Here is an 88643-nt window from a genome sequence, read left to right as displayed (position 1 = left end):
GCATACCGAACACGACGACGGCAGATCACTAGGTGGGCAGGCACCAGCTCGGACCGGTCTGGGGATAGGCATCCAGCGCCCTCGCCAAGTCAGGCTCTGCAACTGGCGCCTGCTCACAACATGCGATTAGCCGCCAACTAGCGGCGCGGTCCTGTTCTAGGAAGTCCCGAGCTGGGGTTTCGCCTCTCAGCCGTGCGTGTTCTCGGAGGTCATGGCCGTCTCCACTTCCGAGAGCACGATCTTCTCGGAAGTCCCGTGACCTGCGCAGATCAGCTCACCTTGGGGCTGGGGACACATTCGGGAGGAGGACGCCATCACCGACCGCTGCGGGCTCGGCCGGAGGTAGTCGTGAAGCACCACCACAGGTCGGCCGGTGATCAGTCAGCTGGAGGTACGTCATGAAGGTCGGCTACAAGACGGCCGGAGGCGCGTTATGAAGCCCCATCCATTACGCGGCCGGGCGCTCTTCCTGCTCTGGCTGGCGAGTTTCTGCACCGAGGCCACACGGTGGGCCCTGCTCATCGCCCTCCCCCTGTACGCGTTGTCGATCACCGGGTCGGCGCTCGTCACCTCCACGGTCGCCATGGTCGGGCTGCTGCCGAGTCTGCTGCTCACCCCGCTGGCCGGCATCCTGGCCGACCGCTGGAACCGCTCCCGCTTCATGGCGAGCCTGACGATCGCCCGAGCGCTCCTGCTCCTCCCCCTGCTGCTCGTCCACAACGGTGACCGCCTCTGGATCGTCTATGTCGTCGTGGCCGCCGAAGCGGGGCTCACCGCGATGTTCGAGTCGGTGAAGAACGCCATGGTGCCGTCCGTGGTCGACGAGGATCAGCTCGTCACCGCGAACGCGGCCATCAGCCTCAACAGCAACCTGGGCCGCCTGGTCGGCAGCCCGGTCGGCGGGGTCGTCCTGGCCTGGGCGGGGCTGCCGGGGGTGGTCGTCGCGTCGGTCGCGCCGCTGGTCGTGACCGTGCTGTTGGTGCTCGCGCTGCCGGGCGCGAAGATCCGGACGGTCCGGGCGGAGGATCCGGTGGTGTTCTGGCAAGGTGCGTCGGCGGGGTTGCGGCTGATCCGGCGCAGCCCGGTGTTGCGGGCCGTCGCGGTGGTGCTGGGATTGCTGGCGCTCGCGCAAGGGCTGTTCGTGATCCTGTTCCTGCTGTTCGTCACCGGGCCGCTCGGCGCGGGTGAGTCGGAGGCGGGGCTGCTGCGCGGGGTGCAGGCGGTGGGCGGGCTGCTCGGTGGTGCGCTGACCGGATATCTGGCCCGAAAACTCGACGTGCGCCGTCTGACGGCCTTCAGCCTGCTCGCGTTCGGGCTGGTCAGCCTGGCCATCTGGAACTCCCCGGCGCTGACGACCGCGATCTGGTTCTACGCGGGGCTGTTCACGCTGAGCGGGGCGCCCTCGGTCTGGGTGATGGCCGGGTGGTTGTCGGTGGCGCAGCAGGCGACCCCGGATGAGTTGCGCGGGCGAGTGATGAGCGCGATGTTCGCGCTGTCGGACGGGTTGCAGGCGCTCGGGCTGATGCTGGCGGGTGTGCTGGCGGGGCTGCTGCCGATGCCGGTGCTGCTCAACGGGCAGGCGGTGGTGTTCTTCCTGGCGGCGTTGCTGTTCTGGCGGATGCTGGCGGTGCCGGAGCCCCGGTTGGCACGCTCGTCGGATACAAGCCGGTGAAGCAGTCCAGGTCAGCGACTTTTACTCGGAGGCGGTTGGTGCTGGGTCGTTTCAACTTCCCCGTACGCGTGAGAGGGAAGTACTTTCGTTCTTCCCTGCACACCCTGCACACGTGTCCTCAGCCGGGGGCGGGCCCGTGGAAGCTGGGGATTGCGTGAATTTGGGATCGGTATTTGACGTGATCGGCGCCCCCGTCGCCCGCCTGCGCGGCGGTTTACCTCGGAGGGCGGAAGGTCAGAACATCACGGCGCGCCGGGCGATCACGAGCCACACCGCGATCGGCGGGCCGAGCACCGCAATCACCACGTACAGGTTGAAGCGTTCCTCATTGTCATCGGAGATGGACTTCTCGCGAGACCACGTGTATGCCGTGAACCCGGTTGACGCGCTGCTGATCAGGAGCGCCACCACCGCGAACCACAGGCTGACAGACAGCTGCATGCGTCCCATGGGTGTCGTGTAGTCCTTGGCCAGGTCGTCGTACCCGAAAATCCAGCCGAGGGCGGAGAGGATCATCAGGCCCCCGACCCACGGCGCGATGTAGGGCAGGACAGGGATGATGTCGCGCGCGTAGTTCGCAACCGGGGTGTCGGGCGGCGAGGAGGGGCGCGCTTCCTCTGCCTGCGGATCCCCGACCTGCGGATCGGGGATCGGATGGGACTCTGGGGCGCGGTGCTGATGGGGCGCTGCGGGCGGCGGTTCGGCGGGGGCGTCGTGGGGCGGCTGTGCAGGGCCGGGGGAAGGCGCCGGCTCGACGATCGTGGCGCGCGAAGGCGACGGGGGAGGCGAGTTCTCGGCCGGGCCCGTCCGTTGGGGCGTCGCCTGGTTGCGTGAATGACGTAGCTGCAGCCAGGCGAGGTAGACCTGTGCAACACCGATTGCGATCGTGACAACCAAACTGATCATGGCTAAGTCCACCGCGCCAGCGTGCCGCCGATCTCGGGGCATCGCAAGCGGGACGGTTTGACGTGGAACGAGCGGCGGCCATGCCGCTGCCCAACTCTGCCCTGCGCCACCTCTTCGTCCCGCTGGGGATGCGGACAGGCCCGCCCCGCCGTACTCGTCCGTACGGGCCAGGTCCAGGCCATGCCAGGTGCGCGCGTAGTTGGGGTTCCGGACTGGTGGGCTCGCCGAAAATCCAACGGATATACCCCTGACCTGTTCGGATGTGAGGGCGTCGTATGGCTGGTGTGCCGGTTGGTGGGTGCGGCGGGCTGGGCTGAAGATGCCGCTGACCTCGCCGGAGTGCTCCACGTCGACGCTGGCGAAGCGATATCCGTTGGATTTTCCGCTGTTGCTACCGGGCCCCCTGGCAGCATGCCGGGCGCGTTGACCCGCTCCTGCTGAACCTCCAAGACGCCGGTGAAAAGGTCGCTTGGGTCGGCTGCGGCGAGCCGGCCCGTACTCGCCGGGGATGAGCGGCTTGGGGCTTCATGTCGAGCCGGTAGGCCACGTTCTCGGCCCGCGGCCCGCGGGACAGGGAAGCGGTCAGGCGCACGGCGTCGGCGATCGGGTCCGTCTCGAGCAGGGTGTTCTCGGTCGTGAGGTGCTGGGCTTGGCAGGTCGCGAGCGCGGTCATTCGGTTGGCCGCAGAATGCTCGCGCCGGGCGGTGTAGCGACTGATGACCGGTGCTTGGTCCGGGAGGTCCGGCCGCTCAGCTCGCCGGGTAGCCGTCCTCCAGGTAGGCCACCGTGCCGTCGGCCAAGGCTCGCAGGGCGGCGGCGACCTGCCGGCCCAGCGGCGCCGGCACCCACCGCGCCACCTGGTCCGGGTCGACGAACTCCCAGTCGGCCAACTCGTCGGCCGGTAGCCGGATCGCGGAGATCTGCGCGGGGTCGAGCACGCCGCCGTCGTACAGGAGGATCAGCCCGTCCGGCCAGCCGGGCCGGGCCGGGATCCAGTCGACCGTCAGCACGCGGCCCACCGGCCGATCCAGGCCGAGTTCCTCGGCCACCTCCCGCCGGCACGCGGCCAGGGGAGACTCACCGGCGTCGACGGCCCCGCCGGGCACCTCCCACTGCGGTTTGTAGACCGGATCGACCAGCAACACCGCCCCCGCCGCATCGCGGATCAACGCACCCGCGGCCATCCACTTTCGCGCCAGCGACGCCGCGTACGGATCCAGCGGCACCGCGGTCGGCTCCTGCATCGTCACAGATGTGACCGTAGCCCGCCGCCCCGCCCGTGGCCAGGATCAGGAGGGACGCGGGGGCCGAGCCCGTCTGGACCGTCGCACCCCGGATGAGGCGACGGTCTCGCCCCAGTCGTAGGTGGTCATATAGGGGTGGCACACGAGCGTGGACATGGGGCCGATGCCCCGGAGCAGACCGCTCCTCGACGATGCTCACATGAGCGTGACCGTCTTCGGCCTGTCGCCTGCGGAGCTCTCGGCCTTGGTGGCCGCCGTCGTGCTGGTGTCGGCCCGCTGGCTGCCGCCCGGCGCTGGCTGGTGCGGCGGTCCTCGCGGTGTCCACGGTCGCGCTAGTCATGGTCGGGATCGGCTGGCAGCTCATCCTCGCAGGCGGGGCCATCGCGCTGGCGTTCGCCGTCTCCCCGCTGCTGAGATGGCGTGGCGGGCGCGGCGGTGGCAGGCCATGCCGGGATCGGCAGCTTACCTGACCCTGATCCTCGAGGGCGCGGCTGCGGCGTGGGCGCTGCCCATGCCGGTGTTCCCGGAACCGCCGGGCTCCTTGGGGCGGCGAACGTCACCGGTTGGTAGCGCTATTGGTTGTTCGGTTGTTCCCCAAGGCTGGTCTACGCCGAATCCAACATCTGGCACGCCCTGGACCAGCCCGCCTTCCGACATCAACCTGTCTGATCACGCTCTGCTACTGAAATGTAACGGCACCCTTCATTGCTGGGCGCGGGCGAGCCATTGCTGCTTCTGCAAGTCCCGGCACAGACCGGTAAGGAGATCGGCGGTCACCGGGTCGAGGGTGGGGTCGCCCAGCCGCGACGCCGCGGCTGCGGCGACGCGTCCCAGGCCGGCGTCCATGGCGGTGAGTGCCTCGCCGGTGGTGAGCACGCCGCAGGGCAGAGACTGCAGGGTGTTGCGTTCGCTCAACGTCTTGCTGCTGGCGTCCGGCCAGCCGCCCAGGGTGGCCATGCGTTCGGCCAGTGTGTCGGTGTGGGCCCGCAGGGTGTCCGCAAGCCCGTCGAGCCACTGGTGTACGGGCAGGAACGTCGCGCCGCGGACGTTCCAGTGTGCCTGCTTGGCCTGAGAGGTCAGCTCGGCGACGTCGATGAGCACCTCCTGCATCGCGACGATCGCCAGGTTGTCGAACTGAGTGGTGGTCATGCGTTTGCGTCCTTGCCTTACGGCATGACGCCGACCGGCTGGAATCCGGCGCGGGAGCCGTTGACGTCGGCCAGGCGACCCTCGCTCTTGTCCGCGCTCTCATCGCCTCCGTCATCACCGCCGACCGCACCCGCCGCGCAATCGCCGACGAGACGCTTCTGGTGCGGGTCCTGGCCTACATCCGGGCTCACCTGGCCGACCCGGACCTCACCCCGGCCCGGATCGCCGCCGTCCACAACATCTCCCTGCGTTCCCTCTACCGGTTATGCGAGGAGGGTGGCCTCAGCCTCGAACAGTGGATCATCCGCCGCCGCCTTGACGGCGCCCGCCGCGACCTGACCGCCCCCGAACACGCCCACCGCACCATCGACGCCATCGCCCGCGCCTGGGGATTCACCAGCCCAGCCCACTTCACCCGCAGATTCCGCCACGCCTACGGAACTGCCCCGCGCGCCTGGCGCGCTACTGCGGCGCCGACCACCGGAGACTGACATGCTCCTGCTCGACACCGACGACCTCCCCCTCGGCGACCGGGTCGACGCCTTCTACGCTGTGGCGACCGCCGAGGCCGGCACCTGCGGCATCGAGCACGAGCTCGACGCGGGCCACGGGTTCCGCAAGCGCATCGCCGCCTGGCGCTTCGGCCCGGTCACGCTGTTCCGCAACCAGGGGTCGGGCATGCGGTACTGGCAGACTCCCATCTGCGCCAGGACTCCTGGAACACCGTCTCGGTCCTCACTCAGCCCCACGGGCGGGGCGGCTTCGGCTGGAACGGCCAGCAGCGCAACCTCACCGCTCGCGATCTCGCCATCGCCAGCAAATCCACCGGCCCCTGGGAATGCCGCTGGTCCGGCACCGGCCAGAGCCTGGGCCTCATGCTGGACGCCGACCTGCTCGGCCTGCCCGACCACCTGATCCGCACCGCGATCGCCCGCACCCCCACAGCGACATCACCCCCCTCCTGCTCTCGCACCTGCACAGCCTCAACGCCGATGCCGACCGCCTGGCCGCCGAACCCGGTGCCGCCGCCCTCGGCGACACCGTCCTCGCCCTCCTGCGTGCCCTCATCGCCTCTACCACTGCCGACTCCGCTCGGCACGATGTCGCAGAACAGACCCTCTTCACCCGGATCCTGGCCTACATCCGGGCTCACCTGGCCGACCCCTACCTGACCCCCACGCAGATCGCCGCCACCCACAACCTCACCCTCCCCGCCTTCCGCCGGCTCTGCGACGACAACCACATCGACCTCGAGCAGTGGATCGCCCACCTCCGTCTCGACGGCGCCCGCCGCGACCTGACCGCGCCCGAACACGCCCACCGCACCATCGACGCCATCGCCCGCGCCTGGGGATTCACCAGCCCAGCCCACTTCACCCGCAGATTCCGCCACGCCTACGGAACCACTCCTCGCGCATTCCGCCGCTCCTGTGATCACGACCAGAGCTCTATCTCAAGAACTGGCCGAGCACCACCGACATGAAGCCGTCGGGACCATCCCCGCAGGCGCGGGGCCGACGCCACACCCCGGAAAGTCGCAGCCTGGTCAATCGGACCATCCCCGCAGGCGCCTGCGGGGATGGTCCCTGGGAGGTGGTCCCGATGACCCACCACGTGGAGTGCGTGGCCCTGCTGGTCAGCGAGACCATCTAGGCCCTGACCCGGGAAAACGCGCAAAGAACCCACGCGTGGCCGGCCCGGCGATGAGCGTGTGACCTACGTGGCGGAGTGATCAAGCTCGGTCAAGCCGAAGCCGAGCTGGCTGTACAGCTCCAGCTGATCGTAGTATTCCCGTTGCGCAACGATCATGCCGTTTTCGACATGGTACGCACATGAAGTGCGGATGGTGATGCGACGTCCGGTTCCTTCCACCTCACGCCCGTCAGGCAGAAGAAAAGGCCCCGTGTGGGTGCCGATGACCGTCCATTCCGTGACCACGGGATCGCCGCAGGCGACTTCGAGCCACGCCGTCTTGTGAAAGTCCGGGAAGCCCTTGAAGAACTGCTCGTAGAACCAGGCGATCTGCTCATGCCCTTCTGCCACGCCCATCGGCGTGACGAGAACAGCGTCCGGTCTGTAGTACTGGAGCACTTGGTGCAGATCGTGAGCGTTGATCGCTTCGGACAACCGGTTTTTGAGCTCCCAGGGTTCAGGCATGGAAGTGGTCCTTCGCTGATGCGGAACGAGGCATCGGGCTCGCCAAGGGCTCCGAGGTCATCGGGATGACAGATGTGGCGGCGCTGAGGCGGCATCAAGTCGGGGCCGGCAGCCTCGGCGGCGTTCCTTCAAGGCTATCCAGCATGGGGTCAGTCACTGATCCGGATGGCGTTGTATATACGTCACAAAAAGTGTCGCGGTTTCCCGACCGGCCCATAGAGCTGCCAGCAAGGCAAAGGGTGCGATCCCCCTCTGATCACCATCCTCGCCGTCGCCGGGATCATCTGCGTTTTCACCCCCGACGCTCCCGCCCCGCGGCCGCCGGCTCGGCGGCCACGCCCTCCTCGGGGGTGCCGGCCGGGGGAGAGGTCCGGATCCCGTACTCGGAGGAGACGTTGCGGTGAAAGTGGTTCCATCGCATGGTGTCGGTCCGGGTCCACCAGAACGAGGTGAGCGCGACCGGTGAGCTCCCGGTTGCGGCTGCCGGCGGCACCCACTTCGAGTACCAGGACGCGTCCCCCGCCATCCTCGCGAAGGTCGAGCGCATCACCGCCCTGGCCGAGCGGCACGGTATCGGCGTCAAGGCCGCCGCCCTGCAGTTCAGCCTCGCTCACCCGGCCGTCGTGGCCGTCATCCCCGGCTCCTCACATCCAGAGCGCATCGCCGAAGACCTCGCCGCGCTGGACGAGCACGTCCCCGCCGCGTTCTGGACCGCCCTGCGCGAGGAAAAACTGATCGCCCCCGACGCTCCCGTGCCCACCGGCTGATCGAGGAGATCATCATGGCCACCGCCACCGCGACGATCGACCTGCCCGCCTCGCCCGACCAGGTCTGGCGGCTCATCGGCGGCTTCGGCTCGCTGCCCGACTGGCTGCCGTTCATCCCTGCCGGCGATCTGGACGAAGGCGGCCGCGTCCGGCATCTCACCACAGCGGACGGTAAGACGATCGTCGAACGCCTGGAGCATTTCGACGACCAGGCCCGCAGCTACACCTACACCATCGTCCAGGCGCCCTTCCCGGTCGGCGACTACCACTCCATCATCGCGGTGCGCGAAGGCGCCGATGCCGGCCACGCGCGGGTGGAATGGTCGGGCACCTTCACCCCGAAGGGCGTCACCGACGAAGAGGCCGTCGAACTGTTTTGTGGCATCTACACCGGCGGCCTCGCCGCGCTCGAACAGACCCTCGGCACCTGAACGCTGCTCACGCAGGCTCCAAGCCGGGTACGGCGCCGCGAACCGTGGAGGTTCGCGGAGGTTCCTGGCCTGTGGGGTCGTGCGGCGCGGCCGGGGCCGGAACGGCTGGGAGACGACGCCGGGCTCTGCGCCGCGACGGCTCCGTGGCCGTTCACAGCATGGTCGCGGCGCGCCCGGCGAGGATGTCCCCGCGGGCGAGCTGCACCTCGCGGGCCTTGCGGGCCGCGTACCACAGCAGCGGCCGCACCGTCGCGTGCACCCTCAGCACGTCCTCGACCTCGGTCCCCTCGCCGTCCGCGGTCAGCCTGTACCGGAAGCCGAGCCGCACCCCGCCGGGGCTGTCCACCTCGCCCTCGACCGCCTCGCCGGTGGCGCGTAACGTCACCTCGATCAGGTTGTCGTATTTCACGAAGCCGAAGAAGTGGAACCGCTCCACCGACACGAACCGGGACTCGCCGGACGCCTGGCGCACGTCGCGCACCGCCACCACGAGCGGTGACAGGCCGACATGGCTTGAGGGCTCACTGAGGTGCGCGAGCACCGCGGACGGCGGGGCAGGGACATGGAAGACGTTGCGGAGCGTGGTCTGCGGCATGGTTCACCTCATGGTCGTCGAAGGATGCGACCGGTACGTCGACATCGCGCGGTCATGATCACCGGGAAGGTCGTACCCACCGGGACATCGGCCCGTACGAGTACGCCGGTCCGGCGCTGGAAGGGGTGACGACGACTGATCGCGTTCCCCGGCCGTACCGGGCCTCGGTGGCGATGTCAGAGGCCCGGCACGCTACCGGCCTGATGTCCCTCTGACCCGATGGGCGCGGTCGATCTACCGGTGGCCGCCCTTGTGGAACCGGCCACGCACCGCTGCCGCCGCCGCGCCGCCAAGACATTCGCTCGTCCGCTTGCAGGCGTTCATCATGATCCTTTTCTGGGTGGTCGGCGCCCGGCCGGTGGCCAGGTCGTGCGGGAAGCCTCCGGTCGTGGCCGGCGGGCGCGCTGCCGGCTGCGACGGATCCTACGCGGGGCCTGGTCGGATCGCCCGGCCGCCGCCGAACGCCTTCACCCGGCAGTCGTCCTGGATCTTCTCGATGTCGACGTCAGGTCCGGGGACGCTCTCGTACCGCCAGCTGATCGTGTTCGGGTCCGAGCCGGTGGGCGGGACGAGGTGAACGTCGAACCCGTGATCCCGCAGGCATCCGGCCTCGATCCGGACGCTCTCGGCGTAGTGCGGGTTCTGTTTGGGGTCGAGTTCCGGCGGCAGCAGCGGCCGCAGGCTCTCGCACGCCCGCCGCGCGGCCTTCTCTGCCTTCTCGGGCCAGATGCCCTTGCTCGGCATGCCGTGCTCTTTCAGGCAGGTGGCGTAGGCCAGGCGATATTTCCGGACCTCGGCGGCGGTGCTGTCCAGGCGCAGCTGGGATCGGGCCGGGGGCTTCGCCGCGGTCGGCGCCTCACTCGGCGCGCTGCTGGGGGCGGGGGCCGCGGAGGCCGCGGCGATGCCGCCGGTGGCGGCCGACGCGGCACCGCAGGCGGCGAGCAGGCCGCAGGCCAGGGCCGCGACGGCGAGCTTCACGGGGGTCGGAGCCGGGGCGGCGATGAGGCGATCGGTGGAATGTCTCATGCCGGAGAAGAATGGCCGGGCGATGTCAGGAAGTTGTCAGGAACCCTTAGCGATCACGTGAGGCGTTTTCCGGCCGGGTGCGGTCCGGCACGAGGCGGTCCCCTCCGGGCTTACCATCGCCGGTTATGGGGTCATATGTCCTGGTCGCCGAGGATGACGTGAAGCAGGCGGAGCTGATCCGGCGCTACCTGGAGCGGGAGGGCCACCGCGTCGTCGTCGTGCACGACGGGCGTGCGGCCCTGGACGCCGTACGCCGACAGGAGCCCGACCTTCTCGTGCTCGACGTGATGATGCCCAAGGTCGACGGGCTGGACGTGTGCCGCATCCTGCGCGCGGAGTCGGACGTCCTGATCCTGATGCTGACCGCGCGCTCCACCGAGGATGACCTGCTGCTCGGCCTCGACCTCGGCGCCGACGACTACATGACCAAGCCCTACAGCCCGCGCGAGCTGATGGCGCGCGCCCGCACGCTGCTCAGGCGCGTCCGCAAGGTCCCCGCCGGGCCGGGCCCGACTCGCGCGCCGGTGTTGCGGGCCGGAGCGCTGGTCGTGGATCCGGACCGGCACGAGGTCAGCGTGGACGACATGCGCATCGAGTGCACCCCCGGCGAGTTCGAGGTGCTGGAGCTGCTGGCCACACAACCCGGGCGGGTGTTCACCCGAGAGCAGATCCTCAGCCACCTCCACGGGTTCGATCGCTACATCACCTCCAGAAGTGTGGACGTGCATGTGATGAACCTGCGCAGGAAGATCGAGCCGGAGCCGCGCAGACCGGTACGGCTGGTCACGGTCTACGGGGTGGGCTACAAGCTGGTCGACGGCGCCACGGGGACCACGGAGATCACGGAGATCACGGAGGCCACTGAGGCCGCGAAGGGCTCCGACGATGCGATCTGACGTGCCGCTGCGCCGCAGCCTGCTGCTCCGGCTGCTCGCGGTGTCCGTGCTGGTCTCCGTCTGCTCCATCGCGGCGACCGCCTGGCTGACCGCGCGGAGCACCACCGTGGCGATCGAGCGGGAGCAGGGCCGGGCGCTCGCCGACGACGCCCGTACCTACGACACCCTGCTCGGTTACGCGGCCACCCACCCCGGCTGGGACGGCGCGGAGCAGATCGTGCGCCGCCTGGCGAGCGAGACCGGCCGCCGGATCACGCTCACCGACCAGCAGCGCACGCCGCTCCTCGGCTCCGATGCCGGGCCGCCCACGCTGCCCGCCAAGCCGGCCGCGGTCATCGACCCCCTGGCCGTCGACACCGTCTTGGCGGCCGGGGCGGGCCCCGGCGACCACATCGACTCCCGCGCCGTCGGACCCTACCGGCTGCCCCGCCACGAGCGTGCCGAACTGCGCTCCGCCGCCCAGCGGCGCGTGGCCTGCCTGCGCGACGGTTTCGGCGCCGCCGTGACGATCACCGACGGTCCCAGCGGACGTCCCGTGCTCGACACCACCGACGCGCAGCCGTACGCCAGGACCAGGTGCGCCAGCCCCGTCCTGGAACGGCCGACGGCCACCGAGCGCAAGGCCCTCGCGGCGCTCGGCAAGCTCGTCAGCACCTGCCTGGCCCGGCGGGGCGAGCCTGCGGTGCAGCTCAATCCGGACTTCACCTGGACGCGGATGCCCGCGCCCGCCTCGCCGGGAACCCGTCCGGCGACGGGCAGGGCCGCAGCCGTCGTCCCCGACTGCCTCTCCAGCGGCCGTCGCGAGCAGCTCGCGCCGTACGTCGCGCCGCCCGCACTGCTGTTCATCAGCAGCCGCGACAGCGGCGCGTCGACCATCTTCGACCTGTCGCCGGCCAACCAGGCCCGCATCGCGGGCGTGGCGGCGCTGGTCCTGCTGATCACCGTGACCGCCACCGTCATCGCGGGCAGCCGCCTGAGCAGGCCGCTGCGGGAGCTGACCGACGCCGTGCGCCTCATGGAGGAGGGGAAGGCCGCGCGGGTCACGGTGACGGGACGGGACGAGATCTGCCGGCTCGCCGCGGCCTTCAACGCCATGTCGGAGCGGCGAGAACGGCTGGAGGAGCTGCGCAGGGCGATGGTCAGCGACATCGCCCACGAGCTGCGGACCCCGCTGAGCAACATCCGAGGCTGGCTGGAGGCGACCGAGGACGGAGTCGTCGCCCTGGACCGGGAGCTGGCGTCATCCCTGCTGGAAGAGGCCCTGCTCCTCCAGCACATCATCGATGACCTGCAGGACCTTGCGGTGGCCGACGCGGGCGAGCTGAGACTGCGCCGGGAGCCGGTCAACGTGGCCGACCTGCTCGCCCAGGTCGCCACCGCGCACCGGGGAGGCGCGGAGGCCGCCGGCGTCACGCTCACCACGCGGGCCGACGGCGAATCGCGACTGCTCGCCGACCCCGTACGGCTACGCCAGGCGGTGGGCAACCTGGTGTCCAACGCGGTACGGCACACCCCGCCGGGCGGCGCCGTCACCCTGCTCGCCCGCCATGAGGGCGACGGCGTGATGATCGACGTCGCCGACACCGGCACCGGGATCACCGCCGAGGACCTGCCCCTGATCTTCGAGAGGTTCTGGCGGGTGGAGAAGTCACGCAACCGGCGGACCGGAGGCGGCGGGCTCGGCCTGCCCATCGCCCGCAAGCTCGCCGAGGCCCACGGGGGCACGTTGCAGGCGACCAGCGTCCTCGGCCGAGGTTCGACCTTCACGCTCTGGCTGCCCGCCGCGCGCTGAACCGGTCGCCCAGCGGGCCGCGGTGGTCACCAGGCCGATCGCCGGGGCGCCCGATGTCCCAGGCGCGGAGCGCCTGCCCGGCAGGGGCGCTTTTTCGGGGTGAGCGGCGGAGCGCATCGGCTCGTCCACCGGCCACCGCATCATCGCCATCAGCCGCGGCGAACCCGGGATCGGCCAATCCACGCCGTGCCCCGGACCACCACCCGCCACGCCGGCTTGCCGGCATTGCCGGGGCAGCGCACCTGACATGACTGAAAACCTCTGAATGCCGGTGAGGCGAGTATGAACTCACCTTACTTAAATCACATGATCGACTACTTGGGGTCACACTCTGATAATGCGGGCAGCTCCCGGATTGAGGCCCGCGAAAGCACTCGCGAGAAGACGCACCATAGAGCCGCAATATGGAGAACCGGTAGCTCCTCGCCTTCGGCGATCCATGCTCACCTTGAGGTGCTCTCCCCATCCGACGGATTCGTGAGGAGACTCCCACAGTGAAAATCCGCAGACTCCACACCGCGGTCGTACTCGCGGCGGCGGTGGGCATCGGCGCCCTGGCCGCCGCCGCGCCCGCTTCCGCCGCCGCTCAAACCAGCGCGTCCGAGCCCTGGATAGTCGTTTACGGCCCCTACCCCACCTTGGAGGAGTGCGTGGCGGAGCGGGAAATCGTCCTCCTGTACGGTGACCCGACCGGCCCCTGCTCGGGTTCCCCCTCATTCGGCTACCGCTTCAGGGTGTACATCACCTGAGAGACCCCGACGGGCGTGGGAGCGGCGTGGAATCCCGTCGGTACGGCCGTACGTCGAAGGCCCCGCCGTTCCAGCATGCCGGGCGGAAACTCGAAGAAGCCCCGCCACCCGAACTTCCCTTCTAGTGGTCGTCGCAACACCCCTGGCCAGGGGATGCGATGGACTTCGAGAGCAGGCCCTCAAGGACTTTCACCAGGCGATGGCGAACTTCTTCGGTAAAACCCACCGGCGGCCCACCTGGCGTAGCCGGGGACGCGGCGAGGGTTTCCGGATCGTCGCGGTCACATCCGGTGATGTGCGCCGGGTGTCGCGCAACGTCGGCGAGGTGAAGATTCCGAAGGTGGGGTGGGTGCGGTTTCGCTGGTCACGCCCCGTCGCGCAGGCGAAGTCCTACCGGGTCACCCGGGATGCGGCCGGTCGCCGGCATGTCGCGTTCGCCGTGATCCCCGAACCGATTTCCGTAACGGGTGCGGGTGGGGTCGTCGGGGTGGACCGGGGCGTGACGGTCAGCGCGGCACTGTCCACGGGTGAGCTGCTGAGCGTGCCCGCCCTGCGCGACACCGAGAAGGAACGGCTGCTGAGGCTGCAGCGTAAACTCGCCAGAGCTAAGCGCGGATCGAAGCAGCGCGCGAAGGTGAAGCTCGCCGTCGCTCGTCTGAAGGCTCGTGAGGCCGATCGGCGCAAGGACTGGGTGGAGAAGACCTCGACCGATCTGGCGCGCCGTTTCGAGGTGATCGCGGTCGAGGATCTGAAGGTTTCGGCGATGACCCGCTCTGCTCGCGGCACGCTCGAGGCGCCGGGTCGTAACGTTCGGCAGAAGGCGGGCCTGAACCGGGGCATCCTCGCCGCCGGCTGGGGGCGGCTCGTGACCCGGCTGGAGCACAAGGCTCCGGGCCGGGTTCGGAAGATCGATCCGCGTTTCACGTCGCAGACCTGCAACGCCTGTGGGCACCGTGCCGGGGAGAGTCGCGAGAGCCAAGCGCTTTTCTTGTGCGTGGCCTGCGGGCATCGGGTCAACGCCGACGTGAACGCGGCGCGGAATTTTCGAGATACCGCCGCGGGGCACGCGGTGGCTGCGCGGGGAGGCTTGCCGTTGGGCGGGCCGGTGAACCGCGAACCTCAACGCGACCTCCTCCTGATGGGCTAGGTGCCGTTGGAATCCCCCGCCCTCAGGCGAGGGAGGATGTCAAGGAGTAGGCCGGTACGACTCTGATCGTCACCGCCGCCGCGGACGCGGCCGGTGCGGGCGAGACCACGGCCAGGGCCGCCGCCGAAGCGGCCACCATCGCGACGCGTACCGCCTTGATGTGCGCCCTCATCTTCTTTGATTCCTTTCCGCGTGCGAAATACGTCCACAAGGACGGCGCAGCCGCCACCGGGCATGGCGGGGGCGGCACCGGCTCGACCCGGGCAACACCGAATCCTTCACCATCACCCTGCGCCGCGCCCTGTCCTTCGTCTTTCCCATCGCGCCGGCCGAAGGCCCGCGGGAGCGATGACCGGCCCCCCGGTCCTCCGAAGGGCTGGGCAGACGCCACGCCTCGCCCCGGGCGGGCGATCAGGCCCCCGTCGAGGTGATTTACGGCGGGCCGCCGCGACACGCCCGACCAGCGCCCGGACGGGGCCCGGACCGGGGTCCGGGCGGTCGCGTGCGCCCGGCGACAGCGGTCCTACCGGCACTCCGGCGCGCTCGCGTCATGGACCAGCAGGGCGATCTGGACCCGGTTGTTGAGATCCAGCCGGGTCAGGATCCGTGACACGTGCGTCTTCACCGTCGGCAGCGCCAGATGCAGTTCCCGCGCGATCTCCGCGTTGGAGCGGCCACGCCCGACCGCCAGGGCCACCTCCCGCTCCCGCTCGGCCAGCAGCGCCAGCCGGGCCCGGGCGGCGGCGGCCCGCTCGTCCTGTCCGGAGCCGTCCGCCACCTGCTCGATGAGCCGGCGGGTGACGGCGGGGGAGAGCACCGGATCTCCGGCGGCCACCGTCCGGACGGCCGTGACGATGTCCTGCGGCGGGGTGTCCTTGAGGAGGAACCCGGCCGCGCCGGCGCGCAGCGCCCGCAGCACGTGCGCGTCGGTGTGGAAGGTGGTCAGGACCAGCACCTCCGGGGCGCCCGGCCGGGCCCGGAGACTCTCGGTGGCGGCCAGCCCGTCGACGCCCGGCATCCGGATGTCCATCAGCACCAGGTCGGGTCCGTACGCGGCGACCAGGGCGGGCACCTCCGCCCCGTCGGCGGCCTCCGCGACGATCTCGATGTCCGGGGCGCCGCCCAGCATCAGGCGCAGCCCGGCCCGCACGATCGCGTCGTCGTCGACCAGCAGGACGCGGATCACCTCATCTCCCTTCCTCACCTCCGGCTCGCGGTGGACGCGATGTCCGTCGCGGGCCAGGGTAGCCAGGCGTGGACCCGGAAACCGCCGCCGGCGGGGCCGGCCGTCAGCTCGCCGCCCGCCAGCCGGGCCCGTTCGGCCAGCCCGATCAGCCCCTGCCCGCCGCCCGCGCCCGCTCTCGCGTTCTCGCCCTCGACTCCGCCCTCGCCGGGGACCGGATCCGGTCCGGGCGGTGGCGCGTTACGGACCTCCACCGCCAGTTTGCCCGCCGGACTCCCGGTCACCTCCACCGCGACCGCCGCGCCGGGCGCGTGCTTACGCGCGTTGGTCAGCGCCTCCTGCACGATCCGGTACGCCGTACGCCCCACCACGGGCGGCGGCATCGGCCCGTCCGGCGGCCCGGTCAGCTCGATCCTGCCGCCCGTCGCCCGCGCCTCCGCCACCAGCCGGGCCAGGTCCGACAGTTCCGGCTGTGGCCGCTCGTCCTCCTCCGGCTCGGCCCGCAGCACCCCGATGACCTCGCGCAGGTCGCGCAGGGCCAGGTGGGCGCTCTCCCGGATCACCCCGGCGGCCCGCGCGATCTCCTCCCGGGACGCGCCCGGGTTGAACTCCAGCGCCCCCGCGTGCACGCTCAGCAGCGACAGCCGATGACCGAGTACGTCGTGCATCTCGCGGGCGATCTCCTCCCGCGTCTCCCGCCGGGCCCATTCGGCCCGCAACCCCGCGTCCGCCTCGGCCAGTTCGGCACGCTCCCGGAGCGAGGCGATCAGCTGCTGCCGGGACCGCCGGAACAGCCCCCACCCGATGGCCCCGGCGATCAGCGCGAAGTACGCCAGCGCCGAGCTCGCGCGGTCCTCGGGCAGCTCCGCCACCCGCCACAGGAAGGCGGGCAGCGGCGCGAAGGCCAGCGCCGCCACCCACGCCGTGGCCCGCCACGGCCGGGTGGCGGCCACCGTGAACACCGCGACCATCGCCGGGCCGGTCAGATAGTGCGCCTTGGTGCCCGCCAGCAGCAGCGCCACCGCCAGCGCCACCGGCCAGCGTCGCCGCAGCAGCACCGCCGCGCACCCCAGCCCGCCGACCACCTGGTCGACGTTCCGCCACACGGGATCGAGGTTCTCGGGAACCGGTATGGACTGCGAACTGACGGCGGCGAAGCAGGCGGCGAAGAGGAACAGTGCCAGATCGGCGACCCAGTCGCGGCGGGTGCGGTGGATGCGGCCCATACTCCGGAAATCTACGTGGCCCCCGCCCGCGACCGGGCCTCCACGCCGCGGCCGGATACTTAAGTACGACCCTCGGCCCGGCGACGGCCAACCTTGGTCACCACCTGGCCGTCTTGAGCCCGATCCCATGCCCGGCGTCACACGCCTACCGTCGGGCCATGACCTCCACCACCCCGAAATCCCCCCTGACGGCCCTGTCCGGCCTTCTGTGCTTCGTTCTCGTCGTCGGCGGCGCGAGCGGTCTCCTGCACGAGTGGTTCGGCTGGATCCACTTCATGGGCTTCGTCCGCTTGCTCGCCCCCGACGGCTACGAGACCTACAGCTACGTCATCATGATCGTTCTCGGCCTCGTGGTGGGCGCGGCCGGGGACGCGGTCGCCCGGAGAGGCCGCAGGTGAACCGCCGGGCCCGTGACGAGCCGCTAGTGCGTCGGCCGCGAGCGGGGGCCGCGGTCGCCGGGTGGGGAGGCGGGCCCGTCGTCGCGGCGGTTGGCGTACACGCTCGTGATCGTGATGGTGACCAGGACCGCGACGATGACCCCCAGCGAGATCGGAGTGGAGATCTCCGGAACCCACCCCCAGATGCCGTGCGCCCAGTGCAGGACGAGCTTGATCCCGATGAAGGCCAGGATGACGCCGAGTCCGTGGTTCAGGTGCCGCAGCTTCGTCAGGACGTCCAGGAGCACGAAGTAGAGCGCCCGCAGGCCCAGCAGGGCGAAGGCGTTGGTGGCGAAGACGAGGAAGGGGTCCTCGGTCACGCCGTACACCGCGGGCACGGAGTCGACGGCGAAGACGATGTCGGTGGCGAAGACGGCCACGATGGCCAGCGCCAGCGGGGTCAGGGCGCGGCGGCCGTTCTCGCGAACGACCAGGTGGGAGCCGCGGTAGCCGTCGGTGACCGGCACGAGGCGCCGCAGCAGCCGGATCGTGCGCATGGAGGAGACGTCGACCTTCTGCTCCTTCCCGCTCAGCGCGTCCTTGAGGATCTTCCCGGCGGTGACGATCAATATCGCGCCGAACAGCAGGAACGCCCAGGTGCCGCTCTGCAGCACGGCCGCCCCCAGCGCGATGAAGATCGCGCGCAGCACCAGCGCCCCGATGATGCCGTACAGCAGGACTCGCTGAGCCAGCACGGCCGGAACCGCGAAGGCGGACAGCAGCAGCATGAACACGAACAGGTTGTCCACCGACAGCGACTTCTCCACCACGTAGCCGGTGAAGAACTCCATCGCCACACCGGACCCGAAGGCCCCCCAGACGTAGACGGTGAAGAGCAGAGGCAGCGCCAGGTAGAAGACCGACCAGCCCACCGCCTCACGCATCCGCACCTCGTGCGGGCGCCGGGTCAGCACGAAGTCCGCGGCCAGCAGTGCGATCAGAGCGGCCACGGTGATCGTCCACAGTTTCGGCGAACCGATCGTTTCGAGATCGGCCAGCGACAGGACTGTCTCGGTGGACATGAAACCTCCTCGAACGCGCTCGGCTGTTCGAGGTCTCCTTCACCTGCGCCTGCGGGCGACCGTCCGGGGACGTTGGAAACGTCCGGCCTGACCGGATCGGCTCTTGGGAAGTACTCCCCTCGTCGTCCCAGGTTAGGTCGCGCCCTGGGCGGCGCCCCACCCCGGGTGGCGTTTGACGAGGGCCTGAGCTGCGCGGATAGTGGAATCAACGCGGAGGGGAGTACCCGCCGTCCGACACCCCGATCGTCATCACGGTCCCCGAGCACAGGGAGGCCCGGCGGGGTGGCCCTCGTGTGAACGGGGGTGTGGGAAGACCTTCGTCCTCGTGGTCACACGGCCACAGCGAGGTCGGGGGAGGACTCGATGTCGACCACTGCGCTTCTCGAAATACTGCTGGGCATCCTGTTGACGATCTCCGCGATCGCCACCGCCGCCGTCCTGTGGCCGGGCAGGCCCCGGCCCCGGCCGCCCTCCCCCCTCGAACCGCCCCCTCCGTGCCGTCCTCCGGTGACCGGTACGAGACGCCGGGGCGTGACGGGCCGAGGGCACCACCACCGGGACGGGGCGCACTCGCACCGCCCGGGTGATCACGGTGGTGGAAACCACCGGTCCCGCGGCCACCGCCGGAGGGCGTGAGACGTACGGGTTCCGGCGGGGAACGCGGCTTCCCGCTTCAACGAGGGCGGAGCCGGTGGACCTCCGGGAGATCGACATCCGGAGATCGCGGCGGTGGCCTGGTCACCGGCTCACGCTCGCACCCGGCGGGCCTTCGTCCCGGCGGTTCGAGCGGCGGGCCGGGCGGGACCTTCGCCGTGCCTGCTCGGCCGCTCCCTTCCTCGCGCGCGGGACGCGTACGATCATGCCCGCGCCGATGCCCGCGATCGTGCCCGCCAGTACCCCGGTGAGCACGCCCGAGCCCATCCCCACGAGCACACCGACGGCCACCCCCGTGCCCCACCGCGCGATCACGCCCGCGACCAGGCACACGGGCAGGTGCGCGGCCAGGTGCGCGGCCAGGCGTGCGGGCAGGTGCGCGGACACGCGTGTGGGCGCGCCCACGACTACGCCTCGTCCGCCGGGCCGAGGCGCTCCTCCAGCCGTTCGAGCCTGAGCAGGACGGGGCGCAGCTCCTCGCGTACGGCCGCCGACAGGGCGCTCGCCGCGGCGGCGGGCAGGGCCGGGGGAGGGGCGGCGGCCTGGGTCTGCGCGCGCAGGTGGACGTATCCGGCGAGTGCCGCCGAGACCGCGTGGCGGGTCAGCCGGTGCTCGGCGCCCAGCTCCCGCAGGATGCGCCCGGCCGCCCCGTCCGGCTCGGCGACCAGCCCGAGAAGCAGGTGCTCGCAGCCGACGTAGTTGTGGCCGAGCGAGGTGGCCTCGGTGACGGTCATCTCCAGGGCGGCCGCCGCGGGCGCCCCGAAGGTGAGCTCCGCCTCGGTGGCACCGGCCGCGGCCGGGGTGTCGAGGCTCAGCCGGTCCAGGCGGCGCCGCACCTCCTCGGGGTCGATCTCCAGGGCGCCGAGAACCTGGATCGCCAGGTTGCCTCCCTCGGCGAGCATGCCGCCCAGCAGGTGCTCGGTGCCGACCTCGGCCGCGCCCAGGGCCCTGGCCTGCTCCACGGACAGCTTCACCACCTCCCGGGCCCGCGGGGTGAACTGGGTGAGGCGCGCCGTCAGGTCGTCGAGGTCGGGGGCGCCGAGCGCCGTCTCGCGGATGGCGGTCACCCGTCGCACGGCCTGCTCCAGAGCCCGCTGGCACACGGCGGAGACCGGCACGCCCGCCTTCTTCACCGCCTCGGCCAGCTCGTCGGGCAGGTAAACGTTGATCTTCGGCATCGCATCTCCCCTATGGGGTTACAGAAGGGTTATAACCCATTCATAACCCCAAAGGGGGCGCTTGTCCAGCGCCGGTCCGATTCCTGCTCTGACGCGCCATGCCGATCCGGTGCCTGTGCCGACGCGTCGCGCCGGTCCGACGCCTCTTCCAACGCGTCTTCTAACGCGTCTTCTAACGCGTCGCGCCGGTGAGGAAGCGGGTGATGCCGGGGGAGAGGGGCGCGCCCCTGGTGGAGAGCCACGCCAGATGGTTGCGGCTGGTGAAGGCGGCGAGCCTGCGAGCCTCCAGCCGCGTGAGATCGCCGGACCCGGCCAGCACGGGCGTCAGGGCGATCCGGTTCCAGGCGGCGCTCTCGCCCAGGGAACGGGCTATCTGCGGGTGCGCGGCGCGGACGGCCGAGGCGATCGGGCGCAGGCGGTTTCCGGCGCCCGAGGCGGCGTCGACGGGCGCCAGGAGGTTGACGGCGGCGATCTCGGCGCCCGCCGACCGGGTGGCCCGGAGCATCTCCTGGTCGCCGGGGGACAGGCCGGCCCCGGTGACCGGGAGGGTGAAGCTCACCGTCAGGGAACGGCCCTCGCGGGCGGCCTCGCGCTGCAGGGCCGCGATCGCCCTGGCCCGCCGCAGCACGGTGGCGCCGCCCGCCGGGTCGCGGACCTCGAAGTCGATGTACGTGGCGTCGAAGGCGCCGATCGCCCTGCGGTAGGCGGCGATGAGCCTGGCCGGATCGGAGCAGGCCGCGGCGAGCTCGCGCCCCCCGGGGCCGCCGAAGGCGAGGCCCGCGTTCCCGCCCGCGGCGCGCAGGGGGGCGAGCCGGTTGGCGACCGGGTTGCCGCCCTGCTCCTGGAGCCCGCCCCACCTGGGGACGCAGTCCTTCCGCCCGGCGGTGAGGTGGCCCAGCGTGAACCAGCGCACGTGGCTCCTCCTGGCCTCCCTGAACAGGTTGAAGCGCGGCTCGCGGACCGCGTCCACGAACGTCACGAAGCCCGACGGGCGGGCGACGGCCGGTGCGGGCGACGGCCCCGCCGCGGGCCCCGAGGACGGACCTGAGGCCGGCTCCGAGGGGGCCGCCCCCGGTCCGGCCTGCCCGCCGGCGGCCCACTCGCCCTGCGCCCTGGAGGGCAGCAGCCAGATCGCGATCCCGGTGCCCGTGGCGAGCACGATCGAGGCGAGGACCACGAGGGGCCGGGGCGGGGTGCCGGGCTCGCGGACCCGGCGGGTGTCGGGACGGCCGGTCGTCACAGGCATGTGATCCCCTCCTCGACGTCCAAGGGGTGATCGCTATGAGTGGTCGATCCGCTACCCGCTGCGTCAGAGGCCAGAACGTTAGCAAGCGTTCCCGCCACGGCGCGGGCTTTCTGCGGATGCCGTCCGGAGTGCCCGGATAATGGTTCTCATGAAGTTGAGGATCTTCACTGAACCGCAGCAGGGCGCCACATACGACGAGTTGCTGGCGGTCGCGCTGGCCGCGGAGCGGCTGGGGTTCGACGCCTTCTTCCGTTCCGACCACTACATGCGGCTCGGTCCCGGGGACCCCGGCCCCGGCTCCACCGACGCCTGGACGACCCTGGCGGGTCTGGCCAGGGACACCACCACGATCCGTCTCGGCACCCTGGTCACGCCGGTCACCTTCCGGCTGCCTGGCCCGCTGGCGATCAGCGTGGCCCAGGTCGACCAGATGAGCGGGGGGCGGGTCGAGCTGGGCCTGGGCACCGGCTGGTACGACCCCGAGCACGTCGCGTACGGCATCCCGTTCCCGCCGGTCGGCGAGCGGTTCGGCCGGTTCGAGGAGCAGCTGGAGATACTGGTCGGGCTCTGGACCACACCCGCGGGCGAGACGTTCTCCTTCGAGGGCGCCCACTACAGGCTGGCCGACTCGCCCGCGCTGCCCAAGCCCGCGCAGAGCCCGAAACCGCCGATCATCATCGGCGGCGTCGGCGCCACGCGCACCCCGCGCCTGGTCGCCCGGTTCGCCGACGAGTACAACGTGCCGTTCCGCACGCTGGAGGAGACCTCGGCGGCCTACGACCGGGTCAGGAAGGCGTGCGAGGCGGAGGGCAGGGAGCCGGTGGTGTTCTCCGCCGCGCAGACCCTCTGCGTCGGTTCCGACGACGCGGAGATCGCGCGGCGGGCCGAGGCGACCGGGCAGGATCTCGCGGCGCTGCGGGCGACGGGCCTGGCGGGTACCCCGGCCGAGGTGGCCGAGAAGATCGGCCGGTTCGCCGAGCTGGGTGCCGAGCGGATCTACCTGCAGGTGCTGGACCTGGACGACCTCGACCACCTGGAGCTCGTCGCGGACGAGATCCTCTCCCACGTGTAGGCCGCGGGCCTTCGCGTCACCCGCTCACGGGCAGGCCGCTGCCTGTGATCTTTGGGTAAAGACAGGTGAACGAGGAAGGCATTTTCCCGATTGTGACGATGGCCCCTTCCGTGTAGGTCCCTAGGCTTGGAGCGCGGACCACTGGAGGGGAACATCGTGAGATTCGATCGTGATGCCCTGAGGGAAGTCACCTCCATGAGCGACGAGCTGGGGGTGCTGTCGTTCTACGTGAACGTGGACCCGCGGGAGGACACGGACGCCCGGCCCGCCTGGCGGATCCGGCTCGGCAACGAGCTGGCCGACCTGCGAGACCGGGTCGCGGCCGACCCGGACCGGACGCGGCGGACGGCGGTCCTGAAGCGGCTGGGGGAGCTGGACGGCGATCTCCAGCTGCTGCTCGGCCCGTCCGGGACCGGGGTGGGGCGGGTGATGTTCACCCCGGTCGGCGGTGACGAGGTGCGGACCTTCTCCTTCCAGCTTCCGGTCGTCGACCAGGTCGTGCTGGAGCCGACGGCCTACGTGCGCCCGCTGGTCAACGCAGTCGAGACGGCGTTGCCCGCCGGGCTCGTGGTCGTCTCCAGGGACGGGCTGCGCGTCATCGACTACCGCTACGGCCACGCCGAGGAGGTCGACAGGGCGCGCTTCGACGTGGAGTCCGGGTGGCGGGAGATGCGCGGCGCCGCGCCCTCGGAGCTCTCCCAGCAGGGCCCGTCGCAGCGGGACAAGTTCGAACGCAGGGTCGAGGACAACGTCGCCAGGCTCGTACGCGGGGCGGCGTCGCGCGTCACCGGGCAGGCCGCGACCCGCGACTGGACCGTGGTCGTGCTGATCGGCGACGTCCAGCTGATCAAGATCCTGGACGGAGAGCTGACCGGCGACGTCATCCAGGTCGACGCGGTGGTGGACTCGCTGTCCGCGGTGAAGGTCGCCGAGTACGTGGAGCCGCAACTGCGGGACGCCCGGACACGCTTCGGCACCGGCCTGGTGACCCGGGCCAGGGACGCCGCGCTGTCCGGCGGGCGCGGCGCGCTCGGCCTGCGTGACACGGTCAAGGCGCTGAACGAGAGCCGGGTGGCGCGGCTGCTGCTGGACGAGGGGCGCGAGTGGAGCGGTAAACGCGCCGCGGAGGGGCTGCTCTATCCGCCCGACGAGACCCCGCAGGACGGACTGACACTCGTCGAGGAGCCCAGGATGGGGGAGTGCATGATCGAGCGCGCCCTGGACATCGACGCCGAGGTGACCGTTCTGGACGGGAGGGCCTCGGAGGCCCTGGCCGACGTCGACGGGATCGGGGCGATTCTGCGCTGGTGAGAAGGCGCATTGGGACATGTCATCCGATCGACGCCCGTGCCGGGTGAATCGGGAACCGTGGGCCGATGGCCGCGTCGTGTGGGTCCGGGCCGTTAACCGATAGCCGTTCCGGCGGGGGTGCGGCACACTGAACCGGGTGTTGCTGACGATCTCCACCACCGTAAGGCCCGCCACGGACCTCGGGTTCCTGCTGCACAAGCATCCCGACCGGGTCCAGGAGTTCGGGCAGTCGTACGGTGTGGCACGCGTCCTCTACCCCGAGGCGGGCGAGGAGCGCTGCACGGCCGCGCTGATGCTCGACGTCGACCCGATCCGCCTGGTGCGCTCGCGCGACCGGTCCACGCCCGACTACACGCTGGGCCAGTACGTCAACGACCGGCCCTACGCCGCGTCGTCGCTGCTGGCCGTGGCGCTGGCCGACGTGTTCCGCACGGCGCGCACCGGGCGCTGTGACAGCCGTCCCGAGCTGGCCGCGGGGCCGATCCCGCTGGAGATCACCCTGCCCGTGCTGCCGTGCAAGGGGGGGCCCGAGCTCGCGCACCGGCTGTTCGAACCGCTGGGCTGGCGGGTCGAGGCGACCGCCCTGCCGCTGGACGAGGAGTTCCCCGAGTGGGGCGACTCCCGCTACGTGCGGCTGGTGCTGCGCGGGGAGGTCCGCCTGGCCGACGCGCTCAACCAGCTCTACGTGCTGCTTCCGGTGCTCGACGACGCCAAGCACTACTGGGTGGCCCCCGACGAGGTGGACAAGCTGATCAGGGCGGGCGAGTCGTGGCTGGCCGCCCACCCCGACCGGGGGCTGATCACCCGCCGCTACCTCGGCCGTCGCTGGGCCCTCACCCGTACCGCCTTCGCCCGCCTCGCCGAGATCGGCGACGACGTGGAGGAGGACCTCGAACCCCCCGTCGAGGAGGACCCCGCGGCCGACCTCACCGTGGAGGGCTCCACCGAGGAGGGTCCCACGACGGAGGGCTCCGCCGAGGGAGACCCCGCCACCGGCGGGACCGGAGCCCCGGGTGAGGTCCTCCCCGCCAGTGAGGCCCCTCCCGAGGGGGAGGCGCGGGCCGGTGCGGCCAGGCGGCCGTTGAACACCCTGCGCCTGGAGGCCGTGCTCGCCACGCTGGAGGGGCTGGGGGCGAGCACCGTCATCGACCTCGGGTGCGGTTCCGGCCGCCTGGTCGGGGCGCTGCTCGAACGGCCCCGCTTCGCCAGGGTGGCCGGGGTGGACGTGTCCGCCCAGGCACTGGCGCTCGCGGCCAGGCGCCTGAAACTCGACCGGATGCCCGAGCGGAGGCGGGAGCGGCTGGAGCTGTTCCAGGGCGCGCTGACCTACACCGACGCCCGGTTCGCCGGGTATGACGCCGCGGTGCTGATGGAGGTCGTCGAGCACGTCGACCCGCCGCGCCTGGACGCGCTGGAGCGGGTGGTCTTCGGAGCGGCCCGGCCGGGGCACGTGATCGTCACGACCCCCAATGCCGAGCACAACGTCCGCTACGAGTTCCTGAGCGGCATGCGCCACCCCGACCATCGCTTCGAGTGGACCCGCGCCGAGTTTCGCGCGTGGGCGGCGAAGGTGTGCGGCGAGTACGGCTACCGCGTCGAGTTCCTGCCGGTAGGCGACGACGACCCCGAGGTGGGCCCGCCGACCCAGATGGCCCTGTTCGGCCTCGCGGGCGCCTCAGGCGCTCCCCGGAGTACGGGAGGTTCCGCGGGTGCGGGTGCGGGTGCGGAAGAGCCTGTGAGCGCGGGAGGGTCCGTGAGCTCGGAAGGACAGACGGGCGCGGAAGGGTCCGTGAGCTCGGGAGGGTCCGTGGGCTCGGGAGGCGCGGGACGTTTCCCGAGCGCGGAGGGGACGGCGAGTTCGGGAGACGCGGGAGGTGGAGATGACTGAGATCGCCGTACCGGAGATGTCGCTGGTCGTGCTCGTCGGGGTGTCCGGCAGCGGCAAGTCGACCTTCGCCGCCAGGCACTTCGCGCCGACCCAGGTGATCTCCTCCGACTTCTGCCGGGGCCTGGTCGCCGACGACGAGAACGACCAGGCCGCCACTCCCGACGCCTTCGACGTGCTCCACTACATCGTCGGCACCCGTTTGCGGCGCGGGCTGCTGACGGTCGTGGACGCCACGAACGTCCAGTGGGAGGCGCGCAAGAAGCTGGTCGAGCTCGCGAAGTCGCACAACGTGCTGGTCGACGCGATCGTCCTGGACGTGCCGGAGGAGCTGGCGGTCGCGCGTAACGAGTCCAGGCCCGACCGGGACTTCGGAGCGCGCGTGGTCATCAGGCAGCGCAAGGAACTGCGCCGTTCCATGAGCAAGATCTCCCGCGACGGCTTCCGCCGGGTCCACGTGCTGCGCGGGGCCGAGGAGATCGAGGCCGCCACGGTCGTCACCGAGAAGGCGTGGACCGACAGGCGCGAGCTGACCGGCCCGTTCGACATCGTCGGCGACGTGCACGGCTGCCGCGCCGAGCTGGAGGCGCTGCTGCGCGACCTCGGCTGGGAGCTCGATCCCGGCGGCGCGGGGGCGGTCCACCCCGAGGGCAGGACGGCGGTGTTCGTCGGAGACCTGGTGGACCGGGGGCCCGACTCGCCGGGCGTGCTCCGGCTGGTCATGGGCATGGTCGCGGCCGGGACCGCGCTGTGCGTGTCGGGCAACCACGAGCAGAAGCTGGCCCGCGCCCTCAACGGCCGCAAGGTCAGGGTGGCCCACGGCCTCCAGGAGTCGCTGGACCAGCTGGCCGCCGAGCCGGAGGAGTTCAGGCGCGAGGCGCTGGCCTTCATGGACGGGCTGATCAGCCACTACCAGCTCGACGAGGGCAAACTCGTCGTCGCCCACGCCGGGCTCAAGGAGGCCTACCACGGCCGCGCCTCCGGCAGGGTCCGCTCCTTCGCGCTGTACGGCGACACCACCGGCGAGACCGACGAGTACGGCCTGCCGGTGCGCTACCCCTGGGCGCGCGAGTACCGGGGCCGGGCCATGGTCGTCTACGGCCACACCCCGGTCCCCGAGACCGAGTGGATCAACAACACGATCTGCCTGGACACCGGGGTGGTCTTCGGCGGGCGGCTGACCGCGCTGCGCTACCCGGAGCGGGAGATCGTCTCGGTGCCCGCCGAGCGCGTCTGGTACGAGTCGGTCAGGCCGCTGACCGCCCCCGGCCACCGCGACCCCGGCCTGCTCTCGGTCGAGGACGTGCGGGGCACCCGGCACATCGAGGTGCGCCACGGCGGCGGACGCATCAAGATCCGCGAGGAGAACTCGGCCGCCGCTCTGGAGATCATGAGCCGGTTCGCGGTCGACCCGCGCTGGCTGGTCTACCTCCCGCCGACGATGGCGCCTCCGGAGACCTCCCGCCTCGACGGCTACCTGGAGCACCCGGCCGAGGCGTTCGCCGAGTTCGCGGCGGCAGGGGTGACCCGGGTGGTGTGCGAGGAGAAGCACATGGGCTCGCGGGCGGTGGCCGTGCTGGCCGCCGACCCGGGGGTGGCGGCGGCGCGGTTCGGGATCACCGACGGCAGCGCCGGGGCCGTCTACACCCGTACCGGAAGGCCGTTCTTCGCCGACACCACCGCGCTGGTCGACAGGCTCAGGCGGGTGTGCGCGCCGCTGATGGAGGAGCTGGGGTCGGGCTGGATCGCCCTCGACTGCGAGCTGCTGCCCTGGTCGGCCAAGGCCGAGGGGCTGATCCGCGGCCAGTACGCGTCGGTGGGCGCCGCGGCCCGCACGGTGCTGCCGGAGGCGATCACCGTGTTGGAAGCGGCGGCCGGGCGCGGTTTGGATGTGGGCGGTCTGTTGGACCGCACCCGACGCCGCTCCAGCAACGCTGCCCGCTTTAGGCAGGCATATGCGCGTTACTGCTGGCCTGTCTCCGGGCTGGACGGCCTTCGCCTGGCACCGTTCCAGATTCTCGCCTGCGAGGGCCGGGCGACCGCGATCCAGGAACCGCACTCCTGGCACCTGGACATGCTGTCCCGGCTCGACGACCCGCTGATCGCGCCCACCCGGCACGTGTTCGCGGATCCGGCCTCGCCGGAGTCGACGGAGGCGGCCACGGCCTGGTGGTCGGCGCTGACCGGCGAGGGGGGCGAGGGCATGGTCGTCAAGCCGCTGGAGCCGCTCGACGGGCGAAGCCGGGTGCAGCCCGGGGTCAAGGTGCGCGGGCGGGAGTATCTGCGGATCATCTACGGGCCCGACTACACCGAGAGCCTGGACGTCCTGCGCCGCCGGTTCCTGGGCCGCAAGCGCTCCCTGGCCCTGCGCGAGCACGCGCTGGGCCTCGAGGCGCTCTCCCGGCTGGCCGAGGGGGAGCCGCTGTGGAGGGTGCACGAGGCGGTCTTCGCCGTCCTGGCGCTGGAGTCCGAACCGGTCGACCCCCGCCTGTAGTCCTCCGGGGAGGGCCACGTGCCGGCCGTCCCCGCCGGCACATGGCCCTCCCCGGGATTCGGGGGCCATGTCTCAACCCCCCTTCTGGGGGAAGGAATCCTCATGGCCAGCACTGCCCCCTCGGGGACCTCCAGTGAGAACATCGGGCACGTCGTCTTCATCACCGCCGCGGCGGCGATCGGCGGATTCCTCTTCGGGTACGACAGCGCCGTCATCAACGGCGCCGTCACCGGGATCGAGAAGAACTTCGACGTCGGCCCGGTCCAGACCGGCTTCGTGGTGGCGATCGCGCTGCTGGGTTCGGCGCTGGGCGCCTGGATCGCCGGGGGGCTGGCCGATCGCTGGGGGCGCACCAGGACGATGCAGGTGGCCGCGATCCTGTTCGCGGTCAGCTCCATCGGCCAGGCCCTGCCCTTCGCGCTCTGGGACCTGGCCTTCTGGCGGGTGCTCGCCGGCGTGGGCATCGGCATGGCCTCGGTGATCGGCCCCGCCTACATCGCGGAGGTCGCGCCGCCCGCCTATCGGGGACGTCTGGGCTCCTTCCAGCAGCTCGCGATCGTGCTGGGCATCGCGGTCTCCCAGCTGGCCAACTACGCGATCGCGGAGCGGGCCGGGGGCGACGTCAACAACGAGCTGCTCGGGCTCCAGGCCTGGCAGTGGATGCTCGGCGCCTGCCTGATCCCCGCCCTGCTCTATCTGGTCTTCGCGACGGTCATCCCCGAGTCGCCGCGCTTCCTCATCGCGGTCGGGAGGTCGGAGGCGGCACGCAAGGTGCTGTCGGAGGTCGAGGGCGAGGGAACCGACCTGGACGCCCGGGTGGCGGAGATCGAGACCTCGCTGCGCAGCGAACACCGGCCCCGCCTGCGCGACCTGCGCGGCGGCCGGCTCGGGCTGCTGCCGATCGTCTGGATCGGCATCCTGCTCTCCGTCTTCCAGCAGTTCGTCGGCATCAACGTCATCTTCTACTACTCGGCGTCGCTGTGGCAGTCGGTCGGCATCAACCAGTCGGACTCGCTGCTCATCAGCTTCTCCACCTCGATCATCAACATCGTCGGCACGTTCATCGCCATCGCGCTGGTCGACAGGATCGGCCGCAGGCCGCTGCTGCTGATCGGCTCCGCGGGCATGACGGTCGCGCTCGCCGTGGCCGCGTGGGCGTTCAGCGCGGGTGTCCCGAGCGGCGACGCGGTCAAGCTGCCCGAGGCCCAGGGCACGGTCGCCCTGATCGCCGCGCACGTCTTCGTGCTGTTCTTCGCGCTGTCGTGGGGTGTGATCGTCTGGGTGCTGCTGGGCGAGATGTTCCCCAACCGGATCAGGGCCGCCGCGCTCTCGGTGGCCGCCGCCGCCCAGTGGGTGGCCAACTGGCTGATCACCGTCTCGTTCCCGTCGCTGAGCGAGTGGAACCTGGCCGGGGCCTACGTGGGGTACGCCGCCTTCGCCGCGCTCTCCTTCGTCTTCGTGATGTTCAAGGTACGGGAGACCAAGGGGCGAAAGCTTGAGGAGATGGGTTAGGTTCGCCTCGTGCCGTCCCGGAAACAGCAGAACACCCCGCCCGCGAGGCGCGTGACCTCCGGAGGGCGGGGTGCGGCGCGGCCGGGCCGTGCCGAGCTCGAGGCGGCCGCCGAGAGGACGATCGAGGACATACTCGGGCCCTCGCTGGACGTGCTGTTCTGCGGGATCAACCCCGGCCTGTACTCCGCGGCCACCGGCCACCACTTCGCCCGCCCCGGCAACCGCTTCTGGCCCGCGCTGCATCGCTCGGGCTTCACCCCCCGGCTGCTGTCACCCGCCGAGCAGGACCTGCTCCCCTCGTACGGGCTGGGTATCACCAACGTGGTGCCGAGGGCCTCCGCGCAGGCGGCGGAACTGTCCGCCGAGGAGTTCCGCGCGGGTGGGGAGCGGCTGGAGCGGCTGGTCGCCCAGGTCCGGCCGAAGGTGCTGGCGGTGGCGGGGGTGACCGCCTACCGGCAGGCGTTCGGCGTGCCCAAGGCCGTGATCGGGCCGCAGGAGTCCCGGATCGGCGGCGCGGCGGTGTGGGTACTGCCCAACCCGAGCGGCCTGAACGCGCACTGGACGCTGGACGGGATCGCGGAGGAGATGCGGCGGCTGCGGGAGTCTCTCGCCTGACCGGCCGGAGCCGGGCCCGTACCGGCCGGGACCAGAGCCGTACCGGCCGGGGCCGTACCGGCCTGGCCCGTACCGGTCCCGGCGAGGGCGCCCCGCGGGGAGCGGCGACGGGCGAGCGCGCCGCGAGCCGCTCGCCCGCCCACGCCGGCCGGAGGCGGGCCGGATACGGATCAGAACCCGGCCGGGGGGCCCACCCGGCGGGAACGCGTCCTGGAGCGCCCCCGCCCGCGGCCGAGCATGCCCAGCACGGCCATCACCAGCCAGGCCAGGAAGACGAACTTGAGCACCCCGAACCCGCCGATCAGCACCCCGGCCACCAGCACCAGGATCATCAGGGGAAAGAGCGGCGGCGGCCCGCCGCGGTGGCCCATGTGGTGGTGGCTCCAGCCCGGGTGGTGACGGCCCCAGTGATGGGTGTGCCCGCGGCGCCGGCCCGGTCCCGGCCCCCAGGGCCCCCTGCCCGGCCCCCAGGGGGTTTTCCCCGGGCCCCAGGGGGCTCCCGCGCCCCAGGGACCCCAGGCGTCCTCGGCCTCCTCCGCCCGGGGGGTGCTCGGGCCGGGAAGGTCCGCGCTCACCCGGGCCAGCTCGCCGCCCGTCCGCGCGGAAAGGGTCAGTTCGAGGCGCTCGTCGAGCTCCTCACGAGTCAGGCGGCCCTGCACGTAGTGCTCGCGCAGGGACTCCATCGCCACGTCACGCTCGGCGTCTCCGATACGGAGGTCGTCTCGGGGCGTCATGGTCGGGTCACTCCTCGCCGGTGTCGCCGTCGGCCAAGATCTGGTAGAGCTTGCGGCGCGTCTCGACCAGGGTCTGCTTCGCCTGCCGGATCTGCGCGTCGCTGCCGGTCTGCAGGATCTGGAGCATGGCGAACCCCGACTGGCGGGTGATGTCCATCAGCTCCCAGGTGCTGTCGTCGACCTCGGGCGTCATCTCCTCCCACGGGGCGCGCACCTCGTCGGAGTGCTCGGCCACGTAGGCGCGCCCGGCGTCGGTGAGGCTGAAGGTCTTGCGGCCCTCGTTCTCCTCGGCCAGGACCAGTCCCTCGTCGGTGAGCTGCTGCAGGGCCGGGTAGACCGCTCCGGGGCTGGGCTTCCAGCCGCCCTCGCTGCGCCGCTCGATCTCCTGGATGATCTGGTAGCCGTTGTGCGACGACTCGGTGAGCAGGGCGAGGATCGCCGCGCGGACGTCGCCGCGCTTCGCCTTGCGCCCGCGCCCGAACGGCGGGCCGCCGAAGGGACCTCCGCCGAACGGGCCTCTGCCCCCCCTGCCGCCCCGGCCGAGGTCCCAGGGGAACCCGCCGAAGGGGAAGGGGCCGCGGTGGCCGCGGTGGTCGCGGTGGCGGTGCTCGTGAGGGCCGCCCTCGTGGTGTGCGTGGTGCGGCGCGCGGGGGCCGTGCTCCGGACCGCCCTCGTGCCATCCGGCGGCCATCTGCCGCCATGCCTCCCTGGCCGCGCGCTTCATCTCGCGCCTGACCTCGTGGGATCCGAATCCGGCCCAGGGGCCGCCCATCGCGTTGGACGATGTCATGTCGTACCTCCATATCGCGATCTTCTTTTGACCACTCTCGATGCTTCAAAGATATATCGAGAACATTCTGACGGCAACCTCGTGTCACGAAATATGGGGTTCTGTGGGATGCGGGGGTGTCTGATCGTCGGCAGTCGCGGGATCGCGTTTTAGCGGCCCGCATCCGGTCCCGGCCGCCCGTATCGCCCTCCGCCGTGCCGCTCGTACGGGAGGTCCGCCGCACCGCCGTCCGCCGGACCGGGAGCCTTCGTGCCCAGGTCTGGGCGGTCTGGGCGGTCGGCTCGCGCGAGGCCTCGGGGCCTTCTCCTCGCCTCCCGGGGTCGCTTTCGGCCGTCGTTGCCGAGAGTGATGATCCGTTACTCTACGTAGAAGTGAGGCAGATCACGTAATTCTTGCCGGATTCTGGAACAAGCACTGAGACCTGCACGTTACAAAGGACGTAGACGGGATTCGTTCCGTGCCGGAAGGGCTGGGGGGTGCTTTCGGTGCGGAACGGTCCCGTCTGTCGTTTTCGCACGCCCCCGCTTGATCGCGACCCTCCCGAGTCCTCGGGCGAGACCCTCTCTGGTTCTTGATCGCGCTCGCGTTCGGGCCTCCGGTGAAGACATCCCGGAAAGTTCCCCGCGATACCCACCTCATCGGGACGATCACTCCGCCGTGACACTCTCCGGCCCCGCCCGAGGCACCATTCGCCCGTTCCATCCGTTCCCCATTCGTAGGAAGATGCGGATGGCAGTCACCTCTCGTGAAGGGACGGGAAGATCGAAGCGGACCATCGTCGCCCCCGGGCGACCCTGGAATCGGCGGAAAACGATCAGCGCTCACGCGCCGGGGCCATCCCGCCCCCGCGACACGCCGACGGCGTGAAATGGCACGGTCCTCCATCTGGGGGAGGCTTTGGCGTACAGTCTCCCGAGGTGATCTTGATGGGGGTGTTTGGCCGATGATGGGGCATACGCATGCGCTGACGGGTGCGATCGCCTGGCTGGGGGTGGCACCGGCGCTGGCCGCGCTGCCCTTGCTGACCGAGACGTCCAGATACATCGAGACCGGCGTCATGGTCAACGCGCTCAATCCGGCCGAGTTCATCGCCGGGGCCATCATCTGCGCCGGTGCCGCGATGCTGCCGGACCTCGACCATCCGAGCGCGACGATCGCGCAGACGTTCGGGCCGGTCACCTGGGGCCTGAGCAAGGCGGTCTCGTGGCTCGCCGGAGGCCACCGCAACGCCACCCACTCGCTGGTCTTCGCGATCGCCATGGGCTTCGGCGCGCACTACCTGGCCAACACCCATCCGATCGGCCGCGACATCCTGGTGGTCCTGCTCATCGGCCTGTCGCTGCGGTCGATCGGCATCGGCATCCCGGGCAAGAAGTTCGCCTCGGCGATGCTCAACGTCGGCATGACGGCCGGGCTGTTCGTGGTGTTCCGCAGCGACAACGTGGAATACGCCTGGATGGGACTGGCGGTCGCGATCGGATGCCTGACCCACGTCATGGGCGACTGCTGCACCGAGAAGGGCTGTCCGGTGCTCTGGCCGATGCGGCAGAAGTGGCTGCTGCCGTGGAAGATCGGCATCAAGACGGGCCGCGCCTTCGAGCAGAAGTTTCTCGCCCCGGTACTTTCTGTCGTCGTTCTCGGGTTGCTGTATCTCCGTCTCGCCCCGCAGTGATCATACTGAGGAGTAATTTGATGTCGAGATACCCGGAGGGATATCTTGATATCGAGACATCCACTGCAACCTGTGAGTGACCTGCGAGTTAGGCATACCTAACAGTCAAGGGCGCTCGGGCGGTGCGGCAGGATTCAATCGCGCCTTATGTGCCGGCGCGCCAGACATCAGGTGATGAGGGAGGCGAACCGTGTCCGCGAACAGCTTCGGCAGCCGTGACACGCTCCGCGTCGGTGACGCGGAATACGAGATCTACCGGCTGGACGCCGTGGAGGGCTCGGGGCGTCTCCCGTACAGCCTGAAGATCCTTCTGGAGAACCTTCTCCGTACGGAGGACGGCGCGAACATCACCGCCGACCACATCCGCGCGATCGGCCAGTGGGACCCGAAGGCGGCCCCGAACGTGGAGATCCAGTTCACGCCGGCCCGCGTGATCATGCAGGACTTCACCGGCGTCCCGTGCGTCGTCGACCTGGCGACCATGCGCGAGGCCGTCCGCGACCTCGGCGGCGACCCCGCCAGGATCAACCCGCTCGCCCCGGCCGAGATGGTCATCGACCACTCGGTCATCGTCGACTTCTTCGGCGGGGCCGACTCCTTCCAGCGCAACGTCGACAGGGAGTACGAGCGCAACCGCGAGCGCTACCAGTTCCTGCGCTGGGGCCAGACCGCCTTCGACGAGTTCAAGGTCGTCCCGCCGGGCACCGGCATCGTGCACCAGGTCAACATCGAGCACCTGGCCCGCGTCGTGATGGTCCGCGAGGGGAAGGCGTATCCCGACACCTGCGTCGGCACCGACTCCCACACCACCATGGAGAACGGCATCGGCGTCCTGGGCTGGGGCGTCGGCGGCATCGAGGCCGAGGCCGCGATGCTCGGCCAGCCGATCTCCATGCTCATCCCGCGCGTGGTCGGCTTCAAGCTGACCGGCAAGCTCCCCGCCGGGGCCACCGCCACCGACCTGGTGCTCACGATCACCGAGATGCTCCGCAAGCACGGCGTCGTCGGCAAGTTCGTGGAGTTCTACGGCGACGGCGTCTCCAGCGTGCCGCTGGCCAACCGGGCCACGATCGGCAACATGAGCCCCGAGTTCGGCTCGACCTGCGCGATCTTCCCGATCGACGGCCAGACGACCGACTACCTCACGCTGACCGGCCGCTCCGCCGAGCAGGTCGCCCTGGTCGAGGCCTACGCCAAGACCCAGGGCATGTGGCTCGACCCCGAGGCCGAGGAGCCGGTCTTCTCCGAGTACATCGAGCTGGACCTGTCCACGGTCGTCCCGTCGATCGCCGGCCCCAAGCGTCCCCAGGACCGCATCGCGCTGTCGGACGCCAAGAGCGCCTGGCGCGCGGCCGTCAAGGACTACGTGTCGAGCGAGCAGGGCCCGCTCGACGAGGCGTCCGGCGAGTCGTTCCCCGCCTCCGACTCCCCGGCGGTCTCCCACAACGACAACGGCGACAAGCCGCACCCGGCCGGCCTCAACGGTGAGCGCCCGCACAAGGTGGTGCAGGTCACCCTGGCCGACGGCACCGGCTTCGAGATCGACCACGGCGTGGTGACCATCGCCGCGATCACCAGCTGCACCAACACCTCCAACCCGTACGTCATGATGGGCGCCGCGCTGCTCGCCAGGAACGCGGTCGAGAAGGGCCTGACCCGCAAGCCGTGGGTCAAGACCTCGCTGGCCCCCGGCTCGCAGGTCGTCACCGGCTACTTCGAGCGCTCCGGCCTGCAGCCGTACCTCGACAAGATCGGTTTCAACCTGGTCGGCTACGGCTGCACCACCTGCATCGGCAACTCGGGCCCGCTGCAGGAGGAGATCTCCGCCGCCATCCAGGAGAACGACCTCGCGGTCACCGCCGTGCTGTCGGGCAACCGCAACTTCGAGGGCCGGATCAACCCCGACGTCAAGATGAACTACCTGGCCTCGCCGCCGCTGGTCGTCGCCTACGCCCTCGCGGGCACCATGGACCTCGACCTGAACAACGAGCCGCTGGGTGTGGGCTCGGACGGCGAGCCGGTGTTCCTCGCCGACATCTGGCCGGCTCCCGAGGAGATCGCGGCGGTCGTCGCCTCCTCGATCGACCAGGAGATGTTCCTGCACGACTACGCCGACGTGTTCAAGGGCGACGAGACCTGGCGCTCGCTGCCGATCCCGACCGGCAACACCTTCGAGTGGGACCCCGACTCGACCTACGTCCGCAAGGCCCCGTACTTCGAGGGCATGCCGCCCGAGCCGGAGCCGGTGACCGACATCTCCGGAGCCCGGGTGCTCGCGAAGCTGGGCGACTCGGTCACCACCGACCACATCTCCCCGGCGGGTGCCATCAAGGTCGGCACCCCCGCCGCCGACTACCTGAAGGAGCACGGCGTCGGGGTCAAGGACTTCAACTCCTACGGCTCGCGCCGCGGCAACCACGAGGTCATGATCCGCGGCACCTTCGCCAACATCCGGCTGAGGAACCTGCTGCTCGACGGCGTGGAGGGCGGCTACACCCGCGACTTCACCCTTGAGGGCGGGCCGCAGTCCTTCATCTACGACGCCTCGGCCAACTACCAGGCCGCGGGCATCCCGCTCGTGGTCCTGGCCGGCAAGGAGTACGGTTCGGGCTCCTCGCGCGACTGGGCGGCCAAGGGCACCGCGCTGCTCGGCGTCCGCGCCGTCGTCGCCGAGTCCTACGAGCGCATCCACCGCTCCAACCTGATCGGCATGGGCGTGCTGCCGCTGCAGTTCCCCGAGGGGGAGACGGCGCAGTCGCTCGGCCTGACCGGTGAGGAGACCTTCGACGTCGTCGGCGTCGAGGCCCTCAACGAGGGCGGCGTCCCGCAGACCGTGACGGTCAGGGCCGACGGCAAGGAGTTCCAGGCGGTCGTGCGCATCGACACCCCCGGCGAGGCCGACTACTACCGGCACGGGGGCATCATGCAGTACGTCCTGCGCTCCCTGCTCGCCAAGAGCTGAGCAGGGGGGCGGGGCCGCACGTAAGCCTCGCCCGCATGGGGGCACACCCCAGACGAGAACCGCCCGGCGGGACACCATCCCGCCGGGCGGTTCCGTGCTTTCCGGGGTCTTCCGCGTTTCCCGGGGGGCGCGGGGGTGATGGGGCCCTGACCGCGGAGGTTTCGGCGGTGTCGCGAGGGAGAGGGCCGGGAGCGAGGGCGCTGTGCCGCCTCGAAAAAGCGGGCAGGTCAGGCCGGTGATCGCCATAACGGCGGGGACATGGGGAGAGTAAAGGACCGTATGTAACCGAGGCGGTTAAGAGCGCGTTTCTGGATTGTTACCGGCCACAACAAACTTTACCTCTGGGAGGTCTGGCGCTCCAGGCCAACGGCGGAATACGTTGCCGCAAACAACATTCAACGGAACGGTGAGCCGAGACCCGGCAAGCCCTACCCGCGAATTCGGCATGCCGCACGTCCGTACCCCCCATTTTCGAAGAAAGGACCCGTGCACCATGCGCAAGGGGATCCTCAGCCTTACCGCCGCCGCCGCGGCGATGACCCTCGGCCTCACCGCTTGCGGGAGCGACAGCCCCGAAACCAGCGCCTCGAGCAGCGCAGCCCCTTCGGAGAGCACGGCCGCGGGCAAGGTCGGCGTCATCCTCCCCGACAGCAAGTCCTCCGCCCGCTGGGAGACCGCGGACCGCAAGTACCTGGAGGAGGCGTTCAAGGCCGCGGGTGTCGCCTACGACATCCAGAACGCCCAGGGCGACAAGACCCAGTTCCAGACCATCGCCGACCAGATGATCACCAACGGGGCCACGGTCCTGATGATCGTCAACCTCGACAGCGGCACCGGCAAGGCCGTGCTCGACAAGGCCAAGGCGCAGGGCGTGGCCACCATCGACTACGACCGCCTCACCCTCAACGGCGGCGCCCAGTACTACGTCAGCTTCGACAACACCAAGGTCGGCACCCTGCAGGGTGAGGGCCTGGTGAAGTGCCTGACCGACAAGAAGGCCGAGAAGCCGATCGTCGCCGAGCTCAACGGCTCGCCGACCGACAACAACGCCACGCTGTTCAAGAACGGCTACGACGGCGTGCTCAAGCCCAAGTACGACTCCGGCGACTACGTCAAGGGCCCCGACCAGTCGGTCCCCGACTGGGACAACGCCCAGGCCGGCACGATCTTCGAGCAGATGCTCACCGAGCAGCCGAAGATTGCCGGCGTCCTGGCCGCCAACGACGGTCTCGGCAACGCCGCCATCTCCGTCCTCAAGAAGAACAGCCTGAACGGCAAGGTCCCGGTCACCGGCCAGGACGCCACCGTGCAGGGCCTGCAGAACATCCTCGCCGGCGACCAGTGCATGACGGTCTACAAGGCGATCAAGAAGGAGGCCGACGCGGCCGCCACGCTGGCCATCGGCCTGGCCAAGGGCGAGAAGCCCGCGGCGACCGGCACGGTCAAGGACACCGAGAGCGGCGCCGACGTGCCCGCCGTCCTCCTCGACCCGCAGCCGATCTTCTTCGACAGCGTCAAGGACGTCGTCGCCGACGGCTTCGTGACCAAGGACGAGCTGTGCACCGGTGAGTTCGCCGCCAAGTGCACCGAGGCCGGAATCCAGTAAGGCGTGGAGGGCGCGGCCGGTCGTCCCCCGGCCGGCCGCGCCCTCGCGCTCGATCGCGGCACACCCCACCCTGTGACGCCGGGAGACGCGGCAGGTGAGCGTCTCCCGGCGCCGGCGGCAGCGACAGGGCAGGACGCCGCCCGCAGGCGCCCGAGCCGCGCGAGCTTCGCCCCGCGCAATGAACACAGGGAGCACAACCCCATGACCCCCGCACTGGAACTCCGCGGGATCGACAAGAGTTTCGGTCCCGTACAGGTTCTGCACGACGTCTCCCTCTCCGCGTACTCCGGAGAGGTGACCGCGCTGGTCGGCGACAACGGCGCAGGAAAGTCCACCCTCGTCAAATGCGTCGGCGGCATCCACCCGATCGACTCCGGCGAGTACTTCTTCGACGGCAAGGCCGTCCAGATCGGCAGCCCGCGCGACGCGGCCGACCTGGGCATCGAGATCGTCTACCAGGACCTCGCGCTCTGCGACAACCTCGACATCGTCCAGAACATGTTCCTCGGCCGCGAGCACAAGCGCGGCATCGTCCTCGACGAGGACACGATGGAGGAGATGGCGGCCAGGACCCTGGAGAGCCTCTCGGTCAGGACCGTCAAATCCATCCGCCAGCTCGTCGCCAGCCTCTCCGGCGGCCAGCGCCAGACGGTGGCCATCGCCAAGGCCGTGCTGTGGAACAGCAAGGTCGTCATCCTCGACGAGCCGACCGCCGCCCTCGGCGTCGCCCAGACGGCGCAGGTGCTGGAACTGGTCCGGCGCCTGGCCGACCAGGGCCTGGCCGTCGTCCTGATCTCACACAACATGAACGACGTCTTCGCCGTGTCCGACCGGATCGCCACCCTCTACCTCGGCCGGATGGCGGCCCAGGTCAAGACCTCGGACGTCACCCACGCGCAGGTCGTCGAACTGATCACCTCTGGCCGCAGCGGGGACCTCGGCCTCACCAACGGAGTCACCGTATGACCGCCACGATTTCGCCGAAGACCGCACACGAGGCACCCTCGATCAGGACCAACGTCCGCGGCTACGCCGAGAGGGTACGCGGCGGCGACATGGGCGCGCTGCCCGCGGTGTTCGGCCTCGTGGTGCTCTGCACGATCTTCGCCATCCTGCGGCCCTCCTTCCTGACGTCGGGCAACTTCGCCAACCTGTTCACCCAGGGCGCCGCGGTCACCGTGATCGCCATGGGCCTGGTCTTCGTGCTGCTCCTCGGCGAGATCGACCTGTCGGCGGGCTTCGCCAGCGGTGTCTGCGCCGCGGTGCTCGCGATCATGCTCAGCAGCCAGGGACTGCCCTGGTACGTGGCGGTGGGCGCGGCGATCCTCACCGGCGTGGTGATCGGCACCGCGATCGGCTCCATCGTCGCGAAACTCGGCATCCCGTCGTTCGTGGTGACGCTCGCGGCCTTCCTGGCCTTCCAGGGCCTGGTCCTGCTGCTCGTCAAGGGCGGCACCATCATCGCCATCCGCGACGAGACCATCCTCTCGATCGCCAACAAGAACCTCCCGCCCACACTGGGCTGGATCCTGCTGGCCGTGGGCGTCGCCGCCTACGCCGGACTCCAGCTGCTGCGCTCCCAGAAGCGCGCCTCCCGGGGCCTGACCTCCGACCCGATCTCGCTGATCGCGGTCAGGGTCGGCGCCCTCGCGCTGCTCGGCGGCCTCGCCGTCTACTTCCTCAACATCGAGCGCAGCCGCAACGTCGCCGTCGTCTCCCTGGCGGGCGTGCCGCTCGTGGTGCCCATCATCGTGGTGCTGCTGCTGATCCTGACGTTCGTGCTCCGCCGCACGGCGTACGGGCGCCACCTGTACGCGGTCGGCGGCAACGCCGAGGCCGCGCGCCGGGCGGGCATCAACGTCGACCGGATGAAGATCAGCGCCTTCGTGATCTGTTCCTCCATGGCCGCCGTCGGCGGCATCATCGCCGCCTCGCGGGCCAGCTCCGTCGACCCCAACACCGGCGGCAGCAACGTGCTGCTCTACGCGGTCGGCGCCGCCGTCATCGGCGGCACCAGCCTGTTCGGCGGCAAGGGCCGGGTGCTGGACGCCATCCTCGGCGGCGCCGTGGTCGCGGTCATCGAGAACGGCATGGGCCTGATGGGCTACAGCTCCGGTGTGAAGTTCATGGTGACCGGATCGGTTCTGTTGCTGGCCGCCATGGTGGACGCGCTGTCCCGCAAGCGGGCGGCCGCCACTGGTCTAAGGTGATCAGCGACTCCGATTCACCGAAGGAACACCACGCCATGCGGGCAGGCCCCTCCCAAGAGGAGATCAGGCGTCACAACCTTGGGGCACTGCTCAGACACGTCCATCTGAGTGGCCCCACCTCGCGCGCGGAGCTCACCAACCGGATGGGCCTCAACCGCAGCACCATCATGGCCCTCACCGCCGATCTGACCGCCGCCGGGCTGGTCAGGGAGGAACTCCCCAGGGAGACGGGCAGAGCCGGGCGTCCGTCCCTGGTGGTCCGCCCGGAGTCGGCGCGGGTCTACGTGTTCGCCCTCGACGTGGGCGTCGACCGGCTGGTCGCCGCCCGCGTCGGCCTGGGCGGCACCATCCTCGACCGCCGCGAGACGGTACGGCGGCGCGGGGACTTCTCCCTGGAGGAGATCGTCGGCCCGCTCGCCGCCTTCGCCCGGCAGATGCACCGCAGGACCCGGCCTGACACGGTGTGCGTCGGGGTGGCGGCGGCCTTCTCCGGGGGAGTGGGCCGCGGCGACGGGGTCATCAGGTTCGGGCCGAACATGGTCACCGTGGACGACGTGCCGTTCGCCGACGAGATGACCCGCCGGCTGGCCTTCGGCCTGCCGGTCACCGTCGGCAACGACGCCAACCTCGCCGCCCTCGCCGAGCAGACCCGGGGCGTCGGTGTCGGCTGCCGCGACCTCGTCTACCTCCACGGGGACGTCGGCATCGGCGGGGGAGTGATCGTCAACGGCCAGCTGCTCGGCGGCCACCTGGGCTTCGGCGGCGAGGTCGGGCACATGATCGTCAATCCCGACAAGGGCCGCCTCTGCGGGTGCGGCTCGCACGGTTGCCTGGAGGCGGAGGTCGGGGAGCGTGCCCTCCTGGAGGCCGCGGGCCGCTTCGGCTCCCAGGTCGGCAGGGACGCCGTCCGCGCGGTGGTCGACGCCGCGGACCGGGGAGACGTCGTCGCGCAGGCGGCCCTGAGCCGCGTCGGCGACTGGCTCGGCCTGGGCGTCTCCAACCTCGTCAATCTGTTCAACCCGGAGATGGTCGTCTTCGGGGGGACGCTCAGGGAGATCTATCTCGGCTCCGCCGCGCAGGTCCGCAGCCGTCTCGCCCTCGACGCCCTGCCCCCGTGTCGTGAGCACCTGCGCCTGCGCACCTCGGCCCTCGGCGATGACGCCACTCTCGTCGGCGCCGCCGAGCTGGCCTTCTCCCAGGTCCTCGCCGACCCCCTCGAAGTCCTCGCCCGCGCGGGCTCCTGACTTTTCCGCGTCCTCCCGCGTCCTCCCGCGCCCTTCCGCGCTGTCCGGCGGGGCGAGGAGCGGGGGGCATCCCGCCGCCGTGGGCGGGGCGTCCCGAGCCGGTGGGGTTCGTGGCCGGGGCGATCCGCGTTCCATAGTGATCCGCGTCGCGTGGTGATCCGTGTTCGGTGGTGATTCGTGGGATGTCGCGCTGTCGGCACCCAGGGCCCGTGGGTGCCGGCGGCGGTGCGGGTGTTACTTGACGAGACCGGCGACCAGGTGACGCAGTTCGATGTGACCGGCCTTGAGCTCGGCGACGTCACCCTCGACGCGCTTCATGGAGAGTTCGAGGCTGCCGACGGAGCGCTTGACCACGGAGAGCTCCTCGCGCAGCTCGGCGTGCCCGGTTCGCATCTCGGCGCGCAGTTCGTCCTGCCCGGCGCGCAGTTCGTCCTGTCCGGTTCGGAGTTTGTCCATCTCCGTCCGGATTCCAGACATCTCCGTCCGTAGGTCGGTCAGGACCTCGAGGATCCCGGCGCTGACCACCCTGCCTTCCTCGTTCTGCAGGCGGAGCTTGGCGACGTCCGTTTCCAGGACGCGCAGGCGGATGTCTGTGGTGTCCATATCTGTCTTTCTCCTTGCCGTCGACCAGCGGGGGGACCGAGCCTGGTTCCGTGGCGTGGAGGGCGCTCACGGGGAGGGTCGTTCAGGCGGCGTCGCCAGGTTACCGAACGTCACAGGTCCGTCGCCACTCGTGGTCGCGTTTCGGGGGAGACCGCTCGCGCCGGGCGGGGATGAGGCCTCTAACCCCGTGGGGGACAGGACTTACACCGGGTGGAAAAGAAGGACCACCCGTCGCGCGTCCGGGGGACGGCGGCGGGTGGTCCTCGAAGGTCGGAGGGTCAGGAGACCCTGGACTTGGGGGCGGTGAAGGTGTTGCAGGCGCCAGGGGTCTCCTGCTGGAAACCGCGGGTCACCCAGTAGGCGATGTTCTTGGCCGTGCCGTGGCTGGCCGTGCTGTAGGCGGCGTTCAGGACGTACCTGTAGTCCGACTCGCGGCGGTTAAGCGAGCGCCAGATGCTGCCGATGAAGGCGCCGCTCAGGCATTCGGCCTGGAGCTCGATCTTGCGTATCTCGGCGAGCAGGGCCTTCTCGTTCTTGTACTTCCGGGAGTCGACGGCCGTCAGGATCCCGGAGAGCTGCTGGACGTGGTGCCCGTACTCGTGCGCCAGGGTCTGGAGCAGGAACAGCTCGGTCGCCTGGGAGAGGATCCCCTTGCTGAGGTAGAAGGTGATCTTCTTGTTCGCCGAGCAGTAGATCGCCTGGGCGCCCTTGGGGAACTTGCCGCAGCCGGTCGGGACGCCGATGCGCGAGGTGACGGCGAACCGGGGCTTGGAGAAGGGCAGTTTCGCCTTGGCGAACTGGTACTCCCAGCCCTCGTTGAGACAGTCCAGAGCGAAGCTGAGATAGGTCTCCGCGGTCTCCAGGTCGTCGTTGTAGACGGGTTGCTCCGGACAGGCGTCCGGTTCGAGCTTGCCCGTCTTGTAGATCGGGTTGGCGGTCAGGGCGGCCTTGCCCGTGGGCACCGGTGCGAGGTGCCCGGTGGTGGCCGCCGCGCCCGCCGTACCGGAGAGCAGCGTGCTCACGAGCACGCCGGAGAGGAGTGCGATAAGGGGGATGCGCATGATTCTCAACCCTAGGGGAGGTTAAAGGGGGGGTAAAGCTGATATGCGGCCACGCTCGGGGAGCGTGGCCGCATATCGCGGGTTCGTGCCGGGGTCAGGCGGCGCGAGGGTGGTGCCGAGGGGTGTGCGAGGGCGGTACGAAGGTCAGGCGACGCGGCCGGTGGGGGCCGTCCAGGTGTTGCAGCCGGATGGGGAGCCGGCGTTGTAACCGCGCTCCATCCAGTAGGCCTGGCTCCGGCCCTTGCCGTGGTCGTTCTTGGGCCAGTTCTTGTGCCCGTTGGCGTTGACCCAGCTGACCATCGCCTCCCACTGCGCCTGCTCGACCGGCAGGTCGTCGGCGATCTGGCGCAGGAAGGCGGAGCCCAGGCAGTCGGCCTGCAGTTCGAGGCGGCGGGAGAAGGCCAGCTTGGCGGAGGAGGAGGCGCGCCAGATGCTGTTGCCGTAGTAGTCCATGATGCCCGCGAGGCGCTGCACGTGGTGACCGTACTCGTGGGCGATGAACTGGGCGTGGTTGGCCGGGAAGGCGTTCTTCAGGACCTCACGCGTGACACCGATGTAGATGGTGCGGTTGCTGGAGCAGTACAGCCCCCCGGCGCTGCTGGGCCACCGGCCGCAGGGGGTGTTCACCTTGGTGGTGGAGAAACGCAGTCTGGGCTGGGAGAACGCCAGGTTGGTCTTCCTGAACTGGGTCTTCCAGGCCAGGTTCAGGCAGCGGATCATCTTGGTCACGAAGGTCCGGTAGGAGGCCGCGCTCCCCGCGCGGATCTGTCCGGCCTGACAGCGCATGGTGGGCAGGGTGCCGGTGCGGTAGAGGGGACTGGCCGTCGCGGCGGCCCGGCCGCGCGGGGGTGCCTGCTTCCTGGCGGAGGTGGTCGTGCTCGGCGTCGTCTGGGTGACCGGCGCGACCTGCTGCGAGGCGGAGGTCGCGGCGGTCCGTGAGTCGGACGCGTTGGCTGTGTCCAGGCCCGTCACCAGGGCAAACATCAACGAGGCGGCAACAAGAGGCGATAGTTGCCTAAAGGGGAGAGTTTTCATGGTGGGGCAAAGGTTATTGCAAGTGTGGATAAAGCGTGCAGAATCGCCGCTCTCGGGGGTTGTGTTCCCCATCGCAACTAGACTCGTCGTGACGTTGACTGGACAGAGGGGATGATTCCGTGAGCGAGCGGACCGGGCAGCCTGGAAATCTTCTGGAGTCGGTCAAGGGACCAGGAGACCTCAAGCGCTTGGCGGTGGACGAGCTACCGGTCCTCGCCGCGGAGATCAGGGATCTCCTGATCTCCTCCACCGCCCGCAGTGGCGGTCACCTCGGCCCCAACCTCGGCGTCGTCGAGCTGACGATCGCGATGCACCGGGTCTTCGACTCGCCGCACGACCCCATTCTGTGGGACACCGGCCACCAGGCCTACGTCCACAAGATGCTCACCGGCCGGGCCGGGCAGTTCGACACGCTCCGTCAGGAGGGCGGCCTGTCGGGCTACCCGAGCCAGAGCGAGTCCGAGCACGACATCATCGAGAACTCCCACGCCTCGACCGCGCTGTCGTACGCCGACGGCCTGGCCAAGGCGTACAGGGTGCGCGGCGAGGTGGACCGCACGGTCGTCGCGGTGATCGGGGACGGGGCGCTCACCGGTGGCATGGCCTGGGAGGCGCTCAACAACATCGCGGGGCGCAAGGACCTGCCACTGATCATCGTGGTCAACGACAACGGCCGCTCCTACTCGCCCACCATCGGCGGGCTCGCCTCACACCTGGCCTCCCTGCGCACCAACCAGCGCTACGAGGACGTGCTCGACTTCGTCAAGGGCAACCTGACCAGGGTCCCGGTGGTCGGCGCTCCCGTCTACGACGCCCTGCACGGCGTCAAGAAGGGCATCAAGGACGTCCTGGCCCCGCAGGTCATGTTCGAGGACCTCGGCCTGAAGTACATCGGGCTGGTCGACGGCCACGACGAGCAGGCCGTGGAGGCCGCGCTGCGCAGGGCCCGCGACTTCCGCCGCCCGGTCATCGTGCACGTGCTCACCAAGAAGGGCTTCGGCTACTCCCCGGCGGAGAACCACGACGAGGACTGCTTCCACTCGCCGGGCGTCTTCGACCCGCTGACCGGTGAGGAGAAGCCGAAGCCGCACGGCTGGACCAACGTCTTCGGCCAGGAGATGGTGCGCCTGGGCGCCGAGCGGCGCGACATCGTGGCGATCACCGCCGCGATGCTCGGCCCCACCGGCCTGATCCCGTTCTCCGAGGCCTACCCCGACCGCCTCTACGACGTCGGCATCGCCGAGCAGCACGCCCTGACCAGCGCCGCCGGCCTGGCGCTCGGCGGCCTGCACCCGGTGGTGGCGGTCTACGCCACCTTCCTCAACCGGGCCTTCGACCAGCTCCTGATGGACGTCGCCCTGCACCGGCTCCCCGTCACGGTCGTGCTCGACCGGGCGGGCGTCACCGGCGACGACGGCGCCAGCCACAACGGCATGTGGGACCTGTCGATCCTGCAGGTCGTCCCCGGCCTGTCGATCGCCGTTCCCCGCGACGAGCCCCGCCTGCGCGAATTGCTGGCCGAGGCCGTGAAGATCGACGACGGTCCGAGCGTCCTGCGCTACCCCAAGGGAGCGGTGGCCACCGAGACCGAGGCGGTCGGCCGCCTCGGCGAGATGGACGTGCTGCGCGCGGGCGACCCCGACGTGCTGCTCGTGTCCGTGGGACCGATGGCCGAACTGTGCCTGGAGGCCGCCGACCTGCTCGACGCCCAGGGCATCTCCGCCACGGTGGTCGACCCGCGCTGGGTCAAGCCCCTGGACGAGGCCCTGGTCCCGGCCGCCCGCGCCCACAAGCTGGTCGTGGTGGTCGAGGACAACGGCCGGGTGGGCGCGGTCGGCGACGCGGTCGCCCGCATGCTGCGCGACGCCGACGTGGACGTGCCGGTCCGCACGTACGGCATCCCGCAGCGCTTCCTCGACCACGCCAAGCGTCCGAGGATCCTCAGCGAGATCGGCCTGACCTCGCAGGACATCGCCCGCCAGATCACCGAGGCGATCGCGAAGCGCTCCCCGGCCCTGGAGAACCACCCGACCCGCTGAACGAGAGCCCCCCGGTCTCTCCCCGCTATCCGAGGACCTTCCGGCCCGCCTCGCCGGAGCCGGCCGCGCCGCCGGTGCCGCTCGTGTCACCCGCGTCGTCGCCCGTGCCCGCCGCCTCCCGCGGCGGGCGGGCACGGCGGTTGATCACGACGAGGCCCGCGACCACGACGGCCACGCACGCGAAGATCGGTACCAGCAGGTGCTGGTTCTCGCGCAGGGCCTCACCCGCGAGGGCGCCCAGCGACAGGTAGACGCCCACCCAGAGCGCGGCGCCCGCCAGAGCCCAGCGGATGAAGCGCGTGTACGGCATGCTCAGGCTCCCGGCGACGACCGGGGTGAGCGAGCCGACCACGGGCAGGAAGCAGGCGGCGGCCAGAGCCGGGCCGTTGCCCGCGCCCGTGGCCAGTTGCTCGGCCCGCGACCAGCGCCGCTCGCCGATCCTGCGCCCGGCCCCGCTGAGGCGCAGCCGCGATCCGTACCGGCGGCCGACGAGCCAGCCGCCGGTGGCGTACAGGGCGTACCCGGCGCACCCGGCGACCGCCACCGCCGCGATCTCCCACGGACCCGCCAGCGCCGCCCCCGCCACGAGGAGCGCCGCGACACCGGGTATCAGCGAGCCGGCGATCGCCAGCACGGCGAGGAGTATCGAGCCGACCAGGTACGGAGACGACGACTGCAGCATGTCCAGGAGCATGACCCCAGGATCGCGGTCGTGAGCGGTGGGCGGCATCGGGGACCTCCCCCTAAACAACCCCGAGTTCGCCGTTCGGCCGCCGATCCGCTGGGCATGTGATCTGCGACACGGAACCGGCGGTCGAGGAGGGGCCATGGGCGTCTTGCGCGTCAAGTCGGTAGAACAATCGATCTTGGATACCGAGGCGCCGGAACACCGGTTGCGCAAGGATCTCAGCGCGCTGGACCTCACCGTCTTCGGGATCGGCGTCATCGTCGGCACCGGCATCTTCGTGCTCACCGGCCGGGTCGCCAGGGAGATGGCCGGGCCCGCGGTCGCCCTGTCCTTCGTGGTCGCGGGCGTCGTCTGCGCGCTGGCGGCGCTCTGCTACGCCGAGTTCGCCTCCACCGTCCCGGTGGCCGGGTCCGCCTACACCTTCGCCTTCGCCACCCTCGGCGAGTTTCCCGCCTGGATCATCGGCTGGGACCTGATGCTGGAGATGATGCTCGGCGCCGCGGTCGTCGCGGTCGGCTGGTCGGGATACCTGACCTCGCTGCTGGCGTCCCTGGGGGTGACGCTGCCCGGCGCGATCGCGGGGGAGGGGGCGGCGTTCAACCTGCCCGCCGCACTGATCGTGCTGATCCTCACCGCGATCCTGGTCATCGGGATCAAGCTGTCGTCCCGGTTCAACCTGGTCATCGTCACGATCAAGCTCGCGGTGATCCTGCTGGTCATCGTTGCCGGCCTGTTCTTCGTCAGGGCCGCCAACTACTCGCCGTTCATCCCGCCGGCCAAGCCGACCCCCGCCGTGGAGGGACTGTCCGCGCCGCTGATCCAGGTGCTGTTCGGGATCACCCCGGTCGCGTACGGGGTGCTGGGCGTCTTCAGCGCCGCGGCCATCGTGTTCTTCGCCTACATCGGCTTCGACGTGGTCGCCACCGCGGCCGAGGAGACGCGCGACCCGCAGCGGGACCTGCCCATCGGCATCCTGTCCTCGCTCGCCATCTGCACGGTGCTGTACGTCGCGGTATCCCTGGTCGTGGTCGGCATGCAGCCCTACAGCGGGCTCAGCGAGGCCGCGCCGCTGGCCGACGCGTTCAAGGCGGTCGGCCAGACCTGGGCCGCGTCGCTGATCAGCGTCGGCGCCCTGGCGGGCCTGACGACGGTCGTGATGATCCTCATGCTGGGCATGTCACGGGTGATGTTCGCCATGTGCCGCGACAACCTGCTGCCGCGCGGGCTGGCCAAGGTCCATCCCCGATATCGGACCCCGTACCTCATCACCATCATGATGGGCCTCGTCGTCGCGGCCCTGGCCGGGCTGGTGCCGCTGGCCACCATCGCCGAGCTGGTCAACATCGGCACGCTCTTCGCGTTCGTGGTGGTCTCGATCGCGGTGGTCATCCTCCGCCGTACCCGCCCCGACCTGCCGCGTTCCTTCCGCACCCCGCTTGTGCCGCTGGTGCCGATCCTGTCGGTGCTCGCCTGCGTCTACCTGATGCTCAACCTCCCGGTGGAGACCTGGCTCAGGTTCGTGGCGTGGATGCTCCTCGGGATCCTGATCTACTTCGGGTACGGCCACCGGCACAGCAGGCTGTCGGAGCGCTCCCGGTGACGCCGTACGGCCCCCCTGCCGCGGGAGGACAGGGGGGCCGTACGGGGAGACGTCAGGCGGGGACCGAGGCCACGCCCGGCGGCAGGAAGCGCGGCTCGGCGATACCGGCCCGGTCGAGGTACGGGGTGACGCCGCCCAGGTGGAACGGCCAGCCCGCACCGAGGATCATGCACAGGTCGATGTCCTGGGGAGCCGAGACCACGCCCTCCTGGAGCATGAGGCGGATCTCCTCGGCCAGGGCCCGCAGCGCCCGGAGCCGTACCTCCTCCGCCGTCGACGGGGAGGTGCCGCCGGTGAAGAGGGCCACCGCCTCGGGGTCCAGCGAGAAGTCCGGCGCGTAGACGCCCGGCTTGCCCGCCGCGACCAGCCGGGCGAGGTTCTCCGACACCCCGTAGCGGGCCGGGAAGGCCTCGTGCATCGTCTCGGCGACGTGCAGCGCCACCGCGGGACCGACGAGCTGCATCAGCGCGAACGGGGTCATCGGCAGGCCGAGCCCGTCCAGCGCGTGGTCGGCGACCTCCAGCGGGGTGCCCTCGTCGACGGCGCCGATGACCTCGCCCATGAAGCGCGTCAGCAGGCGGTTGACCACGAACGCGGGCGCGTCCTTGACCAGCACGGACGACTTCTTCAGCGACCGGCCGACGGAGAAGGCCGTGGCGAGCGTCGCGTCGTCGGTCTCCGCCCCCCGGACGATCTCCAGCAGCGGCATCACCGCGACCGGGTTGAAGAAGTGGAAGCCCACGACGCGCTCCGGGTGGCGCAGTCCCGAGGCCATCTCGGTCAGCGACAGCGAGGAGGTGTTCGTGGCCAGCACGCACTCGGCGGAGACGACCTCCTCCACCTCGGCGAACACCTTCCGCTTGACCTTCATGTCCTCGAACACGGCCTCGATGACGAAGTCGGCGTCGGCGAACGCGTCCTTGGTCAGCGAGCCGGTCACCAGGGCCTTGAGCCGGTTGGCCTGGTCGGCGGAGACGCGTCCCTTGCCGAGCAGCTTGTCCACCTCGGCGTGGACGTAGCCGACGCCCTTGTCCAGCCGGTCCCGGTCCAGGTCGGTCAGCACGACCGGGACCTCCAGGCGGCGGGCGAACAGCAGCGCCATCTGCGAGGCCATCAGGCCCGCGCCGACGACGCCGACCTTGGTGACCGGGCGGGCCAGCGCCTTGTCGGGGGCGCCCGCGGGCTTCTTGGCCCGCCGCTGGACCAGGTCGAAGGAGTACAGGCCGGCGCGGAGCTCGTCGCCCATGAGGAGGTCGGCCAGGGCCTGGTCCTCGGCGTCGAAGCCCTCGTCGCGCGAGGCGGTGCGGGCCAGCTCGACCAGCTCCAGCGCCCGGTACGGGGCCGGGGAGGCGCCGTGCAGCCGCATGTCGAGCAGGAAGCGCGCGTCGGCGACCGTCTTGGCCCAGTCGTCCCCGGTGTGGTCGGTACGGGAGACCGTCACGTCGCCGCGCAGCACCTGGGCGGCCCAGCGCAGCGACTCCTCCAGGAAGTCGGCGGGCTCGAACATCGCGTCGGCGACACCGAGCGCGAATGCCTCCCTGCCCTTGATCATGCGGTTCTGCGAGAGCGGGTTCTCGACGATCAGCTTGACGGCCGCGGCCGGGCCGATCAGGCGGGGCAGCAGCTGGGTGCCGCCCCAGCCGGGGACCAGGCCGAGGAAGCACTCGGGCAGCGCCACGGCGGGCACGCCCGAGGAGATGGTCCGGTACGTGCAGTGCAGCGCGACCTCCAGGCCGCCGCCCATGGCCGCGCCGTTGACGAAAGCGAACGACGGCACGTCCAGCTCGCCCAGGCGGCGGAACACGTCGTGCCCCAGCTTGCCGATCCGGAGCGCCTGGTCCCGCTCGGAGACCATCGCGGCGCCCTTGAGGTCGGCGCCGACGGCGAAGACGAACGGCTTGCCGACGACGCCCACGGCCGCCAGGTCGCCGCGCTCGGCGACCGCGTCCAGGGCCTCGCCCAGCGAGGTCAGCCCGCCGGGGCCGAACGTCGACGGTTTGGTGTGGTCGAAACCGTTGTCCAGCGTGATCAGGGCCATGATGCCCGCCCCGTACGGCAGCTCCACGTCGCGGACGGCCGCCCGGGTGACGACCTCGTCGGCGAAGAGCCGGGTGATGTCCGTAGCGCTCGTGGTGCCCGTCTTGATGTCCGTCACTTCTCGCCCTCCCAGCCGAGGTTCTCCCAGATGACCGTTCCGCCCATGCCCAGGCCCACGCACATCGTGGTCACGCCGTAGCGGACGTCGGGGCGCTCGCCGAACTCGTGGGCGAGCTGCGTCATCAGGCGCACCCCGGAGGAGGCCAGCGGGTGGCCGAAGGCGATGGCGCCGCCGTAGGGGTTCACCCTGGGGTCGTCGTCGGCGATGCCGAAGTGCTCCAGGAACGCCAGCACCTGCACGGCGAACGCCTCGTTGATCTCGAACAGCCCCATGTCGGAGATGGAGAGCCCGGCCAGGCGCAGCGCCCGCTCGGTGGACGGGATCGGCCCGACACCCATCACCTCGGGGTCCACGCCCGCGAAGGCGTACGAGACCAGGCGCATTTTCGGCGCGAGACCGAGCTCCTCCGCGACGTCGGCGGCGGCCACGACGCAGCCGGTGGCGCCGTCGTTGATGCCGGAGGCGTTGCCGGCGGTGACCCGGCCGTGCGAGCGGAACGGGGTCTTCAGCCCGGCGAGACCCTCCAGCGTGGTGCCGGGGCGGGGAGCCTCGTCGGCCGTGGCCAGCCCCCAGCCCTTCTCCGCCGACCTGGTCGCCATCGGGACCAGGTCGTCCTGGATCCTGCCGTCGGCGTACGCCTTGGCGACCTTCTCCTGGGAGGCGAGGGCGAAGGCGTCCGCGCGGTCCTTGGTGATGGAGGGGTAGCGGTCGTGGAGGTTCTCGGCGGTCATGCCCATGACGAGGGCGGAGCCGTCCACGAGCTGCTCGGCCAGGAAGCGGGGGTTGGGGTCGACGCCCTCGCCCATGGGGTGGCGGCCCATGTGCTCGACGCCGCCGGCGATGGCGACGTCGTAGGCGCCGAAGGCGATGCCGCCGGCGACCGAGGTCACCGCGGTCATCGCGCCCGCGCACATGCGGTCGATCGAGTAGCCGGGCACGGTCTTGGGCAGCCCGGCCAGGATCGCGGCGGAGCGGCCGAGGGTCAGGCCCTGGTCGCCGATCTGCGTGGTGGCCGCGATGGCCACCTCGTCGACGCGCTCGGGAGGCAGATTCGGGTTACGCCGGATCAGCTCGCGGATGACGCGGATCACCAGGTCGTCGGCGCGCGTCTCGGCGTACAGGCCCTTGGGGCCCGACCTGCCGAATGGCGTGCGCACACCGTCGACGAATACGACGTCACGAGACGAAGGCACGGGGTTCGCTCCTCGTTGCTGGATGGCTTCCCCCCTATGCTACTCGCGAGTAACAACGCTTGGCGCGGCCGGGGGAGCAAGAGGTGGGTAAGTTGTCCCCAAGAGTGTGCGGGCCTACGCTCCCACCTCGCGGGCCGTGTCCGGGATGCGGGGCGGGGGTAACTCTGGCAGACTTTGGAAAACGCTTTCCGGGAGGTTGTCGGTGGTCACGCTTGAGGATGTCGCCCGGCACGCGGGCGTCTCGCTCGCCACGGCGTCGCGGGTGCTCAACGGCAGCACCCGGCAGGTGGGCGCCCCCCTGCGGGCCAAGGTGGAGCTGGCCGCCGCCGAGCTGGGATACCGCACCAACGTGGCCGCGCAGACCCTCGCCAGGGGCGCCAGCAACGTGATCGGCCTGGTCGTCCACGACCTCACCGACCCCTACTTCGCCGCGATCGCCGACGGGGCCATGCGGGTCGCCGAGAGCCAGGGGCTCATGGTCATGATCGGCACCACCCACCGCGACCCCGAGCGGGAGATCGCCTACGTCTCGACGCTCAACGCCCAGCGGGTCCGCGCCGTGCTGCTCGTCGGCTCCAGGGTCACCGACCCGGAGACGACCCGGCGGCTCCGGGCGGAACTCGACCACTACCGGGAGTCGGGGGGCCGGGTCGCCTGCGTGGGCCAGAACCTGCTCGGCGTCGACACGGTGGTGCCGGACAACCGCAGGGGCGCCGCCGAGCTGGCCCGCGCCCTCGCCGGGCTGGGGCACAGGAACTTCGCCATCCTCGCCGGGCCCGACTGGCTGATCGCGCCCAGGGACAGGGTGGAGGGGTTCACCGGCGCGCTGGAGGAGCTCGGCCTGCCCGCGCCGCGCGTCCTGCACGGCTCCTTCGACCGGGAGGGCGGCTACGGGGCCGCCACCCAGGTGGCCGGGGTCACCTGCGTCTTCGCCGTCAACGACGTGATGGCGGTGGGCGCCCTGGCCTCCTTCAGGGACCGGGGCATCCGGGTGCCCGAGGACGTCTCCGTGGCCGGTTTCGACGACATCTTCACCCTGCGGGACCTGGTCCCCTCGCTGTCCACCGTACGGTTGCCGCTGGCCGACATGGGCGCCCGCGCGCTGGAGCTGGCCCTCGGCCCGTTCGAGGAGGCCAGGGCCGAGGCCGTGACCGGTGAGGTGATCCTCCGGGAGAGCACCCGCGGCCTGGGGTGAGGCGACGGGCCCCCTGTGGCGGGGGCGTCACGACAAGCGGCCCGGACACCCCGTGGGTGGCCGGGCCGGTCGTGTCGTAGGGGAACGCGGGGGGCGGGGAGACAGGGGGCGGGCGGGGCTCAGCGCATGCCGGGAACGGGGTTTCCCTGCTCGCTGATCGGCGGGGCCATGATCTGCCCGCGCAGCCAGCGAATCGTTCTGATGACCCCGTCGCCGTAGCCGGGGGAGTGCTGGCGGCCCCGGCCGAGCTGCCGGGAGACGTCCTCGGCCGCGCTCTCCTCCATGCCGAGGTTGAGGCCGGTCGGTCCGTGGATGGGGCGGGGCGTGTTGCGGACCGGGGACTTCCTGCGGGTGCCGAGCACCCATTCGCAGACGGCGATGGTGCCCGAGCACCATTCCTTCTCCCACTCGCCCGCCGCGTTGGGCATGCCCTGGCGGGCCAGCTCGGCGATCCTGCCGATCTCGGCCTCGGTGCGCAGGATCACGCCGCGGCCGCCGACCAGGTGTCCCCAGCCTTCGGAGGAGCGGCGGCCGGGGATGGGAAGCCCGTCCTTGGCGCCGATCAACCAGTTCAGGGTGCTGATGACCCCGTCGGCCGGCACGACCCGGCCTTCGCGCGGAACCCGCTCGGCGGCGTCGATCTCGGCGCGCGCCTCGGCGAGGGTGGGCGGGGATCCCGAGCTGGGGCGGCCGCTGATCGGTGCCTGCTCCCGCTTGCCCAGGGCCCAGAGGATCGCCTCTCCCTGGCCTGATGGGGCGGAGTCGGGGTTGGCGGCCTCCCACTCCCTGATCGCTTCCAACACGGCCATCACATGTTCCGGCGGCCGCTGTACGGCGGGGCTGGCTTCGCTTTCTGCGGTCGTCATACCCCTACCGTACGAGTACCTGCCATGTCACTCCAACGTGAAGTGGCAATCCGGGCCCGGCGAACGCGTTTTCCTCCCCGTTGGAACGGTCCCCCGCCGCGAAATGTCGTGGCGGGGGATCGCGCGTCAACCTCCGACGAACTCGGCGAAGGCGGCCTTGACCCTGGCCAGGATCTCGTCGGGGTCGGCGGCCCACACGTCGGCGTTGAAGATCTCCACCTCGATGTCCCCCGTGTAGCCCGCCTCGGCCACCGCGCGGGTCATCGGGGCGAAGTCGATCACGCCGTCGCCCATGACCCCCCGGCCGAGCAGCACGTCGGCGGGGAGCGGCGACAGGAAATCGCACACCTGGTAACTCGCGATCCGGCCCGAGGCCCTGGCGATCTGCTCTAGGACCCCCGGGTCCCACCACACGTGGAAGGTGTCGACGACGACGCCCACCTGCTCGGAGGGGTGCGCCTCGGCCAGGTTGAGCGCCTGGCCGAGCGTGGACAGCACGGCCCGGTCGGCGCAGTACATCGGGTGCAGCGGCTCCAGGGCCAGCCTCACCCCGCGCTCGCCCGCGTACGGGGCCAGCACGGCCAGCGCCTCGGCGACCCGCTCCCGCGCGGCGGGCAGGTCGCGGGAGATCGTGCCCAGCGGCTCGCCGGGCACCACGCCGGGCAGGCCGCCGACCACCATGACCAGGCAGGCGGCGTTCAGCGTCGCGGCCTCGTCGATCGCCCTGCGGTTGTCGTCCAGGGCCTTCGGCCCTCCGGAGGTGAGGAACCCGCCCCGGCACAGCGACGACACCCGCAGCCCGGCGTCCGCGACGAGCTTGACGGTCTCCTCCAGGCCCTGCGCGGCGACGTCCTGCCGCCACAGGCCGACGGCCTCGACGCCGTGCCGCACGCACCCGTCGACGGCCTCGGCCACCGACCACCGCTTCGTGGTCCACTGGTTCAGCGAGAAACGGCTCGTCCGCGCTCTCACAGCCCGTTCACCGCCAGCAGGGAGCGCATCCGGGAGACCGCCAGCTCGGGGTCGGCCAGCAGTCCGGCCCCGTCGGCCAGGCGGAACACCTCGGCCAGGTGGGGCAGGGACCTGGCCGCCTGGGCGCCGTTGACCATGCTGAAGGCGTCCTGGTGGCCGTTGAGCCACGCCAGGAAGACGATGCCCGTCTTGTAGTTGTACGTCGGGGCCTCGAAGATCTTCCGTGAGAGCGGGACGGTGGGCTCCATGATCTCGTCGTACCGCCCGAGGTCGCCCGCGTCGAGTTCCTCCAGGGCCGCGGCGGCGGCGGGGGCGATCGCGTCGAAGATCCCCAGCAGCGCGTGGCTGCCCGACTTGATCAGCGAGGGGTAGTTGAAGTCGTCGCCGGTGTAGAGCCGTACGCCCTCGGGCAGCGCCGCGCGCAGCCCGATCTCGTGCTCGGCGTCCAGCAGCGAGACCTTGACCCCGTCCACCTTCGCCGCGTGGTCGCGGATCAGGGACAGGAACGACGCGGTGGCCTCGGGCACGTCCCGCGAGCCCCAGTAGCCCGCCAGGTTCGGGTCGAACATCTCGCCCAGCCAGTGCAGGATCACCGGGCGGTCGACCCGCGAGAACAGCTCGCCGTAGACGCGGTGGTAGTCCTCCGGGCCCCGCGCGATCGCGGCCAGCTGGCGGCTCGCCATGACGATGACCCCGGCGCCCGCGTCCCGCACGGTCTCGATCTGCTCGGTGTAGGCCGCCACGACCTCGTCCAGGGTCTGAGCGCGCGGGGCCTGGTCGGTGCCCGCGCCGCAGGCCACCAGTGCCGCGGGGTCGCCGAAGGCCTTCGCCTCGGTGGCGCTGCGCCGGATCAGCTCGCGGGTGGCCGCCCAGTCGAGGCCCATGTTGCGCTGGGCGGTGTCCATGGCGTCGGCGATCCGCAGCCCGTACGACCACAGGTGGTGTCTGAAGCGCAGGGTGGCGTCCCAGTCGACGGCGGCGGGGGAGCCCGGGGTGTTGTCGCCGAGTGGGTCGGCGACCACGTGCGCGGCCGCGTAGACGGTGCGGCTCACGGCGGGGCCCGCGGGCCTGGCCCAGGTGACCGGCTCGCGCAGGGTGTGCTCCCCGCCGGGCAGCGCGATCCTCAGGGCCATCAGGGCTCCACCGGCAGGCGGCGGCCCTCGGCGGAGGAGCGCAGGCCCAGCTCGGCGAGGCGGACGCCGCGCGCGCCCGAGGCGAAGTCGTAGGGGAAGGGCGCGTCCTCGACCACGTGGCGGACGAACCGCTCCCACTGGATCTTGAAGCCGTTGTCGAACTCCGCGTTGTCGGGCACCTCCTGCCAGCCGTCCCTGAAGCGGGCGGTGGCGGGCAGGTCGGGGTTCCAGACCGGCTTGGGAGTGGTGGCGCGGTGCTGGATCCGGCAGTCGCGCAGGCCCGCGACGGCGCTGCCGTGCGTGCCGTCCACCTGGAACTCCACCAGTTCGTCGCGGTTCACCCTGACGTTCCAGGAGGAGTTGATCTGCGCGATGATCCCGCCCTCCAGCTCGAACACCCCGTAGGCGGCGTCGTCGGCGGTGGCCCGGTAGCTCTCGCCCCGCTCGTCCACCCGCTCGGGGATGTGGGTGACGGCCTGGGCGTAGACCGAGGTGATCCGGCCGAACAGGTTCTCCAGCACGTACGCCCAGTGCGGGAACATGTCGAGGACGATGCCGCCGCCGTCCTCGGCGCGGTAGTTCCACGACGGGCGCTGCGCGTCCTGCCAGTCGCCCTCGAACACCCAGTAGCCGAACTCGCCGCGCACCGACAGGATCCGGCCGAAGAAGCCGCCGTCGATCAGGCGCCTGAGCTTGAGCAGGCCCGGCAGGAAGAGCTTGTCCTGCACGACGCCGTTCTTCACGCCCCGGGCGGTCGCGGCCTCGGCCAGCGCCAGCGCGTCCTCGTACGTCTCCGCGGTCGGCTTCTCCGCGTAGACGTGCTTGCCCGCCTCGATCGCCGCGAGCACGGCCTTCACGCGGGCCTGGGTGACCTGGGCGTCGAAGTAGATCAGGTTGGCGTCGTCCGCGAGGGCGGTGTCGAGGTCGGTGGTCCAGGACTCGATGCCGTGGCCCTCCGCCAGCCTCTGCAACTTCTCGGCGTTGCGGCCTACCAGCACCGGCCTGAGCAGGACCCTCCTGTCGCCCGACAGTGTCACGCCACCCTGCTCGTTGATGGCCAGGACCGAGCGGACCAGGTGCTGGCGGTAGCCCATGCGGCCCGTGACACCGTTCATCACGACGCCGATGCTTTGCGGGGACATCTTTCTCCGACCTCCAAGGAAAGCGCTTTCCTTAACACCGTACGACAGGCGTCCCACCTGCGGCAAGCGCCGGAGCCCAGTTGAAGTGCCGTTGAGGTGCGGCCGGGGGCGGGAGGGCGTCCGCGGAGGCGGTGTACGGGCCGCTCCGAGGCTGGTGTGCGCCCCTCGCTCTCCCGTGGCGCGGGACCGGTAAACTCCGATCACCGATCGTCTAGAGGTGGGAGCAGGGTGTCGGCCATCCGGCTGCTGGTCCTCGGGGCCGTCCGTCAGCGTGGCCGGGCGCACGGCTACCAGGTGCGCGGCGACCTGGAGAGCTGGGGCGCTCACGAGTGGTCCACGGCCAAGCCCGGCTCGATCTACCACGCGCTCAGGCAGATGGCCAAGCAGGGGCTGCTGCGGGCCCACGAGATGGCGCCGAGCGCCGCGGGCGGGCCGCCGCGCGTGGAGTACGAGCTCACCGGCGAAGGTGATGCGGAGTTCCTGGGCATGTTGCGTACGGCCCTGGCCAGGCACGATCAGAAGATCGACGAGCTGACGGCCGGGGTGGGTTTCCTCACCTGCCTGCCCAGGGAAGAGGTGGTCGCGCTGCTGAAGGAGCGGCTGGCGGCCCTCGAGGGCTGGCGGGCGGAGGTCGCCCGCCACTGGACGTCCGACGACGCGGACTCCCGGGACTGGGAGCCGATCGCCGAGATCATGCGTCTGTGGACGCACTTCTCCGGCAGTGGTGCAGAGTGGACCCGCGGGCTGATCGAACGCCTGGAAAGGGACGCGCGCGCGTCCTGAGGGGGCCGTGCGGGCGCCTCCGGCCGCCCGGCGGGCGCCGGTTCACGGGGCCACGGTCGTCGACCCGGGAGGGAACTGGATCCGGATCTTCCCCTCGTCCAAGGACGCGAGCCGGGAGGAACCCTCGGGCGGCAGGCTCGCCACGGCGCTGCAGAACGCCGTCGTCATCGGCGACTCCCACGGGGATCACCGGCAGGCCGCCAAGATCCTCGACGGCGCGCTGGCGCGAGCGGGGGACGCGCCGAACGTGGAGCTCGTCGAGGCGCTCCTCTACCGCGCGGAGCTGGCCCTGACGCTCTCCGACCGCGAGCGGGCGGGCGAGCTGCTGGCCCGCGTCCGCGCGATCCCCCTGGACGCCGCCGAGCGGGAACGGCTGGCCGAGTCGCTGGCCGGCGCGGACGACATCGAGGCGGCCCTGGCGGCCGGCTGAGCACCAGGGGATTCCGGCGTTTCTCAGCGAAATTCCGGTGTTTACAGGATCTTCACGGCGCGTTCGCAGGGGAAAGGGCGGACCGCGAATTTCCGCGCGCCATGTCGTCGCAGATCAAACGTGTCCGATCTTGGATCAGGGCAGTATCCGACCAAGCACGTCCTGACTCGTCGTCAAACCATGACATTTCCGCATTTGTCATGAGTTGAGACGTTCCGTCTGTCCTCCTCTCGCCGTGCCCAGACCCCCCGACTGGCCGAGGTGGAGCGACAGAAGGGGCCACTCGTGAAACGAGTCGTCACCGGGATTTCCGCTGCCCTCACGGCAATTCTCCTCACCGTTTCCCTGACAACGGGGACGGCGTCGGCGACCCCGCCCAACATTCCCTCCGCGGCCACCGCCGCCAGCAGGCTCGCGACGCTCACCGTCGCCGCCGAGACCAACCAGTCCTCCTACGACCGGTCGTTGTTCAACCACTGGATCACCATCAGCGGCGCCTGCAACACCCGGGAGACGGTGCTCAAGAGGGACGGTACGGGAGTGGTCGTCAACTCCAGCTGCGTGGCCACCTCCGGCAGCTGGTACTCCCCGTTCGACGGCGCCACCTGGACCGCCGCGAGCGACGTCGACATCGACCACATGGTGCCGCTCGCCGAGGCGTGGCGCTCGGGCGCCTACGCCTGGACCAGCGCGCAGCGCCAGTCCTACGCCAACGACCTGGGCGGCCCCGAGCTGTGGGCGGTCACCGACAACGTCAACCAGGCCAAGGGCGACCAGGACCCCTCGACGTGGCAGCCGCCGCTGGGAAGCTTCGACTGCACCTACGCCAGGGCGTGGATCCAGGTGAAGTACTACTGGAAGCTGACGCTGCAGAGCTCGGAGAAGAGCGCCCTGCAGAGCATGCTCGCGAGCTGCTGAGCGTCCCGCCCCCTCACCGGGGGCGGGACACTCGCCGTGCGCGCGACCGGGAGATCCCGTGCCGGGTCCCGCGCCCCGGCTCAGGGGTGGGGGCGGGCCCCGGGATCTCCCGGTCGCGCGCACGGCCGCCGGTGACACCGGTCAGGCCGTACGGCTCGGGGAGGCGGAGGTCACGGGGCCGCGATGGAGTACGTCGCGCCCGCCTGGGTCGGGAAGGTGATCACGTTGCCGCTGACGGTGTGGGCCACCGTGCCGCCGCCGACCCGGTTGACCACGATCGTCTGGCCGGGCCAGGGGTGCTGCAGGCGTACCTGGCGGCCCGCCTCGCTGGTGATGTCGACGTAGGTCACCCGCCCGCCGGAGAACGCGCCGGAGACGACCAGGGCGTCCTTCTCCCGCAGCTTGACGAAGCTCGCGTTCCTGTTCGCCGGCCAGACGGGGAACACCCGCATGACGCCGCCGTCGCTCTGCAGCATCATGTTGTTGACCGCCTCGATCGCCCCGCCCTTCTCGATCCCGTGGTGGGGGTCCCGGACGAGCAGGTTGGCGTCCAGCTTGTTGTTGATCTCGTTCTTCAGCCTGTCGATCAGGCTCTGGGCCGGGTAGCCCACCCGCGCCGCCTGGGTGAACACCTTGGGGAAGCTGTTGTCCTGGCCCCAGGAGTTCATCGCGTCGAGCGTGTCGATCGCGGTCTGCCGGTCGGCCGCCGGGGAGTTGATCCCGAGGGCCTCGCCGGGGTGGACGAACTCCAGGTTGACGGTGTTGTCGCCCGGCCGGATGGCGCGGCCGTCGCTGAGCGTGCCCGGGTCGGCCAGCGCGTAGACCTTCCTGCCGTTGTGGGTCGTGGTCGGGATCGGCGCCAGGCGCTGCAGGATGTTCGTCCAGGTGGCCCGGTCGCCCGCGTCGACGTTGAGCTCCGCGCTCGCGTCGATCAGCGTCGACAGCAGGTTCCGCAGCAGCCCGAGGTCGGCGCTGGAGTTGCGTCCCCAGGTGCCCTCGTGCGGCCCGCCGTAGAGGTTGTAGCGCTGCGCGGCGGCGTCGTAGTCCAGGTAGTGCTGGAAGAAGGTGGCGACCTCCTTCATGAAGGGGTACGCCTTCGACGTCAGGAAGGTCCGGTCCCTGGTGTAGTCGTAGTAGGCGATGTACTGCGAGACGGTGAACAGCGAGTTGACCACCTGCTGGTGGTAGTTGTCGTCGGCGGTCGCGCCGAAGGGCGCGATGCCGACGGGGAAGAGCACCCCGCCGGGCACGCCGCCACTGGGGAACCGGGCGTTGACGTAGTCCGGCTTCACCCGCCTCAGGTCCTGCTGCGCCCGCCGCCTGGCCTCGGGCAGGTAGGCCTGCACCAGGTCGTAGTACGGCAGGGCGAGGTCGGTCCTGTTGCTGGAGTAGACGCCGTAGAAGTTGGCCATCCAGTTGTAGTTCAGGTGCATGTCACCGCTGAACTGGGGCGAGTCGGTGGTGGCCCAGATGCCGTAGAGGCCGGGGGCCGTCTTGCCCGCGCGGCTGGAGGAGCCGATCAGGTACAGCGACCCGTAGTAGAACCTCTCCAGCACGTCGTCGTTGAGGTCGACGTACGACCTGAGCCAGTACTGCTTCCACCACTCGACGTGCGCGGTGTAGAGCGTGTCGAGGGAGCCGCCGCTCTGGCCGTCCACCAGCGCGCGGGCGGCCGGTGCCGGGTCCGCCGGGTTCTGGCCGCCGCCGGCGACGCCCGTCACGACACGTACGGTCTGGCCGGGCGGCAGGTCGAAGACGACCGTCGCCGCGGGGCCGGACGCGGTGGGGCCTCCCACCGGGGTCGCGCCGATCAGCCGGGTGGCGAGGGAGGCCCTGGAGACCCACCTCGACCCCGAGGGGGTCTGGCGCGTCGCCCACGCCGTGGCGCCCGAGACGCCCGCCGTGTTGGTGAAGCCCGTCCTGGGGGCGGGCGACCCGGCGGAGGTCTGCGCCTTCAGCCGCACCGTGGAGGAGCCGAGAGACTGGATCTGGGTGACCACGAGGTTGTCGTTGGCGCCGGTCCAGGTCTTCATGGCCACCGGCACGCCGCCGATGGTCATCGAGGTGTCGATCTCGCCCTTGAGGATGTTCTGCTCCTCGAGGAAGGGCCCGGACGGCTGGGTGGGCCCTCCGGCCCCGTACAGCTCGATCTGGCCGATGCGGGCGCGGGGGTTGGCGGTGGAGTCCGGCGTCGTGCCCTGGGTCGGCTCGGTGATGTTCAGCCGCACGTAGCGGGCGGTGACCGAGGCGATCGTCCGGTCGCTGACGCCGCCGGTGTTGCCGCTCACTGTGTCCACGGTGGACCAGGCGTTGTTGTCGGAGCTGACCGAGACGGTGAAGTTCCTGGTGTTGTTGGCCGTCTCGGCGGGCCGGGCGGCGGAGTCGTGCCTGACGACGTAGCGGGTGAAGGTCTTGGCGGAGCCGAGGTCGAGGGTGATCGTCTGGGGTTTGCCGACCTCGGAGACCCAGCCCTCGTACCCGGAGCCCCACCCGCCGTTGACGGCCCGGCTCGGCGGGAAGCTCGGGTGGGAGCTCGACGCCGACGCCGAGGCGCCCAGCGCGAGGTTGCCCGGCGAGCCCGTGCCGGCGTTGGGGGAGATGGAGACCGAGCCCAGGGAGACCAGGGAGGGGTTGGGGTTGCCCGCCCAGAAGTTCCCCTTGGTGATGTGGAAGGTCTTGAAACCGTCACCTCCGGCGGAGGTGACGCCGACGTCGCCGTTGCCGAGCAGGGCGGTGCTCGGCATGGTGTTCGACACGGCGTTGGTGTACGCCTGGTTGGTCCACCTGCCCTTGATGCCGGAGAGCAGTTGCTGGACCTCGGTCCACTGCTGGGCGGGGGAGGGGGTCGCGGCCTGGGCCGGGGTGGCCGTCACGAGCGTGGCCGCGAGCGCGGCGGCCAGCGCGGCGGCGAGGAGGTTTCTGAGACGGGGTTGCCTTGTTCCGCTCACGGGGGGTGTCCCTTTCATGGGAGTGCGGGGGCTTTCTGAGTGTTTCTGCTGGTCCCGGGGTTCATCGCCGCCGGGTCAGGGGCGGTGTGTACGGGTCTGTGGCGGCCTCCTGCCTGGGGTTGGGGGCTTCGAGGAGATGGGTGGGGGTCAGTGCCGGTGGGTGTGGTCGGGTTGCCGGATGTCGCCGGGATGCTCGAAGCCCGGCAGGAGGACGGCCCTCGCGCACCGCGCGTCCGCCCACAGCGCGAAGCTCCGGCGGCGCCCGGCCTCCAGCAGGGCGGCCCTGATCCGCGGGGCGGCCCGCCGGAGCGTGACGGTCCCCGCCTGGAGCGGGCCCGTGACGAAGGTGTGGCGCTCGATCGGGCCCACGACGGCGTCCTCGGGCGCCGCGAACAGGGCCCTGTCGACCGCCTCGGCGAACTCGCCCCGGCGCACCAGATAGCGGCGGCCGCCGTTGACCGGACGGCCGTCGTAGTGGTGGGTCACCATGCGGGCGGGGCGGCCCCGGTACCTGTCCTGGTTGGCGGCGTAGTAGGCCGCCACCTCGCGGTCGCCGACCGTGACGCCGGCGGTCACCTCCCGGTAGAGGGCCTGCGCGAGAGGGCCGGCCGCCAGGACGGCGGCCAGCACGCTTCCGAGCTCCAGGCGCGCGGTGGCGTCCAGCTCCAGCGGGGGCGCCCGGGGGCTCGCAGGCCGCCGTCAGGCCGCGCCGCGCCGCCTCGTCGGCGACGACCTGCTCGGTGACGAGCAGCTGGACGGCCCAGCGGCGCAGCTGGCGGCCCTCGGTCGTGCCGTCGGCGGGCAGCAGGGAGCCGCGAGGCCCCGCCCGCAGCAGCCGGACGCGCTCCTCGACCCGGGCCACGGTCACGGGTGTCTCCCCGACCCAGGCGGCGACCGCGGATGTCTCGTGGGGGTGCGCGCCGGTCACGGGCGTCTTCCCGACCCGGGCGGCGACCGCGGATGTCTCGTGGGGGTACGCGCCGGTCACGGATGTCTCTCCGGCGCGGGCGGCGACCGCGGGCGTCTCGTGGACGTGGGCGGCGGTCACCCGGCGTCCCGTACGAGCAGAGGCACCGCCGGGGAGTACGAGAGCCTGCCGAACCACATGCACTTGAGCAGCACCCACCACGACCCCGGCCTGGTCCCGGGCGGTACGGTCACGTCGACGTGGAGTTCCGCGCCGCCGCCCGCCGCGACCTCGAGGGGGTGGGAGGCCGTCCGGACCGCGTCCCACGTCCCCCACGGGCTGATCACCTGGGCCTCGCCCCTGATGTCGAAACCGGCGTGGTTGCGCAGCACGGCGGTCAGCCGCCCGCTCCGCCCCGGCGCGAGGGTCAGTCCCTCCCCGGCCGGCTCGACCTCCAGCAGCCCGGTCCGCCCGCCCGGCGCCGGACGGCCACGCCCGTCCACGAAGAGGACGTCCTCGTGGACCTGGCCGCCGTGGGTGAGCTGCGCGGCGATCACGTACGGTCCCGCACCGGCGTCCGGGGCGGGGGTGAGGTCCACCTCGAAGGAGGTCCAGCCGCCGGGCCCCAGCAGCACCGGCCGGTCGCCGGGGTCGGCGTCCCAGCCGGGCGGGGTCACGATCCTGAGGTGGCCTTCGGCGTCGGTGTCGACGAGGTCGGAGGCGAGGGTCACGCGCAGCCGGCCCCCGGCCCCCGGCTCGCCGGACGGCCGCAGGCTGACGCTCATCGGCTGGTAGCCGAGCGGAGCCGCCCCCCTGTTGTGCAGCCAGTAGCGGGAGAAGACCGGCTGCGCGACCTCCGCCGAGGGACCCAGCGGCGCCCCGCCCGGCTCGCCCAGGTCCGCGGCCCGCGCCCGGAGCGCGGAGGTCAGGTCCGTGGAACGGGGCGCGGAGGCCAGGTCCGTGGAAACCCTCGCGGAAGCCCCCGCGAGAGCCCCTGAGGAGGTATCCGAGAAGGCCCTCGCGGAAGCCTTCGCGAAGGTCTCTGCGGGAACCCCGCTGGAAACCGCCACGGGAACCGGGTCGCCGCCACGCCGCCGCGCCGCGGGGGAGGGTTCGTGAAGGACTTGTGGAGGGCACGGAAAGCGTGGAGAACACGGAGGGCATGGGGGGCACTGTGAACGGCAAGCGCCGCGGCCGCCGGCCGACGATGGTCGATGTGGCGCGGGAGGCGGGGGTGGCACTGCGCACCGTCTCCCGCGTCGTCAACCAGGACCCCACCGTGGGGCCCGACCTGGCCACCAGGGTCCACGCCGCCATCGCCAGCCTGGAGTATCAGCCGGACGAGCGGGCCCGCCAGCTGCGCCTGGGGGTCACCGGGACCCTGGGGGCGGCCGTCCGGCAGCTCTCGCACGTCAACCCGGTGCTCCAGGCCCTGGAGCGCGCGGCGCGCGCGGCCAAGCTCATGGTCCTGGCCGCCTCGACCGAGGACGACGAGCAGTTGGAGCGCGACGTCGTGATGTCGATGTGCCGGCGCCGCTTCGACGGCGTCATCCTCGAACCCATAGGGAGCGGGCACGACTACCTGGTCCCCGAGCTGGACGCGGGCCTGTCGCTCGTCGCCGTCGACCGGCCCGTTCACGGTCTCGACGTCGACTGCGTGCTCTCCGACAACGTCGGGGGCATCGAGCTCGCCTTCGAGCACCTCGTCCGCCACGGTCACCGGCGCATCGCCTACATCGGCGACGACGAGCGCATCTTCACCGGCCACGAGCGGGCCACCGCCTTCCGCGGCTGCCTCGCGGCGCACGGCGCCCCCGCCGAGGGGATGGTCCACCCCGGCAGGATCGAGCCGGGCCGGATCGCCGCGGCGGTCCACGCGGTCCTGTCGGGGCCGTCCCCGGCGACCGCCCTCGTCACCGGGAACGCCACCACCAGCGTCGAGGTGCTGCGCCGCCTCCGGGGCGGCTTCGAGCGCGTCGCCGTCGTCGGGTTCGACGACTCCGAGCTCGCCACCAGCCTGCGCCCCGACCTGACCGTGGTCGCCCAGGACGCCACGACGATCGGCGGCACCGCGATCGACATGCTCCTGGCCCGTATCGCCGACCCCGGCCGTCCCGTACGCCGCGTGACGGTGCCCGTGGAGCTCCTGGCGCGGGGTTCGGGGGAATCGGCCCCCGGGGTGTGACACCCCCGCGCCGTCCCCGTCGCGCCGTCCCCCCCGTGCCATCCCCCCGCGCCGTCCCCGGCGCGTCCCGTCGTTCCTGCCCCGCTGTCCCCGCCGCGTCTCCCTCGCGAGGCCATCCCCGCCTGTCGTCACCGTGTGTCGTCATCGAGCCTCGTTCGAGGCGGGCGGCGCCGGGTGGCCGCCCTCCCGGGTAATCGCCTTGGTTTCATGACATTCGGCGGCATCGCACGCCCGTCGAACTCCCCGCCCAATTGCATTCCCGCGAAAAGCCGACATCGAGACCGGTGCGGGTGAATGTCCTGGGTTTTTCCACGGCCGCGCGGAAAGCGCCGGGAAGCGCGCACCCGTTGGGTGTCGAGATGGACACGAAGGGTAGTCGTCCTTCGAAGGGATTCCCCTCGGGGGCGGACGTGAAGACGGCGATTCGTGAAATCCAGGTGGAGGGCGTCGGGCATGGAAACGGGAAAGCTCGCGGAGGTATTTCTGGACAGCGCCTACGAATCGGTCAGGCAGGCGCGCCGCGAGACGCGGGAGGCCCTCGGCCCGGAGCACGTCCTCCTGACGGATGTCGTCCAGGTGGTCTCGGAGCTGCTGGCGAACGCCGTGGAGCACGCCGACCACGGCCTGGTGGGCGACCTGATCGGCCTGACGCTGACCGCCGCCCCCGACTCCGTCCACGTCGAGGTCTCCGATCCCGGCTCCGCCACCCGCGCGCCGCACATCCCGCGAGACCGGCCTCCCGGATCCGGTCGCGGTCGCGGTCTGCTCATCGTCGACCGGCTCTCCGGCGGGCGCTGGGGGACCCGCGAGCACGGCCGGGGACTGGGCCGTACGGTGTGGTGCGCCATCCCCTACGTGCGGCCGGAGCCGTCCGGGGAGGAGGACGACGACGCGGAGCGGGTCCGGGGCGGGGTGGAACGCTCCGACACCCGAGGACCCAGGCCGGAGTGGACGGCGCTCAGCCTGGTTCTCGGGGCGTGACGAGAAATGATCTACTTTGTAAAGGGCGGGGGCCTCACACCTGGCCCTTGATCTCCAGGCGGAGCAGGGCCTTGGCGATCGGGTGGGCGGTCAGCCCGATCTGCCACTCCCTGGCGCCCAGCTCGCGCAGCCGGGCGATCACGGTCTCGTCGTCGACCACGGGAGGCGGCTCCCATGTCAGGCGGCGTATCGCGTCGGGCTGGATCAGGTTCTCCGCGGGCATGTGGTGCTCGTCGGCGAGCGCGGCCACCACGGCTCTGGCGGCGGCCAGCCTGCGGGCGGCCACCGGGTCGCGGTCCATCCACCGGTTGGCCGGGGGCGGCCCGTCGCCGGGGGTGCTGGGCTGTGGCAGCTCCGACTCGGGCAGCGAGCGGGCGGTGCCGATCGCGGCCAGCCAGTCGCGCAGGTGCCGCCGGGCGCTGCGGCCGGTGAACGGGGGGATGTCGGTGAGCGCCTTGGTGGTGCGGGGCAGCTCCAGGGCGGCCGTGACGATCGCCGAGTCGGGCAGGACCCGGCCGGGGGCGACGTCGGACTCGCGGGCGAGCCCGTCGCGGAGCGTCCACAGCTCCCGGACCACCGCCAGCCCGCGCAGCGAGCGGACCTTGTGGATCCCCGAGGTGCGCCGCCACGGGTCGGAGCGCGGGGCGGGGGTCTTGTGCGCGAGCACGGCGGCGAACTCCTCCCGCGCCCACGCCAGCTTGCCGCTGGAGGCCAGCTCCTCGTACAGGACGTCACGGAGCTCGATCAGGACCTCGACGTCGAGCGCGGCGTAGCGCAGCCAGTCTTCCGGCAGGGGGCGGGTGGACCAGTCGGCGGCCGAGTGGCCCTTCTCCAGCCTGAATCCGAGGACGTTCTCCACCATCAGACCGAGCCCGACCCGCTCGTAGCCGAGCAGCCGGCCGGCCAGCTCGGTGTCGAACAGCTCGCGCGGGTGGAAGCCCACCTCCGCCAGGCACGGCAGGTCCTGGGAGGCCGCGTGCAGCACCACCTCCGCGCCGGCCAGCGCCGCGTCGAGTTCCGACAGGTCGGGGCAGCATATGGGGTCGATCAGGGCACTGCCCGCGCCGGCGCGGCGCAGCTGGACCAGGTAGGCGCGGCCGCTGTAGCGATAGCCGGAGGCGCGCTCGGCGTCGACGGCCACGGGGCCGGTGCCTCCGGCGAAGGCGCGCACCACGCGCGCGAGAGCGGCCGGGTCCTCGATGACGGGTGGGATTCCCTCACGAGGTTCCAGCAGCGGGACTACGGTCGTCTCATCGGTCACGTTCTGAAGGGCTCCGGATCCTCGCGACGGCGCGGCGGCAGCGCCGCCACGTCGGGTGGCAGGGGTGGCATGCCCGCGGCAAGGCACATCAGGTCGCACCAGGCGGCGACGTGGCCGGAGAGGTCCTCCTGCAGCGGCGACCAGGACGCGCGCAGCTCCAGCTCGGTGGTCACCGGGTCTTCGGCCTTGTTGCCGAAGCCCTCGGAGACCGCCCGGGTGACGGTGCCTCCGGCGGCGGCGTAGCCGGCGCCGTGCGCGTCGAGCGACTCGGTGAGCCAGCTCCACGCGACGGGACCGAGCAGCGGGTCTTCGGTGATCTCCGGCTCCATGTCGGCCCGCACGTAGGCGACGAGCCGGAACTGGCCGTCCCAGCCGCGCTGGCCGTCGGGGTCGAAGAGCACGATGAGGCGGCCGACCGCGAGCTCGTCGTCGTCGCGGTACACCGACGCGCCGATGGCGGCCGAGTAGGGGGCCAGGCGCTGCGGGGCCGGGATGTCCTCCAGCTCGATCTCCGGCCTGACCTCCGCGGGGCGCATGCTCGCCACCGCGCGCCTGAAGGCGGCGGGAGCGGGCGGCGCGTCACCGACGGTCATATCGGAAGCGTAGGTCGAAACTGAGCGCATGGGGACCACTGGGGTGTGTGTAGGAGCCATTGGAACCGATCAAGCCACTGTCGGCGGCCTGTGGAGGGCGGGGCTGACCCCGCCGATGGGAACTCCCAGGAAGGGCGCGTGATCGCGCCCGGCGCGGACCCGTACGGCACCGGCCCGCTGTGGACCTCCACCCCGGCCGTGACCGCCGGGGCGGGGTCGTTGTTCGGGAACCCGCCCGCGGGCGCAGGAGGCACGGCGCTCACCGCGACGTTCGGGTGAACTCCACATGGTGGACATCGCACGGGCCTTTCGTCGGGTCGTGGTCCGACGTTGGCACGTCGCGCCGACATTTCCGCGCAGCGTGCTCGGCGTGTCCCCAAAGTGGTACGGGAATCGATGCCGCGCGGTGACTTGGCGAACATTTGGACCAGCCGGGGGCCGGGCCAGGATCGCCGATGGGAGGAACTGTACCCGGAAACATGATCGCTTCGCTCCGCGCGATGTCACCTGCCGCGTACCAACATCGGATTTCAGTGGACGAAGCTCTCAAAACCGGTAAGACACGATCATTGTCATCACTTGAAAGTGTCCGGGTGGTGCGAGGTGTGATCTCATTGAATAGCCGGTGATTTCGTATCGATCTCACCGGCCGGTGGCCTTGGTGAGCCGACCGGTCCCCTGACATGGCACCCTGGTGGGGTGACTTCCCAGCTCGCCGACTCCGCTTTCCTGCGCGCCTGTCGCCGCCTGCCCGTCTCCCACACGCCGGTGTGGTTCATGCGCCAGGCCGGTCGCTCGCTGCCCGAATACCGGGCGCTTCGCGAGGGGGTGGCGATGCTCACGGCCTGTGCCACCCCCGAGCTGGTCGTGGAGATCACGATGCAGCCGGTCCGCCGTTACGGCGTGGACGCGGCCATCCTCTTCAGCGACATCGTCGTCCCGCTCAAGGCGATCGGCGTCGACCTCGACATCAAGCCCGGCGTCGGCCCGGTGGTGGCCACGCCGATCAGGGACGCCGAGGCGGCCAGGGCGCTGCGCCCGATCGAGCCGGACGACGTCTCCTACGTCACCGAGGCCGTCCGGGCGCTGACGAAGGAGCTGGGCGCGACCCCCCTCATCGGTTTCGCGGGGGCGCCGTTCACGCTGGCCTCCTACCTCATCGAGGGCGGCCCCTCCAAGAACCACGACCACACCAAGGCCATGATGTACGGCGAGCCCGCGCTGTGGCACGCCCTCATGGAGCGGCTGACCGAGATCACCCTGGGCTTCCTGCGCGTGCAGCTCGCCGCAGGGGCCTCCGCCGTCCAGCTCTTCGACTCCTGGGTCGGCGCGGTGTCCCCCGACGACTACCGCGAGTTCGTCCTCCCCTACACCAGCCGGATCTTCGCGGGCCTGGCCGATCTGGAGGTCCCGCGCGTCCACTTCGGGGTCGGCACCGGCGAGCTGCTCGGCCTGCTCGGCGAGGCGGGGGCCGACGTCGTGGGCGTCGACTGGCGGGTCCCGCTCGACGAGGCCGCCCTGCGGGTCGGTCCCGGCAAGGCGCTGCAGGGCAACCTGGACCCGGCGATCCTGCTCGCCCCGTGGGAGGTCGTCGAGCGCCGCGCGGGCGAGATCCTCGCCCGCGCCGCCAAGATCGAGGGCCACGTGTTCAACCTGGGTCACGGGGTGCTGCCCGGCACCGACCCCGACCAGCTGGCCCGCCTCACCGACTTCGTCCACGAGGCCTCGGCCCGCTGACCGCCTCGCCGACCGTCCCGCGCCCCGGGATGGTCACCCGGGGGCGGGGCGTTCACGGGGCGGTCACCCGGGGGCGCCGCTCCTTCCCGAGCTCATGGGAACGGGCCCGTCGTCCTCGTCCTCGTCGTCGTCCTCTTCGGGATCGAGGTCGGGGTCGGCGGGCGCGAGCGGCCTGTCCCCCTGTCCCCCGCGGCGCAGGCGGAGCAGGAAGGCCACCGCGAACCAGACCAGGCCGATCAGGACCAGCCAGGGGAGCAGCACGCCCAGGAGCGTCAGGCCGATCTTGACGGCGGCGACGAAGGCCCCCCACCCCGTCCGAAGGCCGCCGAAGAAGCCGGCCGGCTCGTCCTCCTCCTCCTGGACCACCGTCGCGGGGCCGACCAGGTTCAGCGTCAGCGTCGCCACGCTCGTCTGCGAGGCGAGGGTCTTCTGCCTGGCCTGCAGTGACTCCAGCTCGCTCTCGCGGTTGGAGACCTCCCGCTCCACCTCGAGCACCTCGCCGATGGTGTTGGCCCGCTTCAGCAGCGTGCGCAGCGAGTCGAGCGCGGCCTTGGCCGACTTCAGCCGGCTCTCCACGTCGGCCACCTGCTCGGTGACGTCCTCGGTGTTCTGCTGCAGAGACTCGCGCTTGCCCAGGTCCTTGCCCAGGCGGTCGAGCGTGCCGGGATAGTTCCCCGGCGGGATCTTGAAGACCAGCGTCGCGGAACCCTCGCCGCCGGAGCGGGCGTCCGACCTCTCCATGGCCAGGTAGCCGCCCGCGGTGGTGACGATCTGCCGGGCCTTGTCGGCCGCGGCGGTGACGTCCTTGGCCCTGACCGTCATCTCCGCCGTGTAGATGATCGCCCGGTCCTGGGGGACCACCTTCACCTGGGCGGTCTTCTGGGAGGCGTCCCTGTCCGAGGCCTCCTGCGGGGCCGATTCGGGAGCGCCCATGTTCGCCCGTACGCCGGAGTCGGCGGCGGGCGCCGCGCCGCCTGAAGTGCTCTGCATCTCGGCGCCGCCCCCACACGCGGACACCAACAGCGCCAGGCCCACCAGGGGGGCCGCCAGGCGCGGGCCGTACCGGAATCTGCTCATGAACCTCATGACGCCGGGCGCGGCGGAGGGGTTCGGCGGATGGCAGTCACGATGGCGTCACGTTCTTCGCGCCGCCGGGTCACGGCGGCGCCGGGGGGCGCGAGGCGGGATGCGGGAGCGGGAGGGGGGAGCGGTACGGTCGGGAGTCATGGAAGGCAAGCGGAGGCACGTGGTGGTCGTCGGTGGCGGGATCGCCGGGCTGGCCGCCGCGTGGCACCTGCGACAGCACGGCGAGCACCTCAGGGTGACCGTTCTCGACGGCGCCTCGCGGGTCGGCGGCAAGCTCCACGCCACCGAGGTGGCGGGCGTCGCGACGGACGCGGGGGCCGAGGCGATGCTCGCCCGGCGACCCGAGGGCAAGGAGCTGGCCAGGCTGGCCGGGCTGGGCGAGGAGCTGAGGCTTCCCGGCACCACCCGGGCGGGCATCATGACCAGGGGCGTGTTGCGGCCCATGCCGGAGGGGCACGTCATGGGCGTCCCCTCTGACGTCCTCGCGCTGGCCAGGTCGGGCCTCCTGAGCCCCCAGGGTCTCGCCCGGGTGCCGCTGGACCACGTCCTCCCGGCCACGCGCGTCACCACCGACGTGTCGGTGGCGGCGTACATCCGGGCCAGGATGGGCGAGGAGGTGGTCGACCGGCTCGTCGAGCCGCTGCTCGGCGGCGTCTACGCGGGCAGGGTCGAGCGGCTCTCGCTCGACGCGACCATGCCGAGGATCGCCATCGCGGCCAGGTCCGAGCGGTCGCTGCTCGCCGCCGCCAGGGAGATCGTCGCCGACGCCCCCAAGGGCGCCGGGCCCGTCTTCACCACGCTGAGCCGGGGGATGGGCAGCCTGCCCGAGGCCGTCGCCGCCGCCTCGGGGGCCGAGATCAGGACCGGCGTCACGGTCAGGGGGCTGCGGCGGACCGAGGACGGCTGGCTGCTGGTCACCGGCCCCGTCCCCGCGCCGGAGACCGTCGAGGCCGACGCGGTGATCATCGCCGTTCCCGCTCCCGCGGCGAGCCGTCTGCTCGCCGAGGAGGTGCCCCTGGCCGCCGCGGAGCTGGCCAGGATCGAGTACGCCAGCATGGCCATCGTCACCCTCGCCTACCCGCGCGAGGCGTTCCCCAAGCCGCCGACCGGCAGCGGCTACCTGGTCCCGGCCGTCGACGGGCGGCCGATCAAGGCCGTCACGTTCAGCTCGGTCAAGTGGCCGCACCTGGCGGAGAGCGACCCCAACCTGGTCCTGCTGCGCTGCTCGATCGGCAGGATCGGCGAGGAGGCCGTGCTCCAGCGCGACGACACGGAGCTGGTCGCGCTGGCGATGGCCGAGATGGCCGAGGTCATGGGGGTGCGGGGGCTGCCCCGCGACTCGCGGGTGACCCGCTGGGGAGGCTCCCTGCCGCAGTACGACGTGGGCCACCTCGACCGGGTGGCCCGCATCCGGGCGGCCGCCGCCGACCAGCCGGGCCTGGCCCTGTGCGGTGCCGCCTACGACGGCCTCGGCATCCCCGCCTGCGTCGCCACCGCGCGCACGGCGGCGGCCCGGATTCTCGACCACCTGGATCCGGCGGGAGAATGGCAGAACAGCACCGATTCGTTGACAAAGGGGTGACGATGACGGACGCGAACCCGCGGCCCAAGGCGCGCGACCTGAACCAGGTGATCCGCTACACGATGTGGTCGGTCTTCAGGATGAAGGAGCGCTGCCCGGGGCACCGTGAGGGCATGGCCGCCGAGGTCGATGAGCTCATGGCCCAGATGGAGCGCAAGGACGTGGTCACCCGCGGCCTGTACGACGTCGCGGGCTTCCGCGCCGACGCCGACTTCATGTTCTGGTGGCACGCTCCGACGGCCGAGGACCTGCAGGAGACGTACTCGCGCTTCCGCCGCACCGGCCTGGGGCAGCTGACCGACCCGGTCTGGTCGGCCATGGCTCTGCACCGCCCGGCGGAGTTCAACAAGTCACACATCCCGGCCTTCCTGGCCGAGGAGGAGCCGCGGGCGTACGTGAGCGTCTACCCGTTCGTGCGCTCCCTGGAGTGGTACCTGCTGGACGACGCCGACCGTCGCCGGATGCTCGCCGAGCACGGCAGGATGGCCCGCGACTATCCCGACGTGCGGGCCAACACCGTCGCGTGCTTCTCGCTGAACGACTACGAGTGGATGCTGGCGTTCGAGGCCGACGAGCTGCACCGCATCGTCGACCTGATGCGCGTCCTGCGCGGTGCCGAGGCCCGGCGGCACACCCGCGAGGAGATCCCCTTCTACACGGGGGTCCGCAAGCCGGCGAGCGAGCTGATCGCGGCACTGCCGTAGCCTCCGCGCGTTCCGCCGCCGCGGGGCTCCGGCCTCGCGGCGGCGGAGGCGTCGCTCCGCGAACGCGGAGAACCCCGGGGAACCTCGATGGACGCCGGGGAAAACCGTGGACCGCTGAGGGACGCTGAGGGACGCCGAGGAACGCCGAGAACACGGTGGGCCCCGCGAACGTCGAGGGTTTCGAAGGCTTCGCGGGGTGCGTGAGTTTCGCGAGGTGAGGGACGTGCCTCCTGTGACGGCCCGGCGAAAAATAATCCGGTGAAGGTCTCTTTACCGTGACTTGGCTTTGCCATACTCAGGGAAAATCACCTGTCTATGTGAGGCCAAGGGTGCAAAGGGGCGAAGGTCTGGCACGGTCCAGGCGGCGTGTCCGGGGGCGCCGGAGAAAGAAGTCTCGCTCACACGTTCTCGAGGTCTCGGTGGCCGTCACCGCGTTCGCGGTGGGGGCCCTCGCGGTGAGCGGGTGGTTTTCCGGCGGGCCGGCTCCCGCGGGCGAGGCGGTCAGGGCGCCGGTGCCCGGTGGCGTGGCCGCCATGGCGCCGCCCGGGGCTCCCGCGGGTGGCACGGTGGTGGCCGCCGAGGTGGACGGGAAGGGCACGAAGGGCGAGGAGGCGGCCGCGAAGCGGTCCAAGGGCGAGAAGAAACGCCAGAAGGACAGGGAGACCGAGGCGTCGGGGCCGTCCAAGCACACCGACAAGAAGGCGGTGGCCTACTTCGAGAGCCGCAAGGTGACCAAGCGGGTCAAGGACATCCGCATGGTCGGCGGCTATCTGCGGATATATACGGACCTGCCGGAGACGGCGGACAACTCGAAGCAGGCGATCAAGCTCTGCGAGGCGGGCGTCGACTATCTCGTCGGAGAGCTCGGCATGCCCAGCCCGGTGGTCTTCGTCCAGGCCGAGTTCGGGGAGAACGGCAATCCGGTCCTGGCCAACGTCCTGGGACCCGACGACTCCGACTGCCGCCTCACCTATCCGAGGCCGCGATAGCCGGTACGGCGCCCCACCGAGGCCACCCGGACCCTGGTCTTGCCGCAGATCGAGCAGCGCTGGGTGACCACCCGGCCGATGGTCTCGATGATCTCCCATTTATGGCGGAGATGCACGGGGGCTCCTTAGACGAACACTCTACGGAGATCTCCGAATACTATGCGTCATCTCGCTTGCCCCTTCTGGTGGCTCGCTAACCTTCCGGACGGGGCGATGTGGCTGTCCGAGCACGTGGAGGCCCCGCCGGAGGTGGTCCGGCGGGGCCTCCACATATGAGCGGGCAGCTTACTCGACGGGCTCCAGTCTCAGCGAGACGGAGTTGATGCAGTAACGATCGTCGGTGGGAGTGCCGTAGCCCTCGCCGTGGAACACGTGGCCGAGGTGCGAGTCGCAGGTGGCGCACCTGACCTCGACGCGGGTCATGCCCATCGAGCGGTCCTCGATCAGCGTCACCGCCTCGGACTTCGACGGCTCGTAGAAGCTCGGCCAGCCGCAATGGCTGTCGAATTTGGTATCGGACCGGAACAGTTCGGTGCCGCAGGCCCGGCAGCTGTAGACGCCCACTGTCTTGGTGTCGACGTACTCTCCGGTGAAGGGGCGCTCGGTCCCCGCCTGACGGAGCACGCGGAACTCCTCGGGAGAGAGCTGGACGCGCCATTCGGCGTCGCTCTTTACCACCTTGTCCATTCCGCCAGCCTATGCGGTCGCCGGGGCGGACGGAGGCGCGGGATCCGGGGCCGGGGATTCGGCCGGGGACGACCGTGCGCCCGGTGCCCGGGGGTGTGCGGCGTCCGACACGTGGCGTGCCTCCGATGGGTGCCCGGTGTCCGGTGTGTGCCCGGCATGTGTCCGGAAAAATCTTGATGGGCGAAGCATCCTTTGGTGACCGTTTTTGCGTCTTTAAGTATGTGGAGGGTGTTTCGCCTTCCCGTTGAGGGGTGAAATCACCTGCCGGCCGTCACGCACTCCGCGGGTCGGCCACAATGCCGCCGTCCGGGTGGCGCGCCAGCGCCTGGACATCGGTGGGTAGGGCAGGTGACCGTGCGGTCCGTCCCGTTGAGTGCCCGGTCCCGCCGCCGTGGCGGCTCCGGGGCGGACCCACCCGCCTCCTCCGTCTTCCCTGAGGGCCTTTCGAACACGTTCCCTGGCTGTGAGCGTCCCCGGTGTGGCCCGGCTTCCGGTTTGGCCTACGGTTGTTCCCGACCGACCGACCCACTGACCGACTGACCGGCGGGCGCCCGCCCGTGCCCCCCGTGCCCCCGCGCCCTCTCGCCCAGGACGGATTCCCTTGAGCGACCGCCACGACGATCCGGCCCCCGTCGACCCCCGCCCCGCGGGCCGCTCCCACATCGGGGTCAGCTGCAGCTTCGTCTGCCACGACGGCAGGGGCCGCGTCCTCCTCCACCTGCGCGGTCCCGGGGCGAGGGACAGCCGCGAGGTGTGGGACTCCGGCGCGGGCGAGCTCGGGTTCGGCGAGGACTTCGAGGACTGCGTCCGCCGCGAGGTCGAGGAGGAGTTCGGCGCCACTGCCCTGGACCTGGTCCAGGTGGGCGTGGCCAACGTGATACGGACCTCGGGGGACCTGCTGACGCACTGGGTGTCCGTACAGTTCGCGGTGCTGGTCGACCCGCGTGAGGTCACGCCGTCGGAGCCGGACCGCATCGGGAACCTGACCTGGTTCGGCGAGGGCGAGCTGCCGGCCGGCCTCCATCCCGCGCTGCCGGGCCTGCTCGCCCACGCGGCCCCCCACATCGGCTGGCCGGCCGCGCACGCCTGAACGGCGGCTCCGGGGACGTCCTGCCGGGAGAGCCCCCGGTTCGGGCCCGTCGCCGCGCGTCCTTCCTCGGCCCTGTGAGGGCTACACGCCCGCGCTGTGGCCAGATGGGGTATTAAGTTGCGTATGGCATTTTTTGATCTTAAGTCGTTTCCTGGAGGATCCGGATGACCACGGCTGACGGCCGCTTCGGGCGGACGGGCAACCCCGAGGTGGACCGGCTCGCCGAGGGGTTCGACAAGCTCTCGGCACGGTACGAGGGGATGCGCGAGGAACTGGCCGAGATGCGGGCCCACGGAGAGGCGGCCGACGGGCTGGTGAAGGTGGAGGTCGCTCCCGGCGGGGCGCTGCTGGGCGTCGACATCAACCCCAGGGCCATGAGGCTGGGCTCCGAGGCGCTGGGGGAGGCGATCATGGAGGCCGTCGGGGAGGCCACGAAGGTGGCGGCCGCCCGGATGGACGAGGTGCTGGCGCCCCTGCTCGGCGGCATGACGGGGTTCAGCGAGGCGCTGCAGGGGAGGATGCCCAGCCTGGACCCGGGGGCCGGTGTCTCCGCGGATCCCAGGGTCGCCGAGGCGCTGCGGAGCCTGCGGGAGATGCGCGACAAGTACGAGGTCTGACGCGGCCGTACCGGACGTGGGGCGGGGGCACGGCGTGCCCCCGCCCCACGTCCGCGATCAGGTGTAGGACCAGCCTTCCCCCGGCGACCTGACCGCGCTCCTGCGCATGATGTCGTCGAAGTCCGTCTTGCCGTCCGTGCCGTCGCTGTCGAGGTTGGCCTGCGGGATGGGGAACTGGTTGTCCGCGCTCATCAGCGAGGTCAGGTTGCCCATGCTGAAGATGATGGCCGCCGTCGCGCCGACGACCGTGTTGACCGCCGTGCCCATCAGCAGGAGCCCGGACGACGCCTGGGTGGCCTGGGCCAGCGCCACCACCACGGCGCCCTTCGCGGCGATCGGCGGCACGGCCGAGGCCACCATCTGCTTGCCGATCAGCTCGGCGATCTCCGAGGCGATGATGATGCCCAGGAGGCTGTCGACGACCACCCCGGCGTTGTTGACGATCTTCTGGATGTCCGACTGGGCGTTCTGCACCGCGGTGGCCATCTGCAGCGCGGCCGTCTCCAGCTGCTGGACCTCCTGGTAGACCACCCCCATGAACGTGTCGAAGGCCTTGCGGTCCTCGCCCTCCGGCCAGGCGGCCTGGACCGCCTTGAGCTCGTTGTCCCACTCCCTGTTGCGCAGGTGCGAGAGCTTCATGTTGATCGTGCGCCAGTCGTTGAAGACCTTGGTGATTGCCTCGTCGCCCCACGGCTGGGCGAGCAGCCAGACGGCCGCCGCGCCCGCCGCGGGTCTCGCCAGCGTCCCGGCCAGCTGGATCTTCGCCAGGCTGGCGGCCCACGCGGGGCCGTACGTGCCCAGGAGCTTCATGCCGCCGATGACGGCGCCCTCGGCGACGGCGCCGGTGAATGCCTCTTCGCCCGCCATGGGGCCTCCTCCCTGTTAGTCGGTGGGCCCCAGGGCCTTGCCCTGCGTCGCCTTTTCGAGGTCGGACCTGTCCACCGCGATCTTGCCCGGGAGATCAGCCATCTTCTGCGCGTCCTGGACACGAGTGGCGGTCGCCAGCTCGGCCTCCCGGTAGTGGAGCACCACGCTGAGCAGTCCCGCGTTGATGCCGTCGAGGCATTTGACGAAGTCAGCGGCCTGTTTGGTCTGGTACTCACGGGCCGGCGTGTAGTTGTTGGCCACCGTGACCGCACCGATGACACCCCACTGGAGGGCGTTGAGATGGGTGCCTTGGGCCAGGGTGTCGATCTGCTCCGCGATGGGACGGAGGGTCTTGATCAAATCCTGCGTCGCGGCCTTGAGGGCCTCGGTGTTGACGTCGACCACTGGGCACCCGCCTCCTGGATGTCACGCGTGCCGCGCCCCCGCGGCGCGACTCCGGATTTCCTGTCCATGAACGAGGAGTAAATCAGGCGAGGCGCCGAATAACGAGTCTCTCTCGATCTTTGTGATAAAGATCCAAAAAAGCCCGGCACGGACGGGCGGGGCCCGTCCGTGCCGGGAAACCTCCCGGGCGGACGCCTGTCCGGCGCGGGAGGGCGCGGGAGGGCGCGGTGGAGGTCAGCCCTGGCGGCGCCGCCCGGCGGTGAACGTCACGTTCACGCCGATGATCCCGACCCAGATGAGCACCAGGACGAACCCGAGGAGCGCGTCACTCAGGCCGGAGTAGGACACCGCGACCGTCGCGGGCACCCCGAACGCGAGGGAGACGATCGCCAGTGCCAGCCGCTGCCCGGCGTCCACGGAGGGGCGGACCGCGGGGCTCTCCCTGCCGGCGCGGGCGGAGAGCCGGTCGTCCACCCGCTTGTCGATCTCCTGGTCCATCTTCTCCAGGAAGCCCTCGACGAGGGAGTCTTCGTATTCCGGCCCGAGATGACGGCGGGCCTCGAGCGAGGCGCGCAGGTCGTCACCGGAGGAGGAGGATGCTCGTGACATGGTCGAGATATATCGTTTCTTGGGAGGGATGTCCATACGAATGACGTTCCGGCCTCACGGACCGCCGAGTCCCGTCGCGGAGCTTGGAACCCCCGGCGTCAAGGGGCCCCGAGGCCAGGGGGCCCGGCCTCGTGCCGCCGGACATAGCGCGTGAAGAGGAACCCCTCGTCCTCCAGGACATGGGCCAGGCGCAGGCGCGCGAGCGAGGACGGGCCGTCGAGGACCCTGGCGGCGTCCCCGCCGATCAGCACCGGGCTCACCGTGAGGCAGAGCTCGTCGACCAGGTCCGCGGCCGCCAGCTGGGCGTTGATCTTCGGGCCGCCCTCGCACAGTATCCGGCCCAGGCCGCGCTCGGTGAGCTCCCGCACCGCCAGCGCCGGATCCACCCGCTCGCCCCCGGCCACGATCACGTCGGCGTGCCTGGCGGCCTCCTCCCGGCGCTCCCTGGGCGCGGCCTCGCAGGTGATGACGATCGTCCGCGCGTCCGGCTCCGCCTCGGCGAACAGCGGGCCCGACAGGTCGAGGTCCAGCCCGCGGGTGATCACCGCCACCGGCGGGGTGGCGGGGCGGCCCTCGCGCAGCCCTCGCCACGACGGCCTGGGTTTCGCCGGGCCGTATCCCTCGGCCCGCACGGTCGCCGCCCCGGCCACGACGACGTCGGCCAGCCCGCGCAGCACCCAGAAGACCTGGCGGTCACCCCTGCCGGACAGCTCGCCCGACAATCCCTTCAGCCAGGTCCCGCCGTCGGCGCTGGCGACCATGTTGATCCTGAGGCACGGGCCGGCCGGGTAGGCGTAGGCCCGCGCGAGGTCGACCTCGGCGGAGGTCTCGGGATGGATGAGGCGCATTGCCCCACCTTCGCATGGAGGTCGCCCGCCTTCGCGCGGGGGCCGCTCCGCCTTTGTGTGGGGGCACACCCTCGCCTGGGGCCTGCTCCGCCTTCGCGCGGGGGTCGCCCCGCCTTCGCGTGAAGGCCGTTCTGTCTTCGCGCGGGGACTGTCCCGCCTCCGCGTGAAGGCGGTTCCGTCTCCGCTTGGAGGCGGTCCTGTCTTCGCCCGGAGGCGACCTGTGAGTCTTCTCTGTGTGGTCGATAACGGTTGTGATGGCTTGTAGTGACTTCGGACGACTCCCGATACATGATTCATTCCTGGAGACACGGGAGGGCTGTGTGGGGCTTGTCGCGATCGTGACATGGTCGATCACCGCGATGGTCGGGATCTACCTGCTGTACCTGTGGCTCTCCGGGGGAGGGCTGCGCCAGCAGGCGACCAAGGTCACTCGCTTTCCGACGCTGCTGATCTTCGCCCATCCGATCCTGGCGGTTTCCGCCCTGGCCTGCTGGATCGTCTACGTGTCCACCCTGGACCCGCTCTTCGCCTGGCTGTCGTTCGGCGTGCTCTCGGCCTCCGCGCTGCTGGGCTTCACGATGTTCACCCGCTGGCTGGGCGGCGGCCGCCACGCCCGCGGCGCCGAGCAGCGCTTTCCCATGGTCGCCGTCCTGCTGCACGGCGCCGTGGGCGTGGCGACGTTCGTGCTCGTCCTGCTCACCGCCGCGGTCGCGTCCGGCGTCTGAGGGGCTCAGGAGACCGCCGCGGTCACGTTCGGACGAGGGCTCGGGAAAGAGCCCTACAGGCGCGCGCAGCGCATGATCCGCACCGAGCGCGCGGTCACCTCCACCGAGGCCTCGGCCGGCCAGGACTCCTCGGGGAACGGGGACTCGCCCGGCCCCTCGTCCGCGGTGTCCAGCACGCGCTGCCACCGCTTGCCGTATCTCGCCTCGGGAAGGTTGAAGGACATGTCCTCGTGGTGGGCGTTGATCATGAGCAGGAACGAGTCGTCCGTGATCCGCTCGCCGCGTGTGCCCGGCTCGGTGATGGCCTCGCCGTTCAGGAAGACGGTCAGCGACTTGGCGTAGCCGGTGTGCCAGTCGCCGGCCGACATCTCCTCCCCGGCCGGGGTGAGCCAGACGATGTCGCGGGTCCCGTCCTCGGCCTTGTGACCGTGGAAGAAGCGGCGCCGCTGGAACACGGGGTGCTCGCGCCGCAGCTTGGACAGGCTCCTGACGAAGTCGAGGAGGTCCCCTTCGCCCTTGACCAGGGACCAGTCGACCCAGGAGGTCTCGTTGTCCTGGCAGTAGGCGTTGTTGTTGCCGTGCTGGGTCCGGCCGATCTCGTCGCCGGCCAGCAGCATCGGCACGCCCTGGGAGACGAACAGGGTGACCAGGAGGTTGCGGCGCTGGCGCCGGCGCAGGCCCACGATCTCCGGGTCCTCCACCGGGCCCTCGGCCCCGCAGTTCCACGACCGGTTGTCGTCGGTGCCGTCGCGGTTGTTCTCCTTGTTGGCCTCGTTGTGCTTGTGGTCGTAGGAGACCAGGTCGGTCAGGGTGAACCCGTCGTGGCAGGTGACGAAGTTGATGGAGGCCACCGGGCGGCGTCCCGAGATGGCGTAGAGGTCGGCGGACCCGGTCAGCCGGGAGGCGAACTCGGGCAGCGCGGACCCGCTCCCGCGCCAGAAGTCGCGCACGCTGTCGCGGTACTTGCCGTTCCACTCCATCCACAGCGGCGGGAAGTTGCCGACCTGGTAGCCGCCGGGGCCCACGTCCCACGGCTCGGCGATCAGCTTCACCTGGGAGATCACCGGGTCCTGCTGGATCAGGTCGAAGAAGGCGCTCAGCCGGTCGACGTCGTGCAGCTCGCGGGCGAGGGCGGAGGCCAGGTCGAACCTGAAGCCGTCCACGTGCATCTCCAGCACCCAGTAGCGCAGCGAGTCCATGATCAGCTGGAGGGCGTGCGGCGAGCGGACGTTGAGGGAGTTGCCGCAGCCGGTGTAGTCGAGGTAGTAGCGCCGGTCGCCGTCGTGCAGGCGGTAGTAGGCCCGGTTGTCGATGCCGCGGAAGCCCAGCGTGGGCCCCATGTGGTCGCCCTCGGCGGTGTGGTTGTAGACCACGTCGAGGATGACCTCGATCCCCGCCTCGTGCAGCGCCCGCACCATCGCCTTGAACTCCTGCACCTGCTCGCCGCGCTGCCCCGAACCGGAGTAGGCGGCGTGCGGGGCCAGGTAGGCGATCGTGTTGTAGCCCCAGTAGTTGGTCAGCCCACGGGCGACCATCGCGTGCTCGGGCACGTACTGGTGCACCGGCATCAGCTCCACCGCGGTGACGCCCAGGCTCAGCAGGTGGTCGATGACCGCCGGGTGGCCCAGCCCCGCGTAGGTGCCGCGCTGCTCCTCGGGCACCGCGGGGTGGCGCATCGTGAGCCCGCGCACGTGCGCCTCGTAGATCACGGTCTGGTGGTACGGGGTGCGGGGCGACCTGTCGTTGCCCCACTCGAAGAACGGGTTGATCACCACGTTCTTCGGCATGAAGGGGGCGGTGTCCTCGTCGTTGCGGTTGCCCGGATCGGTGAACTGGTACGAGAACATCGCCTCGTTCCACTTCACGTCTCCCTCGACGGCCTTGGCGTAGGGATCGAGGAGGAGCTTGGAGGGATTGCACCGGTGCCCCTGGGAGGGGTTGTAGGGGCCGTGGACCCGGTATCCGTACCGCTGCCCGGGCATGATTCCCGGGAGGTGACCGTGCCAGACGAACCCGTCGGCCTCGGTCAGCTCGACACGCTCCTCGCGGCCGTCATCTCCGAAAAGACAGAGTTCGACACGCTCCGCTACCTCAGAGAACAATGAGAAGTTGGTACCCACGCCATCCCAGGTGGCGCCGAGCGGATAAGACTCTCCCGGCCAGACTGCGCGCATGTAACCCTATTCTCCTCTGGTAAGGCTCCCTTGTGCAGGGTGTTCTCGCCCCTGTCACTTTAAGGTGGTATTGAGGAGTTTCGTATCCGGGGCTTGGCGTGCTTTCCGTACCTACCGTTTCTGTAAGCACCACGTGACCACGCGTGTCCGGCGGGACACGCGTGGCCGCGAAGATGTCGTGACCGGCCCGCCGCCGGCCACCGAGGGTGACCGGTTCGAGGCGACCGTCCGCTCCGGGGGCCCACCCGCGTGAGCGCCCGGCGGAGCGGTGCGATCCCGGTCAGCCCGATCGTGCGCGTACGGCCGCGATCAGCCCAGCAGCTCGGCGTTGAGGCTGATCGTCGTGCCTGAGAGGGCCTTGCTCACCGGGCAGTTCGCCTTGGCGGTCTCGGCCGCCTCCTGGAACTGCTCGGCGGTCAGGCCGGCAACCTGGGCGCGGACCGAGATGACGATCCCGGTGATGCCCTCACCCGGCTGGAAGGTCACGTCGGCCTTCGTCTCCACGGTCTGGGGCGGGGTGCCGGCCTGGGCCAGCCCGTGGGAGAGGGCCATCGAGAAGCACGAGGAGTGGGCGGCCGCGATGAGCTCCTCCGGGGAGGTCTTGCCGTTGGCCTGCTCGGCGCGCGAGGGCCAGGACACGTCGAACGTGCCCACCCCGGAGGAGTCGAGGGAGACGCTGCCCGAACCGTCGAGCAGCGCGCCCTTCCACTGAGTCGTCGCGGTACGTGTCGTCGCCATGGCGATTGTCCTTTCGATCATGAACCGTTGGCCATGACCGACCCTACTCGGCGCCGTGACCCGGCCGTGTCCCGGGCGCGCCCTTGACGCCGGAAGCCGGAGGTCAGAAGGAGACGCGGTCGACGAGGACGTCCAGATCCAGACCGGCGGGCAGGGTGCCGAAGGCGTGGCCCGCGTCGCCGGCCAGGCGGGAGACGCAGAAGGCGTCGGCCACGGCCGCGGGAGCCAGCCGCACGAGCAGGGAGCCCTGCAGCACCAGCGCCATGTCCTCGGCGACACGCCGGGCGCGGACCTCGATGTCGGTGGTGTCGTCCAAGGTCTTGCGCAGGCGGTCGGCGGCGGCGTCCAGGTGCCGGTCGGCTCCGGCGGCGAGCGAGACCTCGGAGAAGAACGCCTCCCGCGCCTCGGGCTCGCGGCCCAGGGCGCGCAGAACGTCCAGCGCCGCGACGTTCCCCGACCCCTCCCAGATGCCGTTCAGCGGAGATTCGCGGAACAACCTGGGCATCTGCGACTCCTCGACGTAGCCGTTGCCCCCCAGGCACTCCAGCGCCTCCGCCGCGTGGACCGGGGCGCGCTTGCAGACCCAGTACTTGCTCACGGCCAGCGCGGTGCGGCGCAGCGCGGCCTCGGCCCGGTCACCGGCGATGGCCCTGTCGGTGGCCCCGGCCAGCCGCGTCATCAGGACGGTCGCGGCCTCCGACTCCAGGGCCAGGTCGGCCAGGACGTTGCGCATCAGCGGCTGGTCGGCGAGTTTCCTGCCGAACGCGCCGCGGTGCCGGGCGTGGTGGACGGCCTGCGTGACGCCGTACCGCATGCCGGCCGCGGAGCCGATCACGCAGTCCAGCCGGGTCATGTTGACCATCTCCAGGATGGTCCGCACCCCCCGGCCCTCCTCGCCCACCAGCCAGGCCGTCGCGCGGTGGTACTCGACCTCGGCGCTGGCGTTGGACCTGTTGCCCAGCTTGTCCTTCAGCCGCATCAGGTGGAGGGCGTTACGGGTGCCGTCGGGAAGGACGCGGGGGAGCAGGAAGCACGACAGCCCGCCGGGGGCTTGGGCGAGGACCAGGAACACGTCGCACATCGGGGCGGAGTTGAACCACTTGTGCCCGGTCAGGGCGTAACTCCCGTCGCTCAGCGGTTCGGCGCGGGTGGTGCCCGCGCGCACGTCGGAGCCGCCCTGCTTCTCGGTCATCGCCATCCCGGCGAGCACGCCGCGCTTGCCGAGCGGCGGGCGCAGCCCGAAGTCGTAGCTCCGGGAGGCGAGCAGGGGCTCCCAGTCGGCGGCGAGCGCCGGGCTGTGGCGCAGCGCGGCGATCGAGGCGTAGGTCATCGAGATCGGGCAGCCGTGCCCGGCCTCCACCTGGCTCCAGACGTAGAACTTGGCGGCGCGGGCCACGTGGGCGCCCGGCCTGGCGCTCGCCCACGGGGTGGCGTGCATGCCGTTGTCGACGGCGACGGTCATCAGCTCGTGCCAGGCGGGATGGAACTCCACCTCGTCGATCCGCCGCCCGTACCTGTCATGGGTACGCAGGACGGGCGGGTGCTCGTTCGCCAGCCGTCCCCAGTCCTGGGCCTGCTCGGAACCGGCGAGAAGGCCGAGCCGGTGCAGCTCCCCGGTGGCCCACCCCGCACCCTCGCGCTCCACGCCGTCCATCAGGGCGGCGTCGGCGGACACGTCGTGCCCGGTGAGCGGGTGAGCCTGGTTGAAGACGTCATGGGTCACGTGCGGCCTCCGTGAATCATCCGGCTCGTCGCCGGCTTCTCCGCCTATCTCAACATCCTTTCGGAGGGTTAGCGCCCCCAATTAGGCGCTATATCCGATTTTCGTCCGTGGTTGGACACCGGCCTCCGGAAGTTCATCCCGCCGTACGCGTCCGGCGCCGGCCGGGCGGGTGCGCGTACGGCGGTCCGGTCTCGAGCACACCGGCTTGAGCACACCGATCGGCCCGCGCCGGCCTCGACGACGCCCGCCGGCCCGCGCTCGCCTCGACGACGACGGCGACGGCGACGGCGACGGCGAACCGGTCCGAGCCGGAGCCGGAGCCGGAAGCGGGATGCGGGAAGCGGACGGCAGGGCGGGGCGCCCGGCCCGCGGATCACAGGTTCTTGACCAGATCGCGGATGCTGTCGTCGTCCTCGTCGCTCTCGGCGAGCACGCGGTCGACCCCCCGCTGGGCCCGCGCGTCGCCCCGGGTGGCCAGACCGCGGGTGGCCTCGGCCACCGTGCTCAGGTCCTCGTCGTCGAGCCTGGCGGCCAGCGCGTCGCGGACCCGCTCGCTGTTCTCCGGCAGTCCCGCCAGGCCCATGGTGGCCCAGTCGCGTACCTCCGCGTCGGGGTCCTCGGTCATAGAGATGAGCAGTGCGAGCCCCTCGGCGTGACCCGGGGGCAGGACGGCGGCCAGCGCGGCGGGGTCGGCCTGGGTGCGGGTCCAGCCGTCGGCGGTGATGATCTCCAGCACCTCGGGCAGGGCGCGCGGGTCGGCGTGGTGGCCGAGCGCGCCGAGCACCGAGCGCAGCACCCGCTCGTCGCCCTCGGTGGCCGCCATCCTGCGCAGGATCGGCAGCGCCTCCTCCAGGTAGGGCTTCTCGTCATCGGTGAAGCCGAACTGGGCGATCACGTCGACGGCGAACTCGCGCTTGCGCGGATCCTCGCTCGAGCACAGCCGCGCCACCGCGTCGAAGGTCTCACCGTCGCCGCGCCGGCTCAGCGAGCTCGCCACGGTCCACCAGGTCTCGGCCTCCTCGTCGATGTCCCGGTACGGCATCGCGCGCTCGACCAGGTCGTCGAACGGCAGCCGCTCGCCCGTGGCGTCCTCCAGCAGGGTGGCGACGGCCGCGTGCCCGCGCTGGCAGGTGAGCTCGGCCACACGGGTCCCGTCGGGGCCCACCGCCGCGACGGTCACCAGGTCGGTGCCGTCCTTCGCCCTGCTGCGTCCCACGACGAACTGCGAGTCCTCGGGGGCCTGCTCGGCGACCTGCTCCAGGAGCGCGCTCTCCAGCTGGGTGCCCAGCCAGTCGTAGGCGATGGACAGCGGCGTATCGCCGTCGCCGTCGGGCCGGTCGGCCTCGACGCCTTCCTCCAGCAGCGCCTGCACGACGCCCAGGGCGCCGCGCCGGGTGGCCAGGGTGAGCGCGGTGTCGCCGCTCTCGTTGGCGTCCTCGGCGTTCGCCCCCGCGGCGAGCAGCGCGTGGACCGCGCCCGCCCGCCCGTTGGCGGCGGCCCAGAGCAGGGCGGTCCACCCGTCGGCCTCCCGCCCGGACACGTCGGCACCGGCGGCCAGCAGCGCCTCCAGGGCCTCGACGCGGTCCCAGGCGGAGGCCGCGGACAGGGGCAGCCCCTCGTCCTCACCGCCGCTGATCCGGTTGGGGTCGGCTCCGTGGGCCAGCAGCGCGCGTACGACGGCCACGCGGCCCCGGTTCGATGCCAGGTAAAGGGCGGTGGGCTCTTCCGCGCCGTCGGGGTCGGCGCTCGTGCCGCTCTGCAGCAGCCGCTCGACCCGCTCGGCGTCGTTGGCCGCCACCGCGTCCAGGAGTTCTTGGTACATGCCTCCGGATCATATGGCGTGCCCACCCGGCCCGGCCGTACGCCGGCCCCGTGCCGGGCGTCCTGAGGAGAGGCGTCATCCCATTTATTTATCGGGCTTCCTCCCTCTGAGGGATCCTCTATGAGGATAACTCGCGATATGTTGTGAGTTATGAATGATCCCGGGGACATGCGGGTCTCGGACGCAGAGCGGGAGGCCGCGGTCGAGTGGTTGCGGGTCGCCTCCGTCGAGGGCCGCCTGACCCTCGGGGAGCTGACCGAGCGCACCGAGGCGGCCTACACCGCGCTCACCCAGGCCGAGCTGGCGGTGATCACCTCGGACCTGCCCGGCGGGCACCCGGCCCCCGCGCCCGCCTACCGTCCGCCCCCGCCGGAGCGCGGCCAGGTGCGGCGCTGGTTCGTGGCGGTGATGAGCAGCTCCAAGCGGCGCGGTTCGTGGCGGATCGACAAGCCGATCGGCGCCGTCGCCGTGATGGGCGACGTCCTGCTGGACCTGCGCCAGGCCGAGGTGCGCACGGGGGTCGTCGACATCGTGGCCACCGCGGTCATGGGGAACGTGAAGATCATCGTCCCGGACGGGGTGGACGTCGAGCTCGACGGCATCGCCGTCATGGGGGACAAGAAGGTCCAGGTCATCGAGGCGCCCCCGGGCACGAACGCGCCGCTCGTCCGGGTCACCGCCTATGTCCTCATGGGGGACGTCAAGGTGGTCGGGGACTCCAAGACCAAGCCGCTCAAGAAGGCCATAGCCGCCTGGCGCAAGCAGTGGGACGAGCTGCGCGAGCTCACCGGCGAGTACGGCCACTACCAGGCCGGGCCGGGCTCCCACCAGATCCACCCCTCCTACCAGGAGCGTCCGCGGCCCCCGTGGCCCCCGGCGCCGCCCCAGCCTCCGCACCCCCCGCAGCCGCCCCGCCACTGACGGCCGCCACCGGCGCGCCGCGCGCCCGCCGTCATCCGCCGTCCGAGCCGGTCGCGCGGTCGCCCCGGCCTCACCCCTCTCCCGGCCCCCGCCCCGCTCTGCCCGCTCCGCTCCGGCGACGCGTCACTCGCCGCCGCTCGTGCGGCGCGTTCCCTCCGCTCCCCGCCCTCGGCTGGTGAGCCTCGAAACACGTGCAACATCCCGGTGCTCCCGGGGCGTAGTGATCGGTGACATACACCGACAGAGTGAGGATCTCCGATGCGAGATCGGGCTGACTTCGAGCACTACGTGGAGCAGCGCTCGGCCCGCCTGTTACGGGCCGCGTACCTGCTGTGCCGCGACTGGGGTACGGCGGAGGACCTGTTGCAGACGGCCCTGGCCAAGGCGTGGCTCGCCTGGCGGAGGGTGGGTGACGATCCGGACCCGTACGTCTACCGCATCCTGGTCAACACCCACGCCACCTGGTGGCGGCGCAGGTGGCGCGGAGAGGTGCCGAGCGCGGTCCTCCCCGAGGCGCCGGACGGCGACACGATGGACGCGGTGGCCACCCGGGAGGCGGTCCGGCAGGTCCTGGCCGGGCTTCCCGGCAGGCAGCGGGCCGTGATCGTCCTGCGCTACTTCGCCGACCTGCCCGACCGGCAGATCGCCGAGATCCTCGGCTGCTCGGTGGCGACCGTACGCAGCCAGGCCAGCCGTGCACTGCGCAAGCTGCGCGTCGATCCCGCGGCCGTCGTCGCCATCACCACGGGGAGCTGAGATGACGATCACCGAATCCGAGTTGCGCGAGATCCTGAACGGGGACGAGGGCGAGGGCCGTGACAGGGGCGTGACCGTCGCCGGTGTCCACCGGCGTGTCCGCGCGATCAGGCGCCGCCGCCGCTGGACGGCGGGCGGCGCGGTCGCGGCGGCCCTCACCGTCGCGGTGGCCCTCAACACGCCCGCGGGCGGCGTCGCCGACGATCTGGACGTCTGGACCGGCGTGATGGCCAGGCCGTCCCCCACCGTCCCGGTGGTGTCACAGCCTCTGGGAGGGCCGCACCCCCT

The 88643-nt window shown here is 71.1% G+C and carries 82 protein-coding genes and 1 pseudogene (1 of these 83 running past the window's edge); 42 read left to right on the top strand and 41 right to left on the bottom strand.

All coding sequences use genetic code 11. The annotated features are described in order from the left end of the window. The first annotated feature begins 433 nt into the window (after positions 1–433). Entirely contained in the window at positions 434–1672 is a 1239-nt protein-coding gene (locus ACSDR0_RS14565) for an MFS transporter (protein WP_435289315.1), read from the top strand. 234 nt (positions 1673–1906) lie between these two features. Here ACSDR0_RS14565 and ACSDR0_RS14560 read toward each other — a convergent pair whose 3' ends face one another. The 3 genes from ACSDR0_RS14560 to ACSDR0_RS14550 form a co-directional block, all read right to left on the bottom strand. Next, positions 1907–2578, bottom strand: a complete 672-nt coding sequence (locus tag ACSDR0_RS14560; protein ID WP_435289314.1) for a hypothetical protein — start codon at positions 2576–2578, stop codon at positions 1907–1909. 749 nt (positions 2579–3327) lie between these two features. Continuing rightward, entirely contained in the window at positions 3328–3822 is a 495-nt protein-coding gene (locus ACSDR0_RS14555; protein WP_435289320.1) for an NUDIX domain-containing protein, read from the bottom strand. A gap of 702 nt (positions 3823–4524) precedes the next feature. Beyond that, positions 4525–4971, bottom strand: a complete 447-nt coding sequence (locus tag ACSDR0_RS14550) for a Dps family protein (protein WP_435289313.1) — start codon at positions 4969–4971, stop codon at positions 4525–4527. A 161-nt stretch (positions 4972–5132) separates the two neighbouring features. On the opposite strand from ACSDR0_RS14550, the gene ACSDR0_RS14545 reads away from it, so the two are divergent. From ACSDR0_RS14545 to ACSDR0_RS14535, 3 genes are read left to right on the top strand one after another with little or no spacing between them, the layout of a single operon-like run. Beyond that, entirely contained in the window at positions 5133–5462 is a 330-nt protein-coding gene (locus ACSDR0_RS14545) for a helix-turn-helix domain-containing protein (protein WP_435289312.1), read from the top strand. A 1-nt stretch (position 5463) separates the two neighbouring features. After that, a complete protein-coding gene (locus ACSDR0_RS14540; RefSeq protein WP_435289311.1) occupies positions 5464–5886 on the top strand; it encodes a hypothetical protein in 423 nt (140 codons plus the stop codon). After that, on the top strand, positions 5810–6454 hold the full coding sequence (locus ACSDR0_RS14535; protein WP_435289310.1) for a helix-turn-helix domain-containing protein: 645 nt from the start codon (positions 5810–5812) through the stop codon (positions 6452–6454). Before ACSDR0_RS14540 ends, ACSDR0_RS14535 begins: the two co-directional genes overlap by 77 nt. Before the next feature lie 233 nt (positions 6455–6687). Here ACSDR0_RS14535 and ACSDR0_RS14530 read toward each other — a convergent pair whose 3' ends face one another. After that, the gene (locus ACSDR0_RS14530) at positions 6688–7128 is read right to left on the bottom strand and encodes an ester cyclase (RefSeq protein WP_435289309.1); all 441 of its coding nucleotides are present in this window, start codon (positions 7126–7128) and stop codon (positions 6688–6690) included. Positions 7129–7547: 419 nt separating this feature from the next. On the opposite strand from ACSDR0_RS14530, the gene ACSDR0_RS14525 reads away from it, so the two are divergent. Further along, positions 7548–7895, top strand: coding sequence for an aldo/keto reductase (locus ACSDR0_RS14525; protein ID WP_435289308.1), 348 nt, complete (start codon positions 7548–7550; stop codon positions 7893–7895). A gap of 14 nt (positions 7896–7909) precedes the next feature. Further along, positions 7910–8326, top strand: a complete 417-nt coding sequence (locus tag ACSDR0_RS14520) for an SRPBCC family protein (RefSeq protein WP_435289307.1) — start codon at positions 7910–7912, stop codon at positions 8324–8326. Positions 8327–8477: 151 nt separating this feature from the next. Here ACSDR0_RS14520 and ACSDR0_RS14515 read toward each other — a convergent pair whose 3' ends face one another. Both ACSDR0_RS14515 and ACSDR0_RS14510 read right to left on the bottom strand, forming a co-directional pair. Further along, entirely contained in the window at positions 8478–8921 is a 444-nt protein-coding gene (locus tag ACSDR0_RS14515; RefSeq protein WP_435289306.1) for an SRPBCC family protein, read from the bottom strand. A 423-nt stretch (positions 8922–9344) separates the two neighbouring features. Further along, entirely contained in the window at positions 9345–9947 is a 603-nt protein-coding gene (locus ACSDR0_RS14510) for a hypothetical protein (protein WP_435289305.1), read from the bottom strand. 125 nt (positions 9948–10072) lie between these two features. On the opposite strand from ACSDR0_RS14510, the gene ACSDR0_RS14505 reads away from it, so the two are divergent. From ACSDR0_RS14505 to ACSDR0_RS14490, 4 genes are all read left to right on the top strand, one after another. Further along, entirely contained in the window at positions 10073–10843 is a 771-nt protein-coding gene (locus ACSDR0_RS14505; protein ID WP_435289304.1) for a response regulator transcription factor, read from the top strand. Continuing rightward, positions 10833–12635 (top strand): sensor histidine kinase, encoded by a 1803-nt coding sequence (locus ACSDR0_RS14500; protein ID WP_435289303.1) that lies wholly within the window; start codon positions 10833–10835, stop codon positions 12633–12635. Before ACSDR0_RS14505 ends, ACSDR0_RS14500 begins: the two co-directional genes overlap by 11 nt. A 494-nt stretch (positions 12636–13129) precedes the next feature. Beyond that, positions 13130–13384, top strand: a complete 255-nt coding sequence (locus tag ACSDR0_RS14495) for a hypothetical protein (RefSeq protein WP_435289302.1) — start codon at positions 13130–13132, stop codon at positions 13382–13384. Next, complete coding sequence (locus ACSDR0_RS14490) at positions 13317–14531, top strand: RNA-guided endonuclease InsQ/TnpB family protein (protein ID WP_435289301.1); 1215 nt, start codon at positions 13317–13319, stop codon at positions 14529–14531. The genes ACSDR0_RS14495 and ACSDR0_RS14490 overlap by 68 nt, the downstream gene beginning before the upstream one ends. 22 nt (positions 14532–14553) lie before the next feature. On the opposite strand, the gene ACSDR0_RS14485 is transcribed toward ACSDR0_RS14490, so the two are convergent. The 3 genes from ACSDR0_RS14485 to ACSDR0_RS14475 all read right to left on the bottom strand — a co-directional run bounded on the left by ACSDR0_RS14485 (position 14554) and on the right by ACSDR0_RS14475 (position 16940). Continuing rightward, positions 14554–14703 carry a hypothetical protein gene (locus ACSDR0_RS14485; RefSeq protein ID WP_435289300.1) on the bottom strand — a complete coding sequence of 50 codons (150 nt, stop codon included), beginning with the start codon at positions 14701–14703 and terminating at the stop codon, positions 14554–14556. Between the two features lie 351 nt (positions 14704–15054). Beyond that, the gene (locus tag ACSDR0_RS14480; RefSeq protein ID WP_435289299.1) at positions 15055–15717 is read right to left on the bottom strand and encodes a response regulator transcription factor; all 663 of its coding nucleotides are present in this window, start codon (positions 15715–15717) and stop codon (positions 15055–15057) included. A gap of 14 nt (positions 15718–15731) precedes the next feature. After that, on the bottom strand, positions 15732–16940 hold the full coding sequence (locus ACSDR0_RS14475) for a sensor histidine kinase (protein ID WP_435289298.1): 1209 nt from the start codon (positions 16938–16940) through the stop codon (positions 15732–15734). 158 nt (positions 16941–17098) lie between these two features. Here ACSDR0_RS14475 and ACSDR0_RS14470 point away from each other — a divergent pair, with 158 nt between their 5' ends. Further along, positions 17099–17338 (top strand): hypothetical protein, encoded by a 240-nt coding sequence (locus tag ACSDR0_RS14470; protein ID WP_435289297.1) that lies wholly within the window; start codon positions 17099–17101, stop codon positions 17336–17338. Positions 17339–17361: 23 nt separating this feature from the next. Here ACSDR0_RS14470 and ACSDR0_RS14465 read toward each other — a convergent pair whose 3' ends face one another. The 4 genes from ACSDR0_RS14465 to ACSDR0_RS14450 form a co-directional block, all read right to left on the bottom strand. After that, positions 17362–18399 carry a TerC/Alx family metal homeostasis membrane protein gene (locus ACSDR0_RS14465; protein WP_435289296.1) on the bottom strand — a complete coding sequence of 346 codons (1038 nt, stop codon included), beginning with the start codon at positions 18397–18399 and terminating at the stop codon, positions 17362–17364. Between the two features lie 738 nt (positions 18400–19137). Continuing rightward, a complete protein-coding gene (locus tag ACSDR0_RS14460) occupies positions 19138–19458 on the bottom strand; it encodes a hypothetical protein (protein WP_435289295.1) in 321 nt (106 codons plus the stop codon). Between the two features lie 2 nt (positions 19459–19460). Then, the gene (locus tag ACSDR0_RS14455; protein WP_435289294.1) at positions 19461–20231 is read right to left on the bottom strand and encodes a Clp protease N-terminal domain-containing protein; all 771 of its coding nucleotides are present in this window, start codon (positions 20229–20231) and stop codon (positions 19461–19463) included. A gap of 172 nt (positions 20232–20403) precedes the next feature. After that, positions 20404–21477 carry a hypothetical protein gene (locus ACSDR0_RS14450; protein WP_435289293.1) on the bottom strand — a complete coding sequence of 358 codons (1074 nt, stop codon included), beginning with the start codon at positions 21475–21477 and terminating at the stop codon, positions 20404–20406. A gap of 148 nt (positions 21478–21625) precedes the next feature. On the opposite strand from ACSDR0_RS14450, the gene ACSDR0_RS14445 reads away from it, so the two are divergent. The 6 genes from ACSDR0_RS14445 (at position 21626) to mug (ending at position 30366) form a co-directional block, all read left to right on the top strand. Continuing rightward, a complete protein-coding gene (locus ACSDR0_RS14445; protein WP_435289292.1) occupies positions 21626–22549 on the top strand; it encodes an LLM class F420-dependent oxidoreductase in 924 nt (307 codons plus the stop codon). A gap of 195 nt (positions 22550–22744) precedes the next feature. After that, a complete protein-coding gene (locus ACSDR0_RS14440; RefSeq protein ID WP_435289291.1) occupies positions 22745–23860 on the top strand; it encodes a VLRF1 family aeRF1-type release factor in 1116 nt (371 codons plus the stop codon). A 136-nt stretch (positions 23861–23996) separates the two neighbouring features. After that, positions 23997–25748: a 3' terminal RNA ribose 2'-O-methyltransferase Hen1 gene (locus ACSDR0_RS14435; protein WP_435289290.1), complete on the top strand. Its 1752-nt coding sequence runs from the start codon at positions 23997–23999 to the stop codon at positions 25746–25748. Continuing rightward, complete coding sequence (locus tag ACSDR0_RS14430) at positions 25741–28239, top strand: polynucleotide kinase-phosphatase (protein ID WP_435289289.1); 2499 nt, start codon at positions 25741–25743, stop codon at positions 28237–28239. The genes ACSDR0_RS14435 and ACSDR0_RS14430 overlap by 8 nt, the downstream gene beginning before the upstream one ends. 102 nt (positions 28240–28341) lie before the next feature. Further along, positions 28342–29751, top strand: a complete 1410-nt coding sequence (locus tag ACSDR0_RS14425; protein ID WP_435289288.1) for a sugar porter family MFS transporter — start codon at positions 28342–28344, stop codon at positions 29749–29751. Positions 29752–29802: 51 nt separating this feature from the next. Beyond that, the gene (gene mug / locus ACSDR0_RS14420) at positions 29803–30366 is read left to right on the top strand and encodes a G/U mismatch-specific DNA glycosylase (protein ID WP_435289319.1); all 564 of its coding nucleotides are present in this window, start codon (positions 29803–29805) and stop codon (positions 30364–30366) included. Positions 30367–30536: 170 nt separating this feature from the next. On the opposite strand, the gene ACSDR0_RS14415 is transcribed toward mug, so the two are convergent. Continuing rightward, entirely contained in the window at positions 30537–31100 is a 564-nt protein-coding gene (locus tag ACSDR0_RS14415; protein ID WP_435289287.1) for a DUF1707 SHOCT-like domain-containing protein, read from the bottom strand. A gap of 7 nt (positions 31101–31107) precedes the next feature. Continuing rightward, positions 31108–31890 (bottom strand): PadR family transcriptional regulator, encoded by a 783-nt coding sequence (locus ACSDR0_RS14410; RefSeq protein ID WP_435289286.1) that lies wholly within the window; start codon positions 31888–31890, stop codon positions 31108–31110. A 943-nt stretch (positions 31891–32833) separates the two neighbouring features. On the opposite strand from ACSDR0_RS14410, the gene ACSDR0_RS14405 reads away from it, so the two are divergent. The 6 genes from ACSDR0_RS14405 (at position 32834) to ACSDR0_RS14380 (ending at position 41584) form a co-directional block, all read left to right on the top strand. Continuing rightward, a complete protein-coding gene (locus tag ACSDR0_RS14405) occupies positions 32834–33562 on the top strand; it encodes a metal-dependent hydrolase (RefSeq protein ID WP_435289285.1) in 729 nt (242 codons plus the stop codon). A 190-nt stretch (positions 33563–33752) separates the two neighbouring features. Beyond that, positions 33753–36524 carry an aconitate hydratase AcnA gene (acnA, locus tag ACSDR0_RS14400; RefSeq protein ID WP_435289284.1) on the top strand — a complete coding sequence of 924 codons (2772 nt, stop codon included), beginning with the start codon at positions 33753–33755 and terminating at the stop codon, positions 36522–36524. 493 nt (positions 36525–37017) lie between these two features. Then, positions 37018–38130, top strand: a complete 1113-nt coding sequence (locus ACSDR0_RS14395; RefSeq protein ID WP_435289283.1) for a sugar ABC transporter substrate-binding protein — start codon at positions 37018–37020, stop codon at positions 38128–38130. 201 nt (positions 38131–38331) lie between these two features. Next, positions 38332–39096: an ATP-binding cassette domain-containing protein gene (locus tag ACSDR0_RS14390; RefSeq protein WP_435289282.1), complete on the top strand. Its 765-nt coding sequence runs from the start codon at positions 38332–38334 to the stop codon at positions 39094–39096. Then, the gene (locus tag ACSDR0_RS14385) at positions 39093–40340 is read left to right on the top strand and encodes a sugar ABC transporter permease (RefSeq protein WP_435289281.1); all 1248 of its coding nucleotides are present in this window, start codon (positions 39093–39095) and stop codon (positions 40338–40340) included. Before ACSDR0_RS14390 ends, ACSDR0_RS14385 begins: the two co-directional genes overlap by 4 nt. A gap of 35 nt (positions 40341–40375) precedes the next feature. After that, positions 40376–41584: an ROK family transcriptional regulator gene (locus ACSDR0_RS14380; protein ID WP_435289280.1), complete on the top strand. Its 1209-nt coding sequence runs from the start codon at positions 40376–40378 to the stop codon at positions 41582–41584. A gap of 234 nt (positions 41585–41818) precedes the next feature. On the opposite strand, the gene ACSDR0_RS14375 is transcribed toward ACSDR0_RS14380, so the two are convergent. The 3 genes from ACSDR0_RS14375 to ACSDR0_RS14365 form a co-directional block, all read right to left on the bottom strand. Continuing rightward, positions 41819–42187, bottom strand: coding sequence for a hypothetical protein (locus tag ACSDR0_RS14375; RefSeq protein ID WP_435289279.1), 369 nt, complete (start codon positions 42185–42187; stop codon positions 41819–41821). 278 nt (positions 42188–42465) lie between these two features. After that, positions 42466–43248 (bottom strand): neutral zinc metallopeptidase, encoded by a 783-nt coding sequence (locus ACSDR0_RS14370; RefSeq protein WP_435289278.1) that lies wholly within the window; start codon positions 43246–43248, stop codon positions 42466–42468. 144 nt (positions 43249–43392) lie between these two features. Next, on the bottom strand, positions 43393–44220 hold the full coding sequence (locus tag ACSDR0_RS14365; RefSeq protein WP_435289277.1) for a neutral zinc metallopeptidase: 828 nt from the start codon (positions 44218–44220) through the stop codon (positions 43393–43395). A gap of 182 nt (positions 44221–44402) precedes the next feature. Here ACSDR0_RS14365 and dxs point away from each other — a divergent pair, with 182 nt between their 5' ends. Then, positions 44403–46322 carry a 1-deoxy-D-xylulose-5-phosphate synthase gene (gene dxs, locus ACSDR0_RS14360; protein ID WP_435289276.1) on the top strand — a complete coding sequence of 640 codons (1920 nt, stop codon included), beginning with the start codon at positions 44403–44405 and terminating at the stop codon, positions 46320–46322. Between the two features lie 25 nt (positions 46323–46347). Here the strand turns inward: dxs and ACSDR0_RS14355 are convergent, their stop codons facing one another. Continuing rightward, the gene (locus ACSDR0_RS14355; protein WP_435289275.1) at positions 46348–47052 is read right to left on the bottom strand and encodes a DedA family protein; all 705 of its coding nucleotides are present in this window, start codon (positions 47050–47052) and stop codon (positions 46348–46350) included. Between the two features lie 97 nt (positions 47053–47149). Between ACSDR0_RS14355 and ACSDR0_RS14350 the strand changes: the two genes are divergently transcribed. After that, positions 47150–48610 (top strand): amino acid permease, encoded by a 1461-nt coding sequence (locus tag ACSDR0_RS14350; protein ID WP_435289274.1) that lies wholly within the window; start codon positions 47150–47152, stop codon positions 48608–48610. A 52-nt stretch (positions 48611–48662) separates the two neighbouring features. Here the strand turns inward: ACSDR0_RS14350 and ACSDR0_RS14345 are convergent, their stop codons facing one another. Beyond that, positions 48663–50765 carry a 3-hydroxyacyl-CoA dehydrogenase NAD-binding domain-containing protein gene (locus tag ACSDR0_RS14345; protein ID WP_435289273.1) on the bottom strand — a complete coding sequence of 701 codons (2103 nt, stop codon included), beginning with the start codon at positions 50763–50765 and terminating at the stop codon, positions 48663–48665. Continuing rightward, positions 50762–51961 carry a thiolase family protein gene (locus ACSDR0_RS14340; protein ID WP_435289272.1) on the bottom strand — a complete coding sequence of 400 codons (1200 nt, stop codon included), beginning with the start codon at positions 51959–51961 and terminating at the stop codon, positions 50762–50764. The genes ACSDR0_RS14345 and ACSDR0_RS14340 overlap by 4 nt, the downstream gene beginning before the upstream one ends. A gap of 145 nt (positions 51962–52106) precedes the next feature. Here ACSDR0_RS14340 and ACSDR0_RS14335 point away from each other — a divergent pair, with 145 nt between their 5' ends. After that, positions 52107–53156: a LacI family DNA-binding transcriptional regulator gene (locus ACSDR0_RS14335; RefSeq protein WP_435289318.1), complete on the top strand. Its 1050-nt coding sequence runs from the start codon at positions 52107–52109 to the stop codon at positions 53154–53156. Positions 53157–53275: 119 nt separating this feature from the next. Here the strand turns inward: ACSDR0_RS14335 and ACSDR0_RS14330 are convergent, their stop codons facing one another. From ACSDR0_RS14330 to ACSDR0_RS14315, 4 genes are all read right to left on the bottom strand, one after another. Further along, a complete protein-coding gene (locus ACSDR0_RS14330; protein WP_435289271.1) occupies positions 53276–54022 on the bottom strand; it encodes a hypothetical protein in 747 nt (248 codons plus the stop codon). 126 nt (positions 54023–54148) lie between these two features. Then, a complete protein-coding gene (locus ACSDR0_RS14325) occupies positions 54149–54994 on the bottom strand; it encodes a sugar phosphate isomerase/epimerase family protein (protein ID WP_435289270.1) in 846 nt (281 codons plus the stop codon). Then, the gene (locus ACSDR0_RS14320) at positions 54991–56127 is read right to left on the bottom strand and encodes a dihydrodipicolinate synthase family protein (RefSeq protein ID WP_435289269.1); all 1137 of its coding nucleotides are present in this window, start codon (positions 56125–56127) and stop codon (positions 54991–54993) included. The genes ACSDR0_RS14325 and ACSDR0_RS14320 overlap by 4 nt, the downstream gene beginning before the upstream one ends. Beyond that, complete coding sequence (locus tag ACSDR0_RS14315; RefSeq protein WP_435289268.1) at positions 56127–57269, bottom strand: Gfo/Idh/MocA family protein; 1143 nt, start codon at positions 57267–57269, stop codon at positions 56127–56129. Before ACSDR0_RS14315 ends, ACSDR0_RS14320 begins: the two co-directional genes overlap by 1 nt. Before the next feature lie 228 nt (positions 57270–57497). Here ACSDR0_RS14315 and ACSDR0_RS14310 point away from each other — a divergent pair, with 228 nt between their 5' ends. The 3 genes from ACSDR0_RS14310 (at position 57498) to ACSDR0_RS14300 (ending at position 59400) form a co-directional block, all read left to right on the top strand. Next, a complete protein-coding gene (locus tag ACSDR0_RS14310; protein ID WP_435289267.1) occupies positions 57498–58052 on the top strand; it encodes a PadR family transcriptional regulator in 555 nt (184 codons plus the stop codon). A gap of 7 nt (positions 58053–58059) precedes the next feature. Continuing rightward, positions 58060–58482, top strand: coding sequence for a hypothetical protein (locus tag ACSDR0_RS14305; RefSeq protein ID WP_435289266.1), 423 nt, complete (start codon positions 58060–58062; stop codon positions 58480–58482). Between the two features lie 285 nt (positions 58483–58767). Then, on the top strand, positions 58768–59400 hold the full coding sequence (locus tag ACSDR0_RS14300; protein WP_435289265.1) for an HNH endonuclease family protein: 633 nt from the start codon (positions 58768–58770) through the stop codon (positions 59398–59400). A gap of 170 nt (positions 59401–59570) precedes the next feature. On the opposite strand, the gene ACSDR0_RS14295 is transcribed toward ACSDR0_RS14300, so the two are convergent. From ACSDR0_RS14295 to ACSDR0_RS14285, 3 genes are all read right to left on the bottom strand, one after another. Further along, positions 59571–62348, bottom strand: a complete 2778-nt coding sequence (locus ACSDR0_RS14295) for a discoidin domain-containing protein (protein ID WP_435289264.1) — start codon at positions 62346–62348, stop codon at positions 59571–59573. A 147-nt stretch (positions 62349–62495) separates the two neighbouring features. After that, positions 62496–62978 carry a hypothetical protein gene (locus tag ACSDR0_RS14290; protein ID WP_435289263.1) on the bottom strand — a complete coding sequence of 161 codons (483 nt, stop codon included), beginning with the start codon at positions 62976–62978 and terminating at the stop codon, positions 62496–62498. Positions 62979–63392: 414 nt separating this feature from the next. Then, complete coding sequence (locus ACSDR0_RS14285) at positions 63393–64325, bottom strand: COG1470 family protein (RefSeq protein ID WP_435289262.1); 933 nt, start codon at positions 64323–64325, stop codon at positions 63393–63395. Between the two features lie 92 nt (positions 64326–64417). On the opposite strand from ACSDR0_RS14285, the gene ACSDR0_RS14280 reads away from it, so the two are divergent. After that, positions 64418–65440 carry a LacI family DNA-binding transcriptional regulator gene (locus ACSDR0_RS14280; RefSeq protein ID WP_435289261.1) on the top strand — a complete coding sequence of 341 codons (1023 nt, stop codon included), beginning with the start codon at positions 64418–64420 and terminating at the stop codon, positions 65438–65440. 453 nt (positions 65441–65893) lie between these two features. Further along, complete coding sequence (locus ACSDR0_RS14275; RefSeq protein ID WP_435289260.1) at positions 65894–66421, top strand: ATP-binding protein; 528 nt, start codon at positions 65894–65896, stop codon at positions 66419–66421. A gap of 34 nt (positions 66422–66455) precedes the next feature. On the opposite strand, the gene ACSDR0_RS14270 is transcribed toward ACSDR0_RS14275, so the two are convergent. After that, entirely contained in the window at positions 66456–67682 is a 1227-nt protein-coding gene (locus ACSDR0_RS14270) for an HRDC domain-containing protein (RefSeq protein ID WP_435289259.1), read from the bottom strand. Next, a complete protein-coding gene (locus ACSDR0_RS14265) occupies positions 67679–68275 on the bottom strand; it encodes a DUF3000 domain-containing protein (protein ID WP_350946697.1) in 597 nt (198 codons plus the stop codon). The genes ACSDR0_RS14270 and ACSDR0_RS14265 overlap by 4 nt, the downstream gene beginning before the upstream one ends. Before the next feature lie 138 nt (positions 68276–68413). Here ACSDR0_RS14265 and ACSDR0_RS14260 point away from each other — a divergent pair, with 138 nt between their 5' ends. Both ACSDR0_RS14260 and hemE read left to right on the top strand, forming a co-directional pair. Continuing rightward, the gene (locus ACSDR0_RS14260; RefSeq protein ID WP_435289258.1) at positions 68414–68554 is read left to right on the top strand and encodes a hypothetical protein; all 141 of its coding nucleotides are present in this window, start codon (positions 68414–68416) and stop codon (positions 68552–68554) included. Between the two features lie 420 nt (positions 68555–68974). Beyond that, positions 68975–70012, top strand: coding sequence for a uroporphyrinogen decarboxylase (gene hemE, locus ACSDR0_RS14255; protein ID WP_435289257.1), 1038 nt, complete (start codon positions 68975–68977; stop codon positions 70010–70012). Between the two features lie 63 nt (positions 70013–70075). On the opposite strand, the gene ACSDR0_RS14250 is transcribed toward hemE, so the two are convergent. Next, positions 70076–71089 carry a DUF4349 domain-containing protein gene (locus ACSDR0_RS14250; protein WP_435289256.1) on the bottom strand — a complete coding sequence of 338 codons (1014 nt, stop codon included), beginning with the start codon at positions 71087–71089 and terminating at the stop codon, positions 70076–70078. Between the two features lie 148 nt (positions 71090–71237). On the opposite strand from ACSDR0_RS14250, the pseudogene hemG reads away from it, so the two are divergent. The 3 genes and pseudogenes from hemG (at position 71238) to ACSDR0_RS14235 (ending at position 74373) form a co-directional block, all read left to right on the top strand. After that, a pseudogene (gene hemG, locus ACSDR0_RS14245) lies at positions 71238–72789 on the top strand (protoporphyrinogen oxidase). Further along, the gene (gene hemQ / locus ACSDR0_RS14240; protein WP_435289255.1) at positions 72683–73384 is read left to right on the top strand and encodes a hydrogen peroxide-dependent heme synthase; all 702 of its coding nucleotides are present in this window, start codon (positions 72683–72685) and stop codon (positions 73382–73384) included. Before hemG ends, hemQ begins: the two are co-directional and overlap by 107 nt. 419 nt (positions 73385–73803) lie before the next feature. Beyond that, positions 73804–74373: a hypothetical protein gene (locus ACSDR0_RS14235; RefSeq protein WP_435289254.1), complete on the top strand. Its 570-nt coding sequence runs from the start codon at positions 73804–73806 to the stop codon at positions 74371–74373. On the opposite strand, the gene ACSDR0_RS14230 is transcribed toward ACSDR0_RS14235, so the two are convergent. Both ACSDR0_RS14230 and msrB read right to left on the bottom strand, forming a co-directional pair. Then, the gene (locus ACSDR0_RS14230; RefSeq protein ID WP_435289253.1) at positions 74355–74489 is read right to left on the bottom strand and encodes a hypothetical protein; all 135 of its coding nucleotides are present in this window, start codon (positions 74487–74489) and stop codon (positions 74355–74357) included. The two genes, ACSDR0_RS14235 and ACSDR0_RS14230, sit on opposite strands and share 19 nt — an antisense overlap. 169 nt (positions 74490–74658) lie before the next feature. Beyond that, positions 74659–75060, bottom strand: coding sequence for a peptide-methionine (R)-S-oxide reductase MsrB (gene msrB, locus ACSDR0_RS14225; protein WP_344746678.1), 402 nt, complete (start codon positions 75058–75060; stop codon positions 74659–74661). 601 nt (positions 75061–75661) lie between these two features. Between msrB and ACSDR0_RS14220 the strand changes: the two genes are divergently transcribed. Next, positions 75662–76150: an NUDIX domain-containing protein gene (locus tag ACSDR0_RS14220; protein ID WP_435289252.1), complete on the top strand. Its 489-nt coding sequence runs from the start codon at positions 75662–75664 to the stop codon at positions 76148–76150. Between the two features lie 164 nt (positions 76151–76314). Next, a complete protein-coding gene (locus ACSDR0_RS14215) occupies positions 76315–76767 on the top strand; it encodes a YbaB/EbfC family nucleoid-associated protein (RefSeq protein ID WP_435289251.1) in 453 nt (150 codons plus the stop codon). Positions 76768–76824: 57 nt separating this feature from the next. On the opposite strand, the gene ACSDR0_RS14210 is transcribed toward ACSDR0_RS14215, so the two are convergent. The 4 genes from ACSDR0_RS14210 to ACSDR0_RS14195 all read right to left on the bottom strand — a co-directional run bounded on the left by ACSDR0_RS14210 (position 76825) and on the right by ACSDR0_RS14195 (position 79496). Then, positions 76825–77634, bottom strand: a complete 810-nt coding sequence (locus tag ACSDR0_RS14210) for a hypothetical protein (RefSeq protein WP_435289250.1) — start codon at positions 77632–77634, stop codon at positions 76825–76827. A 15-nt stretch (positions 77635–77649) separates the two neighbouring features. Then, the gene (locus tag ACSDR0_RS14205) at positions 77650–78039 is read right to left on the bottom strand and encodes a hypothetical protein (RefSeq protein ID WP_435289249.1); all 390 of its coding nucleotides are present in this window, start codon (positions 78037–78039) and stop codon (positions 77650–77652) included. 234 nt (positions 78040–78273) lie between these two features. Then, positions 78274–78648 (bottom strand): hypothetical protein, encoded by a 375-nt coding sequence (locus ACSDR0_RS14200; protein WP_435289248.1) that lies wholly within the window; start codon positions 78646–78648, stop codon positions 78274–78276. 98 nt (positions 78649–78746) lie between these two features. Then, positions 78747–79496, bottom strand: a complete 750-nt coding sequence (locus tag ACSDR0_RS14195) for a pyrimidine reductase family protein (protein ID WP_435289247.1) — start codon at positions 79494–79496, stop codon at positions 78747–78749. A 320-nt stretch (positions 79497–79816) separates the two neighbouring features. Here ACSDR0_RS14195 and ACSDR0_RS14190 point away from each other — a divergent pair, with 320 nt between their 5' ends. Next, a complete protein-coding gene (locus tag ACSDR0_RS14190; protein WP_435289246.1) occupies positions 79817–80221 on the top strand; it encodes a hypothetical protein in 405 nt (134 codons plus the stop codon). A gap of 53 nt (positions 80222–80274) precedes the next feature. Here ACSDR0_RS14190 and glgX read toward each other — a convergent pair whose 3' ends face one another. The 4 genes from glgX to ACSDR0_RS14170 form a co-directional block, all read right to left on the bottom strand. Further along, complete coding sequence (gene glgX, locus ACSDR0_RS14185) at positions 80275–82395, bottom strand: glycogen debranching protein GlgX (RefSeq protein WP_435289245.1); 2121 nt, start codon at positions 82393–82395, stop codon at positions 80275–80277. A gap of 309 nt (positions 82396–82704) precedes the next feature. After that, positions 82705–83133, bottom strand: a complete 429-nt coding sequence (locus ACSDR0_RS14180; protein ID WP_435289244.1) for an OsmC family protein — start codon at positions 83131–83133, stop codon at positions 82705–82707. Positions 83134–83236: 103 nt separating this feature from the next. After that, entirely contained in the window at positions 83237–84856 is a 1620-nt protein-coding gene (locus ACSDR0_RS14175; protein ID WP_435289243.1) for an isovaleryl-CoA dehydrogenase, read from the bottom strand. A gap of 373 nt (positions 84857–85229) precedes the next feature. Further along, positions 85230–86678 (bottom strand): ankyrin repeat domain-containing protein, encoded by a 1449-nt coding sequence (locus ACSDR0_RS14170; protein WP_435289242.1) that lies wholly within the window; start codon positions 86676–86678, stop codon positions 85230–85232. Positions 86679–86828: 150 nt separating this feature from the next. Here ACSDR0_RS14170 and ACSDR0_RS14165 point away from each other — a divergent pair, with 150 nt between their 5' ends. From ACSDR0_RS14165 to ACSDR0_RS14155, 3 genes are all read left to right on the top strand, one after another. Then, positions 86829–87599: a DUF1707 SHOCT-like domain-containing protein gene (locus ACSDR0_RS14165; protein ID WP_435289241.1), complete on the top strand. Its 771-nt coding sequence runs from the start codon at positions 86829–86831 to the stop codon at positions 87597–87599. Between the two features lie 258 nt (positions 87600–87857). After that, positions 87858–88355: a SigE family RNA polymerase sigma factor gene (locus ACSDR0_RS14160; RefSeq protein ID WP_435289240.1), complete on the top strand. Its 498-nt coding sequence runs from the start codon at positions 87858–87860 to the stop codon at positions 88353–88355. A 1-nt stretch (position 88356) separates the two neighbouring features. Further along, a protein-coding gene (locus ACSDR0_RS14155) for a hypothetical protein (protein WP_435289239.1) crosses the window boundary here: on the top strand, positions 88357–88643 show its 5' end (the start). 499 nt of this gene lie beyond the right edge of the window; the window shows 287 of its 786 coding nt (coding positions 1–287); its start codon is at positions 88357–88359; the stop codon falls past the right edge of the window.

It is taken from the genome of Streptosporangium sp. G11, assembly GCF_051192615.1.
In the GTDB taxonomy this organism is placed as follows: domain Bacteria; phylum Actinomycetota; class Actinomycetes; order Streptosporangiales; family Streptosporangiaceae; genus Streptosporangium.
This window is presented reverse-complemented; position numbering and strand designations above follow the sequence as displayed.

Excerpts from the sequence above, each read along its gene's own strand:
- ACSDR0_RS14565 (WP_435289315.1), top strand. The coding sequence starts at position 434 with ATGAAGCCCCATCCATTACGCGGCCGGGCGCTCTTCCTGCTCTGGCTG.
- ACSDR0_RS14560 (WP_435289314.1), bottom strand. The coding sequence starts at position 2,578 with ATGATCAGTTTGGTTGTCACGATCGCAATCGGTGTTGCACAGGTCTAC.
- ACSDR0_RS14555 (WP_435289320.1), bottom strand. The coding sequence starts at position 3,822 with ATGCAGGAGCCGACCGCGGTGCCGCTGGATCCGTACGCGGCGTCGCTG.
- ACSDR0_RS14550 (WP_435289313.1), bottom strand. The coding sequence starts at position 4,971 with ATGACCACCACTCAGTTCGACAACCTGGCGATCGTCGCGATGCAGGAG.
- ACSDR0_RS14540 (WP_435289311.1), top strand. The coding sequence starts at position 5,464 with ATGCTCCTGCTCGACACCGACGACCTCCCCCTCGGCGACCGGGTCGAC.
- ACSDR0_RS14535 (WP_435289310.1), top strand. The coding sequence starts at position 5,810 with ATGCCGCTGGTCCGGCACCGGCCAGAGCCTGGGCCTCATGCTGGACGC.
- ACSDR0_RS14530 (WP_435289309.1), bottom strand. The coding sequence starts at position 7,128 with ATGCCTGAACCCTGGGAGCTCAAAAACCGGTTGTCCGAAGCGATCAAC.
- ACSDR0_RS14525 (WP_435289308.1), top strand. The coding sequence starts at position 7,548 with ATGGTGTCGGTCCGGGTCCACCAGAACGAGGTGAGCGCGACCGGTGAG.
- ACSDR0_RS14520 (WP_435289307.1), top strand. The coding sequence starts at position 7,910 with ATGGCCACCGCCACCGCGACGATCGACCTGCCCGCCTCGCCCGACCAG.
- ACSDR0_RS14515 (WP_435289306.1), bottom strand. The coding sequence starts at position 8,921 with ATGCCGCAGACCACGCTCCGCAACGTCTTCCATGTCCCTGCCCCGCCG.
- ACSDR0_RS14510 (WP_435289305.1), bottom strand. The coding sequence starts at position 9,947 with ATGAGACATTCCACCGATCGCCTCATCGCCGCCCCGGCTCCGACCCCC.
- ACSDR0_RS14505 (WP_435289304.1), top strand. The coding sequence starts at position 10,073 with ATGGGGTCATATGTCCTGGTCGCCGAGGATGACGTGAAGCAGGCGGAG.
- ACSDR0_RS14500 (WP_435289303.1), top strand. The coding sequence starts at position 10,833 with ATGCGATCTGACGTGCCGCTGCGCCGCAGCCTGCTGCTCCGGCTGCTC.
- ACSDR0_RS14485 (WP_435289300.1), bottom strand. The coding sequence starts at position 14,703 with ATGAGGGCGCACATCAAGGCGGTACGCGTCGCGATGGTGGCCGCTTCG.
- ACSDR0_RS14475 (WP_435289298.1), bottom strand. The coding sequence starts at position 16,940 with ATGGGCCGCATCCACCGCACCCGCCGCGACTGGGTCGCCGATCTGGCA.
- ACSDR0_RS14470 (WP_435289297.1), top strand. The coding sequence starts at position 17,099 with ATGACCTCCACCACCCCGAAATCCCCCCTGACGGCCCTGTCCGGCCTT.
- ACSDR0_RS14465 (WP_435289296.1), bottom strand. The coding sequence starts at position 18,399 with ATGTCCACCGAGACAGTCCTGTCGCTGGCCGATCTCGAAACGATCGGT.
- ACSDR0_RS14455 (WP_435289294.1), bottom strand. The coding sequence starts at position 20,231 with ATGCCGAAGATCAACGTTTACCTGCCCGACGAGCTGGCCGAGGCGGTG.
- ACSDR0_RS14450 (WP_435289293.1), bottom strand. The coding sequence starts at position 21,477 with ATGCCTGTGACGACCGGCCGTCCCGACACCCGCCGGGTCCGCGAGCCC.
- ACSDR0_RS14445 (WP_435289292.1), top strand. The coding sequence starts at position 21,626 with ATGAAGTTGAGGATCTTCACTGAACCGCAGCAGGGCGCCACATACGAC.
- ACSDR0_RS14440 (WP_435289291.1), top strand. The coding sequence starts at position 22,745 with ATGAGCGACGAGCTGGGGGTGCTGTCGTTCTACGTGAACGTGGACCCG.
- ACSDR0_RS14430 (WP_435289289.1), top strand. The coding sequence starts at position 25,741 with ATGACTGAGATCGCCGTACCGGAGATGTCGCTGGTCGTGCTCGTCGGG.
- ACSDR0_RS14425 (WP_435289288.1), top strand. The coding sequence starts at position 28,342 with ATGGCCAGCACTGCCCCCTCGGGGACCTCCAGTGAGAACATCGGGCAC.
- ACSDR0_RS14415 (WP_435289287.1), bottom strand. The coding sequence starts at position 31,100 with ATGACGCCCCGAGACGACCTCCGTATCGGAGACGCCGAGCGTGACGTG.
- ACSDR0_RS14410 (WP_435289286.1), bottom strand. The coding sequence starts at position 31,890 with ATGACATCGTCCAACGCGATGGGCGGCCCCTGGGCCGGATTCGGATCC.
- ACSDR0_RS14405 (WP_435289285.1), top strand. The coding sequence starts at position 32,834 with ATGATGGGGCATACGCATGCGCTGACGGGTGCGATCGCCTGGCTGGGG.
- ACSDR0_RS14395 (WP_435289283.1), top strand. The coding sequence starts at position 37,018 with ATGCGCAAGGGGATCCTCAGCCTTACCGCCGCCGCCGCGGCGATGACC.
- ACSDR0_RS14390 (WP_435289282.1), top strand. The coding sequence starts at position 38,332 with ATGACCCCCGCACTGGAACTCCGCGGGATCGACAAGAGTTTCGGTCCC.
- ACSDR0_RS14385 (WP_435289281.1), top strand. The coding sequence starts at position 39,093 with ATGACCGCCACGATTTCGCCGAAGACCGCACACGAGGCACCCTCGATC.
- ACSDR0_RS14380 (WP_435289280.1), top strand. The coding sequence starts at position 40,376 with ATGCGGGCAGGCCCCTCCCAAGAGGAGATCAGGCGTCACAACCTTGGG.
- ACSDR0_RS14375 (WP_435289279.1), bottom strand. The coding sequence starts at position 42,187 with ATGGACACCACAGACATCCGCCTGCGCGTCCTGGAAACGGACGTCGCC.
- ACSDR0_RS14370 (WP_435289278.1), bottom strand. The coding sequence starts at position 43,248 with ATGCGCATCCCCCTTATCGCACTCCTCTCCGGCGTGCTCGTGAGCACG.
- ACSDR0_RS14355 (WP_435289275.1), bottom strand. The coding sequence starts at position 47,052 with ATGCCGCCCACCGCTCACGACCGCGATCCTGGGGTCATGCTCCTGGAC.
- ACSDR0_RS14350 (WP_435289274.1), top strand. The coding sequence starts at position 47,150 with ATGGGCGTCTTGCGCGTCAAGTCGGTAGAACAATCGATCTTGGATACC.
- ACSDR0_RS14335 (WP_435289318.1), top strand. The coding sequence starts at position 52,107 with ATGCGGGGCGGGGGTAACTCTGGCAGACTTTGGAAAACGCTTTCCGGG.
- ACSDR0_RS14330 (WP_435289271.1), bottom strand. The coding sequence starts at position 54,022 with ATGACGACCGCAGAAAGCGAAGCCAGCCCCGCCGTACAGCGGCCGCCG.
- ACSDR0_RS14320 (WP_435289269.1), bottom strand. The coding sequence starts at position 56,127 with ATGGCCCTGAGGATCGCGCTGCCCGGCGGGGAGCACACCCTGCGCGAG.
- ACSDR0_RS14315 (WP_435289268.1), bottom strand. The coding sequence starts at position 57,269 with ATGTCCCCGCAAAGCATCGGCGTCGTGATGAACGGTGTCACGGGCCGC.
- ACSDR0_RS14280 (WP_435289261.1), top strand. The coding sequence starts at position 64,418 with ATGGGGGGCACTGTGAACGGCAAGCGCCGCGGCCGCCGGCCGACGATG.
- ACSDR0_RS14275 (WP_435289260.1), top strand. The coding sequence starts at position 65,894 with ATGGAAACGGGAAAGCTCGCGGAGGTATTTCTGGACAGCGCCTACGAA.
- ACSDR0_RS14265 (WP_350946697.1), bottom strand. The coding sequence starts at position 68,275 with ATGACCGTCGGTGACGCGCCGCCCGCTCCCGCCGCCTTCAGGCGCGCG.
- ACSDR0_RS14250 (WP_435289256.1), bottom strand. The coding sequence starts at position 71,089 with ATGAGCAGATTCCGGTACGGCCCGCGCCTGGCGGCCCCCCTGGTGGGC.
- hemQ (WP_435289255.1), top strand. The coding sequence starts at position 72,683 with ATGACGGACGCGAACCCGCGGCCCAAGGCGCGCGACCTGAACCAGGTG.
- msrB (WP_344746678.1), bottom strand. The coding sequence starts at position 75,060 with ATGGACAAGGTGGTAAAGAGCGACGCCGAATGGCGCGTCCAGCTCTCT.
- ACSDR0_RS14215 (WP_435289251.1), top strand. The coding sequence starts at position 76,315 with ATGACCACGGCTGACGGCCGCTTCGGGCGGACGGGCAACCCCGAGGTG.
- ACSDR0_RS14210 (WP_435289250.1), bottom strand. The coding sequence starts at position 77,634 with ATGGCGGGCGAAGAGGCATTCACCGGCGCCGTCGCCGAGGGCGCCGTC.
- ACSDR0_RS14200 (WP_435289248.1), bottom strand. The coding sequence starts at position 78,648 with ATGTCACGAGCATCCTCCTCCTCCGGTGACGACCTGCGCGCCTCGCTC.
- ACSDR0_RS14195 (WP_435289247.1), bottom strand. The coding sequence starts at position 79,496 with ATGCGCCTCATCCATCCCGAGACCTCCGCCGAGGTCGACCTCGCGCGG.
- glgX (WP_435289245.1), bottom strand. The coding sequence starts at position 82,395 with ATGCGCGCAGTCTGGCCGGGAGAGTCTTATCCGCTCGGCGCCACCTGG.
- ACSDR0_RS14180 (WP_435289244.1), bottom strand. The coding sequence starts at position 83,133 with ATGGCGACGACACGTACCGCGACGACTCAGTGGAAGGGCGCGCTGCTC.
- ACSDR0_RS14170 (WP_435289242.1), bottom strand. The coding sequence starts at position 86,678 with ATGTACCAAGAACTCCTGGACGCGGTGGCGGCCAACGACGCCGAGCGG.
- ACSDR0_RS14165 (WP_435289241.1), top strand. The coding sequence starts at position 86,829 with ATGAATGATCCCGGGGACATGCGGGTCTCGGACGCAGAGCGGGAGGCC.
- ACSDR0_RS14160 (WP_435289240.1), top strand. The coding sequence starts at position 87,858 with ATGCGAGATCGGGCTGACTTCGAGCACTACGTGGAGCAGCGCTCGGCC.